This window comes from Agrococcus pavilionensis RW1, assembly GCF_000400485.1.
Taxonomy (GTDB): domain Bacteria; phylum Actinomycetota; class Actinomycetes; order Actinomycetales; family Microbacteriaceae; genus Agrococcus; species Agrococcus pavilionensis.
On sequence record NZ_ASHR01000028.1, the window covers coordinates 57,457 to 168,500 of the forward strand.

Here is a 111,044-nt window from a genome sequence, read left to right on the forward strand (position 1 = left end):
GGTCGTGAAGTTCGTGTCACCGGGGTTGTAGAGCTGGCTGCCGGTCACGGTACCGCCCGCGGCCTCGACCGCCTCGGTCGCGCTGCTCTCGAGCCCAGTGCCGTAAGGATCGTTGATCGTGATGAACCCTACGCTGGCCGCTCCGTCGCTCGTCATCAGGTTGCCCAGAACGCGACCCTGCATGACGTCGGACGGAGCCGTTCGCCAGTAGAAGCCGTCGTCGGGGTAGTCCGTGAACTGCGGTGATGTGTTGGCCGGGGAGATCTGCACGACGCCCGCATCGACCAGTCGGTCGATGAACGTCAGGGAGACGCCGGACGACGCGGCGCCGACGACGACATCGGCTCCCGCAGAGATGAGCTCGTTCGCCGACTGGGTCGCGATGTCGGTGGTCGTGTCACCGGAGTCGCGGTGTTGCACGTCGACCGTGAACTCGAAGCCAGCGGCCTCGAGGTCGGCCGCCGCGAGGTCGACGCCGGCGAACTCGGGCGGTCCGAGGAACGCGAGGTTGCCGGTCTGGGGCAGGATCGTGCCGACCACGAACTCCGTGTCGACCTCGCCGTTGCCCTCGGGTCCGGCCGAGCCGGATGGCGTGGCGGCGCCGCCGCCGCCGCCGGAACATGCGGCGAGCAGCAGCACGCCAGCGGTCGCGGCGCCGAGCGCCGCGAAGCGCCGGGGCTTCGGCCCCTTGGTGCGAAGGAAGGACTGCATTGTGCTCCTCAATTGCGTGGGACGCGCGCTGGCGCGCGCGTTTGACCCACAGTAAGCGAGCATCGCGACGATTTCGGCGCGATCGCGTTACGTCCTGGTAACGGTCTTGACGCACACAACCGCGCTTGCGCTCGGCCACGGCGATTCCTCGGCCGCCCCTGAGCGGCGATCCGGCCGCGGGCGGTAAGGGGCGTGGCTGCGGTTGTGCGCGTGCGCGCCGGTTCAACGCGGTCGCACGTTGCGGCGGCGGTAAGCCCGAGCGATCGTCGGCCCTCGGCCGAGCTTGGCGCCAACGATCACGCTAGAGGCTTCCTCGAAGCCGGCCGCCAGCTGTAGCTGCTCCGACTTCGGCCGGGGCGTCGCAATCAAGAACCCGCATAGGCTGTGACCTCATCCACGCGTTCAGCGAGGACCGTCCCTGGCTGCACCGCCGATGACCGCGCCGCCCACGCCAACGCATCGTGCAACGCCGACGCACATCGACTCCGCCGCCTACGACGCCAACACATCGAGCGGCGCATGACGACAACACGTACGCCTGCCGATGCGCCCTGCATCACGTCATCGTCGAGTGCGGTCCGGCAAGTCTCTACACGCTCTCACTACCTCCCGATTAGCGACGTGGAGCGTCTCAACAGCGCCCGAACTTGATGAGCGAGGGGGACTTCCACCCTTGAAACCATTGGTGCCGCTGCCCCTCTCTCTCGGAATCCGAGCTACCCCACGCAGTGTCGCATCACGCCGTCGCAGCTGCCCGTATCTCGCACTCTGCTCCAAGGACACGCCCGGATATCGCCGGACCGCACTCAACGCCTGATTAACGAGAGCAGCTATCGGTGCATGCTTGGTCAGCAAGGGGCACGGACCGTTCTCCGACCGTCTCATCTGGCAGACGGTCGGGACGCACGCGGTCGATGAATGGAAGCCTCGGCACGAGGCCAATCTCAAGTGGTGCGTTGATAGGTCACGGACAGAGGCGTGTCCTTGTTCACGCAACGCACTGCCGAGTAGATTGAGCCATCGCTTGAGGGCCCGCGCCAAGGACCGGTCGCCACGTACGTCCCATATGCATACCTGCAGGTCAGCGCCACCCGGTACGAGCCCGTTCCCGAACTGCAGTGCGCGCGTCCTTCGCCGGACACCATGTATGCGGAGCAATTCGACGGGTACGCTTCGGCGGGCTCCTCGCCTGCGGCAAAGAAGACGAGCGATGCACCACCCACAATGAGCATGTAGACGGAAATTCGGTGGAGAAGTCGATTCATGGCCCGAACATAGGCCGTCCCTAGTTCGCCGTCAAGGCCTGTTTCGGCCACCCGACCATCAAGACCATCGACGCGTCTCTGCGGACATTCACCGAGCGCGAATAGCGCGCGCCACTAGAAGGTCGATTGAGACCAGCACGAGCGAGAGCCAGACGAGCGCGAAACCGATCCAGCGCTCGAGCGGCATCGGCTCGTGCATGACGAAGGCGCCGAAGAGGAAGGAGATGATCGGCGCGAGGTACTGCGTGAAGGCGAGCGCGGAGAGCGAGATGCGGCGCGCGGCGGCGGAGAAGGCGAGCAGCGGCAGCGCCGTCACGAGCCCGAGGCCGACCGTGGCCCAGATGCCGGTCGTGCCCGCTGCGCCGACGGTGACGCCGTTGATGCTCACCGCGATGCCGAGCATGATGAGGGACGCCGGGATGACGGCCGTCGTCTCGATCGTGAGGCCGGAGAGCGCATCCACCGATCCCCCGACGCGCTTCTTGATGAGGCCGTAGACGCCGAAGGAGATCGCGACGGTGAGGCCGAACCACGGCACCTCGCCGTAGCCGATGATCATGACGAGCACGCCGACCGCGCCCAGACCGACGGCGACCCACTGGGCCGGGCGCAGCCGCTCGCCGAGGAAGAGCACCGCGAGCACGACCGAGACGAGCGGATTGAGGAAGTAGCCGAGGCTCGTCTCGAGCACCTTGTCGGCGAGGACCGCGACGATGAAGGCCGTCCAGTTGACGAGCACGACGTGGCCTGCGAGCACAAGCGTCCACGTGTCGCGCCGGTTGCGGAGGATCGCGCGCAACCGCACCCATCCGCGCGTCATCGCGACGAGGCCGAACGCGACGACGACCGACGCGAGCACCCGCCAGCCGATGAGCTCGAAGCCGTCGATGCCCTTGGTGAGCTGCAGGTAGACGGGGACGACGCCCCAGAAGGCGTAGGCGAAGACGGCGTACCAGACACCGGTCGTGCGCTGCTCGGGCATCGTCCCCTTCAATCGCGAAGGCGGCGCCCCCGAAGGGGCGCCGCCGCTCTCGTCAGTGCTGGTTCAGCGCTCGACGATCGCGAGCACGTCGCGAGCCGAGAGGACGAGGTACTCGTCGGTGCCGAACTTGACCTCGGTGCCGCCGTACTTCGAGTAGAGCACCTTGTCGCCGACGCTCACGTCGATCGGCACGCGGTTGCCGTTGTCGTCGATGCGGCCGGGGCCGACCGCCACGACCTCGCCCTCCTGGGGCTTCTCCTTGGCGGTGTCAGGGATGACGAGACCGCTTGCAGTGGTCGTCTCTGCCTCGACCTGCTTGATGACGATGCGGTCCTCGAGCGGCTTGATGGAAACCGACACGGTTGCCTCTTTCTTGTCAGACTCTGGGGCGCGCCCGGTCATGCCGGGCGCCGCTCCAAGACTAGGCGGAGAGTTGGCACTCGGTCAACATGAGTGCCAACCACCCGGGACCCGCGGGCGGTGCGTGGTGTTGGATGAGAGCGATGGACGCCGATGCGCTGCGACTCCTGCTGTCGAAGGAGGGCCTCGCGCTGCTCGACCGCGCGGAGGCCGGCCTGGGCGGCGCCGCCGACGTCGTTCGGGAGGTCGCGAGGCTGCGCGCCGAGGGGCACGACCCGCTGCTCGTCGCGACCGTGCTGAGCCAGGCGCGGCTGCGGCGCCGGGCGCGCGCGAAGTTCGGCGAGTTCGCGCAGGGCATGCTCTTCACCGAGGCCGGTCTCGAGCAGGCGACGCGGCTGCGCGTGGCCGCGCACCACGCGGGCCGGATGCGCTCGGCCGGCATCGTCTCGGTGGCCGACCTCGGGTGCGGGATCGGTGCCGACGCGCTCGCGTTCGCGACGCTCGGGCTCGAGGTGACCGCGGTCGAGCGCGACGAGGCGACGGCGGCGATCGCGGCCTTCAACCTCGCCCCGTGGCACGCGACCGTCGTGCACGGCGACGCCCTCGAGACGGCGACCGACGCCGAGGCGCTCTGGTTCGACCCCGCGCGGCGCGACGGCGCGAGCCGGCTGCGCGACCCCGCCGACTGGTCGCCCTCGCTCGACCGCGTCTTCGAGCGCGCCGCCGCGCAGCCCGCGGGCGTCAAGCTCGCGCCGGGCATCGATCGCGCCCTGCTGCCGCCGGACGCCGAGCACCAGTGGGTCACCGACGGCCTCGAGACCGTGGAGGCCGTCGTGTGGACGGGCGCCCTGGCCCGTCCCGCCGCGCCGCGCAGCGCCCTCGTGCTCGGCGACGGCGCAGCGGAGGAGCTCGTCGGTGCGCCGACGCATCCGGAGCCCGGGGAGCTCGGCGAGTGGCTCTTCGAGCCGGCGGGCTCGGTCATCCGCGCCGAGCTCATCGGCACGCTCGCCGAGCGGCTCGGCGCGCGGAGCGTGAGCGAGGGCATCGCCTACCTCACGGGCGACGCGCTCGTCGAGACGCCGCTCGCGCAGGCGTTCCGCGTGCGCGAGGTGCTGCCGCTCGACGAGCGGAGGATCGCGCAGCGGCTCCGGCAGCTCGGCATCGGCGAGCTCGAGATCAAGAAGCGCGGCGCCGATGTCGACCCCGCCGCGCTGCGGAAGCGGCTCAAGCTCAAGGGCGACGAGCGGGCGACGCTCGTCGCGACGCGCGTCGGCGGCCGGCATCGCGCGATCCTCGCCGACCGAGCGTGAGCTCAGCCCAGGAGCATCCCCGGCAGCACCGGCAGCCACTCGACCGCGGTCACGATCGCGAGGATGAGCGCGAGCATCGAGCCGACCGATCCCGCCGCGACCGCGACGTACGGCCACGGGCTGTCGTCGGGGCGCCGGCGGAGGGCGAAGAGCCCGCACACGGTGCCGGCGGCGGCGATCGGGAGCCCGGCCCCGCTCATGAACGCGAGAGCGAGGCCGAGTCCCGAGAGGATGAGCGCGACCCACGTGAGGTCGCTCAGCCGGCGCGCGCCGCGCGCCGACCGGGGCCGAGCCGGCTCGATCAACCGCCCATGATCGAGTAGTACTCGATCCACTGCGCGAGGCGGATGGCGTTCACGACGCCGACGATGATCGAGATCACGGCCGCGACGGCGCCGACGATGCCCGCGACGAGCGGCCACGGCTTGCCCTCGGGGTTCTTGCGGATCGCGACGAAGCCGAGGATCGCGCCCACGAGCGCGGGCAGGAAGCCGAGCCCGAAGACGAACGAGAGCAGCAGGCCGAGGCCCGAGAGCACGAGCGCCCAGACGGTGATGCCCTTGAGCTTCTTCTCGCCGGGCGTGGCGTAGGCGGCGGGCGCATACCCGCCGGCGGCCGCGTCGCCGTAGCCGGGCGCCTGGCCGTAGCCGGCCGAGTCGGCGCCGTACCCGGGCTGCTGACCGTACGACGGCTGCTGGCCGTAGGCGGGCTGCTGGCCGTACGCCGGCGCGCTGCCGTAGGGCTGCTGCTGGCCGTAGCCGGCCTGCTCGCCGTAGGCGGGCGCCTGCTCGCCGTAGGCGGGCGCGGGCTGCCCGTAGGCCGGCTGCGACTGCTGGCCGTAGCCGGGCTGCTCGCCGTAGGGCTGCTGCCCGTAGCCCGATGCCGGAGCCGACTGGCCGTACGCCGCGTCGCCCTGCGGGGCCTGCTGGTCGAAGGCCGGCTGCGAGAAGGGCTGCCCCTGGTCGCCGAACGGCTGCTGCTGCCCGTACGCGGGCGACTGGCCGAAGCCCGGCTCCTGCTGGCCGTACGCCGGGGCGTCGGGCTGCGGGTCGTAGGCCGGCTGCGCCGACTGCTGGCCGAAGTCCGCGGTGGGCTGCTCACCGGCCTGGGGCTCGGCGCCCTCCTGGTCGGGTCGACGGAATCGGTCGTCGGCCTGCGAGAACTGGTCGGTCACGGGGCTCCTCCTTGGCACGCGCGCGGATGCGCGTGATCAACGTATCGCCTAGAGGCCGGGCTGCACCTGCTCGGCGAGCTGCACGATCATCGCGATGCCGGTGATCGTCGCCGAGAGCATCGCGACGATCGTGATGGCGCCGAGGATGATCGCCCAGATCGCGAGCAGCCGGCCGTCCTCGCCGGTGCGCTTGATGCGGCCGAGCGCGATCGCGCCCATGACCATCGCCCCGATCGAGCCGATGATCGGCAGGATCGTCGCGCCGCACACGGCCGCGATGATCGCGAGCACCGCGAGCGTGCTCGTCGTCGGTCCCGGATGCGTCGGCGCGCTCCACGCCGTCGGCTGCGGTCCCGGAGCGGGCTGGCTCGGCGCCGGAGCGCCCCATCCCTGCTGCTGCCACACGGCCTGGCTCATGCTGCGCCTCCTCGGTCTCGGCTCCGATCCTGCCAGCCCCGGCTGTGCGGGCCGTCGGCGACCCGCACCGCGCTCGCACCTGCCCGGCGCACACCTGCCCGGCTCACACCTGCCCGGCTCACACCTGCACCGTGCTCGCGTCGAGCGTCGACTCGGCCGCGAAGCCCGGGTCGCTCGGGGCGTCGCCGCGGGCGACGAGCATCGCGCCGACCGCCGCGATCATCGCGCCGTTGTCGGTGCAGAGCTCGAGCGGCGGGATGCGCAGCTCGACTCCCTGCGCGGCCGCGCGCTCGGCGGCGACCTCGCGCAAGCGGCGGTTCGCGACGACGCCGCCGCCGAGCAGCAGCCGCGGGATGCCGAGCTCGGCGCACGCGTCGAGCGCCTTCGCGACGAGCACGTCGACGACCGCCTCGCGGAAGCTCGCCGCGACGTCGGCGATCGGCAGCTGCTCCCCCGCCGCCTCGGCGCGCTCGACGTGCCGGGCGACGGCGGTCTTGAGGCCCGAGAAGGAGAAGTCGAAGCGGTGCCGCTGCCGGTCCTTCGGCGCCGTGAGGCCGCGCGGGAAGCGGATCGCGTCGGGGTCGCCGCCGACGGCCGCGGCGTCGATCGAGGGCCCGCCGGGATAACCGAGCCCGAGCAGGCGCGCGGTCTTGTCGAACGCCTCGCCCGCGGCGTCGTCGATCGTCTCGCCGAGCAGCTCGACGTCTCCGGCGAGGTCGCGCACGAGCAGCAGCGACGTGTGGCCGCCCGAGACGAGCAGCGCGACGGTCGGCAGCTCGAGCGGCTCGCCCGAGAGCACGTCGGCGGCGACATGGCCGACGAGGTGGTTGACGCCGTAGAGCGGCAGCTCCCGCGCGGTCGCGAGGCCCTTCGCGGCGCCGATGCCGACCATGAGGGCGCCCGCGAGTCCCGGACCGGCGGTGACGGCGATCGCGTCGAGGTCGTCGAGGGTCATGGATGCGTCGTCGAGCGCCGCGAGGATCGTCGGCTGCATCTGCTCGAGGTGCGCGCGCGCCGCGATCTCGGGCACGACGCCGCCGAAGCGCGCGTGCAGCTCCATCGACGACGCGATGCGGTTCGCGAGCAGCTCGGTGCCGCGCACGATGCCGACGCCGGTCTCGTCGCAGCTCGACTCGATCCCGAGCACGACCGGTGCGCGCTCGCTCATCGCGCCTCCCGCTTCATCACCACGGCATCCACGTCCTCCGGCTGGTAGTAGCGCGGCCGCACCCCGATCTCGCGGAAGCCGACCGACTCGTAGAGGCCGCGCGCGACGGGGTTGTCGGCGCGCACCTCGAGGAAGAGCTCCTGCACGCCGCGGCGCTCGGCCTCGGCGAGCAGCTCGGCGAGCAGCGCCCGCCCGATGCCTCGACCGCGGGCGTCGGCCGCGACCGCGATCGTCTGCACGTCGCCCTCGACGCCCACGGCGCGGAGCCCCGCGTAGCCGACGAGCCGCCCCTCGGCGTCGACCGCGGCGAGGTAGCGCCCCCACTCGCTCGCGATCTCGGCCCGCATCGTCTCGGCCTCCCACGCGCTCGGGCCGAAGGATGCGCGCTCGAGCGCCATGATCGCGTCGAGGTCGGCGGCGCCGGCGGTGCGGACGCGCACGCCCGCCTCGGGGAGGTCGGCGCTCACTGCGACACCCGCTTCGGGCCCGCTGACGGCACCGCGTCAGCCTCGCGCAGGTAGAGCGGCTCGGTCACCTCGGCGGCGCCGCGCGCGGCGGCGCGAGCGAGCAGTCCCGCGTCGATCGCCTCGGCGTCGACGCGCGGCAGCCCCGCGTGCTCGCCGGCGGGCTCGGGCACCGCGTCGGCGGGCGCGAGGTGCGGCCCCTCGACGACGGCACCGCCCGCGACGACGCTCCACGCGCGCTCGCGCCGGCGGACGTCGGTCGTGACCTGCGCATCGCCAGTCGCCCCGCCGAGGTGGCTCGCGACGCCGAGGCAGCGCACGCCGAGCCCCATCGCCGTCGCGCGCGCGGCGGCGATGCCGACGCGCAGCCCGGTGAACGCGCCGGGCCCCATGCCCGCGACGACGAGCTCGATCCGGCTCCTGCGCCCCTCGAGCGCGCGCTCGAGCATCGGCCCGAGCCGCTCGGCGTGCCCGCGCCGGTCGTCGGAGCGCTCCTCGAAGACGAGCTCATCGCCGTCGAGCACCGCGACCGCGGTGCCGAGCGAGGTGTCGATCGCGAGGATCATCGCGCCGCCCCCTCGAGCGCGAGCCCGCGCAGCCGCGCCGCGTCCCACCCCGGGCCGTGACCGCTCAGCCGCACGTGCCGCGGCGCATCCGCCTCGTCATCCATGTCGTCCTCTCCCGCGGTCGCCGGCCGCTCGATCTCGACCCGCAGCCACGAGTCGAGCGCGTGCTCGAGCGGCGCGCCCCACTCGGCGACCGTGATGGCGCCGTCGAGGTCGAGGTCGAGGTCGTCGAGCTGCGCCTCGCTGCCCTCGTCGCCGCCGAGCCGGTAGGCGTCGACGTGCTGGAGATCGGGGCCGGCCTCGGTGCGGTGCGTGCGGGCGATCACGAAGGTCGGGCTCTGCACCGTGCCGCGGGCGCCGAGCGCCCTGCCGATGCCGCGCGTGAGGGTCGTCTTGCCGGCGCCGAGCGGCCCGATGAGCAGCACTGCGTCGCCCGCGACGAGGCGGCGCCCGATGCGCTCGCCGAGCAGCTCCATCGCGTCGGCATCGGGCACGGTCCCGGCGACCTCGACCGCGACGCGCGGGCCGACCATGCCGGTGAGCTCGGGGGCGGATGCGTGCTCGATCGCGACGGGGTCGCCGACGGCCGCGAGGCGGTCGCCGATGTCGAGCACGACCTGGTCCATCGCGACGCGCCCGCGGATGGGCTCGACTCCGCCGCGGAGCATGACCGGCCGGCCGCTCGCCGCGCGCGTGACGCCGTCGGCGTAGCCGAGGCCGACGAGCGCGAGCGTCGTCGGCCGCGCCGTCACGTGCTCGCCGCCGTAGGAGACGCCGAGCCCCGCCTCGACGCGCTTGATGCCGACGAGCTCGCCGAGCAGCCGCCGCGGCGCGCCGTCGAGCCCGAGCTCGAGCGCGCGCCGCGGGGCGAGCGCGGGATCGGGGGCCGTGCCGTGCGCGCCGAGCGCGAGCGAGCCCATCCGCGTCACGACCTCGTACGTGATCGTGCCGGCCGCGAGCGCCCACGCGTCGGCGCTCGGCGCGCCCGTCGCGGGGTCGCCGAAGAGCACGCCCTCGCCCGTGAGCGGCGGCTCGATGCGGAGCGCGCCCGCGGCGACCGCCGCGACGCGCGCGAGCTCGTCGCGCACGCGCACCGGGGCGCCGATCGCGGGCAGCAGGCCCGCGTCGAGGCCGCCTTCCGCGAGGCCGTCGCGGAAGGCTGCGGTGACGCGCATCGCAGGCAGGAGCCCGAGCGCGGCCGCGCTCGCGCCGTCGCCGGCGCCCGGCCCGGCGGGGTCGACGCCGTAGGCGGCCATGCCGAGCCGCACGAGGTCGAAGCGCGACTCGGGCAGCGCGAGCGCGGCGGCGGAGGCCGCGAGGTGGCGCACCTCGAGCGCGAGCGGCTCGGCGGCGGCGGCCGCCGCCGCGAAGTCGGCGACCTGCGCGAGGTCGGCCTCGCGGCTCGAGCCGGCGAGGTGCGACATGAGGCCGCGCACGCGCGCGCCGCCGCGCACGAGCTCGACCGCGCGAGCGAGGGCCGCGGCGCGGTCGCCGCGCGCGACGCCGTTGCGGCCAAGCCCCGTGTCGACCTTGAGGTGGATCGTCGCGCCGGCGTCGGCGGCCGCCTCGAGCTGCGCGATCGACGAGACCGCGACCTCGACGCCGCGCCGGGCGGCGATGCGGAAGTCGGTGCGGGGGCCGTGCAGCCAGGCGAGCAGCGGCGCATCGAGCCCTGCGTCGCGCAGCGCGACGGCCTCGGCGAGGTCGACGACCCCGAGCATCACGGCGCCGCCATCGAGCATCGCGCGCGCCGACGCGAGCGCGCCGTGGCCGTAGCCCTCGGCCTTCACGACGCCGAGCACCGGCACGCCGACGCGCGCCCGGAGCGCGCGCACGTTCGCCGCGATCGCCGCGGCGTCGACCTCGACGCGCATCAGTCCTCCGCGATGACGGTCGCGGTCGCGACGCCGCCGTCGTGGCTCATCGAGAGGTGCACCCGCCGGGCGCCTATCGCCACGGCCCGCGTCGCAGCGGTGCCGCGCAGCTCGAGCTCCGGGTCCCCCTCGGGCGAGGGCACGACCACGAGGTCGACCCACCGCATCCCGGCGTGCGCGCCGAGCGCCTTGATCGCTGCCTCCTTCGCGGCGAAGCGGGCCGCGAGCGAGTGGAGGCCGCGCGCCTGCCCGTCGCTGCGCACGAGCTCCTCCGGCGCGAACAGCCGCGGCTTGAGCGCGGGCGTGCGCGTGACGGCGCGCTCGAAGCGGGCGACGTCGACGACGTCGACGCCGAGCCCCACGATCACGAGCCGACCCCGCTCATCCGCGCCCGTTCAGGTCCCGAGCGTCACTCGACCGTGACGGACTTCGCGAGGTTCCGCGGCTGGTCGACGTCGAGGCCCTTCGCGGTCGCGAGCTCGAGCGCGAAGATGTGCAGCGGCACGACCTGCAGCACGGGCTCGAGCATCGGCAGGGTGAGCGGCACGCGCAGCACGACGTCGGCGTACGGCAGCACCGCGGCGTCGCCGGCCTCGGCGACCACGATGACGCGAGCGCCGCGCGCCCGGATCTCCTGGATGTTCGAGACGATCTTCGAGTGCAGCAGCGGCTCGTTGCGCGGGCTCGGCACCACGACGAAGACGACCTGGCCCGGCTCGATGAGCGCGATCGGGCCGTGCTTGAGCTCGCCGCCCGCGAAGCCCTCCGCGTGGATGTAGCTGATCTCCTTGAGCTTGAGCGCGCCCTCGAGCGCGACGGGGTAGCCCACGTGGCGGCCGAGGAAGAGCACCGAGCGGCTGTCGGCCATCCAGTGCGCGAGCTCGTGCACGGCCTCCTGCTCGGCGAGCACCTGCCGCAGCTCGGCGGGCAGCTCGCGCATCTCGGCGACGACCTCGGCGATCGCCTCGTCGGCCATCGTGCCGCGCACGCGCGCGAGGTGCAGGCCGAACAGCAGCTGGCCGATCACCTGCGCGAGGAAGGCCTTCGTCGACGCGACCGCGACCTCGGGGCCGGCGTGCGTGTAGAGCACGGCCTCCGACTCGCGCGGGATCGTCGCGCCCTGCGTGTTGCAGATCGACAGCGTGCGCGCGCCCTGCGCCTTGGCGTGCTGCACGGCCATCTTCGTGTCCATCGTCTCGCCGGACTGCGAGATCGAGATGACGAGCGTGCGCTCGTCGAGCACCGGGTCGCGGTAGCGGAACTCGTGCGCGAGGTCGACCTCGACGGGCACGCGCGCCCAGGTCTCGATCGCGTACTTGCCGACGAGGCCCGAGTAGTTCGCGGTGCCGCACGCGACGATCACGATGCGGTCGATCGAGCGCAGCGCCTCGTCGTCGAGCGCGCCGAGGTCGAGCTCGACGTGCGAGTCGGCGAGGCGGCCGCGCATCGTGTTCTCGACGGCCTCGGGGCCCTCCGAGATCTCCTTCGCCATGAAGGAGTTCCAGCCGCCCTTCTCGGCGGCCGACGCATCCCAGCTCACCTCGAAGCGCTTCGGCTCGACGGCGTTGCCGTCGAAGTCGGTGACGGATGCGCTGTCGCGCGTGATCGTGACGATCTGGTCGTTGTCGAGGGCGGCGGCGTTCGGCGTGAACTTCACGAACGCGCTCACGTCGCTGCCGAGGAAGTGCTCCCCCTCGCCGTAGCCGACGAGCAGCGGCGAGTTGTGGGAGGCGCCGACGACGACGCCCGGCTGCTCGGCGTGCATCGCGAGCAGCGTGAACTGGCCGTGCAGCCGCCCCACGACCTGCCGCATCGCCGCGGTCAGGTCGCCGGTCTCGCGGTAGGCCCGGCCGAGCAGCTTCGCGGCGGCCTCGGTGTCGGTCTCGCTCGCGAAGGCCTCGCCGGCCGCCTCGAGCTCGGCGCGGAGCTCGGCGAAGTTCTCGATGATGCCGTTGTGGATGAGCGAGAGCCGGCCGTCGTCGCCGACGTGCGGGTGCGCGTTCTCGTCGGTCGGGCCGCCGTGCGTCGCCCAGCGCGTGTGGCCGATGCCGGTCGCCGAGGCGGGCAGCGGCGCGTCCTCGAGGCTCGCGCGCAGCACGGCGAGCTTGCCGCCCTTCTTGCGCAGCGCGATGTGGTCGCCGTCGATGACGGACACCCCGGCGCTGTCGTAGCCGCGGTACTCGAGCCGCGACAGCCCTTCGAGCAGCACGTCGACCGTGCCGCGCTCACCCGTGTATCCGACGATTCCACACATGGGGTCGATCCTACCGGCGGTAGAGTCGCGCTCGATGTCGCACCCGATCAGCTCGCCGTTCGTCGAGATCGACCGCGCCGATTGGGCGAGGCTCGCGCCCCACGTGCCCGACCCGCTCACCGAGGCCGAGGTGCGGCGCATCCGCGGCACGGGCGACCGGCTCGAGCTGCGCGAGGTGGCGGAGGTCTACCTGCCGCTGTCGAAGCTCATCAGCCTCTACCGCGACTCGGCCGCCCGCCTGCATCGCGAGACGACCGAGTTCCTGGGCGCCCCGACGCATCCGACCCCCTTCGTGCTCGGCGTCGCCGGCTCCGTCGCGGTCGGCAAGTCGACGACCGCACGCCTGCTCAAGGAGCTCCTCGGCCGGTGGCAGGGCGAGCTGCGCGTCGACCTCGTGACGACCGACGGCTTCCTGCACCCGAACCGCGTGCTCGAGCAGCGCGGCATCATGGGCCGCAAGGGCTTCCCCGAGTCGTACGACCGGCGCGCGCTGCTGCAGTTCGTGACGCGCGTGAAGTCGGGCGAGGCCGAGGTGCGGGCCCCGGTCTACTCGCACCTCTCGTACGACATCGTGCCGGGCGAGGAGATCGTGGTGCGGCGCCCCGACCTCCTCATCGTCGAGGGGCTCAACGTGCTGCAGCCGCCGCCGACGGGCTCGCACCTCGCGGTCTCCGACCTCTTCGACTTCTCGGTCTACGTGGATGCGCGCACGCGCGCGATCCGGGAGTGGTACATCGAGCGCTTCTTCACTCTCAAGGCGACCGCGTTCCAAGACCCGCAGTCGTACTTCCACCGCTTCGCGGACATGACGGATGCGCAGGCGCGCGCGTACTCGTCGGACATCTGGGACTCGATCAACGGCCCGAACCTCGTCGAGCACATCCTGCCGACCCGCTCGCGCGCCGACCTCGTGCTGCGGAAGGACGACGACCACACGATCCGGAGCGTTCTGCTCCGCAAGGTGTAGCCCTGCCCCCGCTGGTCGAGTAGCCGCCGAAGGCGGCGCATCGAGACCCGGCTCCGCCGAGCTGACCGCTCACGCGCCGGCTGACCGCTCACCCGCGGCAGTGACCCGCGCAAGTGACCACTCACCCGCGCAAGTGACCACTCACACGCGGGAGGCGCCACTCACACGCGGAAGGCGCCGCTCACACGCGGGAGGCGCCGCTCAAGTGCGGGAGGCGCCACTCAGATGCGGGCTACGGGGCCGGGACGCCCTCGACGACGTTCGGCGATCGCGCGGCGCGCGTGCGCGGGCTCTGCCCGAGCCGCACGAGCACGACGCCCGCGATGATCGCGGCGGCGCCGAGCAGCTGCGGCGGGGTCGGCAGGATCCACAGCAGCAGCGCGGTCCAGGCGATCGCGAACATCGTCTCGGAGTAGCCGACGAAGCTCGCGAGCGTCGCGCCGAGCCGGCGGCCGCCGAGGATGCCGAGCACGTAGGCGGCGGCGGTCGAGACGAGCACCACGAGCGCGACCGCGACCCACATCGGCACGGTCGAGCCGGCGAGCACGACCGGCTCAGCGGTCGCCTCGAACGGCAGCAGCCCCGAGAGCGACGCGGCGCCGAGCACGACCGCGCCGACGACCATGCCGAGGCCCGCGAGCGCGATGGGGTGCAGCTCGGAGTCGGGCTTCGACGCGACGACCCAGTAGGCGGCGTTGCCGATCGCCGAGCCGAGCGCGAGGAGCACCCCGATCGGGTGCAGCGCGTCGCCGCCGACCCCCGAGATGAGGGCGAGACCGACGAGCGCGACGCCCGCGCCCGCGAGCGTGAGCCACGCCGGCGCGCGGCGCGTGACGGCCCACGTGGCGAAGACGAGGAGCACGGGTCCGAGGAACTCGATGAGCAGCGCGAGCGAGGGCTGGATGTAGGCGACGGCGCTGAAGAACGCGAGCTGGCACAGCGCGATCGCGAGCACGCCGAGCACGAGCACCTCCTTCCACGACCGGGCCACCGCATCCCACCGACCGCGCAGCAGCCACAGCGTCGGGCCGAGCAGCACGAGCGCGCCGCCGCTGATGCGCACGGTCGTGACCGCCCCGGAGGACCATCCCGCGTCGAGGAGCGAGGAGGCGAGGATGCCGGAGATGCCGAACGACGCGGCGCTCGCGAGCGCGAAGGCGAGGCCGATCGATCGACGAGCGTGCATCGGCGGGGCCCCTGTCTCGATAGCATCGTGCTCACGACGGCACGGTGTCACGACCGTCGGGCCTGACAGTCGCGATCCTAACCGAGGTCAACCAGTGTCGCTGCCGTATCCGAAGGAGCTCGTGCAAGTGCTCGAGTTCGCCGCCGACCTGTGCAATCGGCGACGCGATGCAGAGCTCCAGACGGCCGTGAGCCTGCGGCAGACGTGCGCCTCGTGGGGCTTCCCCGGCGCGAGCGGCGCGACGCGCGCCGACCTCGAGGCGACGTGGGGCCGGATCGAGGCGATCGAGCGCATGTGGGACGCGGACCGCGACACCGTCGCGTCGATGGTGAACCGCATCTTCGAGGAGACCGGAGCGAGCCCGCGGCTCGTGCGGCACGACGCCTTCGACTGGCACCTGCACGGGCTGCCGCACGGCGCATCGCTCGCCGACACGATCGCGGTCGACGCCGCGATGGCGCTCGGCGACCTCGTGCGCCTCGACGACCTCGAGCGCTGCCGGCGCTGCGCCGACGTGCGCTGCGAGCGGATGTTCCTCGACCTCTCGCGCAACCGATCGCGCCGGTTCTGCTCGACGCGATGCCAGTCCCGCACGAACGTCGCCGCCTTCCGCGCACGCGCGCTCGAGGGGTAGCCGTCGGACGACCTCCCAGGTTGCCGGGAGGATGCTGTCGCGCATGGCAACGACCACGACCGCGGAGCCTGCGGGTCACTCGACGAAGCTGAAGCGCGGCATCACGACGCTGCTGCTGTTCTTCTTCTTCATCGTCGGCGACACGCTCGGCGCAGGCATCTACACGCTCGTCGGCACGATGGCGGCCGACGTCGGCGGCGTGCTGTGGGTGCCGCTCGTCCTCGCGCTCGTGCTCGCACTGCTGACGGCCGGCACGTACGCCGAGCTCATCACGAAGTACCCGCACGCGGGCGGCGCCGCCCGCTACGCGGAGCGCGCCTTCGACAAGCCGTACGTGACGTTCCTCATCGGCTTCCTCATGCTCGCGGCGGGCATCACGACCGCCGCGGCGCTCGCCAACGCGTTCGCGGGCGACTACCTGCAGGCGCTCGTGCCCGACATCCCGACGATCCCGGTCGCGATCGGCTTCATCGCGCTGCTCGTGCTCGTCAACCTGCGGGGCGTGCGGGAGTCGCTCATCGCGAACGTGGGTGCGACCGTCGTCGAGATGACGGGGCTCATCATCATCGTCGTCGTCGCGGCGATCGTCTTCGGCTCCGGCGGCGGCGAGCCCGCGCGCCTCACGAGCTTCGCCGAGGGCGTGCCGCCGCTCTCCGGCGCCTTCGCGGCTCTGTGCTCGCGCTCAGCGCGTCCGTCGCCCTGCTGACGCAGCAGAGCCTGCAGACGTGGCTCATCGCGGGAGGCTACGTCGTGGTCGGCACGATCCTGTTCCTCGTCGCCCGCGCCGCCCGCCGGCGCGAGCACCGGCAGGGCACGGCGGAGCCGACGCGCGAGCTGCGGCTCGAGCGGCCGATCGTGCGCGACGACGACTGACGCGAAGCGGGCGGAGCCCGCGACCGGCGCTAGGCGCTGACCGCGAGCTCCGCGCGCACGAGCTCCGCGAGCTCGTCGGCGATCGACTGGGCGACGTGGTGCTCCTGCGCCTCGACCATGACGCGCACCATCTTCTCGGTGCCCGAGGGGCGCAGCAGCACGCGGCCGTTCGAGCCGAGCTCCGCCTCGGCGCGCGCGACGGCGTCGGCGATCGGCTGGTTGCCGCGCAGGCCGAGCCGGTCGACGCCCGAGACGTTGACGAGCACTTGCGGGTAGACCTCCATGACCGCGGCGAGCTCGCTGAGCGGCTTGCCGGTGCGCGCCATCTCGGCGGCGATCTGCAGGCCCGTGAGGATGCCGTCGCCGGTCGTGGCGTAGCGGGAGAAGATGATGTGCCCCGACTGCTCGCCGCCGAGCGCGAGCCCGTACTCCCGCAGCGCCTCGAGCACGTAGCGGTCGCCGACGGCGGTCTGCACGAGCTCGATGCCGTGCCGCTCCATCGCCACCCGCAGGCCGAGGTTCGACATGACGGTCGCGACGAGGGTGTCGTCGGTGAGGCGGCCGCGGCGCTTGCCGGAGAGCGCGAGGATCGCCATGATCTGGTCGCCGTCGACGACCTTCCCGTCGGCGTCGATCGCGAGGCAGCGATCGGCGTCGCCGTCGTGGGCGATGCCGAGGTCGGCGCCCGACGAGACGACGAGCTCGCGCAGCTGCTCGAGGTGGGTCGAGCCGACCTCGCGGTTGATGTTGAGCCCGTCGGGGTCGTTGCCCATCACGGTCACGCGCGCGCCCGCATCCGCGAAGGCGCGCGGGCTCACGCCCGCGGCGGCGCCGTGCGCGCAGTCGAGCGCGACGTGCAGCCCCTCGAGGCTCACGTCGAGCGTGCCGAGCAGGTGCACGAGGTAGCGGTCCTCGGCGTCCGAGAAGCGGCGGATCGTGCCGACCTCGGCCCCGATCGGGCGCAGCGGCGCCCCGGCGAGCGCGAGCTCGATCTCGTCCTCGACCGCGTCGGGCAGCTTGCGGCCGCCGCGGGCGAAGAACTTGATGCCGTTGTCGGGCGCCGGGTTGTGCGACGCCGAGACCATGACGCCGAAGTCGGCGTCGATGTCCTGCACGAGGTAGGCCGCGGCGGGGGTCGTGATCACGCCGGCGTCGAGCACGTCGACGCCGCTCGAGGCGAGGCCCGCCGAGACGGCCGCGGCGATGAACTCACCCGAGACGCGCGGATCCCGCGCGACGACGGCGACAGGGCGCCGCGACTCCTGCCGGGCGGTTCGCCCGAGCACGAGTGCGGCGCCCTGTGCCAGCGCCAGCGCCGATTCTGCCGTGATGTCGAGGCCTGCGAGGCCTCGGACGCCATCCGTGCCGAAGAGGCGCGACATCGATCAGCGCTTCGAGTACTGCGGTGCCTTGCGGGCCTTCTTGAGGCCGGCCTTCTTGCGCTCGATGACGCGCGCGTCGCGCGAGAGGAAGCCGGCCTTCTTGAGCTCCGGGCGGTTGTTCTCGACGTCGATCTCGTTGAGCGCGCGGGCGATGCCGAGGCGCAGCGCGCCGGCCTGGCCCGAGGGGCCGCCGCCCGAGATGCGGGCGATCACGTCGTACGAGCCCTGCAGCTCGAGGAGCGTGAACGGGTCGTTGATGAGCTGCTGGTGCAGCTTGTTCGGGAAGTAGTCCTCGAGCGTGCGGCCGTTCACGGTGAACGAGCCGGAGCCGGGGACGAGCCGCACGCGGGCGATGGCCTGCTTGCGACGGCCGACGGCCTGGCCGCCGATGTTGACGACGCGGGGCGCGCGGGGAGCCTCAGCCGCCGGCGTCTCGGTCGAGAAGCTCTCGGGAGCCTCGATGGAGTCTGCGATCTTCGCCATGTCTGGTGTCTCCTCGCGCCCTACTGGGCGACCTGGTCGAACGTGTAGGGGGTCGGCTGCTGCGCCGCGTGCGGGTGCTCGGGGCCGGCGTAGACCTTGAGCTTCTTGATCTGGGCGCGGCCGAGCGAGTTCTTCGGCAGCATGCCGCGGATCGCCTTCTCGACGGTGCGGACGGGGTAGCGCTCGAGCATCTCCTCGTAGCCGACCGCCTTGAGGCCGCCGGGCTGGCCCGAGTGGCGGTAGGCGATCTTCTTCTGGAGCTTCTGGCCCGTGAGGGCCACCTTCTCGGCGTTGACGACGATGACGAAGTCGCCCATGTCCATGTGGGGGGCGAAGGTCGGCTTGTGCTTGCCGCGGAGCACCGCGGCAGCGTGGCTGGCCAGGCGGCCGAGCACCACGTCGGTGGCGTCGATGACGATCCAGTCGTGCTGGACCTCCGCCGCCTTGGGCGAGTACGTGCGAGTCATTGGTTGCCTCACTGATCGAATGGATGGTCGTGAATCCCGCTCCGAGGTGTTGTCGCGGCGATGCCGGGCAACCATCCGGTGGAGGGCTCATTCGGGTGGGCACGGGCGTGCGCACCAAGGATCGAGCATAGCCGCTCGCTCCCGGGCAGGTCAACCGGCGGTCACCGGTCGATCGAGGGGTCGTACTCCTCCTCGTCCTCGTGCCACACGACCTCGACGACCTCCTCGCGCGTCGCGGGCTCCTCGATCGCCTCCGCCTCGATCGGCGAGCCGAGCGCGAGCTCCTCGAGCGGGTCGACGACGGGGGCGGATGCGGTGAAGGCGTCGGGCACGACGGCCCGGTCCTCGGCCGCGACCGTCGGCACCGCCGAGCCGGACGCATCCGCCGTCGAGCCCGACGCATCCGCGGCCCCCGGCGCCTCGGCGCCCGCGCTGCTCCACGTGCGCGGGTCGGCGGCGTCGGCGACGTGCATGAGCGACTGCACCTCGGCCATGAAGCCCGTGAGCTGCGTCTGCTGGTAGCGGAGGCCGCGAGCGCGGTCCTCCGCGTCGCGCAGCACGTCCTTCGTGTGCTTCGTGACGGTGTCGACGATCGCCTGCGAGCGCTGCCGGGCCTCGTCGAGCATCGCGGAGGCGCGCGCCTTCGCGCTCGCCTCGATCTGCGCGGCCTGCGCCTTCGAGAGCTGCTCGTACGCCTCCGACTGCTCGGCGACGTGCTTCGCGTGCGCGAGCGCCGAGGCGACCTTCTCGTTCGCGTCGGCGGTGATGCGCTCGGCGTGCGCGACGGCCTGGTTGTGCAGGCGCAGGAACTCCTGCTGCGCGTCGTCCTGCCGGCGGGTGAGCGCCGCGTCGAGCTCGACCCGGCGCGCCTTGGCCTCGCGGACGATGCGGTCGGCGTCGAGCTTGAGGTCGTCGGTCTCGCGCGTCACCTGCGCGCGCAGCGCGGCGGCGGCGCGCTCGGCCTCGCCGAGCAGGACCTGCGCCTCGCGGTCGGCCTGCGCGACCTTCTCGCCGATCGAGCCGAGCTCGGTCTCGATGCGCGCGCGGTGGGCCGTCTGCTCCGTCTCGCTGCGGCGGCGCACGAGCTCGGCCTCGTGCTGCGCCTCCTGCAGCACGCGCGCGGCCTCCTCCTGCGCGTCGCGGCGGATGCGGTCGCGCTCGGCGTTCGCCTCGTCGAGGATCCGCTGCGCGGCGCTCGAGGCGTTCTCGACGAGCGACGACGCCTGGTCCTCGGCGACGCGCAGGATCTCGGCGAAGCGCACGCGCGTCTGGCGACCCTCCTTCGAGTCGTCCTCGTCGGTCTCCTCGGCGTCGTCGAGCGTCTGCACCTGCTGCGCGAGCCGCAGCATGCGCGCCTCGGCCTGGTCGGCGCGCGCGACGGCCGCGTCGAGGTCCTCGCTCAAGTGCTGCGCGCGCGCCTCGGCCTCGAGGCTGCGCGCCTCGGCCGTGCGCCGCACCTCGTCGAGCTCGGCGCGCAGCGCCGCGAGGGCGCCGTCCACCTGCTCGCGGTCGTACCCGCGGAAGACCTGATCGAACGACGACTGCTCCGTCATCACCACTCCTCGACTGACCGGTGCTGGGGCCCGGCCGCCTCGATCCTACGCCGCGCGCGAACCCGCCTGGCCCGCTCGAGCGCCGCTCTGGGAGCATGGGAGGACATGGCACCCCACGGCATCATCTTCGACCTCGACGGCACGCTCACCGACTCCAAGCCCGGCCTCTTCGCGAGCCTGCGGCACATGCACGCCGCGCTCGACTGGGAGCAGCCCAGCGACGAGGCCCTCCAGGCGTGGCTCGGCCCGCCGGTCGGCCAGAGCCTCAAGGAGGCCGGGCACGACGAGGCGACCGTCGAGCGCGCGCTCGCGGCCTTCCGCGAGCGGCTCGAGACGGGCCTCTTCGAGAGCGAGGTCTACCCGGGCATCGACGCGCTGCTCGCCGACCTCGACGGCGAGGGCACGCCGCTCGCCGTCGCGACGTTCAAGGTGCAGCCCGACGCGGAGCGCGTCATCGACCACTACGGGCTGCGCCACCGCTTCCGCGGCGTGCACGGCCGCAGCCCCGAGCTGCTCGGCCACTCGAAGGCGACCGTGATCGAGCGCGCCGTCGCCTCGATCGGCCGCGACGCGACCGACGTCGTCATGGTCGGCGACCGCGAGCACGACATCGCCTCGGCCGCCGAGCTCGGCATCCGCGCCATCGGCGTCGCCTACGGCTACGGCTCGCGCGCGGGGCTCGAGGCCGCGGGCGCCTGGCGGGTCGTCGACTCCGTCGACGAGCTGGGCGCCGCGCTGCGCTGACCCGGCCGGCCCGGCCTCACTCCTCGAGATCGGATGCGCTCCGTCGCGCCCGGGCGCGCTCGGCCTGCTGCGCGAGCCCTTCGTCGGGCGGGTAGCCGACCCCCACGAGCGTGAGGCCGTGCGCGGGCATGAGCCCCGTGAGAGGCGAGCGGCGACGCTCGTCGAGGAGCGCCACGGCCTGCGCGAGCCCGAGCCGCCCCTCCCCCACCCGCACGCACGCCGCCACGAGCGCCCGCACCATCGAGTGGCAGAACGCATCGGCGGTGAGCGACGCCGTCAGGAGCTGTCCGTGCTGCGCCCACGAGAACTCGCGCAGCTCGCGGATCGTCGTCGCCCCCTCGCGCGGCCGGCAGAACGCGGCGAAGTCGCGCAGCCCCACGAGCGCCGCCGCGGCGCGGCGCATCGCCTCGACGTCGAGCCCGTGCGGCACGTGCGCGGCGGTGCGGCGCTCGAGCGGGTCGGCGGGACCCGTCACGATGCGGTAGCGGTACGAGCGCGAGGTCGCCGAGAACCGCGCGTCGAAGCCCGGCGGTGCGATCGACACCCCGCGCACGACGAGGTCGCCCTCGGGCGCGGCGAGCCGCGAGAGCCGATGCGCGAGACGCTCCGGGCGCCGGCCGGCATCGGCCGCGAGCGCGTCGGGCACGTCGGCGTGCGCGACCTGCCCGCTCGCGTGCACGCCCGCATCCGTGCGACCCGCGACCGTCACCCTGATCGCCTCGCGCGCGACCGTCGAGAGCGCGCGCTCGAGCTCGCCCTGGCACGTGCGCAGCCCCGGCTGCGCGGCCCAGCCGGCGAAGCCGCCGCCGTCGTACGCGAGGTCGAGGCGGAGGCGCGGCATGCGCCCAGCCTATGCAGGCGGGCGGGGGCGGCCGCGCCCACGGGCCGCGGAGGTCACCTCGGTAGCCTCTCGCCATGCGAGTCCAGGAGCCCTTGCCCATCGAGCACTACGCCATGATCGGCGACCGCTCGACCGCCGCGCTCGTCGGGCGCGACGGCTCGATCGACTGGCTGTGCCTGCCGCACTTCGACTCGCACGCGTGCTTCGCCGCGCTGCTCGGCGACCGGCGGAACGGGCACTGGCGCATCGGCCCCGCGGGTCCCGCGACGACGACGCGCCGCTACCTGCCGGGCAGCCTCGTGCTCGAGACGACCCACGAGACCGCGAGCGGCACCGTGCGGGTGACGGATGCGATGCCCACCGGCGACGACCGCGCCGACGTCGTGCGCATCGTCGAGGGCGTCGCGGGCGAGGTCGAGATGGAGCAGGAGCTCGTCGTGCGCTTCGGCTACGGCTCGGTGCCGCCGTGGGTGCGCCGCGTGCGCGATCGCGGCGAGGAGGTGCTCGTGGCGATCGCCGGCCCCGACCGGCTCGTGCTGCGCGGCGCCCCGCTGCCCCGCAGCGCGCAGCACGCGCACCGCGGGACGTTCGCGGTGCGCGCGGGCGAGCGGTTCGTGCTCGACCTCTGCTGGCAGCACTCGTGGCTCCCGATCGCCGAGCCCGTCGGCGAGCCCGAGGTGGTCGCGACGACGGTCGCGGAGTCGGCCGAGTGGCTCGCCGAGCTCGACTACGACGGCCCGTACCTCGAGGCAGTGCAGTCGAGCGTGCTCGTGCTGCGCGCGCTCACCGACGAGGCGACCGGCGGCATCCTCGCCGCACCCACGACGTCGCTGCCCGAGGAACCGGGCGGCGTGCGCAACTGGGACTACCGCTTCACGTGGCTGCGCGACGCATCCCTCACCGTCGACGCGATGCTCGCCGTGCGGCTCGTCGAGCGCGTGGGCCTGTGGCGCGACTGGCTCCTGCGCGCGATCGCCGGCGACCCGCAGGACATGCGCATCATGTACCGCCGCGACGGCGGCCGCGACCTGCTCGAGCGGGAGCTGCCGCACCTGCCGGGCTACGGCGGCGCGCGGCCCGTGCGGATCGGCAACGGCGCCGCCGACCAGCGGCAGCACGACGTGCTCGGGCAGGTCATGCTCACGCTGCAGCGGCTCCGCGAGCTCGGCATCGCCGACAGCCACGACTCCTGGCACATGCAGCGCGCGCTGCTCGACGAGCTCGCGACCCACTGGCGCGAGCCCGATCACGGGCTGTGGGAGATGCGCGGCGAGCCGCAGCTCTTCACGCACTCGCGCGCGATGATGTGGGCGGCGTTCGACTGCGGCGTGCGGGCGGTCGAGGGCGGCTGCGACGGCGATGCGAGCCGCTGGGCGGAGCTGCGGGATGCGCTCCGCGAGGAGGTGCTCACGCGCGGCTTCGACGAGTCCACGGGCTCCTTCCGTCAGCACTACGGCACGAGCGACGTCGACGCCTCGCTCCTCCAGCTGCCGACGATCGGGATCGTCGAGCCGACCGACCCGCGCTTCCTCGGCACGATCGCGCGCATCGAGCAGGAGCTGCTCGTCGACGGCCTGCCGCTGCGCTACCGCACGACCGGGCTCGACGGGCTGCCGGGCGACGAGCACCCCTTCGTGCTGTGCGGCTTCTGGCTGGTGAGCGCCTACGCCCAGGCGGGCCGGATCGACGACGCGACCGCGCTCATGGACCGGCTCGTCGCGCTCCGCAACGACGTGGGGCTGCTGGCCGAGGAGATCGACCCGACGACCGGTCGCCACTGGGGCAACTTCCCGCAGGCCTTCTCGCACCTCGGCCTCGTGCTCGCCGCGACCGACCTCGAGCGGGCGCGGTCGTCGGCCGACGGCGCGTGAGACGACGAAGGGCCCCGCTCGCGCGGGGCCCTTCGATCGTGGAGCGGTGCTACTTGTTCTCGCGCGCCTGCGCCTCGGCCTGCGTCGCGGCGTCCTGCGTCGCGTCCGCGGCGTCCGCAGCAGCGGCGTCGGCGGCCTCGGCGGCGACCTGCTCGCCCTCGACCGTCGACTCCTGCGTCTCCGCGGCGTCGGCCTCGGCGACCTCGGTCTCGGCGTCGGTCGACTCGACCTCGGCCTCGTCCTCGGCTGCCTCGGCGGACTTCGCCTCCGCGGCCTCCTGGTCGGCGGCCGCGGTCGACGCCGCGGCGGCGGCCTTCGACTTCGACGGCTTCTTCGCGACCGGCTCGAGGACGAGCTCGATCTGCGCCATCGGGGCGTTGTCGCCCTTGCGGTAGCCGAGCTTCGTGATGCGGGTGTAGCCGCCCTCGCGCTCGGCGACGAGCGGCGCGATCTCGGTGAAGAGCTCGTGCACGACGCCCTTGTCGCCGATCACGGCGAGCACGCGACGACGCGCGTGCAGGTCGCCGCGCTTGGCGAACGTGATGAGGCGCTCGGCGATCGGGCGGAGGCGCTTGGCCTTCGTCTCGGTCGTCTTGATCGACTTGTGCGTGAACAGCGCGGCCGCGAGGTTCGCGAGCAGCAGGCGCTCGTGCGCCGGACCGCCTCCGAGGCGGGGACCCTTGGTGGGCTTGGGCATGGTTCCTTTATCCCTTGATCGTCAATCGGCCCGCGTCAGCGAGCGTCCTCGTCGTAACCGCTGTAGAAGTGCGCGCCGTCGAAGCCGGGCACCGCATCCTTGAGCGAGAGGCCGAGCTCGGTGAGCTTGTCGCGCACCTCGTCGACCGACTTCTGGCCGAAGTTGCGGATGTTCATGAGCTGCGTCTCGCTGAGCGCGACGAGCTCCGACACCGTGTTGATGCCCTCGCGCTTGAGGCAGTTGTAGGAGCGCACCGACAGGTCGAGCTCCTCGATCGGCGTGGCGAGCTCGCCCGAACCGATGGCCTCGGCGGGCGCCTGGCCGATCTCGATGCCCTCGGCCTCGGCGTTCAGGTCGCGCGTGAGGCCGAACAGCTCGACGAGCGTGCGACCGGCCGACGCGATGGCGTCGCGCGGCGAGATGGCCGGCTTCGTCTCGACGTCGACGACGAGCGAGTCGAAGTCGGTGCGCTCACCGGCACGCGTCGCCTCGACGCGGTAGGTGACCTTGAGCACGGGCGAGTAGATCGAGTCGACCGGGATGACGCCGGCCTCGGCGAACTCGTCGCGGTTCTGCGCTGCCGAGACGTAGCCGCGGCCGCGCTCGACGGTCAGCTCGAGCTGGAGCTTGGCCGAGTCGTTGAGCGTCGCGAGCACGAGCTCGGGGTTGTGGATCTCGACGCCGGCGGGCGTCGTGATGTCGCCGGCCGTCACCGTGCCCGCGCCCTGGCGCGAGAGGTAGGCGACGACGGGCTCGTCGTGCTCCGACGAGACGACGAGCTGCTTGATGTTCAGGATGATCTCGGTGACGTCCTCCTTGACACCGGCGATCGTCGAGAACTCGTGCAGCACGCCGTCGAGGCGGATGCTCGTGACGGCCGCGCCGGGGATCGACGACAGGAGGGTGCGGCGGAGCGAGTTGCCGAGGGTGTAGCCGAAGCCCGGCTCGAGCGGCTCGATCGTGAACCGCGAGCGGTGCTCGGCGATGGACTCCTCGGAGACAGTGGGGCGCTGGGCGATCAGCACGTGTCGGTTCCTTTCGGTCGCGAGTCCGCTATATGACTCGCGTGTTCAGTGACGGCGGAATGCCGGGCAGGCGAGGATCGCCTGCCCGGCAGGAGCGACTAGTTGCGGCGCGGCTTCGGCGGGCGAACGCCGTTGTGCGCCTGCGGCGTCACGTCGTGGATCGCGCCGATCTCGAGGCCGGCGGCCTGGAGCGAGCGGATCGCCGTCTCACGGCCCGAACCGGCGCCCTTGACGAAGACGTCGACCTTCTTCATGCCGTGGTCCTGCGCCTGGCGCGCAGCCGACTCGGCGGCGAGCTGGGCGGCGTAGGGCGTCGACTTGCGCGAGCCCTTCATGCCGACCGCGCCGCCCGAGGCCTGCGTGATGACGGCGCCGGTGGTGTCGGTGATCGAGACGATCGTGTTGTTGAACGTCGACTTGATGTGGGCCTGGCCCACGGCGACGTTCTTCTTGTCCTTCTTGCGCGGCTTGCGGACCGCGGACTTGGGAGCTGCCATGTTTCTCTACCTCCACGCGGCCTAGCGGCCGGCCTTCTTCTTGCCGGCGACCGTCTGCTTCTTGCCCTTGCGGGTGCGCGCGTTCGTCTTGGTGCGCTGACCGCGCACGGGGAGGCCGCGGCGGTGGCGGATGCCCTCGTACGAGCCGATCTCGACCTTGCGGCGGATGTCGGCGGCCACCTCGCGGCGCAGGTCGCCCTCCACCTTGAATGTGCCCTCGATGTGGTCGCGGAGCGCGACGAGCTGGTCGTCGGTCAGGTCCTTGACGCGGGTGTTGCGGTCGATGCCCGTGGCCTCGAGCGTCGCGACCGACCGGGTGCGGCCGACGCCGTAGATGTACGTCAGTGCGATCTCCACGCGCTTCTCGCGCGGGATGTCGACACCTGCGATGCGTGCCATCGTGTGTCTCCTCAGGAGTATGAGAGGTGTGGAGCAGCGGAGGTGCCTGGGCCTCTCCCCAAGGTGTCGCCCCTCGTGGAGCTCTTACCGCTGCTGGGATGTGCACCGCAGCCCCGCTGGTCGAGCAGCCGGCGAAGCCGGCGCCCTCCCGCTGGTCGAGTAGCCGGCGAAGCCGGCGCCCTCCCGCTGGTCGAGTAGCCGGCGAAGCCGGCACCCTCCCGCTGGTCGAGTAGCCGGCGAAGCCGGCACCCTCCCGCTGGTCGAGTAGCCGGCGAAGCCGGCGTATCGAGACCTGGACTCGGTGCTGTTCAGTTGTGGGGTCTTGCTGTGGTGTGGATCTCGATACGCGTGCGCCTGCGGCGCGCGCTACTCGATCCTGATGCCTCCGCGCTCAGATCGGCCCTGCCGATCTGAGCGCTGCGGCATCAGCCCTGCCGCTGCTTGTGGCGGGGGTCCTGGCAGATGACCATCACGCGACCGTGGCGGCGGATGACCTTGCACTTGCCGCAGATGCGCTTGACGCTGGGGTTGACCTTCATGATTGCTTCCTCGCTGGCCTCGTGCTCGCGCGGTCGCGCGAGCCGTTCCTTATCCAGCGACCAGGGGCTACTTGTAGCGGTAGACGATGCGACCACGGGTGAGGTCGTAGGGGCTGAGCTCCACGATCACCCGGTCGCCCTGCAGGATGCGGATGTAGTTCTGCCGCATCTTGCCGGAGATGTGTGCGAGCACGATGTGCCCGTTCGAGAGCTCCACGCGGAACATCGCGTTGGGGAGCGCCTCGCTCACCGAGCCTTCGATCTCGATGACGCCGTCTTTCTTGGCCATATCCTCTTCTACAAGTCCTGGTCGCCAGTCATGCGAGTGACGCGCGCAGAGGGCGCACGACACCAACGATCAAGCCTACGCGCGGCGCAGCGGTTTGTGCAAGCCGGGCGTGTCGCCTCGACGCTACGGCGCTGCGCGTTGCACGACGATCGACCCCCACAGCATCGCGCGGTCGCGACGCGCGCGCTTCGCCGCGTCGTCGTCCATCGTCGTCGCGAACGACCGGGCGATGAGCGGGCCGCCGGGCACGAGCGCGCGCACCGCGGCCTTCCGCACGTCGCGCACCCAGCGCTCGTCGGCACCGTCGACGACGTTCGAGATCGTGATCGCGTCGTAGGCGCCGGGCTCCGCGCGCTCGAGGTGGTCGAGCAGCGGCTCATCGACCCACTCGATCGCATCGGCGCCGACGCGCGGGAGCGCGTGGCCGGGCAGCTCCTCCCCCAGCAGCAGCCGCCACGCGAAGGGGTTGCCGCTCGGCGCGTGCTTGCGCAGCGCGCGGCCGATGCGCCCGCGGATCGCCTCGTCGAAGTGGGGTGGGAGCGGCGTCGAGAAGTCGCGCAGGACGAGGGCCGACAGGCTCCCGGCCGGCCCGAGCATCGTCTTGAGGATCGAGGCGAGCGTGCGGTTGTCGAGCCGCGAGCGCCAGTGCTCGGCCGCGCGGAGCGCATCCTGCTCCTGCAGGAACTGCCGCACGCGGCGACGGCTCCACGCGGGGCTCGCCGCTCGCACCATGCCGCGGCCGATGTCGAACAGGCGCTCCGCGGCGCCCGGCTCGAAGTCGCCGCCCGCGACGCGCCGGCGGGCGTAGTCGAGCTGCGTGCGGTTCGAGGTGATCGCCGAGACCCGGTGCCCGGCGGCGGCGAGCTGCGCGACGACCTCGCCCGCGCCCGCGGAGGCGAGCACGCGGCTGCCGGGGCGCAGCTCGTCGAGCTCGATCCGGGCGTCCGCCCAGTCCCAGCCGTGCAGCAGCCGCTGCCGCGGGTTCGCGCTCGAGCGTCCTCGTCGCCTCGAGGTGCTGGTCACCACCGCCGCCTCCGCTCGATCTCCACCGCCCCATTCTCCCCGACGGCGGCGAGGCCGCGGCTCAGCGGGCCCGAGCCTCCCGCACGACCTCGACGAGCCGCGCGGTGAGCGGGTGCTCCGCCTCGAGCCCCGTGACCCGCGCGACGAACGCCGCCGGATCGAGCGAGCGGAGCAGCTCCTGGAGCTCGAGCGCCTGCTCGTCGCCCGGGGCGTCGAAGCGCAGCGCGGTGCCGAACGCCGCGACGAGCGCGTCGGCGGACTCGCCGCGGTCGACGAGCTGCGCGGCCGGCTCGACGAAGCGCTCGTGGCGCGACAGCTTGCGCAGCGGCTGCCGGCCGATGCGCTCGCACGTGTCGGGCAGCGCCGGGTTCTCGAACCGCGCGATCGCCCGGGCGACGTAGGCGGCGTGCTCGGCCTCGTCGAAGCCGTGCTTCGCCACGAGCAGCCTCGAGGTGTCGGTGAGCGCCGCCTCGACGGCCGCGCGGATCTCGGGCAGCTCGAGCGCGGCCGCGATCGTGCCGGCGCCGGCGACCCAGCCCGCGTAGGCGGTCGTCGCGTGGCCGGTGTTGACCGTGAAGAGCTTGCGCTCGATGTAGGGCCCGAGATCGTCGACGAAGTGCGCGTCGCCGATCTCGGGGGCCGCGATCCCGCCGCGCTCGAAGGCCGCGCGATCGATCGACCACTCGAAGAAGTCCTCCACGACGACGTCGAGGCCGTGCGGGTCCTGCGGCGGGATGATCCGGTCGACGGCCGTGTTCGCGAAGACCGCCCGGTCGGCGAGCTCCGGCGCGCCGTCGAGCACGTGCTCGCGGAGCGTGTCGGAGGCGCCGATGGCGTTCTCGCACGCCATCACCACGACCGGCGCGCCCTCGCGCTGCTCGAGCCCGGCGCGGATCGCGGGCGCGATGAAGCGCATGGCGCTCGGCCCGACGGCGCACGTGACGACGTCCGCCTCCGCGACCGCGCGCGCCGCCGCTTCCGGGTCGGCGCTCGAGTCGATGCCGGAGAAGCCCGTGACCGTGTGGATCCGGGCCTCGGGCCCGACCTCCCGCACCCGGTACGCATCCGCCGACTGCAGCATCCCGATGAGCTCGGCGTTCACGTCGACGAACGTGACCTCGAAGCCCGCGCGATGCAGGATGAGTCCGACGAAGCCGCGGCCGATGTTGCCCGCGCCGAAGTGGACGGCGCGCATCACTCGTTGACGTCGCCGAGCAGTTCGAGGATCGCCGCCGCGTCGGGCGCCGCCTCGAGCTTCGCGACGTCGTCCTCCTCCGAGAAGACGATCGCGATCTTCGAGAGGATCTCGAGGTGGCCGCCGTCCTTGCCGGCGATGCCGATGACGAACTTCACCGGGTTGCCGTCCCAGTCGAGCGGCGTCTCGTAGCGCGCGACCGAGAGCGCCGAGGCGAGGATCGAGTCCTTCGACTCGTTCGTGCCGTGCGGGATCGCCAGCAGGTTGCCCATGTAGGTCGACACGCTCGCCTCGCGAGCGCGCATCGCGTCGGCGTAGTCGGGCGTGACGGCGCCGGCGGCGACGAGCATGTCCGCCGCCTCCTGGATCGCCTCGTCCTTCGTGGTCGCTCGCGGGCTCGTGGTGATCTGCTCGAGGGTCAGGACGGGCATGGGTCTCCTCACGCGGTCGTGTCGCTGCCGTCGCGATTGGCGCGCTGCACCATCTCGACGACCTCGTCGTACTTGGGGCTGTTCATGAAGTTGTCGACCGACACGTGCGTCGCGCCGGGCGTGCGCTGGCGGGCGCGCTCGGTGAGCTCCTGCTGCGTGATGACGAGGTCGACGTCGGTCCCGAGCGCCGCGATCGCGACGTTCTTGACGTCGACGCCCTCGATGCCCGCCTTCTTGATCTTGTTGCGCAGCACGCTCGCGCCCATCGCGCTCGAGCCCATCCCCGCGTCGCACGCGAAGACGATCGAGCGGATCGGCTCGGCCGAGACCGCGGCCCGGCCGTCGGTCGCGCTCGGGGCAGCGGCGGCCGAGCCGGACGCGGCGCCCGCGGCGGCGAGCCCGGCGAGGGCCTCGGAGGACTTGCCCTTGTTGGCCTGCGTCTGCGCCACGGCGGCGCCGAGCGCGTCGTCGCCGGCCGCCTCGCGCTCGAGGTCGCGCTTGCGGCTCAGCCGCAGGATGAGCGCGCCGACCGCGAAGGACACCGCCGCCGAGAGCACGACCGAGAGCACGACGCCGAGGTAGCTGTCGGTCGCCGTCTGCGCGACGATCGCGAAGATCGAGCCCGGCGACGCGGGCGCCCGCAGGCCGGTCGCGAAGAGCGCGTTGGTCGCCACGCCCGTCATGCCGCCGGCGATCACCGCGAGCAGCAGCGCCGGCTTCATGAGCACGTAGGGGAAGTAGACCTCGTGGATGCCGCCGAGGAACTGGATGACGGCGGCGCCCGGCGCGGTCGCGCGCGCGGCGCCGACGCCGAAGAACGTGAAGGCGAGCAGCACGCCGAGGCCCGGGCCCGGGTTCGCCTCGAGCAGGAACAGGATCGACTTGCCCTGCTCCGCCGCCTCGGAGATGCCGAGCGGGGTGAGCACGCCGTGGTTGATGGCGTTGTTGAGGAAGAAGACCTTCGCGGGCTCGATGAGGATCGAGGCGAGCGGCAGCAGGCCGGTCGAGACGAGCCAGCCGACGGCACCGCCGATGACGTCCATGATCCAGTTGACGACCGGTGCGAGCAGGTAGAAGCCGGCGATGCCGAGGATGAACGCGACGATGCCCGCCGAGAACATGTTGACGAGCATCTCGAAGCCCGCCTTGACCTTGCCCTCCCAGAGCGCGTCGAGCTTCTTCATCACCCACGCGGCGAGCGGGCCCATGATCATCGCGCCGATGAACATGTGCACCTGGCCGAGCTCCCCCTGCCCCTCGGCGGGCGGGTTGGCGGCGTTGAACTGCGCGATGAGCCAGTCGGAGCCGGCGATCACGCCGAGCGTCGCGAAGGCGCCGACCACGGCACCGCGCGCCTCGTAGACCATCCGACCGCCGGTCGCGGCGATGAGGATGGGGAGGAGGTAGTGGATCGTCGGCCCCACGATCGACGCGAGCCCCTCGTTGGGGAACGGGCCGTCGGCGATGAAGAGGGCCGTGACGATGCCCCAAGCGATGAGCGCGGGGATGTTGGGCATGATCATGCCCGAGAGGAACGTGCCGAACCGCTGGACGCGGACGCGGGCGCCGCTGCCGGACGCCGTGGCTGCTGTGGTGGTGGTCATCTCGGCTCCTGTGCTCGCTGGCGGATCAGGGCTCGCGGCGCCTACACGTCGTGGTCGGTCGAGAGCAGCTGCTCGAGCTCGTCGAGCGCCGCCTCGTCGTCGGAGGCGATCGTCACGGTGTCGCCCTTGTTCACGCCGAGCGAGATCACCGACAGGATGCTCGCCGCGTTCACCTGCTTGTCGCCGACGGCGACGGTGACGGGGGCGGATGCCTTGGCGGCGGCCTGGGCGAACAGGGAGGCGGGCCGCGCGTGGAGGCCGTGCGACGATTCGACGGTGACGGTGCGCTCGGCCATGCTGCTCCTCTGACTCGGTCCGGCGGGACGCCGGGTGGCGCTCACGGTACCACCGGTTCCCCGACCGTCGGCAGGATCCCGCGGCGTCAGCGGGGGCGGCCGCCGCGCAGCCGCGCCCAGGCCGCGAGCACCGCGACGGCGCTCCAGCCGACGAGCGCCGCGGCGGCCAGTCGCAGCTCGGCGGCACCGATCGGGGCGAGCACGGTGCCGCCCGCGACGATGCCCTCGGAGACCGCGCGGAGCGCCTGGCCGGGCAGCAGCCAGCGGACGCCGTCGAGGCCCGCGAGGGCGAGCGCGCCGGCGATGCCCGGCTCGACGAGCAGCGGCAGCGCGAGACCGACCGCGAGCACGAGCAGCGGCGAGCGGGAGGCGTGCGCGAGCGCGGCCATCCACACGGCCCACGCGGCCGCGGTGCCGAGGTGGATGCTCACGACGACGAGCGCCGCATCGAGGCTCGGGCGCACGAGCGCCGCCGCGCCCGCGAGCGCCGCCGCGCTCGAGAGCGCCGCGAGGAGGAGCGCCGGCACGAGCGTCGACCCGATCGACAGCGCGAGCCGGTGCGCCGGTCTCGGGTGGGCGAGCGCGGCATGCATCCAGCTGCCGTCGCGGTAGGGCGCGGCGACGCCCAGGCTCGCGAGCACGGCGATCGCGGGCTGCGCGGCTGAGCCGCGCGCGATGACGACGGTCGCGGCCTCGAGGTCGGTCGAGGCCGCGGCGTGCGCGAGGAGCGCGCCGGTCGCGAGCCCGCCGAGGCCGGATCCGACGAGCGCGAGCGTCAGGGGGATCCACGGTCGCCGGCCCAGCAGCATCGTCGCGAGCTCGGCCCTCGCTTCGCGCAGCACGGCGCTCACGGGCCGCCCTCGATCGCCGCGGCGAACGCGGCGCTCAGCGAGAGGCGCCGAGGGGAGAGCTCCGTCACGAGCAGTCCCTCCCGTGCCGCGATGCGCGCGATGCGCTCAGGGTCGAGCCCCCGCACCGCGAGCGCGCCCGACGCGCGGCCGTGCACGACGGCGCTCGCCGCGCGCAGCGCTCCCGCGAAGCGGTCGCCCTCCGTCGACCGCACGATGACCACGGGCGCGGCGTGCGCGCGCAGGAACGCATCCACGTCGCCCTCGAACCTCGTGCGTCCGCCGTGGAGGCACACGAGCCGGTCGAGGAGCGGCTCGATCTCGTCGAGCGCGTGCGCCGAGAGCAGCACGGCCCCGCCGCTGTCGGCGTGCGCGCGCAGGAGTGCCGAGAGCCACCGCCGGCCGGCCGGGTCGAGGCCGTCGAAGGGCTCGTCGAGCACGAGGATGCGCGGTGAGGGCAGCAGCGCTCCCGCGATCGCGAGGCGGCGGCGCATGCCGAGCGAGAACGAGCGCACCGGGCCGCGCGCCTCCGCGAGTCCCACCGCCTGCAGCGTGCGGTCGATCGCGTCGCGCGCGACGCCCGCGCGCAGGGCGAGCGGTACGAGGTGCGACCGAGCGCTCGCACCGGGCGCGGCTCCCAGCGCATCGGCGCAGAAGCCGACCGAGCGCAAGGGCGTGCCGAGCGACCGGTAGCGGGCGCCCGCGACGCGAGCGATGCCCTCGTGACGCTCGAGGCCGAGGAGGCAGCGGAGGGTCGTCGTCTTGCCGGCGCCGTTGACGCCGACGAAGCCCGTCACGCTGCCCCACGGCACGAGGAAGGAGACGCCGTCGAGCACGGTGCGACCGCCGTAGCCGCGGCGCAGCGCCGCGACCTCGATCGCCGGCCTCATGCGGGCTCCATGCGCACGACACCGGTGTCGGCGGCGAGTGCGCGCTCGCCGTGGTCGACGAGCACGACGAGCCGCGTCGACGCCCAGCGCTCGACGCTCCCCGCGAGCCGCGCGGCGGCCTCGTCGTCGAGGCCGAGGAACGGCTCGTCGAGGAGCATGACGCCGGCCTCGCGAAGGGTCGTGAGCACGACCCACGCACTGCGCCGCTGGCCGGTGGAGAGGGCGTCGGCGCGCATCGCGAGGCAGCCCTCGAGCCCGGCGGCTGCGAGCGCCGCGATCGCGCGATCGGCGCCGACGCCCGCCGCGCGACCGAACAGGCGCGCGTGCCGCTCGAGGCTCACGGCCGGCAGCAGCGCGGGCTCGCTGCGCGTCACGGTGCGTCCAGCGCGCGCGAGCGGGTCGCTCGCGAGCCTGCCCGCCACGAGCACGCGGCCGCGCGGCGGCCGCGCGGCGCCCGCGAGCAGCTCGACGACCGTGCTCTTCCCGATCCCGTTGCGACCGACGAGGCGCAGCAGTCGCGGCGCGCGCCCCTCGAGGTCGGGGACGCGGACGCGCGAGCGGCCGACCGGCACGATGCCGACGCCCTCCATGAGCACGCTCGTCACCGCCGCCTGCCGAGCGTCGCCGCGACGGCGACCGCGACGAGCGCGGTGCCCGGTAGGAGCAGCCACGCCGCGGCGAGGCCGCCGGTCGCGACGAGGCACGGCGCGGCGAGGAGCATGGCGAAGGCCAGCGCGCGCACCGCGAGGCGCTCGGTGCCGGGCTCGAGCAGCACGACGGTCGACGCCGCCACCGCGACGTACCAGCCGATCGCCGCGGCCTCCCACGACCGCTCGGCGCCGCTCCCCGCGAGCGCCGCGAGCGCACTCGAGAGCGGCGCCGCCGCGAAGCCCACCGCGAGCACGGCTATCGCGAGGGTCGCCGTGACCGCCGCCCTCGGCGCGCCGCACGACACGAGCTCGCGCGCGAGCCGCTCGAGCGGCCGCGCATCCTGCGCCAGGAGCTGCGTGGCGATCCAGAGCGCGGGGGCCGTCGCGATCGCGAGCACGAGCGGCTGCGACGCGGCGATCGCAGCCCAGGCCGCCGCGAGCTCCGCGCTCGGCGCCGCGCGCTCGAGCGAGCCGGCCGCGATCGCGGCCCAGGCCGCGACGCCGGCCGCGAGCACAGCGCCGAGCCGCGCCCCCGCGCCGCGGATTAGCGGCCGTCCCCCGCCGATGGCAGCGACCGCCATCGCCCCGGCGATCCCCGCCGCTGCCGCCGCGAGCACCGCGACCGCGCGGCCGTCGCCCGCGGTCGACAGCGAGACCGCCGCAGCGCCCGCCACGACGCTCGAGCTCAGCAGCAGCGGAGCGACGGCCGCGAGCGCTCCCCACCCTCGCGCGCCGCCGAGGTCGAGGGTGCGCAGCAGTCCGGCGACGGCGTCGAGCGACACGACGAGCGGCGGCGTCGCGCCGACCGCGAGGCGCGAGGCGGGCCCGAGCGCGAGCGCCGCGAGCAGCACCGGCACCGCGACCTCGGGCGACAGGCGCACGGCGAGGTGCACGGCGGCGGCGGCGACCGCCACGACGCCGAGGAGCGCGCTGAGCGACGCCACGAGCAGCGGCAGCCGCAGCGGGCTCGAGAGCGCGGCGAGCATCCATCCCGGCAGCACGTGGTGCGCGACGACCCAGCCGACCTCGGCGGCAGCCGCCGTCGCCCGCCGAGCCCTCGCGCGCCCGTCGCTCATGGCTCGCGCGAGCGACCCGCGGCTCGATGCCCGGAGCCGACGAGGTGGTAGGCGACGGCGAGCATCGAGACGGCGAGCAGCGGCCACCCGAACAGGTGCGCGGGCCAGGTGCGCACGAGCCCGACGAGGGTCATCGCGACGAGCGCCGTCACGGCCGATCCCGCGCCGGCGAGCGCGAAGCGGAAGCGCCCGTCGACCAGCGCGGGCACGCTCGTCGCGAGCGCGCAGGCGGAGGCCGCGAGCGTCAGCCACGTGCTCGCCACCCGGAGCTCCGGCGCGACGTCGGTCGCCGCCGCCGCGCTCAGCACGCCCGTGACGAGCAGCAGCTGCGCGAGCGCGATCCCGCGGACCCCGGTGCGCGAGAGCGGCAGCGCGATGCCGAGCTCGGGGATGCGGAAGGTCGCGCGCGTCACCCGAGGCACAGCAGCACCCCCGTCGCCACTGCCGCCGCGAGCGAGCGCGCGTAGTCCCGCGCCGAGCGGCGTGCCGCGGGGAAGGCGAGCGGCGCGACCGCGGCGACCGCGATCGCCGCGACCCACAGCTGCCAGCCGCGCGGCACGGCGGCGACGCCCATCGCGAGCGCGGCGACCTGCTGGCCGAGCACGAGCACCGCGAGCACGAGGCCCGCGACGCCGAGCCGCACCCTGCCCGCGCCGCGCGCGGGTCGCAGCGCGACCGGCCCGAGCCAGCGCTCGAGCAGCGTCGCGATCACGGCCGCGACGATGAGGACGAGCAGGTGCAGCGCGATGGCGCTCACCGCTCCGACCGTCGTCGCGGCAGCCGCGAGCGCCGCATCGCCGAGCGCGTCCGCAGCCTCCTGCCCTGCAGCCGCGGCGACGTCGACGAACATCGGCAGGCGCACGAGCAGCAGCGCGCTCACGAGCGCGATCACGACGCACCAGACCACCGCCGAGGTCGTCGACCGCTCGAGCGCGGGGCGAGCGACCCCCGCCCGGATGGGCGCATCCATGGCTTCCTCCCTTCACGTGCCGCGAGCGACGCAGAGCGATTCCGTGACGGCCGCGAGCACGACGAGCAGCGCGGCGACGGCCGTGAGGCGCAGACCGTAGCCGAGCCCGATCGCGTACGCAGCGGTCGGGCGTCGACCTGTGCACAGCCATGCCGACGCGACGTGCGCGACGGGCAGCAGGCCCGCTGTCGCCGCGAGCAGCACCGCGGCGACCTCGAAGACGATGTACGGAGCGATGCGCGCGAGCGTCTCCACCGCTCCGAGGGCCGCGACGACCGAAGCGGCCGAGACGCCGATGCCGATCCCGATGAGCGAAATGCCCACGAGGGTGAGCGACCCGAGCACCGGCGCGCCCGACGCGAGCAGCGCGATGGCTGCGAGGTTGCTCGCGGCGATGCCGAGCGCGCTGCCGTCGGCGGCGAGCACGGCCGAGTCGATCGATCCGCCGGCGACGGCCGCCGCGTTGGCGGCAGCGATGTCACCGGAAGCCGCAGCGGTGGCCGCCGAGGCCGCGCCCAGCAGACCGGCAGCGAGCACGGCCGACGACGCGAGCGCGAGCCGGAGCGCGCCCCGCTCGCTCGCGGCGCCGACCGTGCTCCGGCTCATCGGATGGCCAGCGTGCGGAGCTTCCGCTTCAAGTACCACGTGACCGTGGAGATGACGGCCCCGAGGAGGCCGCCCGAGAAGAGCGCGGCGACGACGGCGAGGGCCGCACCGCCGATCTCGATGGCCGCGACGACCTGCGCGGCCGCGATGCCGGACAGCCCGAAGCTGGCCATGAGCCACGACAGCGACACGCCTGCCGCCGCCAGGCCGACGACCGTCACGGCCGCCGATGCCGTCCACACGGCCGCACGGCCGCGCTTCGATTCGATCTGCATGAGTTGACTCCTTCCTCCCACCCGTTCGCCGGGTGCTCGTGCCGCGCGGCACGAGACCGTGGGCGTCGCCCGCGACGCCATCACTCGCCCTCCTCCCGCAGCCGCGCCGCGATGGCCGCCGCCAAGCGCGCCACGAGCGACGCGGGCGGCTCGATCGAGCCGTCCTCCACGCCGACGACCGTCGCGACCGGCGTGCCGGCGCGATCGGCGAGCGCGCGCTGCGTCATGCCGGCGTGCGAGCGCAGGGATGCGAGTGAGGTCCCGATGCGCGATTCGACCGCCATGTCGGAAAGCATGCCAGGTTTTCAACGGTCGCGCAACCACTTCTCGACAACGGGTAGCCGATCTTGCCGCTGCATGTCGAACAACCATCGAATACCGTGATCGGTGTTCGGCACTCGTGCGGATAATGGGGTGACGCAGGAAGCGGGGTCGAGCGATGTCCATCCACCTTCGCGGCGCGAGCGCGAGCGAGCGCGCGCGCTACGCCGAGCTCGTGCGACCCGCCCGCGTGCGCCGCGGCCTCAGCCAGAAGGCGCTCGCGACGCTCGCGGAGGTCGACCGCACGACCGTGAGCAACATCGAGCGCGGTGCCGGCGCTCCGCAGGAGGACGTCCTCCGACGGCTGTTCGCAGCGCTGGGCCTCGCCACCGATGCGCAGCCGCGCGACCCCGAGGTCGAGCTCTGGGTCGCCGTGATGTCCGAGCTGCTCTCGAGCGTGCCCGCCGATCGCAGGCACCTCGCCGCCGACGCCGCGATCGCGACGCTCGCCGCGCACGTGCGGGCGGGCGAGGTGTCAGCGGTCGGCCCTACCCTCACCGCCATCCACGACGAGGGCGGACTCGAGGAGCGCGACATCCATGGACTTGCGGCGCGGCGCGGCATCGCTCGAAGGGACGAGCCCCACGCTGAGTGAGCTCGTCCGGCTGTGCGCGCAAGCGGGGCTCGAGGTGCACGTCGCAGCGCTCCCGGCCGGCTGCCTCGGCGCCTACGAGCACGAGCGCGAGCGCATCCTGCTCGCCCGCGGCCTCACGCCCGTCGAGCAGCGCTGCGTGCTGGCCCACGAGCTCGGGCACGCGCTGCTCTCGCACGTCGGCTCGTCGGCAGCCGACGAGCGCGCCGCGGAGCGGTTCGCCGCGCGCCTGCTCATCGATCCGCGGGCGCTCGCCGAGGCGTGCAGGTGGGCGCGCGACGACGCCGAGCTCGCGGACGAGCTGGGCGTCACGATCGACATCGTGCGGGACTACCGGGAGCATCGCGGCGTGCGCCGCGCCGCGTGAGCCGCCGCGTCAGCGATCCGGGATCGGCACCGGCTCGACGCCGAGCGGCGCGAGCCGGGAGGCGCCGCCGTCGAGCGCGGTCAGCACCCAGATGCCGCCGGAGTGGACCGCGACGGAGTGCTCCCACTGGCATGCGTCGGAGCCGTCGGCGCTGCGCACCGTCCAGCCGTCGGCGTCGACGGTCGTCGCGGTGCCCTTCGCGTGGATGATCGGCTCGATCGCGACGCACAGCCCCGGCTTGACCGCCGGCCCCTTGACGCGCGTGCTGTAGTTGAAGACCGGCGGCTCCTCGTGCATCGCGCGGCCGATGCCGTGGCCGATGTAGTCCTCGCTGATGCCGTAGTCGCTGTGCGCCTCGATGTGCTCCTCGATCGCCGCGCCGACCTCGCCGAGCTGCTTCGCGCCGGCGAGCGCGGCGATCCCGGCCCACAGCGCGTCGTGCGTGACGTCGCTCAGCCGCTGCCGCGCATCCGTCAGCGCGGGGTCGCCGCCCGGCACGACGACCGAGATCGCGGCGTCGCCGTGGAAGCCGCCGATCGTCGCACCGCAGTCGACGGTGACGATGTCGCCCGGCTGCAGCGGCGTGCCGTTCGGGATGCCGTGCACGACCACGTCGTTCACGTTGGTGCACAGCGTGTGCTCGTAGCCGGGCTCGAGCTGGAAGTTCGGCACGGCGCCGTGCTCGCGGATGACGCGCTCGGCGATCGCGTCGAGCTCGAGCGTCGTGACCCCCGGCGCGATGGCGCGCTCGACCGCCTCGAGCGCGAGGGCGGTGATGCGACCGGGCTCCCGCATGCCGGCGAGCTCGCGGCGCGACTTGTAGGGGCCGCGGCCGCGCATCAGGCCTCGATGCCGCGAGCCGCGAGGCCCGCGAGGATGCGCTCGGTCACCTCGTCGACCGCGCCGATGCCGTCGACCTCGACGACGAGGCCGCGCTCCTCGAAGATCGCGATGAGCGGCGCGGTCTCGCGCTCGTAGACGTCGAGGCGGTGGCGGATGACCTCTTCGGTGTCGTCGCTGCGGCCCTGCTCGAGCGCGCGGGCCGAGAGTCGGCGGACGACCTCGTCGGTGTCGGCGATGAGCCGCACGACCGCGTCGAGCTGCTCGCCGCGGCGCAGGTTCACGCCGTCGAGGTACTCGACCTGGCCCGCGGTGCGCGGGTAGCCGTCGAGGAGGTAGCCGCGCTCGGCGTCGGGCTGCGCGAGCCGGTCGTCGACGAGCTCGTTCGTGAGCTCGTCGGGCACGTACTCCCCCGCGTCGAGGATGGCCGTGACCCGCTTGCCGAGCTCGGTCTGCTCCTTGATGTTCTGGCGGAAGATGTCCCCGGTCGAGACCGCTGGCACGCGCAGTGCCGCGGCCAGCCGAGCTGCCTGGGTACCCTTGCCCGCTCCGGGCGGGCCGACGATGAGGAGGTTCGCCATTTAGCGGATGAGCCCTTCGTAGTGGCGCTGCTGCAGCTGCGCGTCGATCTGGCGGACCGTCTCGAGGCCGACGCCGACGATGATGAGGATCGAAGCCCCGCCGAACGGGAAGTTCTGGTTCGCGCCGACCGTGGCGAGCGCGATGAGCGGGATGAGGGCGATGAGCCCCAGGTAGAGCGATCCCGGGAACGTGATGCGCGTGAGCACGTAGTCGAGGTACTCGGCCGTCGGGCGGCCCGCGCGGATGCCGGGGATGAAGCCGCCGTACTTCTTCATGTTGTCGGCGACGTCCTCGGGGTTGAAGGTGATCGCCACGTAGAAGTACGTGAAGCCGACGATGAGCAGGAAGAACACCAGCATGTAGAGCGGGTGGTCGCCCGTCGTGAAGTTCGCCTGCACCCACAGCACCCAGTCAGCGGGGGCGGTGCCGTCCACCGGCATGTTGAACTGCGCGACGAGCGCCGGCAGGTAGAGCAGCGACGAGGCGAAGATGACGGGCACGACGCCGGCCATGTTGACCTTGATGGGGATGTACGTCGACTGCCCGCCGTACATGCGCCGGCCGACCATGCGCTTGGCGTACTGCACGGGGATGCGTCGCTGCGACTGCTCGACGAAGACGACGAGGCCCATGATGAGCACGCCGACGAGCAGCACCATGATGAAGGTGTTGACGCCCTGCGTCTCGAAGATGATGCCGAGGGCGCCGGGGAAGGTCGCCGCGATCGACGTGAAGATGAGCAGCGACATGCCGTTGCCGATGCCGCGCTCGGTGATGAGCTCGCCGAGCCACATGATGAGGCCCGTGCCCGCGGTCATGGTGATGATCATGAGCGCGATCGACCACCACGAGTCGTTCGTCAGCAGGTTCTGGCACTGCGGGAGCGAGGGGCCGCCGGTCGCCGAGAAGAGGGCGCCGGAGCGCGCGACGGTGATGAGCGTCGTCGACTGCAGCACGCCGAGCGCGATCGTGAGGTAGCGCGTGTACTGCGTGAGCTTCGCCTGGCCCTGCTGGCCCTCCTTGTAGAGGGTCTCGAAGTGCGGGATCACCACGCGCAGCAGCTGCACGATGATCGCGGCGGTGATGTAGGGCATGATGCCGAGCGCGAAGATGCTCAGCTGGAGCAGCGCGCCACCCGAGAACAGGTTGACGAGCTGGTAGAGCCCGGTGGCCTGGGAGTTGGCCGCGATGCACTGCTGCACGTTGCTGTAGTCGACGAACGGCGCGGGGATGAACGACCCGAGCCGGAAGATCGCGACGATCGCGAGCGTGAAGAGGATCTTCCGACGCAGGTCGCGCGTCTTGAAGATGCGTGCGATGGCACTGAACACGTGCAGCCTTCCGGGAATGGCAATCGGGGCGGCCCGCGAACGGACCGCCCCTCAGCCTACTTACTTGACGGAGCCGCCTGCGGCCACGATCTTCTGCTCGGCCGCCGACGACACCTTGTCGACGTCGATCGTGAGCGCGACCGTGAGCTCGCCGCCGGCGAGCACCTTCACGAGCTCGTTCTTGCGGACCGCGCCCTTGGCCACCAGGTCGGCGACCGTGACGTCGCCGCCGTTCGGGTAGAGCGACTGCAGCTGCCCGACGTTGACGACCTGGTACTCGGTGCGGAACGGGTTCTTGAACCCGCGCAGCTTCGGGGCGCGCATGACGCTGTTGAGCTGGCCGCCCTCGAAGCCGGCGCGCACGGAGTTGCGGGCCTTCGTGCCCTTGGTGCCGCGACCGGCCGTCTTGCCCTTCGACGCCTCACCGCGGCCGACGCGCGTGCGGGCGGTCTTCGCGCCCGGCGCGGGCCGGAGGTGGTGCACCTTGAGCGACGGCAGCTCGGTCGACTCGTTCTTGTCAGTCATTCTGGATCTCCTCGACCTTGACGAGGTGCCGAACCGTGTTGACGTAACCGCGGTTCTGCTCGTTGTCCTCGCGCTCGACCGACTGGCCGATGCGCTTGAGGCCCAGCGAGCGGAGCGTCTCGCGCTGGTACTGCTTCTCGCTGATCACGGACTTGATCTGCGTGATCTTCAGCTTGCTCACTTCGATGCCGCCTTCGCGATCTCGGCCTCGTGCTTCGTGAACTCGGCCTGGATGCGCGCGAGCTGCTTGGGCAGCACGCGGTCGAGGTCGAGGCCACGGCGAGCGGCGACGGCGCGGGGCTCCTCGAGCATCCGCAGCGCCGCCACGGTGGCGTGCACGATGTTGATGGAGTTCGACGAGCCGAGCGACTTGCTCAGCACGTCGTGGATGCCGGCGCACTCGAGCACGGCGCGCACGGGGCCACCGGCGATGACACCGGTACCGGCGGCTGCGGGGCGCAGCAGCACGACGCCGGCAGCGGCCTCGCCCTGCACGGGGTGCGGGATCGAGCGGCCGATGCGCGGGACGCGGAAGAAGTTCTTCTTCGCCTCCTCGACGCCCTTCGAGATCGCCGTCGGGACCTCGCGGGCCTTGCCGTAGCCGACGCCCACGAGGCCGTCGCCGTCGCCCACGACGACGAGCGCCGTGAAGCTGAAGCGGCGGCCGCCCTTGACGACCTTCGAGACGCGGTTGATCGTGACGACGCGCTCGAGGAACTGGTTCTCCGTGCGGTCGTCGCGGCGGCCGCGCTCGTTGCGGGTGCCGCGGTCGCGGCTCCCCCGGCGCTGCTCGCGCGGCTCGTCGCGGTGGTCGGCCGTCGTCGCGGCCTCAGCAGCAGGCTGCTGCGTGGTGTCCGTCACCTGCGTGTCCTTGTTCTCTTCGCTCACAGTCCCAGCCCTGCCTCTCGTGCGCCGTCGGCGATCGCCGCGACCCGGCCGGCGTAGCGGTTGCCGCCGCGGTCGAAGACGACCGACTCGATGCCGGCAGCCTTGGCGCGCTCGGCGACGAGCTCGCCCACGCGCTTGGCCTTCGCGGTCTTGTCGCCGTCGAAGGCGCGGAGGTCGGCCTCCATCGTCGACGCGGATGCGACCGTGACGCCCTGCGAGTCGTCGACGACCTGCACGAACACGTGGCGTGCCGAGCGGGTGACGACCAGGCGCGGCACCAGCGGGGTGCCGACGATCTTCTTGCGGAGGCGTGCGTGACGACGACCGCGGGCAGCCGACTTGCTCTTGCCTCGGGTACCGATGCCCATCACTTACCAGCCTTTCCAGCCTTGCGGCGGATCTGCTCGCCCGCGTACCGCACGCCCTTGCCCTTGTAGGGCTCCGGCTTGCGCAGCTTGCGGAGGTTCGCAGCCACCTCGCCGACGGCCTGCTTCGAGATGCCGCTGACGGTGACCTTGTTGTTGCCCTCGACCGTGAGCGTGATGCCGGCGGGCGGCTCGACGCTGATCGGGTGCGAGTAGCCGAGCGCGAACTCGACCCCGGTGCCCTTGGCCTGCACGCGGTAGCCCGTGCCGACGACCTCGAGAGCCTTCGAGTAGCCCTCGGTGACGCCGACGATGTCGTTCGCGATGAGGGTGCGGGTGAGGCCGTGCAGCGAGCGCGACTCGCGCTCGTCGTCGGGGCGGGTGACCTGCACCTGGCCGTCGACGACCTCGACCTCGATGGGCTGCGCGACCTGCAGCTGCAGCTCGCCCTTCGGGCCCTTGACGGTGACGACGCCGTCGTTCACCGTGACCTCGACACCCGCGGGGATGTCGATGGGGAGACGTCCGATTCGTGACATGTCAGCTCACCACACGTAGGCGAGGACTTCCCCGCCGACGCCCTTCTGCTCGGCCTCACGGTCCGTGAGGAGGCCCGAGCTCGTGGACAGGATGGCGACGCCGAGGCCGCCGTGCACCTGGGGGATCTCCGTCGAGCGCGCGTAGACGCGCAGGCCCGGCTTCGAGACCCGCTTGATGCCCGAGATCGCGCGCTCGCGGTTGGGGCCGTACTTCAGGCCGAGCGTGAGGGTCTTGCCGACGCGCGCGTCCTCGACCTTCCAGCTCGTGATGTAGCCCTCGCGCTCGAGGATCTCGGCGATGTTCGCCTTGAGGGTCGACGACGGCAGCGTGACCTCGTCGTGCATCGCCGTATTGGCGTTGCGCAGACGCGTCAGCATGTCGGCGACCGGATCGGTCATCGTCATGGGTGTTCTCCGTTCTGGTTTCGCTGCCCGTTCCGCGGACAGCGACCTTGAATCTGCTCGGCGCCGGCGGCGCCGATGGGGTCAGGACTGGAAGGGGAAGCCGAGCGCCTTGAGCAGCGCGCGACCCTCGTCGTCGTTCTTCGCCGTCGTGACGACGGTGATGTCGAAGCCGCGGACGCGGTCGATCTTGTCCTGGTCGATCTCGTGGAACACCGACTGCTCCTGGAGGCCGAACGTGTAGTTGCCGTTGCCGTCGAACTGCTTCGGGCTCAGGCCGCGGAAGTCGCGGATGCGCGGGAGGGCGAGCGTCAGCAGGCGGTCGAGGAACTCCCACATGCGGTCGCCGCGCAGCGTGACGTGCGCGCCGATCGGCATGCCCTCACGCAGCTTGAACTGCGCGATCGACTTGCGGGCGCTCGTGACCATCGGCTTCTGGCCGGTGATCTGCGTGAGGTCGCGGATCGCGCCCTCGATCACCTTCGAGTCGCGCGCGGCCTCGCCGACGCCGGTGTTCACGACGATCTTCGTGAGGCCCGGCACCTGCATGACGTTGGCGTACCCGAACTCCTCGCGGAGCGACGGGATGATCGTCTCGCGGTACTGCTGCTTGAGCCGCGGGAGGCGCACAGCGGTGTCAGTCATTGCTCTTGATCTCCTTGCCCGACTTCGTCGCGACGCGGACCTTCGTCGTGGTCGTGACGCCGTTCTTCTCGACGCTCTTGACCTCGCGGCGCACGCGGGTGGGCTTCTTGGTCTCGGGGTCGACGAGCGCGACGTTCGACACGTGGATCGGGGCCTCGTGGGTCTCGATGCCGCCCGTGCGGGTGCCGCGGTTGGTCTGCCCGACCTTGATGTGCTTGGTGACGAGGTTGACGCCCTCGACGATCACGCGGTTCTGCTCGGGCAGGACCTCGATCACGCGACCGGTCTTCCCCCGGTCGCCGCCGCGCGACTCGCGCGCGCCGGCGATGACGACGACGAGGTCGCCCTTCTTGATGCTGGCCATGGGTCAGATCACCTCCGGTGCGAGCGACACGATCTTCATGAAGCGCTTGTCGCGGAGCTCGCGACCGACGGGTCCGAAGATGCGGGTGCCGCGGGGGTCGCCGTCGTTCTTGAGGATGACCGCTGCGTTCTCGTCGAACTTGATGTACGAGCCGTCGGCGCGGCGCGTCGACTTCACGGTGCGGACGACGACGGCCTTGACCACGTCGCCCTTCTTGACGTTGCCGCCGGGGATGGCGTCCTTGACCGTGGCCACGATGGTGTCACCGAGGCCGGCGTAGCGACGGCCGGAGCCGCCGAGCACGCGGATGGTCAGGAGCTCCTTGGCGCCGGTGTTGTCGGCGACCTTGATGCGGGATTCCTGCTGGATCATTCTGGATCTCCTTCGAGGCCGAGGCCTACTTGGCCTTCTCGAGGATCTCGACGATGCGCCACCGCTTGGTCGCGCTCATCGGGCGGGTCTCTGCGATCAGGACGCGGTCGCCGATGCCGGCTGCGTTCTGCTCGTCGTGCGCCTTGACCTTGGACGACTTGCGGATGACCTTGCCGTACAGCGGGTGCTTCACGCGGTCCTCGACCTCGACGACGACCGTCTTCTCCATCTTGTCGGAGACGACGTAGCCGATGCGCGACTTGCGGTAACCGCGCTGGACGGTCTCGTCCTTCTGCTCGGTGCTAGCCATCAGTTGTCCTCAGCCTTCTCGTCCTTCTCAGAAGCCGGGGCCGCGTCGGCCTTCTTCGACTTCTTCTTGTCCGCCGGCTTCTCGACGGGCGCCGGAGAGGCGCTGATGCCGAGCTCGCGCTCGCGGATCACGGTGTAGAGCCGCGCGATGTCGCGCTTGACGGCGCGCAGGCGGCCGTGCGAGTCCAGCTGGCCGGTGGCCGACTGGAAGCGCAGGTTGAACAGCTCCTCCTTGGCCCGCTTCAGCTCGACGACGAGTCGCTCGTCGTCCATGGTGGCGAGCTCGGCGGGCATGAGCTCCTTGGAACCGATCGCCATTATGCGTCAGCCTCCTCGCGCTTGATGATGCGTGCCTTGAGCGGCAGCTTGTGGATGGCTCGCGTCAGCGCTTCGCGCGCGAGCTGCTCGTCGACACCGGCGACCTCGAAGAGGACGCGGCCCGGCTTGACGTTGGCGACCCACCACTCGGGCGAGCCCTTGCCGGAGCCCATGCGGGTCTCGGCGGGCTTCTTCGTGAGGGGACGGTCGGGGTAGATGTTGATCCACACCTTGCCGCCACGCTTGATGTGGCGGGTCATGGCGATTCGCGCGGACTCGATCTGCCGGTTCGTGACGTACGCAGGCGTGAGCGCCTGGATGCCGAACTCGCCGAAGCTGACCTTCGTGCCACCGGTCGCCTGACCCGAGCGCTTCGGGTGGTGCTGCTTGCGGTGCTTGACTCGACGGGGGATGAGCATGATTACGCCTCGACTCCTGCTGCGGCCGGCGCGTCGCGACGGGGACCCCGACGCTCTCGCTGCGGCTTCTGGTTCGCCTGCTCGCGAGCGAGCTCGCGGTTGGTGAGCTCACCGTTGTAGATCCAGACCTTCACGCCGATGCGGCCGAAGGTCGTGCGGGCCTCGTAGAAGCCGTAGTCGATGTTCGACCGGAGGGTGTGCAGGGGCACGCGGCCCTCGCGGTACGACTCGCTGCGGCTCATCTCGGCGCCGCCGAGGCGGCCCGAGACCTTGATCTTCACGCCCTTGGCGCCGGCGCGCTGCGCCGACTGGAGGCCCTTGCGCATCGCGCGGCGGAACGCCACGCGAGCGCTGAGCTGCTCCGCGATGCCCTGCGCGACGAGCTGCGCCGAGGCCTCGGGGTTCTTGACCTCGAGGATGTTCAGCTGGATCTGCTTGCCGGTGAGCTTCTCGAGGTCGGCGCGGATGCGCTCGGCCTCGGCGCCGCGGCGGCCGATCACGATGCCCGGGCGGGCGGTGTGGATGTCGACGCGGACCCGGTCGCGGGTGCGCTCGATCTCGATGCGGGCGACGCCGGCGCGGTCGAGGCTCGTCTTCAGCATCTTGCGGATGCGGACGTCCTCGGCGACGTAGTCGGCGTAGCGCTGCCCCGGCTTCGTCGACTCGGCGAACCAGCGCGACACGTGGTCGGTGGTGATGCCGAGGCGGAAGCCGTACGGGTTGACCTTCTGTCCCATTACTTCTCGTCCTCCGTGGTCGGCGTCGCGAGCACGACGGTGATGTGGCTCGTCCGCTTGTTGATGCGGAACGCGCGACCCTGTGCACGCGGCTGGAACCGCTTGAGCGTGGTGCCCTCGTCGACGAACGCGCGGGCCACGTAGAGGTCCTGCTCGTCGAGGTACTCGTTCGCCTGGTCCGCCTTGACCCGGGCGTTCGCCATCGCCGAGGCGACGAGCTTGAACACCGGCTCCGAGGCGCCCTGGGGGGCGAACTTCAGGATCGCGAGGGCCTCTTCGGCCTGCTTGCCGCGGATCATGTCGACGACGCGGCGGGCCTTCTGAGGGGTCACGCGGATGTGACGAACGCGAGCGATCGACTCAACCATTGCCTTCTCCTTCTCCGTCGCCGCGTCAGCGGCGACGGCCCTTCTTGTCGTCCTTCACGTGACCGCGGAAGGTGCGGGTGGGCGCGAACTCGCCCAGCTTGTGGCCGACCATCGTCTCGGTGACGAAGACCGGGATGTGCTTGCGACCGTCGTGCACGGCGATCGTGTGGCCGAGCATGGCCGGCACGATCATCGAGCGGCGCGACCACGTCTTGATGACGTTCTTGCTGCCGGCCTCGTTCTGCCGAACCACCTTGGTGAGGAGGTGGTCGTCGACGAACGGACCCTTCTTGAGGCTGCGGGGCATCGGACTCTCCTACTAGCGCTTCTTCTTGCCGGTGGGGCGGCGACGGACGATGAGCTGGTCGCTCGGCTTGTTCGGGCGGCGCGTGCGGCCCTCGGCCTGGCCCCAGGGGCTGACGGGGTGGCGGCCACCGCTCGTCTTGCCCTCGCCACCGCCGTGCGGGTGGTCGACCGGGTTCATCGCGACACCGCGGACCGTCGGGCGGATGCCCTTCCAGCGGTTGCGGCCGGCCTTGCCCCAGTTGATGTTCGACTGCTCGGCGTTGCCGACCTCGCCGATCGTGGCGCGGCAGCGCGCGTCGACGTTGCGGATCTCGCCCGACGGCAGGCGGAGCTGCGCGTAGGGGCCGTCCTTGGCGACGAGGCGCACCGAGGCGCCGGCCGAGCGCGCGAGCTTCGCGCCGCCACCGGGGCGGAGCTCGATCGCGTGCACGACGGTGCCCGTGGGGATGTTGCGCAGCGGCAGGTTGTTGCCCGGCTTGATGTCGGCGCCGGCGCCCGACTCCACGACGTCGCCCTGCGAGAGCTTGTTCGGAGCCAGGATGTAGCGCTTCGTGCCGTCCTCGAAGTGCAGCAGCGCGATGCGCGCCGTGCGGTTGGGGTCGTACTCGATGTGCGCGACGCGGGCGTTCACGCCGTCCTTGTCGTTGCGACGGAAGTCGATGACGCGGTACTGGCGCTTGTGGCCGCCACCGATGTGGCGGGTCGTGATGCGACCGGTGTTGTTGCGGCCGCCGGTCTTGGGCAGCGGGCGCAGCAGCGACTTCTCGGGCGTCGACCGGGTGATCTCAGCGAAGTCGGCGACGGAGGAGCCACGACGACCGGGGGTCGTCGGCTTGTACTTGCGGATTGCCATGCTCTTGTTCCTTCCGTCCTCAGCCGACAGCCGTGAAGATGTCGATCGAGCCGGACTTCAGCTTGACGATGGCGCGCTTGGTGTCCTTGCGCTTGCCGATGCCGAAGCGGGTGCGGCGCGCCTTGCCGACGCGGTTGAGGGTGTTCACGCGGGCGACCTTGACGCCGAAGATCTTCTCGATCGCCAGCTTGATCTCGGTCTTGGACGCGCGGGGGTCGACCTCGAAGGTGTAGCTGCCCATGTCGATGAGCGCGTAGCTCTTCTCGGACACGACGGGTCGGATGATGATGTCGCGAGGGTCCTTGTTGCCGCTCATCGGTTCTCGTCCTTGTCTGCCTCGGCGGCCGCGGCGGCGGGCGCCTCGCCCTTGGTCTTCGCCGCGACGAACGCGTCGAAGGCGGTCTTGGAGAAGACGATGTCGTCGCTCACGAGCACGTCGTACGCGTTGAGCTGGTCCCACGCGAGCACGTGCACCTCGGCGAGGTTGCGCACCGACAGGAACGCGTTCTCCTCCGAGCGGTCGAGCACGACCAGCACGTTCTTCGCGACGCCGAGCGCCTTGAGCGTCTCGACGGCGACGCGCGTCTTCGGGGCCTCGGCGGCGCCGAAGGCCTCGACGATGTGCAGGCGGCCGCCGCGAGCGCGGTCGGAGAGCGCGCCGAGCAGGGCTGCGGCGATCATCTTCTTGGGGGTGCGCTGCGCGTAGTCGCGCGGCACGGGGCCGTGGACGATGCCGCCGCCGCGGTGCTGCGGCATGCGGATCGAGCCCTGGCGGGCGCGGCCGGTGCCCTTCTGCTTGAAGGGCTTCGTGCCGGAGCCGGAGACCTCGCCGCGGCCCTTGGCCGAGTGCGTGCCCTGGCGCGCGGCGGCGAGCTGCGCGACGACGACCTGGTGGATCAGCGGAACGTTCGTCTGGACGTCGAAGATGCTCGCGGGCAGCTCGACGGAGCCGGCCTGCTGGCCCTCGGCGTTGACGATGGCGACCTGTGCGGTCATGCTCAGGCTCCCTTCACAGCGTTGCGGACGAACACGAGTCGGCCGCGAGCGCCGGGGACGGCGCCCTTGACGAGCATGAGGCCCTGCTCGACGTCGATCGAGTGGACCGTGAGGTTCAGCACCGACACGCGGGCGCCGCCCATGCGGCCGGCCATGCGCGTGCCGCGGAAGACGCGGCTCGGCGTGGCCGAGGCGCCGATGGAGCCCGGCTTGCGGTGGTTGCGGTGCGCACCGTGCGATGCGGAGACGCCGGCGAAGTTGTGGCGCTTCATCACACCGGCGAAGCCCTTGCCCTTGGAGGTGCCGACGACGTCGATCTTCTGCCCGGGGGCGAAGAGGTCGACGCTCAGCTCCTGGCCGAGCTCGTACTCGCCGGCGTTGTCCGTGCGGACCTCGGCGAGGTGGCGGCGCGGCGTGACGCCGGCAGCGGTGAAGTGACCGGCCGACGGCTGGTTGACCTTGCGCGGGTCGATCTGGCCCGCGGCGATCTGGATCGCGGCGTAGCCGTCCTTCTCGGGCGTGCGGATCTGCGTGACCACGTTCGGCGTGATCTCGAGCACCGTGACGGGGACGAGCTTGTTCTGCTCATCCCACACCTGGGTCATCCCGAGCTTCGTGCCGAGCAGGCCCCGCGTCGTCATGATCTTCGACATGGCGTTCCTTAGAGCTTGATCTCGATGTTGACGTCAGCAGGCAGGTCGAGGCGCATGAGCGAGTCGACGGCCTTCGGCGTCGGGTCGATGATGTCGATGAGACGCTTGTGCGTGCGCTTCTCGAAGTGCTCGCGGCTGTCCTTGTACTTGTGCGGCGAACGGATCACGACGACCACGTTCTTCTCGGTCGGCAGCGGCACGGGGCCCACCACCGTCGCGCCCGCACGGGTCACGGTGTCGACGATCTTCCGCGCCGACGAGTCGATGACCTCGTGGTCGTACGACTTCAGTCGGATGCGGATCTTCTGTCCCGCCATGGCTGACTCTCTTCCTGTCGACGCAGCGTTCTACGGCTGCTCGCAACGCACCTGTCAGTGCACCGCTGTTCTTCTGTCAATGCCCCTCGCGGAGCGCGCACCGCCGCGGAGCATGGACGAGCCCTGCTCTGCATCGGCGAAGTTCTTGTTGGCTGCCCGCGGCCCAGGATCGTGATCGTCCAGTGCACTGCAGGGCAGTGAGCGGCGGAGAGCGCCGCGTTTGCAACCTGACGATTCTCGCACGGATGCGAATGTCCGTGCAACCCGGGCGTGTCGCGGCTTGGACCGCGGAACGACGCGGGGATCCGGGGCATGACGACGGGGGCGGGCCGCAGCCCGCCCCCGTCGCGCAGCGACTACTGCTGCTGTTCCTGCCGCGCCTGCTGGTCGCCCTGGCCGACGGCGCCGTCGACGTGCTCCTGCACGCGATCCGTGTGCTCGGCGAAGCGGCCGCCCGACATCGAGTCGAACGCGTCGCCCGCGCCCGCGATGCCCTTGTCGCTCGCCTGCTCGCCGTGCTCGCTGTTCATGGCGGCCTTGCCCTTGTCCACGAGGTCGTCGAGACCCATGCGCACCTCCTGTCCACTCCGCGCGCCGCCGGCGGCGGCGCTGCCCGACCACAGAAGCACGATCCGCGGCCGCGCGGCTGGGAGTGCGGTGCGACTTGCTAGCGTCGCGGGCATGCCCCCGCCGTCGACGCTCCCCCACGACCCGAGCTGGCCCCGCGCGGGGGGCTGGCCCGCGCTCGATGCGGTCGACGGCCCGCTCGACGCTGCCCTCGTCGGCATCGGCACGCACGCGACCTCGATCAGCCCGACCGCGGCGCACGGCACTCCGGGCGCCGTGCGCTCGGCGCTCCGCCGCAGCTCGCCGCACGCCGAGGGCGCAGACGTCGCGGCGCTGCGCATCGCCGACGCGGGTGACGCCCCGGATCCCGACGGCGACGAGCCGGCAGCGGCGCGCCTCGTCGCGCGTGCCGCGGCGCGCGCTCGGCTCGTGCTCGCGCTCGGCGGCGACAACGCCGCGACCGTGCCGGCGGCGCTCGGCGCGTGGGGCGAGCGCATCGGCACCGCGGGCCTCATCACGATCGATGCCCACCACGACCTGCGCGACGGCCGCAGCAACGGCTCGCCGGTGCGGCGGCTGCTCGAGGCGGGCCTCGACGGCCGGCGCGTCGTGCAGATCGGCATCCAGGACTTCGCGAACTCGGATGCGTACGCGCGCCGGGCGGCGGAGGCCGGCATCTCGGTCATCGGGCGGGACGCGTGCGAGGAGGCGCCGATGCGCGAGATCGCCGCTCGGGCGCTCGCGATCGCGGGCGCGGCCGGCGGCCCGGTGCACGTCGACGTCGACGTCGACGCGTGCGACCGGGCGGTCGCGCCCGGCTGCCCGGCCTCCCTGCCCGGGGGCCTCTCCGCGTGGCAGCTGCGGCAGCTCGTGCGGGCGCTCGCGTCGTCGCCCGCGGTGACGTCGATCGACTTCACCGAGGTCGACGCATCCGCCGACGCCCCCGACGGCCGCACGGTGCGGCTCGTCGCCGTGTGCGTGCTCGAGGCGCTCGCGGGCCTCGCCTCGCGGCCCCCGGCGAGCGCGGCCTAGAGCCCGCGCATCGTGAACGCGGCGGCGAGCGCGCCGCGGGCGGGCGGGAGCCCGAGCGCTCGCGCGAGCGCGAGGCGCGCGGCGCGACCCGCGGGCTGCACGGGCGCGCCCATGCCCATGTTCCACGCCGCGCGCCGCATGGCACGCAGGGCGGCGCGCCGCCGCGCCGCCGCGTAGGCGGCGAAGGGATCGGGGCCGGCCGCGGCCGCGATCGCACGATCGAGCTCGAGCGCGTCGAGCCAGCCGAGGCTCATGCCCTGCCCGCCGATCGGGCTCACCTCGTGGGCCGCGTCGCCGATGAGTGCGATCGGGCCGCGCGCGAACGTCGTCGCGAGCCGCTGCCGCGCGACGAACGCGCTCGCGGGGGCATCGGACGGCAGTCGGGGCGGCTCGGCGAGCCGCGCGGCGAGGATGGCCTGCAGTCGCTCGGCGGTCATGGCCGGCTCGGGCTCGCGCAGCCGCGCGACCCACCGGCGGGCGCCGCCGGGGAGCGGGAACGACTCGACGATGCCGTCGCGCTCGAGGTGGAGCAGGGCGATGCCGCGCGCGCCCGTGCCGTCGGGGCCGTCCGCCATCGCGTAGGGGCCCGTGCCGCGGTGCGCGCGGACGCCGATGCCGGCGAGCTCGCGCACGGTGCTGCGGACGCCGTCGGCGCCGACGACCCAGCGGGCGTCGACGCGGCCCTCCGCCGTCTCGAGCGCGACGCCGTCGGCCGCGGCGCGGACCCCGGTGGCCTCCGTGCCCTGCCGCAGCGCCCCGGGGGCGAGCGCCGCGAGCCGCTCGCGCAGCAGCGCCTCGGTGCGGTGCTGCGGCAGCGTGTGGATGAGGTCGTCGAAGCGCAGCCGCGCGAGCTGCCGGCCGCCGGCCAGCGCGATCCCGCCCCGCACCCGGTGCCCCTCGGCTCGCACGGCGGCGCCGACGCCCGCGGCGTCGAGGGCGCGGAGGCCGGGCGGGTGGATGCCGATCGCGCGCGAGCTGCGCGACGGCGACGCCCGGCGCTCGAGCACGACGACGTCGATGCCCCGCTGCGCGAGCAGGCAGCCGAGCAGCAGGCCGGCGGCGCCGCCGCCGACGATCGCGACGTCGCGGCGCTCGGTCACGGCACTCGCCGGACGAGCTCGAGCCGGTACGGGATGCCGCGGCGCACGCACCAGCCGGGCGGCGCGGCGGCGGCGAGCTCGCGCGCCGTGTGGCTGCGGCGGATGGAGGCGAGCCCGTCGGCGCGGATGAAGGTGCCGCGCAGGAGCGTCGGCTGGAACGGCGCGGTGCCCGCGGCGAACGCGGCGTAGGCGAGCGCCGAGCGCGCGATGTCGCCGTGCACCGCGACGCCGCCGGGCCGCAGGAGTGCCTCGGAGTCGGCGAGGATCGCGCCGAGCTCGGCGCCCGAGAGGTGGTGGAGCACGTGGTTCGAGAGCACGACGTCGAAGCGCTCGCCCGCGCGCGCGAGGTCGAGCGTCGTCGCTTGCCGCAGCTCGAGTCCCGGCACCGGCGGGAGCGAGCGCGCGTACGCGATCGAGCGCGCGTCGGGGTCGATCGCGACGACCCGGAGGTCGCCGTCGGCGGCGGCCCAGCGCAGCAGCCGGCGCGGGAGGTCGGCGCCGCCCGTGCCGATGTCGAGCAGCCGCACCGTCCCGCCTGCGCGGAGCCGCGGCCGCACCCACTCGCGGTAGACGGCGCGGGGCGCCGAGACGACGGCGTTGACGATGCCGAAGCGCGCGTAGGTGCGCTCGAGCGCCCGCGGGTCGCACGCGGGGTCGTCCATCTCCTCCCGCACGTCGGGGTCGCGCGAGCGCAGCTGCGGCAGCACGCCTCAGCCCTCGACGGTCAGGAGCGCCGACTCGACGGTGAGGCCCGGCCCGAAGGCCATCGCCGCGACCCGGTCGCCGTCTTGCGCGGCGCCGCCCTCGAGGATGCGCTGCAGCACGAACAGCACGGTCGCGCTCGACATGTTGCCGAAGTCGCGGAGCGTGTCGCGCGCGGGCTCGAGCTGCGCCTCGGAGAGCGAGAGCGTCGACTCGACGTGGTCGAGGATGCTGCGGCCGCCGGGGTGGATCGCCCAGTGCTCGATCGGGCTGCCGACGGCGCCGCCGCGGAGCGCCTCGACGAGCGACGGCTCGGGCTCGAGCAGCGGCTCGATCGCGCCGGTCACGTGCTCGCCGATGAGCGAGGGCACCGCGTTCGAGAGCACCATCTCGAAGCCGTGGTCGCCGATGCGCCACGCCATGTCGCCTTCGCCCTCGGGCGTCGTGCGGGTCGCGAAGCGGTCGAGGCGCAGCGCGCGCTCCCCCGGCTCGAGCGGCCTCGCCGTGACGATGCCGGCGCCGGCGCCGTCGCCGAAGAGGGAGGTCGCGACGATCGTGTCGGGGTCGTTGGAGGTGCGCAGGTGCAGGGTGCACAGCTCGACGCTCACGACGAGCACGACCGCCGACGCATCCGCCTCGCACAGCTGCGCCGCGAGCCGCAGCGCGGGCATCGACGCGTAGCAGCCCATGAAGCCGAGGTGGTAGCGCTGGACGCCGGCGGGCAGGCCGAGGTCGCGCGCGAGGACGAAGTCGGGCCCGGGCGCGTAGAAGCCCGTGCACGAGACGGTGATGACGTGCGTGACGTCGCCCGCCTCGATGCCGGGCGTCGCCGCGAGCGCCGCCCGGCCGGCCTCGACGTAGAGGCGCGTCGCGTGCTCGGCGTAGCGGTCGTTGCGCAGCCGCGTGCCGGGGTCGAGGATGAGCCCGCTCGAGCGGTCGTAGAACTCGGGCTGCGCGACCTCGGGGCCGCTCGTCGAGAGCTCCTCGAGCACGGTGTAGCGGCGCCCGATGCCCGAGAGGCCGAAGGAGGTCGAGACGATGCGCTGGGCGAGGCGGCTCAGCCCCGGCTGGCCGCCGAAGACCTCCGCGACCTCGGTCTGCTGGAGCTGCGTCGGCGGCACTGCCGTCGACAGGCCGCGAAGTCGCACCGTCATAGCGCGAGACTACGGCGCGCGTCCCTGAGGAACCTAGGAGCGCGGGCGGAGGACCGCTTCGCCGCGGCGCCACACCGCGTGCACGAGGGGCACGCCCGGTCGGTAGGCGAGGTGCGTCGCCGAGGGGGCGTCGAGCACCTGCAGGTCGGCGCGCGCGCCGGGGCGGAGGCGGCCGAGCGGCGGGAGCGGCTGCCCGTGCCGGTCGAAGCGCGGCGCGTCGCGATCGAGCGCGACGGCGCCGCCGAGGGTCGCGGCGCGCACGGCCTCCTCGACCGAGAGCCCCATCTGCAGCACGGCGGTCGCGACGCAGTACGCCATCGAGGTCGTGTAGCTCGAGCCGGGGTTGCAGTTGCTCGCGATCGCGACGACGGCGCCGGCGTCGAGGAGCCGCCGCGCGGGCGCGAGCGGCATGCGCGTCGAGAGGTCGCACGCGGGCAGCACCGTCGCGACCGTGCCGCGGCCGCCGTGCCACGAGTCGGCGAGCAGCGCGACCTCGTCGTCGTCGAGGAACGCGACGTGGTCGACGCTCAGCGCGCCGAGCTCGACCGCGAGCCGCACGCCCGGGCCCGGGCCCAGCTGGTTGCCGTGCACGCGCATCGCGAGGCCGCGCTCCTTCGCCGCCTCGAGCACGCGGCGCGATTGCGCCTCGTCGAACGCGCCGCGCTCGCAGAACACGTCGACGGCGTCGACGAGCGGCGCGACGGCCTCGAGCATCTCGCCCGCGACGAGGTCGACGTAGCCGTCCGCATCCGCCCCCTCGGGCACGAGGTGCGCGCCGAGGAACGTGACCGCGTCGGCGCGGCCGCGGGCGATGCGCGCCGAGCGGGCCTCGTCGGCGATCGTGAGGCCGTAGCCGGTCTTGACCTCGATCGCGGTCGTGCCGCCGCGCAGCGCCTCGTCGGCGAGCCGGTCGAGGGTCGCCGCGAGCTCGGGGTCGCTCGCCTCGCGCGTCGCGGCGACCGTCGCTGCGATGCCACCGGCGGCGTAGGGCTCGCCGGCCATCCGCGCCTCGAACTCCGCGGTGCGGTCGCCCGCGAAGACGAGGTGCGTGTGGCTGTCGACCCAGCCGGGCAGCACCGCGCGGCCGCCGACGTCGACGGCGTCGTCGGCCGCGGGCGCCTCGGCGGCCGGGCCGACCCACGCCACGAGCTCGCCCTCGAGCACGAGCGCCGCGTCGCGCATCCGGCCCAGCTCGTCGTCGTTCGTCGTGAGCTCGCCGATGCCGGTCACGAGGGTCGCCATCGTCACGCCCCTCGCCGCATGGGGATCGGGATGCCCTGCAGCTGCGCGAAGCGCTCGGCCTCGTCGTAGCCCGCGTCGACGTGGCGGATGACGCCCATCGCCGGGTCGTTCGAGAGCACGCGCTCGAGCTTCTCTGCTGCGAGCGGCGAGCCGTCGGCGACCGTCACCTGCCCCGCGTGGATCGAGCGGCCGATGCCGACGCCGCCGCCGTGGTGGATCGAGACCCAGCTCGCGCCCGAGGCGGTGTTGACGAGCGCGTTGAGCAGCGGCCAGTCGGCGATCGCGTCGGAGCCGTCGCGCATCGCCTCGGTCTCGCGGTAGGGGCTCGCGACCGAGCCGGAGTCGAGGTGGTCGCGGCCGATGACGATCGGCGCCGAGAGCGTGCCGTCGGCGACCATCTCGTTGAAGCGCAGCCCCGCGCGGTGGCGCTCGCCGGCGCCGAGCCAGCAGATGCGCGCGGGGAGCCCCTGGAAGTGCACCCGCTCCTGCGCCATGCGGATCCAGCGGTGCAGGTGCGCGTCGTCGGGGAAGAGCTCGAGGATCGCCTCGTCGGTGCGGCGGATGTCCTCGGGGTCGCCCGAGAGCGCCGCCCAGCGGAAGGGGCCCTTGCCCTCGCAGAAGAGCGGCCGGATGTAGGCGGGCACGAAGCCGGGGAACGCGAACGCGTCGGCGAAGCCGCCGAGCTGCGCCTCGGCGCGGATCGAGTTGCCGTAGTCGAAGACCTCCGCGCCCGCGCGCTGGAAGCCGACCATCGCCTCGACGTGGCGCGCCATCGAGGCGCGGGCGCGCTCGGTGAAGGCCGCGGGGTCGCGCTCGCGCTCGGCCGCCCAGTCGTCGAACGCGACGCCGCTCGGGAGGTACGCGAGCGGGTCGTGCGCGCTCGTCTGATCGGTGACGACGTCGATCGGCGCGCCCATCGCGAGCAGCGCCGGCACGACGTCGGCGGCGTTCGCGTGGAGGCCGATCGAGAGCGCCCGCCCGGCGTCCCTCGCCTCGATCGCGCGAGCGAGCGCATCCGCCACGTCCTCCGCCTCGACGTCGAGGTAGCGGTGCTCGATGCGGCGCGCGATGCGCGAGCGATCCACCTCGACGCAGATCGCGACGCCGTCGTTCATCGTCACCGCGAGCGGCTGGGCGCCGCCCATGCCGCCGAGCCCCGCGGTGAGCGTGATGGTGCCCGCGAGCGACTCGCGCCCGAGCTTCTGCGCGACGGCCGCGAAGGTCTCGAACGTGCCCTGCAGGATGCCCTGGGTGCCGATGTAGATCCAGCTGCCGGCCGTCATCTGGCCGTACATCGTGAGCCCCTCGGCCTCGAGCCGGCGGAACTCGGGCCACGTCGCCCAGTCGCCGACGAGGTTGGAGTTGGCGATGAGCACGCGCGGCGCCCACTCGTGGGTGCGCATGACGCCCACGGGGCGCCCCGACTGCACGAGCAGCGTCTCGTCGGCCTCGAGCGACTCGAGCTCGCGCACGATCGCGTCGAACGAGCGCCAGTCGCGCGCCGCGCGCCCCGTGCCGCCGTAGACGACGAGCTCGTCGGGGTGCTCGGCGACCTCGGGGTCGAGGTTGTTCTGCAGCATCCGCAGCGCCGCCTCCTGCGGCCAGCCCTTCGCGTGCAGCTCGCTGCCGCGGTGCGCCCTCACCTCGCGTGCGCCCTCCATGGCGTCCTCCTGTCCCTGTCGATCGTTCCGTCTCCGTCGTGCAAGCGCGTCATCGCGCGGCGGCGGCAGCGGGCGCCCAGGCGTCGGCCGAGCCGAGCAGGTCCGCCGCCACGAGCGCCCTGCCGCCGACGACGAAGGCGACAGATGCCTCGATGTCGCGGGCGAGGAAGCGGTCGGGCCCGATGCCCGGCACGCTCCTGCGCAGGTGCTCGACGACGCGGCCGGTCCGGGGCCCGGGCGCGTCGTCGCGCAGCTCGATGCCGCGCGCCGCCGTCATGATCTCGATCGCGAGCACGCGCCCGAGCCCGTCGATCGCGCGGCGCAGCTTGCGCGCGGCGCCCCAGCCCATCGAGACGTGGTCCTCCTGCATCGCGCTCGAGGGGATCGAGTCGACCGAGGCGGGCGCCGCGAGCCGTTTGAGCTCGGAGACGATGCCGGCCTGCGTGTACTGCGCGATCATGAGGCCCGAGTCGACGCCCGGGTCGTCGGCGAGGAACGGCGGCAGGCCGAAGGAGCGCGCGGGATCGAGGAAGCGGTCGGAGCGGCGCTCGCTCATCGAGGCGACGTCGGCGATCGCGATCGCGAGGAAGTCGAGCACCGCCGCGATCGGCGCGCCGTGGAAGTTGCCGTTCGAGACGACCCGGCCGTCGGGCAGCACGACCGGGTTGTCGATCGCGCTCGCGAGCTCGATCTCGGCGACGCGCGCGGCATGGGCGGCGGTGTCGCGCGCGGTGCCGTGCACCTGGGGCGCGCAGCGCAGCGAGTAGGCGTCCTGCACGCGCGTGTCCTCGGGGCCCTTGTGGCTCGCGACGATCGGGCTGCCCTCGAGCAGCGCCGCGATGTTCGCCGCGCTCGCCGCCTGCCCGGGGTGCGGGCGCAGCGCCATGAGCTCGGGCGCGAACGGCGCGTCGGTGCCGAGCAGCCCCTCGACGCTCATCGCCGCGGCGAGGTCGGCCGCGTCGAGCAGCTTGTCGAGGTCGGCGAGCGCGAGGCACAGCATCGCGAGCATGCCGTCGGTGCCGTTGACGAGCGCGAGCCCCTCCTTCTCGGCGAGCACGACGGGAGCGAGCCCGGCGCGCTCGAGCGCGGTCGACGCATCCATCACCTCGCCGCCCAGCTCCACGACCCCCTCCCCCATCGCCGCGAGCGCGACGTGCGAGAGCGGCGCGAGGTCGCCCGAGCAGCCGAGCGAGCCGTACTCGCCGACGACCGGCGTGATGCCGGCGTTGAGCATGCCGGCGTAGCGCTCGGCGGTCGCTCGGCGGACGCCCGTGCGGCCCGTCGCGAGCGTCTGGAGCCGCAGGAGCATGAGGCCGCGCACGACCTCGCGCTCGACCGCCTCGCCGCTCGAGGCGGCGTGCGAGCGGATGAGCGACTGCTGCAAGCGCGTGCGGTCGCCGGGCGCGATCGCCGTGTTCGCGAGCGCCCCGAAGCCGGTCGAGATGCCGTAGTGGGGCCGCTCGTCGGCCGCGAGCGCGTCGATCACGTCGCGCGCCGCGTCGATGCGCGCGAGCGCCGCGTCGCTGAGCGCCACGGGGGCGTCGAAGCGCGCGACCTGCACGACCTCGCGTCGGGTGAGGGGGTTGTCGCCGATGACCACTGCCACGACCCCATCCCAGCGCGCTCGACCGCTCGGCGCACCCGCTCGCCGCATACTGGTGTCTGAGATCTCAGACTCTGTTGCGGGAGGCGGCACGGTGGGAGCCCCGAGGATGCCGGCGGCGCGCAGCGCGCTGCGCGTGCTCGCGCTGCTCGCCGAGCAGCCCGGCCCCGTGCGCGCGGCGACGATCGCGCGCGAGCTCGGACTGCCGCGCTCGAGCGCCTACCAGCTGCTGCAGGTCATGCGCGACGAGGGCTTCCTCGTGCACTACCCCGAGCTCGGCGCGTGGGGAGCGAGCGCCCGCGTGCAGCAGCTCGGCTCGCGCGTCGCGGCTGCGACGCGGCTCGAGCGGCTCGCGCAGCCCATCCTCGACCGGCTCGTCGCCGCCGCGGGCCTCCCGGCGACGAGCCACCTCGCCGTGCTCGCGGGCCGCGACGTCGCTTACGCGGGCCGCGGCGAGGGCCGGCGCTCGCCCGCGACGGTCTCGCGCGTGGGCGTGCGGCTGCCTGCGGTGCGCACCGCGACGGGACGCGCGATGCTCGCGGCGCTCGGTCCCGACCAGGTGCGGGCGCTGCTGCCGCACGACCGCGACCTCGAGGGCGAGCGACCGGCGACGCGCGCGGCGCTCACGGCGATGCTCGCGGCCGTGCGTCGGCGGGGCTTCGCGATCGAGGAGGGCGAGGTGGATGCGTCCTACGGCTCGGTCGCGGCCGCCGCGCGCGATGCCGCGGGGCACCCCGCGGCCGCGGTGGGGCTGACGTTCCGGCTCGCCGACGCGCACGCCGCCGACTGGGCCGCGCTCGGCGCGCGCTGCGCCGACGCCGCCGCCGAGCTCACGCGGAGGCTCGGCGGCGGCTGAGCCGGCGGCCCAGGCTCACGCGAGGCGCGTCTCGATCGGCGTCGGGTTCGAGAACAGGTCGTGCACGGGGCAGTGGGCGTCGACGACGCGCCGCAGCTCCTCGAAGCGCTCGCGCTCGTGCGGTCCGTCGATGTCGACGACGACGCGCACGCCCGCGAACCCGGGCCGCACGTCGTCGGCGCCGAAGAGCCCGCGCACGTCGAGCTCGCCCTCGGCGCGCAGCTCGAGCCGGTCGATCGTCACCCCGAGCCGCTGCGCGTAGAGGCGATAGACGACCGTCTGGCACGCGAGCAGGGCACCGAGCGCCGCCTCGACGGGGCTCGCGCCGGCGTCGTCGCCCGCGAGCCCGGCGGGCTCGTCGATGAGCCACGAGTGGCGGCCCGCGGTGATGCGGGTCGCGACGGACCCCTCGGCGTCACCCGCGACGGCGACCGCGAGGCGCGCGCTCCCGGGGTCGGCGGCGAGCCGGTCGCCCCACGCGCGCTCGGCGCGCTCGAGGCGGCCCGCGCGATCGGCGGCGGTGACGGTGACGGCGGATGCGGTGGTGACGGGCATGCGGTGCTCCTTCGGTTCGGGATCCACACGCTCGCACGCGCGCGGCGGGCCGTGCAGCCCGCCGCGTCACGCGCCGTCATGCCGGGTCACGCGACGTCACGCGGCGCCGCTCGAGGCCGAGCGTCAGACCGGCCGCTCGTCCGCATCGGGCCCCGGGGGCTCGGAGCCCTCCACGACCGCCGCGGCCGCGTCGTCGGGCTCGAGCTCGGCGTTGGCCGTCGCATCGTCGCGCTCGATCGCCGCTCGGGCGAGGTCCGAGAGCTCGTCGTACGAGCGGCCCGAGAGGTCGCCCGAGATGCCGTCCGGGACGTCGGCGTCGAGCGCGAGCTCCGGCGCCTCGTCGTCGTCGCGGGAGCGCTCGGGCTCCTCGATGTCCTCGATGCCGTCGATGGGCTCGATGTCGTCGTGCTGCACGTCTCCCCCTCTCAGGACTGCGCCCTGTCGATGTCGTCGAGCGCGCTCGCGTCGCCCGCCGGGTCGCCGACCGGCGCGGCGGGGTCGAGCGTGCCCGGGCCCCGCGGCGCCGTGGGCGCCGTGGGCGCGCCGGGCGCGGTCGGGTCGGGAGCGGCCGGGTCGGGCTCGGCGACGCCGGCGTCGCCGGAGCCGACGGGGCCGCCCGGCACGTCGGGCGCGCCCGGGCCGGCCGGCAGCGACGAGCCGGAGGAGCCGACGGCCGCACCCGGCTGCTCGGCCTCGAGCTCCTCGATGCGCGCGCGGTGCTCGTCGATGCGCTCGAGCCCCTCGTCGACGGTGCGCTCGTAGCGCTCGCCGGTCGCGTCGGCGACGAAGTCCGACTGCCCGTCGCGATCCGCGTTCGGGTACGGCAGACCAGGCTCGCCGCCCGCGGGCAGCTGCCGGTCGTCCTCCGGCGGGTGGTCGCCGGCTCGGCGCACGGGCACCGTGTCGAGCGGGTCGGTGCCGTCGGGGCGCTTCGGCTCGTCGTCGAGGGGCTGGTCGCCGCCGTCGCGGATGGGGCTGTCTGCCATGCTCGCACCTCCAGGTCAGGGCCGGCACCGGTGCGCCGGCTCCGCTCCCAGCCAAGCACCGCCGGCTGGGAGCGGCATCAGTCAGTCGCCGCGCACGTCGACGGCGCCGCCGTCGAAGGGGTCGCCGAAGCCGCTCGCGTCGATGTCGGCGTCGCCGGGCTCGCCCGTGCCCATCGCGTCGGGCTCGGTCGCGGGCGAGCGGGTGCCCTCGGGCCCGAAGCCGTCGCCGCCCTCCTCCGAGCCGGTGTGGTCTGCCGCGGCCCAGGCGCCGCTCGTCGCCTCGGTGTCGGCGCTCGGCACGTTCGGGTCGGTGCTCGACTCGTCCGATCCGGCGCCGTCGGCGCCGATGAGCTCGTTCGCGGGCGATCGCGTGCCGGGCATCTCGTCGTCGCGCGGCTCGCGCGCCTCGTCGGCGAGGTCCTCGAATCCAGCCATGCTGCAGCTCTCCTCTCGCGCGGCCGCGGTCGCGACCGCTGCGACCAGCCAAGCGGATGCGGCTGGGAGCGCGCTCCCCGGGCTCGGGACGCCGGCCGTGCTCAGGAGACGGCGAGCCACCAGATGCCGGCGACGGCCTGCGCGATCGCGATGACGATCGCGATCGCGACGAGGGTCACGTGCACGGTGAGGAACCTCGTCGGCCGCCCCGCCGAGTCGCGGGCGCGCTCATCGCGCGCGACGCGCCGGAGGAAGGCGGGCCAGACGATGACGCTGAACGCGGCGCCGACGAGCAGCAGCATCGCGCCGAGCGTGCCGACCGCCTCAGGCATCGCGCGTCCCGTCGTCCTCGCGCTGCCACGCGATGCGCACGAGCCTGCGCAGCACGTCCTCGTCGATCGCCTCGAGCCGCTTGACGTAGACGCACCCCGCGCCCTCGGTGTACTCGCCGAGCTCGGGGAGCAGCGCCGCGCCCTCGGGGAGGTCCTTGAGCCCGTAGAGCGTGAGCGCAGCCCTCCGCGGCGACAGCGCGACCTTGGGCCAGTCGCCGGTCGAGGAGCCGGAGGGGGAGACGTAGCGGAACGAGCCGAAGCCGACCATCGACGGCCCCCACATGACGGGCTCGGCGCCCGTCTCCTCGCGGATGAGCGCCACGAGCCGCTTCGCGTCCTCCGCGCGCCGCGCGGGCTGCGCGGCGTCCAGGAAGTCGGCGACGCTCGCGTCGGTCGGCTTCGTCTTCGCCTCTGCCATGCCGACAGGCTAGTCGCCCCACGCGCGGGCGCGCGCTCCTCACAGCCCGGCAGCGAGCCGATCGCGCACGGCGGTCGCGAGCGACGCGGGCCACCAGGGCGCAGACCCGGCGACGCGCGCGGCGAGGTCGGCGATCGCCACCGCGGCGCCGAGGTCGGACCTGGCGAGGGCCGCCTCGAGCTCGGCGGCGATCGCCGGTTGCGCTGCCTCGGCGCGCCGCCACGGATCGTGCGGATCGCGAGGGCCGAGCGCGTCGGCGTCCGTGCCGCTCGCGGGCAGCGCTCCCGCGAGCTCGAGGAGCGCGCCGGCGGCGTCGAGCAGGTGCCTGCGCGCCGCGAGCCGCTCGCCGCGCGCGCCACGGCCGCCGCCGACGAGGAGCGCGCGGTGCAGCCGGGTCGCGGCGGTACGCGCGTCTCGGCGCGGCGGCTCGAGCGAGTGGCGCAGCCGCGACTCGAGGCCGCCGATGCGGTCGACGGCGATCCGGTACGCGTCAGCGCGGGCGAGGGCGAGCTCCTCGGGCGTGAAGACGGCGTACTCGAGCAGGTGCCCGTCATCGAAGACGACCCACGCGCCGTGCTCGGTGTCGCGCTCGTGCAGCACGATCCGGGTGCCGCGCGGCGGCAACCACGCGCTGCTCGCCCGGAGCTGCTCGGCCGCCCCCGGTGCGGCGACGACGAAGAAGTCGTGGTCGCTCCAGGCGTCGGGTGAGCGGGCGCCGTCGGCGGTGCTGCCGACGAGCACGAGGCCCAGCACGCCGTCCGCCTGAGCGGCCCACCCGGTCAGCGCCTCCGAGAGCGCGGCGTAGTCGTTCGGCTGCATCCGTGCACGATATCGATGCGCGGTGGTCTCCGCCGCAGACCCGGAGCAGCACGCTGCACGACGAGAACGGGGGCCCCTGCGAATGCAGGAGCCCCCGTTGGGCAGTCCGAAGACTACTTGATGATCTTCGTCACCGTGCCGGCGCCGACCGTGCGGCCGCCCTCGCGGATCGCGAAGCCGAGGCCCTCCTCCATGGCGATCGGCTGGATGAGCTCGACCGTCATGTCGGTGGTGTCACCGGGCATGACCATCTCGGTGCCCTCGGGCAGCGAGATGACGCCCGTGACGTCGGTGGTGCGGAAGTAGAACTGCGGGCGGTAGTTCGTGAAGAACGGGTTGTGGCGGCCGCCCTCGTCCTTGGCGAGGATGTACGCCGTGCCCTCGAAGTTCGTGTGCGGCGTGACCGAGCCCGGCTTCACGACGACCTGGCCGCGCTCGACGTCCTCGCGCTTGGTGCCGCGGAGCAGGAGACCGCAGTTCTCGCCGGCCCATGCCTCGTCGAGCTGCTTGTGGAACATCTCGATGCCCGTGACCGTGGTCTTCTGCGTCGGGCGGATGCCGACGATCTCGACCTCGGAGTTGATCGCGAGCGTGCCGCGCTCGGCGCGACCCGTCACGACCGTGCCACGGCCGGTGATGGTGAAGACGTCCTCGATCGGCATGAGGAACGGCTTGTCGCGGTCACGCACCGGGTCGGGGATGTTGTCGTCCGCGGCCTGCATGAGGTCGAGGATCGCCTGCGTCCACTTCTCCTCGCCCTCGAGCGCCTTGAGCGCCGAGACGCGGATGACGGGCGCGTTGTCGCCGTCGAAGTCCTGGCTCGAGAGCAGCTCGCGGACCTCGAGCTCGACGAGCTCGAGGATCTCCTCGTCGTCGACCATGTCCGACTTGTTGAGCGCGACCATCAGGTACGGCACGCCGACCTGCTTCGCGAGCAGCACGTGCTCGCGGGTCTGCGCCATCGGGCCGTCGGTGGCGGCGACCACGAGGATCGCGCCGTCCATCTGCGCCGCACCCGTGATCATGTTCTTGATGTAGTCGGCGTGACCCGGCGCGTCGACGTGCGCGTAGTGGCGCTTCGGCGTCTCGTACTCGATGTGCGAGATGTTGATCGTGATGCCGCGCTGGCGCTCCTCGGGAGCCGAGTCGATCGAGGCGAAGTCGCGCTGCACGTTGGTCGCCGACGGGTACTTGTCCGCCAGGACCTTGGAGATCGCAGCCGACAGCGTCGTCTTGCCGTGGTCGACGTGACCGATCGTTCCGATGTTGACGTGCGGCTTGGTCCGCTCGAACTTGGCCTTAGCCACTATGTCCTCCTAGGACTGTTCTCATGAGTGCACCGCCGCTTCGCGGCAGAGCGTTCGGTGGTGTTGAACTATGGTACTTGCGCCGCGGGCTCAGAGAAACCGCGGCAGGTCGGTGGGGCCGGGGCGGCGCTCGCCGCCCCGGGCACTCACTCTCCCTTGCTCTTCTGGACGATCTCGTCCGAGACGGCCTTCGGCACCTCGGCGTAGGTCGAGAACTCCATCGAGTAGACGGCACGGCCGGACGTCTTCGACCGCAGGTCGCCGACGTAGCCGAACATCTCCGACAGCGGCACGAGGGCCTTGACGACCTTCACGCCCTGGGCGTCCTCCATCGACTGGATCTGCCCGCGACGCGAGTTCAGATCGCCGATGACGTCGCCCATGTACTCCTCGGGCGTGCGCACCTCGACCGCCATGAGCGGCTCGAGGAGCACCGGCTGCGCCTTGCGCGCGGCCTCCTTGTACGCCATCGAGCCGGCGATCTTGAACGCCATCTCCGACGAGTCGACGTCGTGCGCGGCGCCGTCGAGCAGCGTCGCCTTCACGCCGACCGTCGGGAAGCCGGCGAGCACGCCGACCTGCATCGCGTCCTGCATGCCCGCGTCGACCGAGGGGATGTACTCGCGGGGCACGCGACCGCCGGTGACGGCGTTCACGAACTCGTACGTCTGCTCCGCGGTGATCTCGAGCGGCTCGAGCTTGATCTGCACCTTGGCGAACTGGCCGGAGCCACCCGTCTGCTTCTTGTGGGTGTAGTCGTACTTGTCGACCGTGCCCTTGATCGTCTCGCGGTAGGCCACCTGGGGCTTGCCCACGTTGGCCTCGACCTTGAACTCGCGCTTCATGCGGTCGACGAGGATGTCGAGGTGCAGCTCGCCCATGCCCTTGATGACGGTCTGGCCCGTCTCGGGGTTGTTCTCGGTGCGGAAGGTCGGGTCCTCCTCGGCGAGCTTCTGGATGGCCGTGGAGAGCTTCTCCTGGTCGGCCTTCGTCTTCGGCTCGATCGCGACCTCGATCACGGGCGCGGGGAACGTCATCGACTCGAGCACGACCTGGTTCGACGGGTCGCTCAGCGTGTCGCCGGTCGTCGTGTCCTTGAGGCCGATCACCGCGTAGATGTGGCCCGCGGTCATCGAGTCGACCGGGTTCTCCTTGTTGGCGTGCATCTGGAAGATCTTCCCGATGCGCTCCTTCTTGCCCTTCGTGGAGTTCGCGACTGCGGCGCCCGACTCCACGTGGCCCGAGTAGACGCGCACGTAGGTGAGGCGGCCGAAGAACGGGTGCACGGCGACCTTGAACGCGAGCGCGGCGAACGGCTCGTCGCGGTCGGCGTGGCGCTCGATGACGACCTCCTCGTCGCGCACGTCGCGGCCGGGGATGGCCGGCACGTCGACGGGCGAGGGGAGGTAGTCGACGACCGCGTCGAGCATCGGCTGCACGCCGCGGTTCTTGAACGCCGAGCCGCACAGCACGGGGTAGAGCTCGGAGTTGATCGTCATCTTGCGGATGGCGGCCTTGATCTCGGCGACCGAGATCTCCTCGCCCTCGAAGAACTTCTCCATGAGCGCGTCGTCGCTCTCGGCGATCGTCTCGATGAGGGCTGCGCGGTACTCCTCGGCCTTCTCCTTGAGGTCGGCCGGGATCTCCTCGACGGCGTACTCGGCGCCCATCTTCACGTCACCCTTGGCGTCGCCGCGCCAGGTCTTCGCGTTCATCTCGACCAGGTCGACGATGCCCTCGAAGCTGCTCTCCGCGCCGATCGGCAGCTGGATGACGAGCGGGCGCGCGCCGAGGCGGTTCACGATCGTGTCGACCGTGAAGTAGAAGTCGGCACCGAGCTTGTCCATCTTGTTGACGAAGCAGATGCGCGGCACGTCGTACTTGTCGGCCTGGCGCCACACCGTCTCGGACTGGGGCTCGACGCCCTCCTTGCCGTCGAAGACGGCGACCGCGCCGTCGAGCACGCGGAGCGAGCGCTCGACCTCGACCGTGAAGTCGACGTGACCGGGGGTGTCGATGATGTTGATCTGGTTCTTGTCCCAGAAGCAGGTCACGGCGGCCGACGTGATCGTGATGCCGCGCTCCTGCTCCTGCTCCATCCAGTCGGTGGTCGCTCCGCCGTCGTGCGTCTCGCCCATCTTGTGGTTGACGCCCGTGTAGAACAGGATGCGCTCGGTCGTGGTGGTCTTGCCGGCATCGATGTGGGCCATGATGCCGATGTTGCGGACCTTGTTCAGGTCGGTGAGCACGTCCTGTGCCACAGGGTTCCTCCGATGGTGGATGGAGCGGGTGAGTTGGTGAGGTGAGGGCGGCGCCGGTGGGCTCCGCCCTCACCAGTGCTGGATTACCAGCGGTAGTGCGCGAAGGCCTTGTTCGACTCGGCCATCTTGTGCGTGTCCTCGCGACGCTTCACGGCGGCGCCGAGGCCGTTCGAGGCGTCGAGGATCTCGTTCATGAGGCGCTCGGTCATCGTCTTCTCGCGACGCGCCTTGGCGTACGAGACGAGCCAGCGCAGCGCGAGCGTGTTCGCGCGGTGCGGCTTGACCTCGACGGGCACCTGGTAGGTCGAGCCGCCGACGCGGCGCGACTTCACCTCGAGGGTGGGGCGGATGTTGTCGAGCGCCTTCTTGAGCACGGTCACGGCGTCCTGGCCCGACTTGGTGCCGACGCCGGCGAGCGCGCCGTAGACGATGCGCTCGGCGAGGCCCTTCTTGCCGTCGAGGAGGATCTTGTTGACGAGCTGCGAGACGATCGGTGCGCCGTAGACGGGGTCAGCAACGACCGGGCGCTTGGGAGCGGGACCCTTGCGAGGCATTACTTCTTCTCCATCTTCGCGCCGTAGCGGCTGCGAGCCTGCTTGCGGTTCTTCACGGCCTGGGTGTCGAGCGCGCCGCGCACGATCTTGTAGCGCACGCCGGGGAGGTCCTTCACTCGACCGCCGCGCACGAGCACCATCGAGTGCTCCTGGAGGTTGTGGCCCTCACCGGGGATGTAGGCGGTGACCTCGGTGCCGTTCGAGAGCTTCACGCGCGCGACCTTGCGGAGCGCCGAGTTCGGCTTCTTGGGAGTGGTGGTGTAGACGCGGGTGCAGACGCCGCGCTGCTGGGGGTTCGCCTTGAGCGCCGGCGCCTTGGTCTTCGAGACCTTCGGCGACCGGCCCTTGCGGACCAGCTGCTGGATGGTGGGCACGTTGCTTCTTCCTGCTGCACGGTGACAGCGATTTCGATGTGGTTCGCCGGCTCGGCCGGCTCCATCGGTGATCCACCGCACGCGCTCTCGCGCGCTCTTCTCAGGTGGTGGATATGCCGTGGGGGCTCGCGGACCGGTGTCCGCTGCCCGAGTGCTGCCCGCCCGCTCCCCGCGCATGACGCAGGGCGCGCGTGTGCGCACACCCGGTCAATGGTAGGGCCACCGCCCATGCACGGTCAAGCGTCGGCCGCGACTCGATCCGGAGCCTCGAATCGGGCGGCGGTCGCGATCGCGTCGCACAGCGCGAGCAGCAGCGCGGCGGGCGCGATGAGCGGCACGTCGACGTGCAGGAGCGCGGCGCGCCGCTCGCCGGGCACCGTCACCCAGTAGTCGACCGCGAGCGCGGGGGTGGCGCCCTCCCCGAGCGGCACGTCGCGCACGCCCGGTCGGCGCAGGATGCGCGAGCGACCCGCGTCGAGCACCCGGTCGTCGGGGCCGGGCGCCGCGGTGCCGCCCGCGCCCTCGTGCGCGGCGCGCAGCACGAGCGGCACGAGCGCCGCCATCACCGCGTCGGGCTCGGTGGAGGCGGCGGTCGGCACCGGCACCCCGCGGTAGACGGATGCGACGGCGGGCAGGGGCACGTCGGCCTCGAGGGCGATCCCCACGTGCACCTCCGCCGCGCCCGCCGCCTCGGAGCGCTCGAGCGCCGCCTCGAGCCGCTGCCGCAGGGCGATGCGGAGCGGCGCCCGCTCGTCGCCGGCCCCGAGCAGTCGGGCCGCGAGCTCGCGGATGCGCTCGCGCGCGCCCGCCTCGCCGACCGGCAGCCGCACCCACTCCCCCGGCAGCCGCAGCGCGAGCCTCACGAGCCGCTCCCCGCGAGCAGCAGGATCTCGCCGCCCGCGGCGACCGCTCCCTCGACCGAGGCCGCGCCGAGCGCGGCGCGCGCGTCGAGCGGATGCCGGACGCCGCCGTCGAGCCGCTCGAGCGCGAGGCTCGCGGGCACGCCCGGCATCGTCGCGCGCAGCGCGTCGACCGCCGCGCGCACGACGCGGCCCGCCGCATCCGCCCCCTCGTCGTCGACGAGCAGCGAGACCCGCACCGACCGGCTGCCGGGCAGCCCGTCGACCGCGACCGCGGCGCGCGCCGCGGCGACGCCCTCGATCGACTCGAGCAGCCGCTCGAGCTCGGGCTCCCTCCCCGTCGCGCCCACGTCACCGGCCCCGCTCGAAGATCGACGCGTGGGCCCGCTCGACGCCGACGAAGAAGCGGTCGAGGTCGTGGAGCGCCATCCAGGTGGCGGCCGGCCCGGGCGCATCGCCCTGTCGCTGCATCGTCACCTGGTAGGCGAGGCCCTCGTGGGGCACGAGCCCGGCGCCGGGCGGTGGCGGCACGCGCACGCTCAGCCGGTTCGGGTCGCCGCTCAGGTCGAGCTTGCCGGGCGCCTCGGCGAGCGGCACGGGGTCGGGCAGTCCGCCGCCCGCGTGCTCGATCGAGAGCACCGGGATGTGCGTCGGGATGGGCGCGTCGTCGATCGGGGCGCCGGCCACGATGACGGCGTCGACGTCGTACACGGCGGTGAAGGCGGGGTCGGCGGCGAGGTTCGCGGCGGTGATGCCGCCGAGGCTCCATCCCGAGAGCAGCACGCTCGAGCCGGGTGGCACGCCCGCTTCGGCCATCGCGAGCGCGACGGCCTGCTCGAGCTGCGTGGGCGCGGTGCCGAGCTTCGCGGCGACGTCGGAGTGCACGTCGTCGATCGACGACGAGCCGGGCCGCCACACCTGCGTGCTCGGGATGCTCACGCGGTAGGCCGTCGAGCCGTCGGCGCCCGTCACCGCCGTCACGGTCACCATCGTGGATGCATCGGGGTCGGGCAGGGCCGCGTCGTCCGGCGCGCCCGCGTGCGCGTCGACCGCGCGGTTGTCGGCCTGCAGCCGCGCGAGCAGGTCGCCGGCGCTGCCCGCGATCCCGGTGCGCGGCTCGAGCGGGCCGCTCCACAGCAGCACGGGAGCGCCCGCGTCGCCGGCGATGAGCCAGTCGACGACGCCGGGCAGCGTGCCGTGGAGCCACGCGATCGTGCCGCTCACGAGCGCCGCATCGATCGAGCCGGTGCGCGCGAGCGTGCCGACGAAGGCGGCGGCGCCGCCGTTCGCGACCCACGTCGCGACGAGCGCGAGCGCGACGCCGGCGAGCAGCGCGCCGACGAGGCCCGTCGCCGCGAGCGCGATCGCGAGCGCCGCGGCGACGAGCGCCCCGATCGCCGCGAGCACCGCCGCGCCGAGCCACGCGAGGGCGTCGACGACCGCGTCGCGGATCGCGTCGAGGAGGCCGGAGACGGCGCCGCGCACGTCGTCCCACCACGAGTCGCCGATCGCCGAGCGCTCGATCTCTGCGCGGATGCGCGCCGATGCCTCCTCGGCCGCCCGCCGCTTGCGCTCGGCCGCGGCGCGCCAGTCGGCCTCCGCCTCGGCGCGGCGGCGATCGTGCAGCTCGGCGAGCGACTGCTGCTCGGCCGCGGCGCGCTCGAGCGCGGCCGCCGCATCGGCACCGCTCGCGAGCGCCGCGAGCCGGTCGCGCTCCGCGAGCGCCTCCGCCCTCGCCGCTTCGGCGATCCGCCACTCGTCGATCGCCGCGTCGGCGCTCTGCTGCGCCGCGCGCAGCTCCTCGGCGTAGTCGACGAGCGCCTGCCCCGTGACGCGATAGCGGGAGGTCGCCGAGCCGAGCTGGCCCGACACCTCCGCCGCGTCCTCGCGCACGCGGTCGAACGCCCGGGCGACGGTCGCGTCCTCGTCGCGGATGGCGAGCAGGTGCTCGATCGCCTGCTCGATCGCCGCGGCGGTGCGGAGGTAGGCGTCGCCGTGCCCCTCGACCGCTTGCCACTCCCCGCTGAGCTGCTCGAGGGTCATCCCGCCGCCAGCTGCCGGTCGGTCTCGCGGAAGCCGGTCGCGATGCCCGCGATGCGCTCGGCGAGCGCGTGGGCCGCCTCGCGGTACCGCTCGCGGTTGTCGTCCCACGTGTCGGCGAACGCGAGCACGCTCGAGGCGAGCCCGTCGTGCCCGACGGCGTCCGCGGCCGCGGCGCTCGAGCGGTCGGAGCCCCCGAGCTGGCGCGCGACGAAGCCGAGCTCGGCGACCGCGGCGTCCAGGTCGCCGTAGGTGATGCGGATGTCGGCCACTGCGCCTCCTCGTGGAGCCGACGCTACGCATCCCCCGCCGCGGCAGTGAATGGGCAGGAGTGCCCATGGACAGCGGTCGCGGCGCGGGCCACGGAGGTCAGGCTCGCGGACGCCGCCAGCGCAGCGTCGAGACGCACGCGTCGAGCAGGAGTCGCTGGCCGTCGACGAGCGGATCCTCGACATCCATGTCGACCGGCCGGTTGATGGTCGCGGTCAGCTGCAGCGCCCGGCGGCGCTGCGTGCCGGGCACGGGCGTGAGGTAGACGACCGTGAGCACCCGCAGCGACTCGCCCTGCACGGTCTCGAGCCGGTCGCGCTCGAAGCGCACGATGCGCTTCGACTCGTCGAGCGGCGCCGCGTCGTACTCGAGGATCGCGTGGCGCACGACCTCGTCGAGCGTCACGTCCGGTTGGGCGCGGCGGATGGAGGCGAGGATCGACGACGAGAGCCACAGCGTGTCGTCGCCCTCCTCGGTCGGCGTGAAGAACGCGACGACGTCGCCGCGCTGCATCGCCTCGAACGAGTCCTGCAGCATGCGCTGCGCCTGGGCGTAGAGGTCGGGCCGGTGGGCGCGCAGCATGCGCTCCCGGATGCCCGCCGCCATCGCGTCCTGCGTGGCGCGGTCGGGCGCGTGCCTCGCCCAGCCGGGCGGCAGCTCGAGCTCGAACTCGGGGTCGGGCGCGGCTCCGAGCTCCGCGCGCAGGTCGGGCTGCTCGCTCATGCGTCCTCCTCGATCGTGGATGCGTCGTGCCGGCCCGCGCCCGGAGCCCCTGACCGCGCGGTCACTGCGCGCGCAGCTCGGCGTCGATGCGGTGCAGCGTCCCGAGCTCTGCCCGCCGGGCGCGGTCGGCGATCTCGGGCGCGAGCCGGCCGCGCTCGGCGAGCAGCGCGATCGCGGCGTCGCGATCGTCGCGGATGCGCCGCAGCTCGTCGTCGGGCACGGCCGCGAGCGCAGCCGCGAGCGCGTCGCGGTCGGCGGGAGCGCCGTGCGGAGCAGCGGCGGTCGCGTCGCCGCGACCGAGCGCGAGCACGAGCGCGGCGAGCACGAGGCCGAGCGCGCCGGCGACGAGCACGGCGGCGCGCCAGCCGCCGGCGCCGGCGACGGACGCGAGCGAGGCGGCCGAGCCCATGACCCACCAGCTGAGCGCGGCGAAGACCGCGGTGCCGAGGCCGAGCAGCAGCAGCTGCCGATCGCGCGGGCGCGGCCCGCGCAGCCACCGCATGGCGGCGACGACCTGCACGATCGCGGCGACGGCGAAGCACAAGCCCGCGATCGGCACCGAGGCGTCGCCGTCGAGGCGGTGGTAGCCGAGCGGGTCGCCGAGCAGCGCCGCGAAGCCGATGACGGGCGCGACGACCGCGAGCAGGAGCGGCAGCAGCAGCCACAGGCCCGCCATGCCGCCGCCCTTCGCGCCCGCGACGCGCGCGAGCCCGGCACCGTCGTCGCCCATGTGCTCGAGCGCGGCCGGGTGCCGCTGCAGCGCGTAGGCCTCGAGGATGCCGAGCCGCGGCTCGGCCGCGGCCGAGAGGTCGTCGGCCCACGCGAGGGCGCTGTCGTGGCGGAGGCTCACGCGGCGCCCCCCAGGCTCCAGCCGGGCTCGTCGACGACGAGGCCCGCGGGCGGCGCGGCGCGGAACGCCGAGCCGTCGGGGCGCTCGAGGTCGATGCGGCCGGCGAGGTCGAGCAGCGCGGGCGCCGAGAGGTCGACGACCTCGGCGACCGTCGGGTCGATCGAGAGCGCGAGGGCGTGCTCGCCGTCGTCGAAGGCGAGCACGGCGAGCGCCGCGGAGGCGTCGGCCTCCTCGAGCCGCACGCGCGCGGTCACCTGCACGCCGGGCCCGAGGCTCGCGCTCTCGATGGGCTGCACGGCGGCCCCGGCGGCATGGAAGTCGGGCAGTGCCGCGCTGCCGACGACGCGCGCCCGGACGATCGAGAAGAGCGGCAGCGCGACGGGCCACAGCTGCCACGAGAGCAGGTCGTCGGCCTCGCGCCGGTCGAGCCCCGCCCGCAGCAGCGCGGGCACGGCGCGGTCGAGCTCGTCGTTCCAGCGCTCGCCGAACGCGGCGCGGAGGGCGGTCGTGCTCTCGGCGACCCACGCCGCGTCATCGCCGCCGAGCGGCGGCATGCCGAGCCAGCCGGGGGCGGCCGAGCTCGCGGAGATCCGCCACGTGGCCGTCACCGATCACACCCCTCGTCGCCCGAGCGCGGCCCGCTCACCAGACGACGTCCAGCACGGGCACCTTCTTCTTGATCGTCTCATGCCCCGTGAACATCGAGATCCAGCCGTCGTACTTGAGCGGCACGGCGAAGAGGCCGTGCAGGAGGTCGGATGCGGTGGCGAGCGCGGGCAGCACCCCGGTCGTCACGTCGCCGAGCTTCTCGTAGGCCGCGACGTCCTTGCCGGTCAGCAAGCGCAGGAACACGTCGCCGAAGCCGTTGGGGTTGTTGCCGGTCGCGAGCTGGCGCAGGCTCCCGAGCGCGCCGGTCGCGCCGCGGCCGTGGAAGAGGTAGGCGAAGCCGAGCTCCCTCGCCTGCGAGCCGGCGTTGCGCCAGGCGGTCGCGCCGAGCACGCCGCCGAACATGTCGTCGGCGAAGCTGAACTTGCCTCCCGCGATCTTGCCGAGCTTCCCCCACGGCAGCACGCCGGCGATCGCGAGTCCGAGCTGCAGCCACCCGGCGTCCCCGCGGATCTTCTGGTAGATCGTCAGCCCGAGGGCGACGAGTCCGATGATCCCGCCGATGAGCGCGAGGATCGGGCCGCCGAAGATGATCGCGAGGATGCCGACGGCGAGGCCCGCCCAGCTGAGGGCCTTCTGCAGTCCCGCGACGAAGCCGTCGACGTTGTCCCAGAAGCCGTCCTTGACCTTGCCCTCGAGCACGTCGCCGATGTCGGTCGCGGCCGTCTCGAAGGCCTCCTCCCACGTGTCGTAGTCGGCGTCCCAGTAGCCGGCCTCGTCCTCCCACGCGCGGTAGGCGGCGAGCTTCGCGGCATCCTCCTCCGCCTGCTGCTCGGCCTCGGGGCTGTCGGGCTCGGGCTGGAGCCAGCCGCCCGTGCCGCGCGGCTCGACCGAGCCGGGGAGCGCGGCGAACGTCGCCCACAGCTCGGCGCACCTGTCGGCGTGCGCCTTAATCTTCGGCTGCACGCCGGCGAGCGCCTCGCCGTAGGCGACGAGCACCGGGCCGGTCGGCTCGTAGAGCTCTCCCGCTTGCCGCAGCAGCCCGTGCGAGTCGCCGACGACCTCGCGCAGCTTCTCGACCGCGAGGCCCTTCTGCCCGTCGGCGCCGTCCTTGACCTGCTCGAGCGTCGTCGCGCTCGCCTGCATGACCCGCCCGAGCGATTCGATCGACCGACCGCGCGCGACGATCCCCTCGGGGTCGCCCTCCACGTACTCGATCCAGCGGCCCTTCGGCGACTGCGCTCCCGTGTGCATCGTCGTCTCCTCGTCGTCCTGGGTCAGCCCTCGGCGGAGGCGGCCTCGAGCTTGAGGGAGGCCTCCTCGTCGAACTCCGCGAAGCCCTCGAGCACGCCCTGCACGTGGTCGCGCACCTTCGTCATGTCGCGCGCGAGGTCGACGCGCTTGTCGTTCCAGCGGCGCTCGAAGTCGCCCGCGCCCGAGCGCAGCTCCCAGCGTCCGTAGGGCGTGCCGATGGCCGCCTCGAGCTCGTTCGACCGGTCGCCCGCGCTCTCGAGCTCGACGATGATCCCGTCGAGCTGCTGCCGCAGCGCGAGCAGCTCGTCGAACGTGATGAGCACGTCGTCCATGTCTCTCCCCGGTTCCCTCGGCGGCGGCGCCGCTCCTGCTCCTCAACGTAGGCGGCGGATGCGTCGGGGACGATGGGGAGGACTCCCCACCGCCCGCTCGGCTCGCGTCCGCGGACGCCGAGAGGGGCCGGCCTCGCGGCCGGCCCCTCTCGATCGGTGGTTCAGCTGCCGGCGAGCTGCTCGTCGAGCGACTGGATCGCCTGCATCATGCCCCGCAGCGCCTCGCCCATCTCGGAGATGCCCTCGATCGCCTTCTCGAGACCCGACGTGAGCTCCTCGTAGCCCTCGCCGAACTTGCCCGACGCGTGCTGCGTCTTGAAGTCCTCACCCAGCAGGGTGTCGACCTGGCTCTTCAGGTCCTTCAGGACACCCGAGATGTCCTCCTTGCCCGTGTCGAGCTTGCCCGCCACGGACTCCATCTCTGCATACGATGCGCCGAAATCGCTCATGGATCTGATCCTCTCGAGGTCTGGTTCGCGGGCCCGCTGCGGGCCGCCCTGGAGCCAAGGTACGAAAGCGAGCCTGGGGACTCAATGGGGAGGAGTCCCCATGGCCTCAGCCCTCCGCGCCCACCGACGCGGCCTCGGGCTCCGCGGCCGGCGCCGACGACGCATCCGCCCCGACGGGCGCCGGGGGCCGGGCCGCGTCGTCGGGCACGAGCGGCAGCTGCACCGTGACCGCGCGCCCCTGCTGCACGAAGATGCCGCGCCCCTCGGGGAAGTCGGCGCGCTTGACCTTCGGGAACGGCACCTTGAAGACCGCGTCGCCGTCGTACGCATCCGGCTTGAGGACGATGCCCTTGCGACCCGCCTTGAAGTCGCCGATGAAGCCGAAGCCGCCGGTGACCTGCGTGACGTCGGCGTCGCCGATGAGCAGGTGGTCGCTGCGGTTGATCGCCTGGAAGAGGCCCTTGAGCGCGCGCTCCGCGTCGGAGTCGGCGAACTGCGGCACGTTCTCCATCACGATCATGATGCGGCCGGGGATCGACTCGTCGGCGACGATCTCGGCGAGCTCGGTCGCGAGCGCCTTCGCGTCGTCGGGTCGCGTCGCGCTGCGCACCCACGGGCGGAAGCCCGCGAGCACCGAGCGGCGGCCCGCGAAGTGGAAGAGCTTGACCTCGGGGTCGAACCGCTCCATCGCGATGACGAGCGCCTTCATCGCGTTGGTCTTGCCCGAGCCCGGCGGGCCCGCGACGACGAAGGTGCCGATGGGGTCGAAGTCGCGCGCGGCGAGCGTGTCCTCGGCGACGCCGAGCACCGGGAAGTCGTCGACCCGCGCGGGGAGCTGCCCGAGCTCGAGCCGCGTCGGCAGCGCGCCGATCTCCTCGACGTCGCGCACGCCCTGCGCGCGCAGCGCGTCGGCGAGCTGGCCCATGAGCTTCGTCTGCTCGGCGACGTTCGGCGTGCCGCCGAGGGTCGCGACCTGCATCTCGAGGCCGTCGATGATCGCGCGGCCGGGCGCCGACTGGTCGTCGAGCACGTCCTTCGGCGCGCCGACGAGCGTGTAGCCCGACTCGTCCGAGAGCCGCAGCACGACGCGGCGCGAGATGTTCGAGCTCACCGCGGTCGGCACGGCGCCCGAGCGGTCGGCGGTCGCGATCGCGTGGATGCCGAGCGGCCGCCCCTCGCCGAGGATGCGCATGAAGACCTGGTAGAACGGCGAGCGCGCGCTCGTCACCTCCCAATCGGCCTTGAACTGCGGGTAGTTGTCGAGCAGCAGGAAGATGCGGGTCGCCTTCGGGTCGACGAGGTCGCGGTACTCGGTGAGGCTCGCGGCGCTCGCCTCGGCGAAGGCCTTGCCGCGCCGGTCGAGCTCGCGGCCGAGCGAGCGCAGCAGCCGCTGCACGCGCTCGGCGTCGTCGCCGGCGATGATCGAGCCCACGTGCGGGAGCTGCTCCATCGACTTGAGCGCCCCGGAGGCGAAGTCGAGCCCGTAGACCTCGGCGCCGCCGAGCTCGGGCCGCATGCCCGCCGCGATGCCGATCGTCTTGAGCAGCGTCGACTTGCCCGAGCCGGAGGTGCCGTAGACGAGCAGCGAGCCATCGCGGTCGGGGTGGAAGTAGACGGGGTCCTGCCGCTGCCGCTCGGGGATGTCGGCCTTGCCGAGCACGATGCGGCTGTCGCCCTCGATCGCGAGGTCGCGCAGGTCGACCGTCGTCTCGAGGTCGTCGAGCCACGGCCGCCGCGGGGCGGGGATGCCGGCGCGCTCGGTCGCCCGGATGAGCGTCGCGACGATGCGCTTCTGGTCGTTGGGGCCGAGGTCCTCGTCGTGCGAGTCCGACTCGGGCGCCGCCTCGGGCTCCCAGCGCTGCACGGAGCCGAAGCGGAGCTCGGCGACCTTGACGTCGGCGACCTTGACCTCGTCGCGGCGGGTCCAGCCGCCCGCGTACGCCGACTGGAACGGCACGAGGCGGCCGGGGCCCGTCTTCGCGATGCCTCGGCCGGGGATCGAGGGCGGGAACGACGCCGCGATGGGATCGTCGACGACGTCCTTCGAGTCGGATTCGTCGGCCATCCGGAGCGCGACGCGCAGGTTGGTGTTGGCGCGCAGGTTGTCCTTGATGACGCCGGCGGGGCGCTGCGTCGCCATGATGAGGTGGATGCCGAGCGAGCGGCCGCGCTGCGCGATGTCGACGACGCCGTCGACGAACTCGGGCACCTCGCCCGCGAGCGCCGCGAACTCGTCGATCACGAGCACGAGCGCGGGCGGCGTCTCGGGGTCCTGGCGCTTCTCGAGCTCGAGCAGGTCCTTCGCCTTCTTGCGGTTGAAGAGGTGCTCGCGGTGGTGGAGCTCGGCGCGCAGGCTCGTGAGCGCGCGGCGCACGAGGTGGGGACTGAGGTCGGTGACGAGGCCGACGCAGTGCGGCAGCTCGACGCAGTCGGCGAAGGCGGAGCCGCCCTTGTAGTCGACGAAGAGGAACGTGACGCGGTCGGGGCTGTGCGCGCTCGCCATCCCGAGCACCCACGCCTGCAGGAACTCCGACTTGCCGGCGCCGGTCGTGCCGCCGACGAGCGCGTGCGGGCCCTGCGTGCGCAGGTCGAGCGTCATCGCGTCGCTCGCGCCCTGGCCCATGATCGCGCGGAGGTTCCCGGCCTTCTTGAGCCTCGGCTTCGGCTCGCCGGAGCGGTCGAGGATCGTGTTGTTCTGCCGCCAGCGGTCGATGACCGCGTTCGGGTCCTCCGCGAGCTCCGGGCCGACGAGCGAGAGGAACATGACGCTGTCGGGGATGTCGGAGGAGTCGTTGATGACGATGCTCGCGTCGACGACGGGCGCGAGGCGCTTCGCGAGCATGTCCATGTACTCGCTCGAGACGCCCTCGACCTTGACGCCCTCGTACTCGACGCCCGAGCGCACGGTGCCGACCCGAGCATCCTCGAGCCCGCCCGAGACGTCGATGTAGCTGCGGCACACCGCGGGCAGCGACTCGACCGTGGGCGCGACGAAGACGCCGTAGACGCCGACCGCGGCGCCGCGCTCGAGGATCTGCGTGAGCCGCGGCCGGTCGACGGGCGCGTCGTTCGTGACGACGAGCACGACCGAGGTCTGCACGCTCGTGACGGTGTCCTTCGCGGCGCGCTCGACGTCGGAGCCGTAGCGCATGGGGTGCCAGTCCTCGTCGAACGGCGTCTTGCGGTCGGCCGCGGCCTGCTTCGAGCGGCCGAGCACGAGCTCCTCGAGCGCGCTCAGGAGCGCGGCGCCCGCGGTCGCCGAGTCGGCGAGCGGCATCTCCTTGAACGGGCTCGTCTCGCTCGTCGTGTGGGGCAGCCACTTCATCCACTCGAGCTCGCCCGTCCACTCCGCGTCGCAGATCGCGACCGTGACGACCTCGTTGGGCGCGTGCAGGCCGTAGAGCTGCACGGCCATGCCGCGCAGCGCGTCCGACGCGAGCGACTTCGGGCCCGCGATGCCGATCGAGCCGACGGTCGCGAACGACTCGACGATCGGCACGTCGTCGACGTAGCGGTAGCGCTCGCGCAGCCGCTCGACGCGCTCGATGTACTCCGGCAGCCCGTCCTGCGACTCCTCGTCCTTGATGGAGTTCCGCGACTCGGCGCGGCACGTGCCGAGCCGCACCGAGAGGAAGTTCCAGTGCTCGGGCCTGCGGGTCCAGAGCATGGGGCCGAGCCGCATCGCGTGCTCGAAGACCTCCGCGACGGGCGGCACCTCGAGGCCGCGGATCCGCTCCTCGATCGGCTTCTCGCGGTAGAGCGTCTCCTCGAGCTCCTCGTAGCGCGTCTCGAACAGCTGCGTCTCGAGCTTGCGCTTCTGCCCGTTCTGGGTGCGCATGTTGATGAAGTTGCCGAGCAGCATGAGCGGCGTCATGAGCGCGATGAGGATCGAGCGCGGGTTGTTCGTCATCGCGAACATCGCGCCCGCGAGCAGGATCGGCGTGACGAGCATCGGCCACGGGAAGATGCGCTCGACCATCTCCTTCGGCAGCCGCGGGCCCTTGTAGGCGGTGCCGGGGTAGCGCGCCTCGACGCGCGGCGAGCGGTTGAACATGAGCGCGCCCCCGCGCTCGAGCACGGGGTCGGGCCCGGAGGCGTCGAAGGCGCCCACGAGCCAGACGGCGAGCGTCGAGTCGCCGAGCGTGAACGGCGCGCCCGGCACCACGCGCAGCCGCGAGACAGGAGAGCCGTCGACGACGACGCCGTTCGCCGAGCCCCGGTCGACGACCTCGATGTGGGTGCCGACCTCGATGCGGGCGTGCCGCTTCGAGACGAGCGGGTCGGCGAGCACGATGTCGTTCGCCGCGTCGCGCCCGATCGAGGCATGGCCGCGGCCGAGCTGGAACTCCTGGCCCGCGAGCGGGCCGCCGATGACCCGCAGCACCGCGATCGCCTCGAGCGCGCTCCCGGCGGGCCCGCCGCGGCGCCGGGCGTCGGCGCCGAGGTTGACGACCTGGGTGTGGAAGCCGCTGCCGATCGGCGCCTCGGCGATGAGCGCGTCGGGTTGCAGCTGCACGAGCTGCTGCTCGGTCGGCGGGGCGACCGCGAGCGAGAGGGTGTCGCCGTCGGCGAAGGGGATCGAGCGCGCGGGGTCGGCGAGCGCGATCTGCCGCGCGACGTCCTCGACGGTCGCGGTCGAGTCGGCCGTGATGACGACGTCGGTCGCCTCGGTCGTCGGGCGGTGCAGGGTGAGCTTGACCTTCATGCGTCGTCCTCAGTCCTCGTCGGTCTCGCGCAGCGCCGCGTCGTCGAGCAGGGCGAGGTCGGCCCGGGTGACGAGCTGCGACGAGACGGCGTACTCGACGAGCCGAGCTCGGCGGTTGCTCGCGAGCTTCCCGACGCCGCCCCGCAGGCCCTGCACGCCCATCCGGTCGAGCTTGTCGCACACGTTGTCGAGCTTGCGGTTGAAGCGGCTCATCGTCCAGCCGAGCCGGTCGGCGGCCGCGGCGCTCGAGGGCAGCTCGCTCACGCCCACGCCGTCGCGGCGCAGCATCGGCTCGGCGAGCGCGACGATGAGCAGCTTCTGCAGCTCGGTGAGGCCGACGGGCATGACGGTCGTCTCGCCCGACGAGCGGCGCCGGTGCTCGGTCGAGAGCGAGAACGACGCGTCGTCGATGTGCGCGCCGATCTCGTAGGTCGTGGGGCCCGCGGTGAAGACGATGGATGCGTCGGAGAAGACGATCGGCAGGCGCGCGCCGGGCGAGAGCCACGACTGCACCGCCCCGCCGGCGCTCGAGACGGTCGCCGAGAGCCGCGAGCCGACGTTCGCGAGCCACCACAGGCCGTCGCGGTGGTGCACCTCGAGGAACGCGCGGTGCAGGTACTGGTTGTCGTCGACCGTGAGATCGCCCTCGCGGCCGATGACGAACGGCCGCGAGGGGTCGAGCGTGAACCACTCCCCCGCGAACTCGAGCTGCAGCCTGGGCGCCTGGCCGGCCCGTGCCTGCTCAACCATCGACACATCCCTTCGCATCGTTCGACTGCCGACCGTCCGAGCGCACGAGCGTGACGAGGATGCACGACTCGCCGTCGCTGTCGCGCTGCACGGTGACCGTCTCGCCCGCGGCGGTCGCGATCGTCGGGTCGGCGTCGCTCGGCTCGTAGCGGTAGCGGAAGCTGTCGCCCGCTTGCGGCTGCGCGTTGACCCACGTGAACGTGACGGAGTCGCCCTCGACGGTGCCCGTGACGTTGATGGGCGCCGGCGGCCGCTGCGGGGCGGCGGGCGCCGCGATCGTCTGGCTCGGGTTCGCGGGCGGCTGGCTCGGCGCGCTGCCGGCGACCGCCAACCACACGATGCCCCCGCCGACGAGCACGACGAGGCCGGCGCCGACGGCCGACGCGATCGTGCGGCGACGGCGATCGGGCGCGGGGGCCTCCGGCTCCGGGACGGCCGCCGGGGCCGGCGCGCCCGCGGCCTGGCCGGGCCTCGGCCGCCGGATCGTCGCGTCGGGCGCCACGGCGCCCGCGGGCATCGCGGGAGCCGGCTCGCCCGCGTGCGGGTCGATCGAGACGACGCCCCGGATGCGGGTCGCGCCGCCGTCCTCCTCGTCGACGGCGCCGGCGTCGAGGGAGTCGTCGAGCACGTCGAGCGGCGTGACGGGCAGCGCCATCTCGGCCTCGACCTGCTGCAGCGCGCGGCCGAACGCCATCGCTGTCGCGTAGCGGCGCGAGGGGTCGGGGTCCATCGCCGAGGCGAGCACGGCCTCGAGCCGCGGCGGCACGTCGTGGCGCGCGAGCGGCGAGATCTCGCCGCGCTGGATCCGGTCGATGAGGTCGACGCTCGTGTTGCTGCCGCCGGGCAGCTCGAAGGGCGTCCTGCCCGCGAGGAGCGTCGAGAGCGTCGCGGCGAGCGAGAAGACGTCGGATGCGGGGGTCGACCTCGGCGGGTCCTGGAACGCCTCGGGCGGCGACCACGGGATCGACATGCCGCTCGCGTCGTCGGCGCCGCCCGAGCTCGTCGCGATGCCGAAGTCGGTGAGCGCCGGCCGGTTGTAGGCGGTGACGAGGATGTTCGCGGGCTTGATGTCGCGGTGCAGGATCCCGGCGCGGTGGGCGGTCTCGACCGCGCCTGCGATCTGCACGCCGAGCGAGAGCACCTCGGGCACCGCGAAGCGGTCGCGGCGGTAGCGCACGCCGAGGTTGGGCTTCGAGCAGTACTCCATCGCGAGGTACGGGCGCCCGTCGGGAGCGACGGCCGCGCCGTAGATCGTCACGATCGAGGGATGCGTCGAGAGCTGCGCCATGACGTTCGCCTCGTGGCGGAAGTTCTCGATGAGCTCTCGGTTGACCGCGTCGGGCAGCAGCACCTTGATCGCCACCTGCCGCGACGGCAGCAGCTGCTGGTAGAGGAACACGTCCGCGAAGCCGCCGGAGCCGAGCAGCGAGACGTACTCGTAGCCGGGCAGCTCGGGCGGGGCGGAGGGGGCGCGCTTCGGGCTCACTGCGCGTCCTCCGCGCGAGCGGGCTCGATCGCCACGACGACGCTGTCGCCGAGGTCGAGCCGGTCGCCGAGCTGCAGGATCGTCGCCGCCTCGGGCCGCAGCCGCTGGGGCGCCGAGCCCTCGCGCAGCAGGAGCGTGCCGTTCGTCGACGAGAGGTCGACGGCCACGAGGTTCCAGTCGTCGACGCGCAGCTCGAGGTGGCTGCGCGAGATGTCCTCGCTCGGGCTCTCGACCGTCACGAGCCGCGGCACGCGGCCGTCCTCGACGCGGCGCGATCGCGGCCTGCGGCCGAGCACGACGCCGCGGCCGAGCGGCACGCGCTCGCCCGAGGGCAGCACGACGACGGCGACCTCGGGTCGGCGGCGCTGGGCGGCGCTGCGGTCGTCGACCGGCGCGCCGCACGTCGTGCACGCCGTCGTGCCCGGCGCGTTGACGTGGCCCGAGGCGCACAGCGTCGAGAGCACGAGCGGACCCGTCGCGGGCGGCCCGGCGTGCTGCGCCGGGGCTGCCGGCGGCTGCGCGGCCGCCGCGCGCTCGGCCTGCAGCCGGCGCGCCTGCTCGGCGGTGATCGTCATGCCGTCGTGGTCGCCCATGTCGAGGGCACCGGGGGCGGATGCGGCGGGCTCGGCGACCGGGACGGGCCGCGTCGCGCCGGCGTCCGGTCGCTGCGACGCCTCGGCCGCCTCGCGCGAGGGGGCGGCGGCGCGCGGCGCCGGCGCGATCTCGCTCACGTCGATCGCGGGCTTGATGAACCCCGGCACCGAGTCGATGAGCCCGCCGATCGGGCCGTCCGGCTCCGGCTCCCGAGCGGGAGGGCTCGCGGGCTCCGGAGCGCTCGGCGCGACCTGCTCGGCAGGCGCGCTCGGCGCGGCGGGCGCTTCGGCGGGCGCCCCGCCGGCCTCCGCCTCGGCGCGCTCGGCGGCGACCGCGCGGGGCGGCAGGGTCTGGCCGAAGGCGCCGAAGCGCGCCTCGTCGTCGGGAGCCTCGGCGACCGGCGCGGGCGGAGCCGGCTCGCTCGCCGCATCCGCGCTCCCGGGCGCGATGCGCACGGCGGCGACGCGCGCGACGCCGCCCTCGAGCGGCAGGGTCTGACCCGCGAGCGCGGCGAGCCCGCCGGCGTCGACGACCGCGTCGGGCGCGGTCTCGTCGAGTGCCCACTCCTCGCCGAAGCGATCGGGCAGCGTCGCGTCGTCGGCCGTCGCGGGCACGCCGTGGCGGCGCAGCAGCACGCGCGCGCCCGGGGTGTCGACGAGCCCGATGAGCGCCGTCGGCTCGAGCCCGAGGATCGTCCGCAGCCCCTCGGCGTCGCGCACGGTCGCGGCGGCGTCGTAGAGCGCTCGTGCCCGCACGGGCGGCAAGTCGCGCTCGCACACGACGACCGCGGCGCCCGCCGCGACGCACCAGGCCTCGCCGGGCGCGTACTCCAGGCGTGCGCTCATCGCAGGGCCTCCCTCGGGATGGTGTCGTCGATCGTGTGCGCGTGCGTGTCGTGCAGCTCCTCGTCGGCGAGCGCCACGGCGTCCACGTCGACGACGACGACCGTGACGTTGTCGGGCGCGCCCGCGTCGAGCGCGCGGCGGAGCAGGAGCGCCGCGACGGCCGCGGGCGACGAGACGTCGCCGAGCAGCTCGGCGATCTCGTGGTCGTCGACCTCGCCCGTGAGGCCGTCGGAGCAGACGACGAGCCGCTGGCCCCGCTCGGCCGGGCGCAGCCACACGTCGGCGGGCTGGCGCTCGCCGGCGCCGAGCGCGCGCGTGATGACGTTGCGGTTCGGGTGCCGGCGCGCGTCGGCGCGGCGCAGGGCACCGGTCTCGACCAGCTCCTGCACCATCGAGTGGTCGACGGTCACCTGCTCGAGCCGGCCCTGCTCGTACAGGTAGGTGCGGGAGTCGCCGACGTTGAGGATGAGCCAGTGCGCGACGCCGTCGACGTCGACGAGCACGGTGCCCGAGAGGGTCGAGCCGCCCGCCGGCTCGCCGACCGCGTTCGCGTGCACGCTCTCGAAGGCGTGCTCCACGGCCGTCTCGACGCACGCGACGTCGGCGAGCGTGCGTCCCTTCAAGCCGCGGAACGCCTCGATCGCGAGCGCGCTTGCGACGTCGCCCGAGGCGTGGCCGCCCATCCCGTCGGCGACGACGAAGACGGGGAAGGATGCGAAGACCGAGTCCTCGTTGACGCTCCGGCGCATCCCGGGGTGCGTCGTCGCCGCCCAGCGCAGCGCGATCGACGGGTGGCTGTAGCGGAACTCGCCGATCGCGCTCACGACGCGGCCTCGACCGTGAGCGAGCGGTCGCCGAAGCGCACGACGTCGCCCGGCTGCAGCGGGAACGCGCGGCCCGGCTCGAGCGGCGTCTCGGCGCCCGCGCGCACGACGCTCGAGCCGTTCGTCGAGGCGCGGTCGACCGCGGCGAGCGGCGAGGCGGTCAGGAGCAGGTGCGTCTTCGAGATGGAGCGGGTGTCGTCGGCGATCGGCAGCAGGTGGTCGACGACCTCCCCGGCGCTCGGAGCCGGGTTGCGGCCGATGAGCGCCGCGCCGGTGATCGCGAAGCGGTCGCCGGTGTCGAACGCGAGCGTCGCGACCGGGGCGCGCGACGACGGGCGCGCGCGGGTCGCCTCGAGGTCCTCCTCCGGCTCGGCGACCTCGATGCGGCGCACGGTGCGATCGTCGATCTCGCCCGCGTCGTCGAGGCCCGCGTCCGGGCCGTGCTCGAGATCGGGCTCGATGATCGTCTGCTCGTCGATCGGCGCGACGTGCGCGACCGGTTGCGCGGGCGTCCGACCGGGCACGCTGTCGACGATGCCGCCGGTGATCGGCGGGGCGTAGCGCGGCGCCGCGGGCTGCTGCGGCTCGGGGGCTTCGGGCGCGCTCGGTCGCGGCGCCGACCGCGCGGGGGCGGAGCCGCTCAGCTCGCCCGGGCGGTAGCCGCCGAGGCGCGCGCCGCCCGCGGGCATGCCGGGGACGGTGTGGGTCGGCGTCGGCTCCGACGCCGAGGAGGCGAGGCCGATCTGCGGCGCTCCCGGCGCTTGCGGCCTCGCCGCACCGACGACGCCGGAGCTCGTGCGAGCGCCGGGGCGGTACGCGGCGGCCGCGGCCTCGGCGGGCGTCGCGAGCGAGGGCAGCGGCGCCTTCGCGGCCTCCGGCTCGGCCTGCACCGTCTTGCGCGCGATGCGCATCTTCTTCTCGTGGTACGGGTCGAGGCCGTCGCGAACGTCGACGAACCAGGTGCGAGCGGCCTTGTCGAGCCAGCTGCGGCCGCGCTTCTCGCTGTCGAACCAGACCGAGCAGAACACGAGCGCGGGCCCGACGATCGGCACGAGGAAGAACGCGTAGAGCAGCAGCGCACGACCGAGCGAGCGCTTGATCCCCGGTCGCTCGAGCGTCGCGACGTGGATCGACCGGATGCCCGTGAAGGCCTTGCCGAGCGTGACGCCCCGGCGGCCGTGCAGCACGATCTGCACGATCACGAACGCGGTCGAGAGCACGAACGAGACCGCGGTCGCGACGATCATCCAGACGAGGTCCGGATGCGTCGCGAGGCCGTAGGGCTGCAGCGCGCCGGTCGCGAGCCGCACGAGCGAGGGCAGGGCGACGAGCCAGTACGGCAGCTGCAGCAGCGCGTAGAGCGAGAGCTCGATGATCGACGCGAGCGCGCGACGGCCGAGCGGCGCGGGGCGGAGCCCGAGCGCGGCCGCGTAGGCGGGGTCGGGGCGACCGGCCTCGTCGAGGCCCTCGATGCGCTTCTGCCCCTCGTCGATCTCCCAGATCACCGTCGTCTCCGCTCTCGCCTCCGCCGGGCGAACGACCGCATCGAGAGCCTGCCGAGCAGGCGCTCCCGCGTCGTGGCCTCGGCGCGCATGCCCTGCACGCTCCGCTCGACGTCGAGCCAGAAGGCATCGACGTCCGCCGGATCCGGCTCGCCGGGCCCGAACACGCCCTCGTCGACGAAGTCGCCGATGTCGGTCGCTCTCGATCGAGGGTAGCGATCCGCCACCGCGCGGGCGACCTCGCGCCGCGTCACGCCCGCGGGCACCGGCAGCCCGAGGTCGACGGCCTCGTCGACGACCTCGTGCCAGCCGCCCGAGAGCCGGTCGCTCTCGCGCTCCGCCCTGCGGCGCCGCTTCCGCCGCGCGGCCTTGAGCGCACCGACGACGATGAACGGGAGCAGCAGCAGGAGCAGCAGGAGCAGCACGCCGCCCGCGACCCACAGCCAGACGACCCACGAGCGGTCCTCGGGCTCCTCGTCGTCCTCCTCCTGACCCTCGTCGGCGACGGTGTCGGGCGACATCTCGGCCGGCTCCTCCGGCGGCTGCGGCGGCTGCAGCACCTGCGGCTTCGGCTCGGGCTGCGGCTCCGGCTCGGGCTGGATCTCGTCGTTGTCCTCGGGCGGCGTCGGATCGAACCGCACCCATCCGTAGCCCTCGAACGGCACCTCGACCCACGCGTGCACGTCGCTGCCCGTCAGCTCGACGGGCTCCGAGCCGCCGCTGAAGCCGTCGTCGGGATAGAGGCCCATCACGACCCGCGAGGGCACGTTGATGCGCGAGAGCGCGAGCGCGAACGCGGTCGCGTACTGCTCGTCGTCGCCGAGCAGCACCTCCTGGTCGAACATGTCCTGGATGCGCGCGGCCCCGTGCCCCGCGAGTGAGGGGATGTCCCCCTCGAGCCCGTGGCTGAAGCTGCCGTTGTTCATGAGGCGCAGCATCGTCTCGAGGTTCTCGAACGCGCTCTGCCCGCCCGCGCCGTGCTCCGAGACCCACGCCTGCAGCAGGTCGGGCACCACCGCGGGCTCCGGCACCTGCACGCGAGTGATCGGCACGCCCTCGAGCTCCTCGTGCGAGGGCTGCCGCGGCACGATCGCCTGCAGCTCGTAGGCGTCGCCCGCGCCGAGCCCGTCGAGCGCGATCGCGGTGCCGGTCTGGCCGTTGTAGTGCAGGGATCCCTGCAGGCCCGCGGCGCGCTCCCCCTCGAAGGCGAGCGACTGCAGGTAGCCGACGTCGGGCACCCAGATGCCGGAGTAGTCCTGCACCTCGACGCGCACGGTCGCGGGCTCGCCCGACTGCGCGACGAGCACCTCGTCACCGATGCGCGCGAACGAGCCCGAGCCGCTCGACTGCTGGGAGCCGGCGACCGCGAAGACGGTGCCGTCGTAGTGGTCGAAGGTCGCGAGCCGCAGCCGCGACCCCTCCGGCATGCCGCTCACCGTGAGGAGCGTGTCGTCCTCGAAGCTCTTGTGCCAGCTGCGGAAGCCCGCGAGGGGGCTCGGGTACTCGGCGAGCTCGATCGGCGGTTCCACCGCATCGCGGAGCACGGCGCGGCTCGCCGGCTGCACCGGGATGCTCACGAGCCCGGCGACGAGCATGGCGCCCGCGATCATCGCGATCGCTCCGCGGGCGCGCTGCTTGCGCGCCTTGACGCGGAAGCGGCTGTCGTTCGTGACCTCGACCTCTTCGTTGAGCCCCGTGCGCCACGTCGCCCGCCGCCACGCGCACCACGCGAGGATGACGCCCGCGACGAGCGCGCCGAGCAGGGCCGGCCAGAAGGCGATCTTCGTGCCGAAGGCGATGCCGACGAGCAGGGCGACGACGCCGGGCACCATCGCGAATGGGGCGCCGCGGTCGAGGCGCAGCGCGAGCACCGTGGCGATCGTCGCGCAGAGCAGCGTCGTGAGGAAGGGCACGACGAGCAGGCTCGGGAAGCCCTCGGCGGGCGGCTCGGCGGTCAGCAGGCCCTTCCACGAGAAGACGACGCCGAGCAGCAGCTCGCGCCATCCCTCGAGCGTCGGGAGGACGCCGGCGATCGTCCGCCGCGGCACCGCGAGCGCCGGGCCGAAGACGACGAGCGCGAGCACGAATCCCGCTGCCGTCATGAGCCAGCCGCGCAGCGGGCGCAGCGAGGTCACGACGCCGACCGCGATCCCGAGGATCGCGCCGCCGAGGCCCGCGACGAGGTAGGCGGTGCCGCCGAAGACGGGCCCGAACGAGAGGGTCGCCGCGAGCATGACGGCGAAGACGGCCGCGCAGTCGATCGCGGCCTGCCGCGGGGTGCGCGGCAGCATGCGCTCGTCGCTCATTGCAGCGCCACCCCTCGCATGACGCGCGGGAGGTCGCTCACCGAGCCGATCGTCGCGAGCGCGACGTCGCCGATCGGCTGCAGCCTCGGGCTCGCGCCCTGCACGACCGAGAAGACGATGACGCGCGCTTGCGGCGGCAGCAGGGTGCGCGCGCGGCGCACGAGCGCGGCGTCGATCGGGGCACCCGCGTGGAGCATGATGACGGATGCGCCGGCGTGGTCGCGCGCGATCGTCGCGGCGAGGTCGAGGAAGCGGTCGTCGCGCGGCGACCACTCGACGCCCGAGAGCGCGTCGAGCAGCCGCTTGCCCGTGCTCGCGGGCACGGTCCTGCGCGAGGTCTGCACCGCGACGTCCATCTCGTCGCGGATCGCCTGCAGGCCGAGCGAGCCGAGGATCGAGATGGCCGTCTCGAACTCCGCTGGGTCGGCGTAGTCGTCGGGCGAGGTCGACAGGCCGAGCGCGAGCACGCTGCGCCGGGTCTGCTCGAACTGCCGCACCATGAGCTGGCCGGTGCGCGCCGACGACTTCCAGTGGATGTAGCGCCGGTCGTCGCCCGCGACGTAGTCGCGCAGCGCGTGGAAGGCGATGTCGCTGTTCGTGAGGTCACGGGTCGTGATGCCCTCGAGGTCGCGGATGAGGCCCGGCGCCGTCTCGTCGAGCTGCACCGTCTTGGGGTGCACGTAGAGCTCGACGGGATCCGTCCACCGCACCTGGCGGCGCAGGAGTCCCACGGGGTCGCCCCGCACCGAGCGCACGGGCCCGACCTGCAGGATCGTGCGGCGGCTCGTGGGGATCGCGAAGACGTCCTCGTGGACGTCGCCCGGCTGCATGCGCGGCAGGTGGAACGACGCGAGCGCCTTGCCGACGGGCACCTCGATCGTCGCGGGCAGCAGCGGCTTCGTCGAGGCGGCGTGGATCTCGATCCGGCCGAGCGCGCGCTCCCCCGCCACGACGCGCGTGTAGGCGAGGTCGAGCTCGATCCGGTAGCGGTTGCGCCCGACGATGAAGGCGATCGCGGCGCCGAGCAGGAGCGCGCCGGCGATGCCCATGACGATGAGCTCCTTCCAGCCGAGCGCGATCCCGGTCGCGAGCGCGAACGCGGTCCCGACGAGCACGGCCCAGCCGAAGCCCGTGATGGGCTCGATCGCCGGCCACACCCGCTCGCGCGCGATGCGCCCCGCTCGGCGCAGCCCCTCGGCCGTCGCCGACTCGTCGCCGACGACGCGCGCGACGAGGCGCTGCCACGGCGTGCGCTCGCGCTCGACGGCACGGCGCAGCCGCGTCGTCTCCGACGCGGCGCCGGTCGTCGAACCGGTGTCTGGGTCAGGTGCGGGGGTCGACGTCGCCCGCTCGGGCGCCGTGGTCACGCAGCGTGCTGCCGGTCCTGCGGAGCCGCGATGTCGGCGATGGCGCGGTCGATGATGCGGTCGCCCGTGACGCCCGAGAACTCCGCCTCGGGGTCGATCACGACGCGGTGCGCCCACACCGGCTGCGCGAGCTCCTTGACGTCGTCGGGCAGCACGAACGCGCGGCCCTTCGACGCCGCCCACACCTTCACAGCGCGCATGAGCGCCATCGCGCCGCGCACCGAGACGCCCAGGCGCGTGTCCTTCGAGTCGCGCGTGTGCTCCGAGAGCTGCGCGACGTAGTCGAGCACCGCGTCGTCGACGTGCACGGTCGCCGCGAGGTCGATCATCTCGGCGATCGCGCTCGTCGTGATGACGGGCTGCACGGTCGAGGAGGCGTTGCGGTTCGACGCGCCCGCGAGGATCCGCACCGTCTGCTCGCGGCCGGGGTAGCCGATCGACGTCTTCATGAGGAAGCGGTCGAGCTGCGCCTCGGGCAGCCGGTAGGTGCCCGCCTGCTCGATCGGGTTCTGCGTCGCGATGACCATGAACGGCCGGCCGACCGAGTAGGGCGAGCCGTCGACCGTCACGCGGCCCTCCTCCATGACCTCGAGCAGCGCCGACTGCGTCTTCGGGCTCGCGCGGTTGATCTCGTCGGCGAGCACGATCGAGGCGAAGATCGGTCCCTTGTGGAACTCGAACTCGCCCGTCTTCTGGTCGTAGACCGTGACGCCGGTGACGTCGGAGGGCAGCAGGTCGGGCGTGAACTGGATGCGGTGGTTCGTGCCCTGCACCGTCGCACCCATCGACTTCGCGAGCTGCGTCTTGCCGGTGCCGGGCGCGTCCTCGAGCAGCAGGTGGCCCTCCGAGAGCATCGCGGTGAAGGCGAGCCGGATGACGTCCGCCTTGCCGAGGACGACGCTGCCGACGTTGTCGACGAGGCGCGTGAACGTCTCGGCGAACCAGGCGGCCTGCTCGCGGGTCATGGTGCTGCTCATGCTTCTGCTCCTGTCATCACGGCCATCCGACGCGTGGGGTGCTGAGGTTGACGTTGTCCGGCCCGCCGGAGATCTGCATCCATGCCTGCCCGGCGAAGCCGGAGTAGCACATCTTGTCGCCGTTCGGCCGGTTCTGGGTCGCGCCGCTGGCGCTGCCGATCCGCACCTGGCCCGACTGGAAGGACGCGCCGCCGTTCGAGGCGGTGTTGTGGCACGAGAAGCTGTAGGTGCCGGGCGTCATCTCGCTCCAGTTGAGCTGGAAGTAGCGGCACTGCTCGCCGTTCGCGCCCTGGCAGCGGTTCGCGCCCGAGGGGTACGCCACATCGCCCTTGCTCAGCGTGATCGAGGGGTTCGGCCGACGCTCAGCCGTCGCGCTCGCGGTCGCGGTCGTGGTCTGGCGGCCGTGCCCCGCCTCCGCGGCGCCCGTCGACGACTCGACCGTGATCGTGACCGTCTGCCCGCCGTTGGCGGCCTGCGTCACCGCGCCGCCCGACCACGTCACCCAGCCGCCGTTGCCGATCCGGTAGCGCGTCGTGATGTCGCGGCCGTTGCGGCCGGGCGCGCTGATCGTGAAGCGCACCTGCTCGACCTGGCCCGTGCCGCTCACCTGCGGCGCGCCGATCGGCCCGTAGGGCGCGGCGCGGTTGCTCGACGTCGTCCAGCCGCTCGCGTAGGTCGTGCCGTCGATCACGGCGACGGCGCGCACCTGGAACGTGTAGGGCCCGCCGTTGTTGTTGAGGCCCGTGTACGTGCCGCCCGGACCGAACGACTGCACGCTGCCGCCGCCCTGCACCTCGAAGCGCACCTCGTTCGCGCGGAGGCCGTTGGGGTCGCCCGGGGTCCAGTTCACGACCGCGTTCGTGTCGCCCTCGACGGTGCTCACCGCGCTCGGCGCGTCGGGAGCCGTGAAGGTGCGCACAGCCGTCGACGCAGCGGAGGGCTGGCTCGTGCCGGCGCGGTTCGTCGCGGTGACGGTGAAGCTGACGTTCTCGCCGGCCGCGTCGAAGCGGAAGCTCGCGGTCGTGCCGGTCGCCGGCACCGCCGCGGCGCCGTTGGACGGCGTCACGGTGTAGCCGGTGATCGGCGCGCCGTTCTCGTTCGGGGCATCCCACGTCACGCGCACCTGCACCTCGCCCGGGATCGAGCGGTCGGGCGTCGCCTGCACGTTCGTGACCTGCATCGGCGGGCCGGCGGGCGTCACGGCGCGCGAGTAGGCGGAGAAGTCGCTCGGCTCGTCGGCCAAGTTCACCGCCTGGATGCGGAAGGTGTACGACGTGCCGTTGACGAGGCCCGTCCACGTGTAGCTCGAGGCGCCGCCGCTCACGGTCTGCTGCACGACACCGCCCGGCGCCGGCGGCGAGATCTCGATCCGGTACTCCTGGATGGGCGAGCCTCGGTTCACCGGCGGCTCCCACGTGAGCGCGACCTGCGTGTCGCCGTCGACGGCTGAGGGCGGCGCCGGCTGCTCGGGGCGCACGTCGGGGCGCGCTTCGTTCGACGCCGCCGAGGGGTCGGAGTCGCCCACCTCGTTCTGCGCGACGACCTGGAAGCGGTAGGTGACGTTGTTCGTGAGGCCCGTGACCGTGCACGTCGTGGCCGGGCACGGGAAGCTGATGGCGCCGTCGGTCGACTGCACGACGTAGCCGGTGATGGGCGCGCCGTTCGACGGCGGCGCGCCCCACGTGAGGGTGACCTCGGAGTCGCCCGTCGCATCGACGTTCGGTCGGGGCGGCGCGTCGGGACGGCCCTTGACGTTGAGCGTGAGGGTGCCCGTGACCTGGCGCGCGGTCAGCTCCGTCGCATCCTCGACCGTGTAGCGCACCGTGAGCACGCCGTTGAAGTCGGCGCCCGGGGTGACGGTCACCTCGCGGTCGTTGTGCGAGACGTCGCCCTGCCCCGCGACCGTCTCGGCGGAGATCACGCGCAGCGGCTCGCCGCGGTCGGCGAAGGGGTTGAAGTCGTTCGCGATGACATCGGTCGTGAGCGCGATGCCCTGCGTCGCCTCGCCGCTGTCGGGGCGCGCCTCTGCGAGCGGCCTCGTCGTCGCGACGACCTCGACGACGACCGTGCCCGGCGCCTCGTTGCCGTGCGGGTCGATCGCGACGATCTGGAACGAGCCGCTCGAGCCGGGCGGCGTCGTGAGGTCGGCCGTCGCGCTGAACACGCCGTCCCGCAGCGACACCGAGACGCCGGCCATCGAGCCACCGCGCTGCTCGAAGACCATCGCCTCGAGGTCGCCGGGGTCGGGGTCGCGCGTCGCGTCGCGGAGGTCGAAGGTCGCGGCCTGCTCTCCCGCCTCGGGGCGCAGGATCGCGCCCGCGAAGGTCGGCGCGACGACGCTCGAGGGCGTCACCTCGATCGCGATCGTGAGCACGGCGGTGTTGCCGTCGGGGTCGTCGGGGCCTGTGCCGTCGGTGACCTCGAACGTGATGGATGCGGGACCGACGTAGCCCTGCGGGGATCGGAAGAGCAGCGTGCCCTCGTCCTTGATCGTCTCGGAGCCGTCGTGGTTGACGGCCGAGACGCTGTCGCCGGTCGTGATGCGCGGCGCCGCGCCGTTCGAGGTCGTGACGTAGTCGCGCAGGGGCAGCTCGAGCGGGAGCCCCGAGCCGATCTGCGCCGGCTCGGTCTTCGAGAGGAAGGGCGCGCGGTCGCGCACCGGCGGCACCGCGACGAACGCCTCGGCGGTGAGCCCGTCGATGTCGGTCACGCGGTACGTGATGACCTGGAACGACTCGGTCGGGATCACCTGCACGGCGCCCCGCACGACATCCGCCTCTCCCGTCACGATCGAGAGCTCGAGCTCGCTCGGGTCGCCGTCGAGGTCGAGGTCGTTGTCGAGCACCGGCACGTCGAACGCCTGGCCGAGCTCCACCTGGTCGCGCGGCAGCGGGTCGTCCCGCGCGATCGGCGCCAGCAGCTCCGCGTCCTCGGTGACCGCCAGCATGACCGAGCCCGTCGCGCGCGCGCCGCGCGCATCCATGACCGAGTAGGTGAACTGGTAGGTGCCCGGCTCGGACGGCGAGCGCAGGTCGACGGTGTCGCGCTCGGTGTTGACCTCGGCGTCGGGAAGCTGTTCGATGCCCTCGAGGCCGTCGGCGACGAGCGTCAGCGCATCCTGATCCGGATCGGAGTCGTTCTCGAGCACCGGGATCGCGATCTGCCGGTCGGGGCGCACGTCGACGTAGTCGGGCTGGGCGAAGGGCGTCTGGTTGATGTCGGCGGCCTGGGCGATGCCGATGATCGCGGTCGCCGTGCCCTCGGCGCCCCAGCGGTCGCGCACGCGGTAGGTGAACTCGACGGTGCCGGCGCTGTCGGGGAACGCCTCGAAGTCGAAGTAGTCGGGGCCGACGGTCGGCAGGATGCGGCCGCCCTCGGGAGCCGTGTCGTAGCCGACGAGCTCGACGCCGTCGCCGTCGGGATCGATGCCGTCGAGCGGGATCGGGATGCGCACGGTCGAGCCCGCCAGCACGCGGGACGTGACGGTCTGCGGCGCGGGCGAGGAGTTCGACTCCGCGTCGCGCGGCACGATCGTCACGGCGACCGTCGCGGAGTCGCGGTTCCCGAGGTCGTCCTCGACCTCGTAGACCACCGTCGCGCGCGTCGGTCCGCCCTCGAGCGCGTGCACGCGCAGCCGGCCCTCGGAGATGAAGGCGACACCCTCCGCCTCAGAGGCGAAGCTCGTCGACACGACGCGCTCGGCGACCCGGAACGGCGTGCCGTCGGGCGAGAAGTCGTTGTCGATGACGTCGAGGGTGCCGTAGTCGCCCGCGCGCACGGTCATCGCGTCGTCGACCGCCTTCGGTGCGCGCGGCTGCGCGGGCGGCACGACGGGGATGACCTCGACGGTGCCGGTCTCGGAGAAGCGCCCGTTCGAGACGGTGTACGTGAACTGGAAGGGCGACTCGAGCCCGCGGTTGTCGGTGATGCTGACGATCCGACGGTCGCGCAGCTCGACGCTGATCGGCGCGCCGTTCTCGATCTCGAACTGCTGCACGACGAGCACGCCGCCCGCCGGATCGACGTCGTTCGCGAGCAGGTCGACGAGCGCCGTGCCCTGCTGCGGCACGAGCGCGATGTCGCGCACCGCGACAGGCCGCGACTCCTCATCGGGGGTGCGGATGTCGACGCGCACCCGGCCTTGGCTCGAGAGCGCGCCGTCGGCGACGAGGTAGGTGAAGTAGTGCGTGCCGACCGGCCCGCCCTGCACCTTGACCGTGCCGGTGGTCGCGTCCCACGTCATGTCGAGGCTCGCGGCGGGCTCGACCGACGCGAGGCGCAGCGGCCGCCCCGACGGCGAGAAGTCGTTGAGCATCGGTCGGATCGTCGCCTCGCGGCCCTCGATCGTCGTGACGAAGTCGGCGTTCGCGAGCGGGTTCGCCGTGCCGCGCTCCCGCACGTCGACCGTGATCTCGCCCGTCGTCTCCGCGCGACCGTCGGAGACGGTGATCGAGACGCTCTGGAGGCCGACCTCACCCGTGGCCGTGTAGACGAGGCGGCCGGACGGGTCGGTCTGGATGGTGTCGCCCGAGTCGGTCGTGGCGCTCACGAGGTACATGTCGTCGCCGTCGGGGTCGACCCAGTCGGCGAGCACCTGGTACTCGTACTCCCCGCCCTGCTCGACGGCGAATGCCTGGGCCCGGAGCGGCTCCGGCACCGCGTTCTCGCCCTCGCCGCGCACGGTGAGCGTGACCGTCGCCTGGTCGCGGCCCTCGCGGCCGTCGTGGATCTCGTAGCCGAACGTGAACGTGCCGGCCGCCTGGTCCGGGGGCAGCTCGACCTGCAGCTGCGAGTCGTTCGCGACCGGCGCGACCGAGACGCCCGTCGGCAGGTCGCCCACGACGCGCGCGGTGAGCACGTCGCCGTCGGCGTCGACGTCGTTCCAGAGCACCGGCAGGAGCGTCGAGGTGCCGGGGCGCGCGCCGAAGCGGTCGTCCTCGGCGCTCGGCTCGGTGTTCTCCTCGTTGATGGGCGGCGGCTGGTTCGTCAGCAGGTCGTCGGTCGACTCCGAGTCCTCCTCGTCGGAGCGGCTCTCGTCCTGCGGCGGCACGAGGTCCTCCCAGTTGTCGACGAGGATGAGCGTGTCCGAGAGCAGCCACGACGCGCCCTCGACGAACTGGTTGAGCACGACCGCATCGCGGTTGACGCGGAACGTCGCGGGCGAGCCGTCCATCTCGGGCACCTGCGCGCGGAGGTCGCGCGCGTCGTCGTCGCAATCGCGCACGAACTGGGCGCTCCCCGGCCACACGCCGTAGACGCATCCGCCGAGCTGCACGGGGCGCACCGCCTCGCCGCCGCCCGCGATCTCCTCGACCTCGGCGTCGCCGCCGCCGAGCGGCTGGCGGATGAGGCTGTCGGGAGTCGCGAGGATGACGCGGTCGGAGCGATCGCCGTCGAGCTGCACCGCGGCCCCCTCGGGGGTCGGCACCGCGCCGCCCGGGAGCAGCAGCGTCGAGGTGGCCTCGTCGTGCACGACCGCGCGGTCGCCCACGGTCGTGACGATCGGCTCCTCCATCGCGCCGAGCTCCTCGCGCCCGCGCAGCTCGGGCTCGCCGAGCGCGCCGTCGACGAGCGGCAGCGTGAGCTCCTGCGCATCGGCGATCGAGACCGCGTGCACCGTGCCGTCGCGCCCGACCGTGACGGCCGCACCGGCGCCGAGCTCCGCGACCGGGTCGGTGTGCTCGGGCGAGAAGCCGCCGATGTCGGCGAACCGCATCGCCCACAGCGCCCCGTCGGCGGGGTCGACGATCGCGACGATGCCGCCGCCGAGGGCGATGCCGGCTTGCGGCGGCAGCTGCACGGCGGTGCCGGTGACGACCTGCGTCGGGTCGACGAGCAGGGCGACGGATGCCTCCTGGTTGTGGAGGATGACGTCGTCGCCGTCCTGCAGCACGTCGAAGGTCGCGGTGGGCGAGATCAGGCCGGCGTCGAGCTCCTCGGCCTGGACGTTGATGCGGCCGAGCTGCTGGGACGACTGCTTCGTGACCCAGACGCCGCCGTCGTTGAGGTCGACGTCGGTCGTCGTGAATCCCTCGTGCGTGAACGCGACGATGCCCAGTGCGACGGAGACGGCGGTGATGAGGGCTCCGGCGGCCGTCGACTTGCGATGGCGCGAGAGAGACCTGAGCACAGGACTGCCCCTTCCGACGGCACGGGTAGCCGCACCCGGCTGGGGAACGGCGGCCCCATTGTGTCAGACCTGAGCAAACGCCAATCGCCTGATGAGGGTCGCGACGGTGTCGACTTGCTGGGAATCCGCTGGAGATCGACGCGGGAGACGAGCGAGGGGCGACCGATCGGGCCGCCCCTCAGCGCCGCACGACTCAGCCGCGTGCGCGCTCGTACGCGGCGAGCTGCTCGGCGTGCTCGCTGTTGAAATCGTCCATCGCCTGGCGGTTCCGCTCCCGCGCCCGTCGGCCGCGGCGCGACTGGATGCCGCCGACCCAGATGGGCACCTCGCGCGCGAGGACGAACGCGAGCACCGAGAGCGGCGCGAGCAGCAGCTGCCCGAGCGACGCGGCATCGATGCCAGGGACGGCGGCGAAGCTGCCCCAGCCGCCCTCGGCCTCCATGTAGGCGCCGGCGATGTGCGCGGCGTACGCGAGCAGCGCGACGACGAACCCGCCGAGCACGTGGGCCCACCAGCCGGCGCGGTTGGCGATGAGGCTCAGCAGCAGGTAGCCGACGAAGAAGACGACGACGGGGAGCAGGTACGAGGGGCGCAGCCACAGCGACTGCAGCGTCTCGGCGGCGTCGAACTGCCGGTCGAAGAGGTAGCCGACGGCGAAGAAGGCCGCGGCGTGCAGGAGGGCGAAGACGAGCGTCGCGAGGAGCACGACGGCGACGCCGACCCCGCGCGCACCCTTGCGGCGCGGAGGCACCGGCTCCTCGACGAGCACGATCGGCGCACCGGCGCCGGTCGTCGTGGCATCCCCGCCGATCGCGGAGTCCGGCACCTCGTCGCGGACGTCGTCGCGCACGATGCCGAAGCGATTGGAGCGGTCGCGCAGCGGCTGCTGGAGCGACTGCGTCGGCTCGTCGGCCTGCGCGTCCATCGCGCGCGTCGGCGCGTCATCGGTCGCGTCGGCGTCGCGGTCGTCGCCGACGGTGTCCATGGCGCGCGTCGCGTCGTCGTCGTCCCGGCGCTGGGCGTCGATCGCCTGGGTCGGCTCGGGCTCGACGAACTCCCGGTCGCGGTCGCCGCTCGCGGCGCCGGGGGCGTCGGCGTCGCCGTGGCGACGCAGGCCGAAGGAGGGGCGGCGGGGCTCGACGAGCGCCGGGGGCTCGGTCAACTCGGCCACCGGCTCGCTCTCGAGCGAGCTGGATGCGGCCTCGCCGTGCACCTGCTCGGCGGAGGGGCGAGCGGCGTCGTCAGGGTGCGCCGCGGAGTGCGAGGGGCCGCGCAGCGACGAGGGCGCGATGACCGTCGGCTCGATCGGGCTGTCGCTCGCGGCCGGTCGCTCGAGCACCGCGGTGTCCGCCTCGGGCTCGTGCTCGACGAGCGGCTGGTGCTCGTCGTGCTCGTCGACCGTCGTCGTCGCGGCCTCCGTCGAGTCGGGCGCGCGCTCCGCGGAGTGCGCCGCCGAGACCTCGGACGCATCGACGTCGGCATCCGCGGGCGCTCCGCCGCGCTCGTCGGGCGTCGCCTCGGCGAGCGGCGCGGTGCCGAAGAAGCGGTCGCGCCACGACGTGGACTGCTGGTCGCTCATGGGTGGAACCTCCTGCGCCGGCACGGTGCCGGGTCGGGGCGATCCTAGGGGCGAGGCGGGGCAGGGATCGGGCGGCGCACCGCGAGCGGGCGAATCGCGCCGGGACGCGACGGAGGGCCGCTCCCTCTCGGGAACGGCCCTCCTCGTGTGGATCTCGGTACGCGTGCGGCTTCGCCGCGCGCTACTCGATCCTGAGTGCTGCGCGCTCAACGCGACTGCGTCGCATTGAGCGCTTCGCACTCAGACGTACCGCCCAGGCTCCTCGCCGAGCTCGCCGCCCGTGAAGGCGTCGAAGTCGAGGTACGACAGGTCGGACTCGTCGACGCCGCCGGCGTCGGCGAACAGGCGGTTCGGGTAGCGCTCCGCCTTCGCCTCCTCGGTGGCCTCGACCGTGACGTCGCGGTAGCGCGCCAGGCCGGTGCCGGCCGGGATGAGCTTTCCGATGATGACGTTCTCCTTGAGGCCGAGCAGCGGGTCGCGCTTGCCGGCGAGGGCCGCCTCGGTGAGCACCTTCGTCGTCTCCTGGAAGGATGCGGCCGAGAGCCACGACTCCGTCGCGAGCGACGCCTTCGTGATGCCCATGACCTCCTGGCGGGCCGAAGCGGTCTTCTTGCCCTCGGTCAGCGCGGCGCGGTTGAGCTCGTTGTACCGCGAGCGGTCGACGAGCTCACCCGGCAGCAGGTCGGTCTCGCCGTGGTCGACGACGGTGACCTTGCGCAGCATCTGCCGCACGATGACCTCGATGTGCTTGTCGTGGATCGGCACACCCTGCGAGCGGTACACGTCCTGGACGCCCGAGACCAGGTGCTTCTGCACCTCGCGGACGCCGCGCACGCGCAGCACCTCCTTGGGGTCGATCGAGCCGACCTGCAGCTGCTGGCCCTGCTCGACGTGGTCGCCGTCGCCGACCTCGAGCGTCGCCCGGCGCAGCACCTGGTAGGTGAGCTCCTCGTCGCCGTTGTCGGGCGTGATGACGACGCGCTTCGACTTCTCGTCCTCCTCGATGCGCACCCGGCCGGCCACCTCTGCGATGGGCGAGGCGTTCTTGGGGGTGCGGGCCTCGAAGAGCTCCGTCACGCGGGGCAGACCCTGCGTGATGTCGCTCGCGCCGACCGAGCCGCCGGTGTGGAACGTGCGCATCGTGAGCTGCGTGCCGGGCTCGCCGATCGACTGGGCGGCGATGATGCCGACCGCCTCGCCGATGTCGACGAGCTTGCCGGTCGCGAGCGAGCGGCCGTAGCAGCGGGCGCAGACGCCCACCGACGACTCGCACGTGAGCACCGAGCGCACCTTGACCGTCTCGACACCGGCGCCGATGAAGGCGCGGATCTCGCGGTCGCCGATGTCGGAGCCGCCCGTGGCGAGCACCGTGCCGTCGGCAGCCACGACGTCGACCGCGAGGTTGCGGGCGAACGCCGCCGACTCGACGTTCTCGTGCAGCACGAGCTGCCCGTCGATCGTCTCGGCGATGGGCACGTCGAGGCCGCGCTCGGTGCCGCAGTCGTCCTCGCGGATGATGACGTCCTGCGACACGTCGACGAGTCGACGCGTGAGGTAGCCCGAGTCGGCGGTGCGGAGCGCGGTGTCGGCCGAGCCCTTGCGCGCGCCGTGCGTCGCGATGAAGTACTCGGCGACCGTCAGCCCCTCGCGGTACGAGGAGATGATCGGGCGCGGGATGACCTCGCCCTTCGGGTTCGTCACGAGACCGCGCATGCCGGTGATGTTGCGCACCTGGATCCAGTTGCCGTTCGCGCCGGCGGTCACCATCCGGTAGATGGAGTTGCCCTCGTCGAACGCCTCCTGGGTGGCCTTCTGCACGTCGTTCGTGGCCTTGGTCCAGAGCTCGGTGAGGTCGCTGCGGCGCTCGGCGTCGGTCAGCAGGCCCTTCTCGAACTTGTCCTGGATCTTCCGGGCCGCCTCCTCCGCGGCGCCGACGATCTCGTCCTTGCGCGCGGGGGTGATGACGTCGGAGAGCGCGACCGTGATGCCGGAGCGGGTCGCCCAGTGGAAGCCCGCGTCCTTGATCTTGTCGAGCGTCGCCGCCACCACGGTCTTCGGGTAGCGCTCGGCGAGCGCGTTCACGATGAGCGAGATGACCGGCTTGGCCGCGACCTCGGCGACGAACGGGAAGTCCTCCGGCAGCAGCTCGTTGAAGAGCGCGCGGCCGAGGGTCGTCTCGAGCAGGAACGGCTCACCGTCGACGAAGCCCTCCGGACGGTCCTGGTCCCGGAAGACGAGGCCCGTCAGGCGGATGCGCACGACGGCGTTGAGGTCGAGCGTGCCCTGGTCCATGGCCATGATGGCCTCGGCGACCGAGGAGAACGCGCGGCCCGTGCCCACCGCATCCGCCTTGACGGACGTGAGGTGGTGGAGGCCCGAGACGATCTCGTGGGTCGGGAGCGTCACCGGTCGGCCGTCGGACGGCTTCAGGATGTTGTTCGACGCGAGCATGAGCACGCGGGCCTCGGCCTGCGCCTCGACCGAGAGCGGCAGGTGCACGGCCATCTGGTCGCCGTCGAAGTCGGCGTTGAACGCCGAGCACACGAGCGGGTGCAGCTGGATGGCCTTGCCCTCGACGAGCAGCGGCTCGAAGGCCTGGATGCCGAGGCGGTGCAACGTGGGCGCGCGGTTCAGCAGCACGGGGCGCTCGCGGATGATCTCCTCGAGCACGTCCCACACCTGCGGCTTCGACCGCTCGACCATGCGCTTCGCGTGCTTGATGTTCTGCGAGTGGCCCAGGTCGATGAGGCGCTTGATGACGAACGGCTTGAACAGCTCGAGCGCCATCTGCTTCGGCAGGCCGCACTGGTGCAGCTGCAGCTGCGGGCCGACGACGATGACCGAGCGGCCCGAGTAGTCGACGCGCTTGCCGAGCAGGTTCTGGCGGAACCGGCCCTGCTTGCCCTTGAGCATGTCCGAGAGCGACTTGAGCGCGCGGTTGCCGGTGCCCGTGACGGGGCGGCCGCGGCGGCCGTTGTCGAACAGGGCGTCGACCGCCTCCTGCAGCATGCGCTTCTCGTTGTTCACGATGATCTCGGGAGCACCGAGGTCGAGCAGGCGGCGGAGTCGGTTGTTGCGGTTGATGACCCGGCGGTACAGGTCGTTCAGGTCGCTCGTCGCGAAGCGGCCACCGTCGAGCTGCACCATCGGGCGCAGCTCCGGCGGGATGACCGGGACGACGTCGAGCACCATCGCGGCCGGGCTGTTGCCCGTCTGCAGGAACGAGTTGACGACCTTCAGTCGCTTGATCGCGCGGATCTTGCGCTGACCCTTGCCCTCGGCGATCTGCTGGTGCAGGTCCTCGGACTCGGCCGCGAGGTCGAACGAGAGCAGGCGCAGCTTGATCGCCTCGGCGCCCATGTGGCCCTCGAAGAACTCGCCGTAGAGGTCGACGAGGTCGTGGTAGACCGCGTCCTCGGCCTTCAAGTCGCCGACCTTGAGCGAGCGGAAGTCGTCGAAGACCCGCTCCATGTGGGCGATCTGGTCGTCGGCGATCTTGCGCAGCTGCGCCATCTCGCGCTCGCCCGCGTCGCGGACCTTGCGCTTCTGGTCGGCCTTCGCGCCCTCCTGCTCGAGCTCGGCGACATCCGCCTCGAGCTGCGCGAGGCGCTCGGCGATGTCGGCGTCGCGACGCTTCTCGATCTCGCCGATCTTGAGGCGGAGCTCCTGCTCGAGCGCCGGCAGGCGCTCGTGGCGAGCCTCCTCGTCGACCCGGATGATCATGTACGCGGCGAAGTAGATGACCTTCTCGAGGTCCTTCGGCGCCATGTCGAGCAGGTAGCCGAGGCGGCTGGGCACGCCCTTGAAGTACCAGATGTGCGTCACCGGGGCGGCGAGCTCGATGTGGCCCATGCGCTCGCGGCGCACCGACGACTTCGTGACCTCGACACCGCAGCGCTCGCAGACGATGCCCTTGAAGCGCACGCGCTTGTACTTGCCGCACGCGCACTCCCAGTCGCGGCTGGGGCCGAAGATCTGCTCGCCGAACAGGCCGTCCTTCTCGGGCTTCAGCGTGCGGTAGTTGATGGTCTCCGGCTTCTTCACCTCGCCGTAGGACCATGCACGGATGTCGTCGGCCGTGGCGAGGCCGATCCGCAGCTCATCGAACGTGGTTGCGTCGATCAATGCTTTTCCTCTTGTCTTCGAGTTCTGTTCTGCGGCTGCCGGATCAGATGTCGTCGATCGACGACATCTCGGGGCGCGAGAGGTTGATGCCGAGCTCCTCGGCCGTGCGGAGCGCCTCGTCCTCGTCGTCGCGCAGGGTGACGACGTCACCCGCGGCGTTGAGCACCTCGACGTTCAGGCACAGCGACTGCATCTCCTTCATGAGCACCTTGAAGGACTCGGGGATGCCGGGCTCCTGGATGTTCTCGCCCTTGACGATCGCCTCGTACACCTTCACGCGGCCGACGATGTCGTCCGACTTGATGGTGAGCAGCTCCTGCAGGGTGTAGGCGGCGCCGTACGCCTCGAGCGCCCAGACCTCCATCTCGCCGAACCGCTGGCCGCCGAACTGGGCCTTCCCGCCCAGGGGCTGCTGCGTGATCATCGAGTAGGGGCCGGTCGAGCGCGCGTGGATCTTGTCGTCGACCAGGTGGTGGAGCTTGAGGATGTACATGTAGCCGACCGAGATCGGGTACGGGAAGGGCTCGCCCGAGCGGCCGTCGAACAGGTCGGCCTTGCCGGAGCCGTCGACGAGCCGCTGGCCGTCGCGCGTCGGGAGCGTCGCGTCGAGCAGGCCGATGATGGCCTCCTCGGTCGCGCCGTCGAACACCGGGGTCGCGACCTTCGTGTTCGCGGGCGCCTCGAGCGTGCGCGGGTCGAGGCCCTCGGCCCAGTCGGGGGTGCCCTCGACCTTCCAGCCCGTCTTCGCGATCCAGCCGAGGTGCGTCTCGAGCACCTGGCCGAAGTTCATGCGCTTCGGGATGCCGAGCGGGTTGAGCACGATGTCGACCGGCGTGCCGTCGGCGAGGAACGGCATGTCCTCCTCGGGCAGGATCTTGGCGATCACGCCCTTGTTGCCGTGGCGGCCGGCGAGCTTGTCGCCCTCGGTGATCTTGCGCTTCTGCGCGATGTAGACCACGACCTTCTCGTGCACGCCCGAGCCGAGCTCGTCGTCGCCGTCCTCAGCGCGGAACTGCTTGACCGCGATGACCGTGCCCTGCTCGCCGTGCGGCACCTTGAGGGACGTGTCGCGCACCTCGCGGCTCTTCTCGTTGAAGATCGCGCGCAGCAGGCGCTCCTCGGCGCTCAGCTCGGTCTCGCCCTTCGGCGTGACCTTGCCGACGAGGATGTCGCCCGGCACGACCTCGGCGCCGATGCGGATGATGCCGCGCTCGTCGAGGTCGGCGAGCAGGTCGGGACCGACGTTGGGGAGGTCACGGGTGATCTCCTCCTTGCCCAGCTTCGTGTCGCGGGCGTCGACCTCGTACTCCTCGATGTGGATCGACGAGAGCACGTCCTCCTTCACCAGGTTCTGGCTCAGGATGATGGCGTCCTCGTAGTTGTGGCCCTCCCACGGCATGAACGCCACGAGCAGGTTGCGGCCGAGGGCGAGCTCGCCCTGGTCGGTCGCGGGGCCGTCGGCGATGACCTCGCCGGCCTCGATGCGGTCGCCCGCCGAGACGATGACGCGGTGGTTGTACGACGTCCCCTGGTTCGAGCGGTCGAACTTGCGCAGGAAGTACTGCTGCGTGCCGCCCTCGTCGAGCTGCACCGTGACCAGGTCGGCCGAGACCTCGGCGACCACGCCCGACGCATCCGCCGTGATGACGTCGCCGGAGTCGATCGCGGCGAAGCCCTCCATGCCGGTGCCGACGAACGGCGACTCGGAGCGGACGAGCGGCACGGCCTGGCGCTGCATGTTCGCACCCATGAGGGCGCGGTTCGCGTCGTCGTGCTCGAGGAACGGGATGAGGCTCGTCGCGACCGACACCATCTGGCGCGGCGAGACGTCCATGTAGTCGACCTCGGTCGGCACGACGAGCTCGACCTCCTCGCCCTTGCGACGGGCGACGACGCGGTCCTCGACGAAGCGCTGGCTCGAGTCGAGTCGGTTGTTCGCGTGCGCGACGACGAACTCGTCCTCCTCGGAGGCGGTGAGGTAGTCGATCTTCTCGCTCACGACGCCGTTCTCGACCCGGCGGTACGGGGTCTCGATGAAGCCGAACGAGTTGATGCGCGCGAAGGTCGCGAGCGAGCCGATGAGGCCGATGTTCGGGCCCTCAGGGGTCTCGATCGGGCACATGCGGCCGTAGTGCGAGGGGTGCACGTCGCGCACCTCGACGCCCGCCCGCTCGCGCGAGAGGCCGCCGGGGCCGAGCGCCGAGAGGCGGCGCTTGTGGGTCAGGCCCGCGAGCGGGTTGTTCTGATCCATGAACTGCGACAGCTGCGAGGTGCCGAAGAACTCCTTGATCGCCGCCGAGACCGGACGCACGTTGATGAGCGTCTGGGGCGTGATCGCCTCGATGTCCTGCGTCGACATGCGCTCGCGCACGACGCGCTCCATGCGAGCCAGGCCCGTGCGGACCTGGTTCTGGATGAGCTCGCCGACCGCGCGGATGCGGCGGTTGCCGAAGTGGTCGATGTCGTCGACGTCGAGGCGGATCTCGACCGGCTCGCCCTTGCGGACGCCCGGGAGGGTCGAGTCGCCGTTGTGGAGCGCGACGAGGTACTTGATCGTCGCGACGATGTCCTCGACCGAGAGCACCGAGTCGCTCATGGGCACGTCGATGCCGAGCTTGCGGTTGATCTTGTAGCGGCCGACCTTCGCGAGGTCGTAGCGCTTCGGGTTGAAGTAGAAGTTGTCGAGCAGCGCGCGAGCGGCCTCGGCGGCCACCTGCTCGCCCGGACGCAGCTTGCGGTAGATGTCGCGGAGGGCGTCCTCCTTCGTCATCGGCGCGTCCTTCTCGAGCGTCGCGAGGATCGACTCGTAGCCGGCGAACTCGCGCGCGATGTCCTCGGCGGTGAGGCCGAGCGCCTTGAGGAAGACGGTGACCGACTGCTTGCGCTTGCGGTCGATGCGCACGCCGACGGCGTCGCGCTTGTCGACCTCGAACTCGAGCCACGCGCCGCGGCTCGGAATGACGCGCGCCGAGTAGACGTCCTTGTCGGAGTTCTTCTCGGGGGTGCGCTCGAAGTAGACGCCGGGGCTGCGCACGAGCTGCGACACGACGACGCGCTCGGTGCCGTTCACGATGAACGTGCCCTTCTCGGTCATGAGCGGGAAGTCGCCCATGAAGACGGTCTGCGACTTGATCTCGCCCGTCTCGTGGTTCATGAACTCGGCCGAGACGTAGAGGGGGGCGGCGTAGGTCTTGCCGCGCTCCTTGCACTCGTCGATCGTGTACTTCGGCACGTCGAGCACGGGCTCCGAGAACGAGAGCTGCATCTTCTCGCTCAGGTCCTCGATCGGGGAGATCTCCTCGAAGATCTCCTCGAGCCCCGACTGGGCGGGGATGTCGTCGCGGCCGGCGGCCGTCGCCTCGTCGAGGCGGGCCTTCCATGCGTCGTCGCCGATGAGCCATTCGAAGCTCTCGGTCTGCAGCGCCAGCAGGTCGGGGACGGTGAGCGTCTCCGGGATTCGGGAGAAGCTCAGTCGGCTTGCGTTCCGACCGGTCTTGGGGCTCAGTTCAGCCAAGGCAGATACCTCCGGGCCGGGAAGGGTTGCGGGTCTTCCCGGGATCGTGTCGTCGGTGAGAGACTCGTCAACACCCTTGAAGCGCCCGGTCTCCGGGCGCGCGCCGACCGCAATATGAAGGCAGAGGGGATGTCTGTGAGCGCAAAGAATCACTGTACGCCTCACGACCGCGCGTGTCCAGTCACCGCGGCGTGTCGGCTGGCGCTCCCTCGGGCGTCGATGCTAGCGCGGCGCGCGGGCGGCAGGCGGTAGCGGCAGGATGGCTGCGTGGAGACCCCGAGCCGCCGCCTCTCGAGCGGCATGCACGCCGAGATGCGCTACGCCTCCGCGGGCGGCTGGCAGCTCGTCGTCGACGGCACGCCGCAGTCGCACGTCGACCCCGAGCGGCCGCAGCTGCTCGTCTACGAGTACGTGCAGCAGATCGGCCACGTCATCGACGCGCTCGAGCCGGGACCCATCAGCGCGGTGCACCTCGGCGCCGGCGCGCTGACGCTCCCCCGCTACGTCGACGCGACCCGCCCGGGCTCGCGGCAGCAGGTCATCGAGCTCGAGCCTGCGCTCGTCGAGCTCGTGCGCGAGGTCGCGCCGCTCCCCCGCGGCGCGAGCGTGCGGCTGCGCTACGGCGATGCCCGCGAGCAGCTCGCCCGCTTGCCCAAGGGGCTCGTCGGCGCCGCCGACCTCGTGGTCGTGGATGTGTTCTCCGGCTCGCAGACGCCGGCGCACGTCACGACCGTGGAGTTCCACGCGCTCGTGCGCGAGCTGCTCGCCCCGACCGGGGTCGTCGCAGTGAACATCGCCGACGACCGGCAGCTCGCGTTCGCGAAGCGCCAGCTCGCGGCGCTGCTCGAGGTGCACGCCGAAGCGGCTGCCCTCGCCGATCCGGGCATGCTGAAGGGCCGCCGCTTCGGGAACGTCGTCGCGATCGCGGGCGCCGCGCTGCCCGACCTCGATGCGATCGGCCGGGCGCTGCGGCGCGATCCGCTGCCGGGGAAGGTCGTCGCCGGCGACGAGCTGCGCCGCTTCCTCGGCGGGGCGCTCCCCGCGCGCGACGCCGACGCGACGCCGAGCCCGGCGCCGAGCCGCGGCATCTTCGGCTGACCGCCCGCTCCGCTCGCCCCTCCGCCCGCCCCATCCACGCGCCGAGCGAGTCGGAGCGGCTCGCGGCGCGGCCTCCCTGCGGATCAGCGAACCTGCGGCACGATGTCGGGATGAGCGAGTCGATCGGCTACGACCAGACCGCGCTGCGCAACGCGGTCGACGTGGCGGCCGCCGCCCGCCGGCTGCGCGAGCTCGGGCGCGAGCGCTCGCTCGCCGCCGTCTCGGAGCGCGCGTGGCTGCTCGAGAGCATCGGCCGCCTCGACGAGGCGCTCGCCGCCGCGAGCGAGGCCGTGACGCTCGCTCGCGCCTCGGGCTCGCGCGACCGCGCCGCCGAGGCGCGGCTGCTGCGCGCCTCCGTCGTGCAGACGCGCGGCGACCTCTCGACCGCGCTCCGCGAGTGCACTGCGATCATCGCCGAGGCGCGCTCGAACGACTGGGTCGAGCTGTGGGCGCACGCGCTCCAGCAGCGGGGCACCGTGCACTTCGCGCTCGGCCGCTGGCAGGAGGCGTGCGTCGACTTCACCGTCGCCGTCGAGCTGTGCCGCGAGGCCGACCTGCCGCCAGAGCAGCTCGAGGCGGCCGAGATCGCGCTGCTCGTCGCGACCGACCGCGCGCAGACCGAGGCGATCCGCGCCGAGCAGGACGTGCCGCGCGCGAGCCACCCGATCTGGGGCGGGCGCTGACCCTCCACAGGCGCGCCTCGCCGGTTCGCGCCGCGCGGCCGGCTGCTGGCATGCTCGCTGCCGGCGGGAGGTGACGGATGGCGGAGCTCGATCGGGTGCGGGTGTGGGCGGAGGCCCTCATCCGGCTGCACCTCGACGCGTCGTGGAGCTTCGAGTTCGACCGCGCCGTCAAGCGCGCAGGGCTCACCGACTTCCGCGCCAAGCGCATCTCCGTCTCGAAGCACCTCGCCGCCCGTTGGGACGACGACGACGTGCACCAGACGCTGCTGCACGAGATCGCGCACGCGATGGTCGGCCCCGGCGCGGGCCACGGTCCCGAGTGGCGACGCGCGGCGCGCGAGCTCGGCTACATCGGCGGGCGCACCCATCAGGGCGAGATCGCCGCCGAGCGGGCGGGCTGGCTCGGCGAGTGCCCCGGCGGCCACGAGCACGTGCGCTTCCGCGCGCCGCGGGGGCGCTACGCGTGCAAGGCGTGCTCGCGCTCGGCACGTCGGGTCGTCGAGATCCGCTGGCGCCGCCGGCAGGCGGCGGCGTGACGACGGCGCGGCTCTCGAGCGGCCGCGAGGCCCGGCTCGAGCCCGCCGACGACGGCCTCGTGCTCGTGATCGACGGCATCGAGCAGTCGCACATCGGCGCGCCCGGCGCGGCCCCGCGGCACGCGTCGGCGCGCTGGATGCTCGCGGCGGCGCTCGAGTGCCTCGCGGGCGGCGGCCGGCGCGCGCTGCACCTCGGCGGCGGAGCGGCCACCCTGCCGCGACTCCTGCAGCACGCGCTCCCCCACCTCGACCAGCGGGTCGTCGAGCTCGAGCCGGCGCTCGCCGAGCTCGTCCTCGCCGAGGCGCCGCTGCCCCACGGCGTCGAGCTCGAGGTCGGCGACGGCCGCGCGGTGCTCGAGGCGCAGGCAGAGCCCGTCTCGATCGTGCTCTCGGATGTCTTCGGCGGCGGCAGCGTGCCGGCACCGTTCACGTCGATCGAGTTCTACGCCGCCGCGCGCGCGGCGCTCGAGCCGGGCGGCGCGCTGCTCGTCAACTCCGCCGACGGACCGCCGCTCGCGTTCGTTCGCGCGCAGCTCGCCACCGTGCGCGCCGTCTTCGCGCACGTCGCGCTCATCTCGACCGGCTCGACGCTCGCGGGTGCGCGCTTCGGCAACGTCGTGCTGCTCGCGAGCGACGCACCGCTGCCCCTCGAGGCGATTCGCGAGCGGCTCCGTGGCGAGGCGCCGCCCGCCGCCGTGCTGCCGTGGTCGCGGCTCGAGCGCTTCGTCGCCGACACCGCGCCCGAGCCGGTCACCGACGCGACGGCGATCGACTCCGCGCCGCCGACGCGCGCCGCCTACCTCGGCCCGGGAGCCCTGCCGCCGTCGCTGCTCGAGCGCGACGGCGACTGATCCCGCTCGGTGCGAGCCGACGCATCCGGGCCCACACCCTCGGCCGGCACCGCGCCGACCGCGCGCGGGTCGCCCGTCGGCACGGCCGCCGCTGACGCGTCGTCGAGCTGGGCGTCGTCGGGCGGCGCGGCCGCGTCGTAGGAGGCGCTGATCTGCCGGTACGACTTCGTGAGCATCGCGAGCGCCGCGGCGACGACCATCACGACGCCGCCGATGAGGAAGACGAGCGCGATGCCGCGCGCGACCCCGGTGCCGAGCAGCGGCTCGAGCGCCGCCGAGCCCTCGCTCGAGCGCGCCCACGGCAGGATCCAGAACTCGGCGAGCGGCGCGATGAGGAACGCGGTGACGGGCGCGGCGGCCGCCTCGAACGCCATCGCGAAGCCGAACACCCTGCCTTGCCGCGAGAGCGGCACGACGCGCTGGATGATCGTCTGCTCGGCGGCTTCCGCGGCCGGGATGAGGCACATGTAGAGCCAGATGCCGCCCGCGTAGAGCCACCACCACTCGCGGATCGTGAAGAGCGCGCCGAGCGCGCCCATCACCATCACGACGATGAGCAGCGTGCGGATCGGGCGCTTGCCGAGCCCGAAGCGCGCGATCGCGAGGCCGCCGACGATGAAGCCCGTCGAGGCGACCCCGAACACGACGCCCCACATCTCGACCGTGAAGAGCTCGAGCCCGTAGGGGTCCATGAGCGCCATGTAGAGGCCGCCGATGAGGTTGTTGAACGTCGAGAACAGGATGAGCGCGAAGAGCCCCCCGGTCGCGAGCACCGCGCGCAGCGAGCCGCGCAGGTCGACGCCGCGAGCGGTGTCGTCGGCGTCGAGCTCGACGACGTCCTGCGGGATGCGGAGCGTCAGCAGGTGCGCGAGGCTCACGGCGGTGAGGGCGATGGCGATCGCGATGGTCCAGCCCATGCCGAGCCGCCCGATCGCGAGGCCCGAGAGCACGCTCGTGACGATGAAGGCGAGGCCCTGCACGGTGCCGACGAGGCCGTTCGCGTTGGCGTGCCGCTCGTCGGGCACGAGCATCGTGACGGTCGTCGAGAGCGCGATGTTGCGCATCTGCTCGACGACCGCGCCGACGAGCACGATCGTGCCGAAGAGCCAGAACCAGGGCGCGCCGAGGTCGAGCAGCGTCCGCTCGGGCAGCAGCAGGTACATGACGCCCGCGGCCGAGAACGCGACGAGCGTGACAGTGCCCGAGAGCAGCATGACGCGCAGCTTGCGGTTGTGGTCGACGATCGTGCCGAAGAGCATGCTGCCGAACGCGACGAGCAGCATGTAGGCGCCGCCGATGATGCCGGTCGCGAGCACGGAGCGGGTCTCGAGGTAGACCCAGAACGTCAGCGCGAACCAGAGGAAGCTCGTGGTCAGGTTGGCGAGGGCGGTGTTGATCAGCACGTGGAGGAACGTGCGCTCGCCCTGCGTCCTCGTCATCGAGGTCATGCGGGCACGCTAGACCAGGCCACCCACATGCCGACACCCGCGAGTCGCGAGCGGCGTCACGCATCCGGATCCATGCTCTCGCGGCTCCCGGCGGCAGTGGGCCGCGAGAGCGTGCAC

General features: G+C 72.9%; 118 protein-coding genes (1 of these 118 running past the window's edge). 15 read left to right on the forward strand and 103 right to left on the reverse strand.

Annotation, left to right across the window (positions count from 1 at the left end):
- The 3 genes from L332_RS23920 to groES all read right to left on the reverse strand — a co-directional run.
- On the reverse strand, positions 1-711 hold the 5' portion of the coding sequence (locus tag L332_RS23920) for an ABC transporter substrate-binding protein (protein ID WP_021010835.1). The gene continues 567 nt to the left of window position 1, outside the view; 711 of the gene's 1,278 nt are visible here — the first part of the coding sequence; the start codon lies at positions 709-711; its stop codon lies beyond the left edge, outside the window.
- 1,353 nt (positions 712-2,064) lie between these two features.
- The gene (gene rarD, locus L332_RS23925) at positions 2,065-2,958 is read right to left on the reverse strand and encodes an EamA family transporter RarD (protein ID WP_021010836.1); all 894 of its coding nucleotides are present in this window, start codon (positions 2,956-2,958) and stop codon (positions 2,065-2,067) included.
- A gap of 63 nt (positions 2,959-3,021) precedes the next feature.
- Positions 3,022-3,318, reverse strand: coding sequence for a co-chaperone GroES (gene groES / locus L332_RS23930; protein WP_021010837.1), 297 nt, complete (start codon positions 3,316-3,318; stop codon positions 3,022-3,024).
- Between the two features lie 143 nt (positions 3,319-3,461).
- Here groES and L332_RS23935 point away from each other — a divergent pair, with 143 nt between their 5' ends.
- Positions 3,462-4,628, forward strand: coding sequence for a class I SAM-dependent methyltransferase (locus L332_RS23935; RefSeq protein ID WP_021010838.1), 1,167 nt, complete (start codon positions 3,462-3,464; stop codon positions 4,626-4,628).
- Between the two features lie 2 nt (positions 4,629-4,630).
- On the opposite strand, the gene L332_RS23940 is transcribed toward L332_RS23935, so the two are convergent.
- The 9 genes from L332_RS23940 to glmS all read right to left on the reverse strand — a co-directional run bounded on the left by L332_RS23940 (position 4,631) and on the right by glmS (position 12,545).
- A complete protein-coding gene (locus L332_RS23940) occupies positions 4,631-4,933 on the reverse strand; it encodes a hypothetical protein (RefSeq protein WP_021010839.1) in 303 nt (100 codons plus the stop codon).
- Positions 4,930-5,802, reverse strand: a complete 873-nt coding sequence (locus tag L332_RS29505; RefSeq protein WP_021010840.1) for a chromosomal replication initiator protein DnaA — start codon at positions 5,800-5,802, stop codon at positions 4,930-4,932. The genes L332_RS23940 and L332_RS29505 overlap by 4 nt, the downstream gene beginning before the upstream one ends.
- 48 nt (positions 5,803-5,850) lie before the next feature.
- Complete coding sequence (locus L332_RS0115405; RefSeq protein WP_021010841.1) at positions 5,851-6,219, reverse strand: DUF4190 domain-containing protein; 369 nt, start codon at positions 6,217-6,219, stop codon at positions 5,851-5,853.
- A 118-nt stretch (positions 6,220-6,337) separates the two neighbouring features.
- Positions 6,338-7,387: a tRNA (adenosine(37)-N6)-threonylcarbamoyltransferase complex transferase subunit TsaD gene (gene tsaD / locus L332_RS23950; protein ID WP_021065034.1), complete on the reverse strand. Its 1,050-nt coding sequence runs from the start codon at positions 7,385-7,387 to the stop codon at positions 6,338-6,340.
- Positions 7,384-7,854 (reverse strand): ribosomal protein S18-alanine N-acetyltransferase, encoded by a 471-nt coding sequence (gene rimI / locus L332_RS23955; RefSeq protein ID WP_021065035.1) that lies wholly within the window; start codon positions 7,852-7,854, stop codon positions 7,384-7,386. The genes tsaD and rimI overlap by 4 nt, the downstream gene beginning before the upstream one ends.
- Complete coding sequence (gene tsaB / locus L332_RS23960; RefSeq protein ID WP_021010842.1) at positions 7,851-8,417, reverse strand: tRNA (adenosine(37)-N6)-threonylcarbamoyltransferase complex dimerization subunit type 1 TsaB; 567 nt, start codon at positions 8,415-8,417, stop codon at positions 7,851-7,853. The genes rimI and tsaB overlap by 4 nt, the downstream gene beginning before the upstream one ends.
- Complete coding sequence (tsaE, locus tag L332_RS29510) at positions 8,414-10,291, reverse strand: tRNA (adenosine(37)-N6)-threonylcarbamoyltransferase complex ATPase subunit type 1 TsaE (protein WP_021010843.1); 1,878 nt, start codon at positions 10,289-10,291, stop codon at positions 8,414-8,416. The genes tsaB and tsaE overlap by 4 nt, the downstream gene beginning before the upstream one ends.
- Positions 10,291-10,659 (reverse strand): holo-ACP synthase, encoded by a 369-nt coding sequence (locus L332_RS23970; protein WP_021010844.1) that lies wholly within the window; start codon positions 10,657-10,659, stop codon positions 10,291-10,293. The genes tsaE and L332_RS23970 overlap by 1 nt, the downstream gene beginning before the upstream one ends.
- Before the next feature lie 41 nt (positions 10,660-10,700).
- Positions 10,701-12,545, reverse strand: a complete 1,845-nt coding sequence (glmS, locus tag L332_RS23975; RefSeq protein WP_021010845.1) for a glutamine--fructose-6-phosphate transaminase (isomerizing) — start codon at positions 12,543-12,545, stop codon at positions 10,701-10,703.
- Between the two features lie 34 nt (positions 12,546-12,579).
- Here glmS and coaA point away from each other — a divergent pair, with 34 nt between their 5' ends.
- Positions 12,580-13,512, forward strand: a complete 933-nt coding sequence (gene coaA, locus L332_RS23980; RefSeq protein ID WP_021010846.1) for a type I pantothenate kinase — start codon at positions 12,580-12,582, stop codon at positions 13,510-13,512.
- 232 nt (positions 13,513-13,744) lie between these two features.
- On the opposite strand, the gene L332_RS23985 is transcribed toward coaA, so the two are convergent.
- Positions 13,745-14,698, reverse strand: a complete 954-nt coding sequence (locus L332_RS23985; protein WP_021010847.1) for an EamA family transporter — start codon at positions 14,696-14,698, stop codon at positions 13,745-13,747.
- 94 nt (positions 14,699-14,792) lie between these two features.
- Here L332_RS23985 and L332_RS30770 point away from each other — a divergent pair, with 94 nt between their 5' ends.
- Genes L332_RS30770 through L332_RS24000 form a run of 3 tightly spaced genes read left to right on the forward strand, consistent with a single transcriptional unit; the run spans position 14,793 to position 16,205 of the window.
- Positions 14,793-15,332, forward strand: coding sequence for a CGNR zinc finger domain-containing protein (locus L332_RS30770; RefSeq protein ID WP_021010848.1), 540 nt, complete (start codon positions 14,793-14,795; stop codon positions 15,330-15,332).
- A gap of 43 nt (positions 15,333-15,375) precedes the next feature.
- The gene (locus tag L332_RS23995; protein ID WP_021065036.1) at positions 15,376-16,038 is read left to right on the forward strand and encodes an APC family permease; all 663 of its coding nucleotides are present in this window, start codon (positions 15,376-15,378) and stop codon (positions 16,036-16,038) included.
- Positions 16,005-16,205 (forward strand): hypothetical protein, encoded by a 201-nt coding sequence (locus L332_RS24000; RefSeq protein ID WP_021065037.1) that lies wholly within the window; start codon positions 16,005-16,007, stop codon positions 16,203-16,205. Before L332_RS23995 ends, L332_RS24000 begins: the two co-directional genes overlap by 34 nt.
- A 29-nt stretch (positions 16,206-16,234) precedes the next feature.
- On the opposite strand, the gene glmM is transcribed toward L332_RS24000, so the two are convergent.
- From glmM to L332_RS24020, 4 genes are all read right to left on the reverse strand, one after another.
- Positions 16,235-17,587: a phosphoglucosamine mutase gene (glmM, locus tag L332_RS24005; protein ID WP_021010849.1), complete on the reverse strand. Its 1,353-nt coding sequence runs from the start codon at positions 17,585-17,587 to the stop codon at positions 16,235-16,237.
- 3 nt (positions 17,588-17,590) lie between these two features.
- Positions 17,591-18,070, reverse strand: a complete 480-nt coding sequence (gene rpsI, locus L332_RS24010; RefSeq protein WP_021010850.1) for a 30S ribosomal protein S9 — start codon at positions 18,068-18,070, stop codon at positions 17,591-17,593.
- Between the two features lie 20 nt (positions 18,071-18,090).
- Complete coding sequence (gene rplM, locus L332_RS24015) at positions 18,091-18,537, reverse strand: 50S ribosomal protein L13 (protein WP_021010851.1); 447 nt, start codon at positions 18,535-18,537, stop codon at positions 18,091-18,093.
- A gap of 161 nt (positions 18,538-18,698) precedes the next feature.
- Complete coding sequence (locus L332_RS24020) at positions 18,699-20,090, reverse strand: coiled-coil domain-containing protein (protein ID WP_021065038.1); 1,392 nt, start codon at positions 20,088-20,090, stop codon at positions 18,699-18,701.
- A gap of 105 nt (positions 20,091-20,195) precedes the next feature.
- Here L332_RS24020 and L332_RS24025 point away from each other — a divergent pair, with 105 nt between their 5' ends.
- A complete protein-coding gene (locus L332_RS24025; protein WP_021065039.1) occupies positions 20,196-20,834 on the forward strand; it encodes an HAD hydrolase-like protein in 639 nt (212 codons plus the stop codon).
- A gap of 16 nt (positions 20,835-20,850) precedes the next feature.
- Here L332_RS24025 and truA read toward each other — a convergent pair whose 3' ends face one another.
- Positions 20,851-21,675 (reverse strand): tRNA pseudouridine(38-40) synthase TruA, encoded by an 825-nt coding sequence (truA, locus tag L332_RS24030; protein WP_021010854.1) that lies wholly within the window; start codon positions 21,673-21,675, stop codon positions 20,851-20,853.
- A gap of 74 nt (positions 21,676-21,749) precedes the next feature.
- Between truA and L332_RS24035 the strand changes: the two genes are divergently transcribed.
- On the forward strand, positions 21,750-23,546 hold the full coding sequence (locus L332_RS24035; protein ID WP_021065040.1) for a glycoside hydrolase family 15 protein: 1,797 nt from the start codon (positions 21,750-21,752) through the stop codon (positions 23,544-23,546).
- A gap of 49 nt (positions 23,547-23,595) precedes the next feature.
- On the opposite strand, the gene rplQ is transcribed toward L332_RS24035, so the two are convergent.
- The 20 genes from rplQ to L332_RS24130 all read right to left on the reverse strand — a co-directional run bounded on the left by rplQ (position 23,596) and on the right by L332_RS24130 (position 37,140).
- Complete coding sequence (gene rplQ / locus L332_RS24040; RefSeq protein WP_021010856.1) at positions 23,596-24,243, reverse strand: 50S ribosomal protein L17; 648 nt, start codon at positions 24,241-24,243, stop codon at positions 23,596-23,598.
- A 35-nt stretch (positions 24,244-24,278) separates the two neighbouring features.
- Positions 24,279-25,268, reverse strand: coding sequence for a DNA-directed RNA polymerase subunit alpha (locus L332_RS24045; RefSeq protein ID WP_021010857.1), 990 nt, complete (start codon positions 25,266-25,268; stop codon positions 24,279-24,281).
- A 98-nt stretch (positions 25,269-25,366) separates the two neighbouring features.
- Positions 25,367-25,765 (reverse strand): 30S ribosomal protein S11, encoded by a 399-nt coding sequence (rpsK, locus tag L332_RS24050; protein ID WP_021010858.1) that lies wholly within the window; start codon positions 25,763-25,765, stop codon positions 25,367-25,369.
- 21 nt (positions 25,766-25,786) lie between these two features.
- Entirely contained in the window at positions 25,787-26,164 is a 378-nt protein-coding gene (gene rpsM / locus L332_RS24055; RefSeq protein WP_021010859.1) for a 30S ribosomal protein S13, read from the reverse strand.
- Positions 26,165-26,589: 425 nt separating this feature from the next.
- Positions 26,590-26,703 carry a 50S ribosomal protein L36 gene (gene rpmJ / locus L332_RS24060; protein ID WP_021010860.1) on the reverse strand — a complete coding sequence of 38 codons (114 nt, stop codon included), beginning with the start codon at positions 26,701-26,703 and terminating at the stop codon, positions 26,590-26,592.
- 67 nt (positions 26,704-26,770) lie between these two features.
- The gene (gene infA / locus L332_RS24065; protein WP_021010861.1) at positions 26,771-26,992 is read right to left on the reverse strand and encodes a translation initiation factor IF-1; all 222 of its coding nucleotides are present in this window, start codon (positions 26,990-26,992) and stop codon (positions 26,771-26,773) included.
- Positions 26,993-27,115: 123 nt separating this feature from the next.
- Positions 27,116-28,015: a methyltransferase domain-containing protein gene (locus L332_RS24070; protein ID WP_144061065.1), complete on the reverse strand. Its 900-nt coding sequence runs from the start codon at positions 28,013-28,015 to the stop codon at positions 27,116-27,118.
- A 61-nt stretch (positions 28,016-28,076) separates the two neighbouring features.
- Positions 28,077-29,210 carry a mannitol-1-phosphate 5-dehydrogenase gene (locus L332_RS24075; RefSeq protein ID WP_021010863.1) on the reverse strand — a complete coding sequence of 378 codons (1,134 nt, stop codon included), beginning with the start codon at positions 29,208-29,210 and terminating at the stop codon, positions 28,077-28,079.
- Complete coding sequence (locus L332_RS24080; RefSeq protein WP_021065041.1) at positions 29,210-29,641, reverse strand: PTS sugar transporter subunit IIA; 432 nt, start codon at positions 29,639-29,641, stop codon at positions 29,210-29,212. Before L332_RS24080 ends, L332_RS24075 begins: the two co-directional genes overlap by 1 nt.
- An 8-nt stretch (positions 29,642-29,649) precedes the next feature.
- Positions 29,650-31,245, reverse strand: coding sequence for a PTS mannitol transporter subunit IICB (locus L332_RS24085; RefSeq protein ID WP_021065042.1), 1,596 nt, complete (start codon positions 31,243-31,245; stop codon positions 29,650-29,652).
- Positions 31,246-31,286: 41 nt separating this feature from the next.
- A complete protein-coding gene (locus L332_RS24090; RefSeq protein ID WP_021010864.1) occupies positions 31,287-31,541 on the reverse strand; it encodes an HPr family phosphocarrier protein in 255 nt (84 codons plus the stop codon).
- Between the two features lie 86 nt (positions 31,542-31,627).
- The gene (locus L332_RS24095) at positions 31,628-32,392 is read right to left on the reverse strand and encodes a hypothetical protein (RefSeq protein ID WP_021010865.1); all 765 of its coding nucleotides are present in this window, start codon (positions 32,390-32,392) and stop codon (positions 31,628-31,630) included.
- A complete protein-coding gene (locus tag L332_RS24100) occupies positions 32,389-33,279 on the reverse strand; it encodes an ABC transporter ATP-binding protein (RefSeq protein ID WP_021010866.1) in 891 nt (296 codons plus the stop codon). The genes L332_RS24095 and L332_RS24100 overlap by 4 nt, the downstream gene beginning before the upstream one ends.
- Entirely contained in the window at positions 33,276-33,884 is a 609-nt protein-coding gene (locus tag L332_RS0115415) for an ABC transporter ATP-binding protein (protein WP_021010867.1), read from the reverse strand. Before L332_RS0115415 ends, L332_RS24100 begins: the two co-directional genes overlap by 4 nt.
- Complete coding sequence (locus L332_RS24105) at positions 33,881-35,005, reverse strand: hypothetical protein (RefSeq protein WP_021010868.1); 1,125 nt, start codon at positions 35,003-35,005, stop codon at positions 33,881-33,883. The genes L332_RS0115415 and L332_RS24105 overlap by 4 nt, the downstream gene beginning before the upstream one ends.
- Entirely contained in the window at positions 35,002-35,418 is a 417-nt protein-coding gene (locus tag L332_RS24110) for a hypothetical protein (protein WP_021010869.1), read from the reverse strand. The genes L332_RS24105 and L332_RS24110 overlap by 4 nt, the downstream gene beginning before the upstream one ends.
- Positions 35,415-35,975: a hypothetical protein gene (locus L332_RS24115; protein ID WP_021010870.1), complete on the reverse strand. Its 561-nt coding sequence runs from the start codon at positions 35,973-35,975 to the stop codon at positions 35,415-35,417. Before L332_RS24115 ends, L332_RS24110 begins: the two co-directional genes overlap by 4 nt.
- A 12-nt stretch (positions 35,976-35,987) precedes the next feature.
- Entirely contained in the window at positions 35,988-36,581 is a 594-nt protein-coding gene (locus L332_RS24120) for a stage II sporulation protein M (RefSeq protein WP_021010871.1), read from the reverse strand.
- Positions 36,578-36,856, reverse strand: coding sequence for a hypothetical protein (locus L332_RS24125; RefSeq protein WP_021010872.1), 279 nt, complete (start codon positions 36,854-36,856; stop codon positions 36,578-36,580). Before L332_RS24125 ends, L332_RS24120 begins: the two co-directional genes overlap by 4 nt.
- Positions 36,857-36,936: 80 nt before the next feature.
- Positions 36,937-37,140 carry a helix-turn-helix domain-containing protein gene (locus L332_RS24130; protein ID WP_021010873.1) on the reverse strand — a complete coding sequence of 68 codons (204 nt, stop codon included), beginning with the start codon at positions 37,138-37,140 and terminating at the stop codon, positions 36,937-36,939.
- Positions 37,141-37,295: 155 nt separating this feature from the next.
- Here L332_RS24130 and L332_RS29885 point away from each other — a divergent pair, with 155 nt between their 5' ends.
- Both L332_RS29885 and L332_RS24135 read left to right on the forward strand, forming a co-directional pair.
- Complete coding sequence (locus tag L332_RS29885; RefSeq protein ID WP_021065043.1) at positions 37,296-37,772, forward strand: helix-turn-helix domain-containing protein; 477 nt, start codon at positions 37,296-37,298, stop codon at positions 37,770-37,772.
- Entirely contained in the window at positions 37,717-38,136 is a 420-nt protein-coding gene (locus tag L332_RS24135) for an ImmA/IrrE family metallo-endopeptidase (protein WP_021010874.1), read from the forward strand. Before L332_RS29885 ends, L332_RS24135 begins: the two co-directional genes overlap by 56 nt.
- 9 nt (positions 38,137-38,145) lie before the next feature.
- Here L332_RS24135 and map read toward each other — a convergent pair whose 3' ends face one another.
- The 24 genes from map to L332_RS24255 all read right to left on the reverse strand — a co-directional run bounded on the left by map (position 38,146) and on the right by L332_RS24255 (position 50,834).
- Positions 38,146-38,976, reverse strand: coding sequence for a type I methionyl aminopeptidase (gene map, locus L332_RS24140; protein WP_021010875.1), 831 nt, complete (start codon positions 38,974-38,976; stop codon positions 38,146-38,148).
- The gene (locus tag L332_RS24145; protein ID WP_021010876.1) at positions 38,976-39,557 is read right to left on the reverse strand and encodes an adenylate kinase; all 582 of its coding nucleotides are present in this window, start codon (positions 39,555-39,557) and stop codon (positions 38,976-38,978) included. Before L332_RS24145 ends, map begins: the two co-directional genes overlap by 1 nt.
- A complete protein-coding gene (gene secY, locus L332_RS24150) occupies positions 39,558-40,889 on the reverse strand; it encodes a preprotein translocase subunit SecY (protein WP_021010877.1) in 1,332 nt (443 codons plus the stop codon).
- A 60-nt stretch (positions 40,890-40,949) separates the two neighbouring features.
- On the reverse strand, positions 40,950-41,414 hold the full coding sequence (rplO, locus tag L332_RS24155) for a 50S ribosomal protein L15 (protein ID WP_021010878.1): 465 nt from the start codon (positions 41,412-41,414) through the stop codon (positions 40,950-40,952).
- Entirely contained in the window at positions 41,407-41,595 is a 189-nt protein-coding gene (rpmD, locus tag L332_RS24160; RefSeq protein WP_021010879.1) for a 50S ribosomal protein L30, read from the reverse strand. The genes rplO and rpmD overlap by 8 nt, the downstream gene beginning before the upstream one ends.
- Positions 41,592-42,302, reverse strand: a complete 711-nt coding sequence (gene rpsE / locus L332_RS24165) for a 30S ribosomal protein S5 (protein WP_021010880.1) — start codon at positions 42,300-42,302, stop codon at positions 41,592-41,594. Before rpsE ends, rpmD begins: the two co-directional genes overlap by 4 nt.
- Positions 42,299-42,670 (reverse strand): 50S ribosomal protein L18, encoded by a 372-nt coding sequence (gene rplR, locus L332_RS24170; RefSeq protein WP_021010881.1) that lies wholly within the window; start codon positions 42,668-42,670, stop codon positions 42,299-42,301. The genes rpsE and rplR overlap by 4 nt, the downstream gene beginning before the upstream one ends.
- On the reverse strand, positions 42,670-43,206 hold the full coding sequence (rplF, locus tag L332_RS24175) for a 50S ribosomal protein L6 (protein WP_021010882.1): 537 nt from the start codon (positions 43,204-43,206) through the stop codon (positions 42,670-42,672). Before rplF ends, rplR begins: the two co-directional genes overlap by 1 nt.
- Before the next feature lie 6 nt (positions 43,207-43,212).
- The gene (gene rpsH, locus L332_RS24180) at positions 43,213-43,611 is read right to left on the reverse strand and encodes a 30S ribosomal protein S8 (protein ID WP_021010883.1); all 399 of its coding nucleotides are present in this window, start codon (positions 43,609-43,611) and stop codon (positions 43,213-43,215) included.
- A gap of 81 nt (positions 43,612-43,692) precedes the next feature.
- A complete protein-coding gene (gene rplE, locus L332_RS24185) occupies positions 43,693-44,253 on the reverse strand; it encodes a 50S ribosomal protein L5 (RefSeq protein ID WP_031223885.1) in 561 nt (186 codons plus the stop codon).
- A complete protein-coding gene (gene rplX / locus L332_RS24190) occupies positions 44,246-44,617 on the reverse strand; it encodes a 50S ribosomal protein L24 (protein WP_021010885.1) in 372 nt (123 codons plus the stop codon). Before rplX ends, rplE begins: the two co-directional genes overlap by 8 nt.
- A 3-nt stretch (positions 44,618-44,620) precedes the next feature.
- Positions 44,621-44,989, reverse strand: a complete 369-nt coding sequence (gene rplN, locus L332_RS24195; protein ID WP_021010886.1) for a 50S ribosomal protein L14 — start codon at positions 44,987-44,989, stop codon at positions 44,621-44,623.
- Positions 44,990-45,014: 25 nt separating this feature from the next.
- Positions 45,015-45,299 (reverse strand): 30S ribosomal protein S17, encoded by a 285-nt coding sequence (gene rpsQ, locus L332_RS24200; RefSeq protein WP_021065046.1) that lies wholly within the window; start codon positions 45,297-45,299, stop codon positions 45,015-45,017.
- Positions 45,299-45,616 (reverse strand): 50S ribosomal protein L29, encoded by a 318-nt coding sequence (gene rpmC, locus L332_RS24205; protein WP_021065047.1) that lies wholly within the window; start codon positions 45,614-45,616, stop codon positions 45,299-45,301. Before rpmC ends, rpsQ begins: the two co-directional genes overlap by 1 nt.
- A complete protein-coding gene (gene rplP / locus L332_RS24210) occupies positions 45,616-46,035 on the reverse strand; it encodes a 50S ribosomal protein L16 (protein ID WP_021010888.1) in 420 nt (139 codons plus the stop codon). The genes rpmC and rplP overlap by 1 nt, the downstream gene beginning before the upstream one ends.
- Positions 46,036-46,037: 2 nt before the next feature.
- Entirely contained in the window at positions 46,038-46,772 is a 735-nt protein-coding gene (gene rpsC / locus L332_RS24215; RefSeq protein WP_021010889.1) for a 30S ribosomal protein S3, read from the reverse strand.
- Positions 46,772-47,140 (reverse strand): 50S ribosomal protein L22, encoded by a 369-nt coding sequence (rplV, locus tag L332_RS24220; RefSeq protein ID WP_021010890.1) that lies wholly within the window; start codon positions 47,138-47,140, stop codon positions 46,772-46,774. Before rplV ends, rpsC begins: the two co-directional genes overlap by 1 nt.
- 25 nt (positions 47,141-47,165) lie before the next feature.
- The gene (gene rpsS / locus L332_RS24225; protein WP_021010891.1) at positions 47,166-47,447 is read right to left on the reverse strand and encodes a 30S ribosomal protein S19; all 282 of its coding nucleotides are present in this window, start codon (positions 47,445-47,447) and stop codon (positions 47,166-47,168) included.
- 12 nt (positions 47,448-47,459) lie between these two features.
- Complete coding sequence (gene rplB, locus L332_RS24230; RefSeq protein ID WP_021010892.1) at positions 47,460-48,299, reverse strand: 50S ribosomal protein L2; 840 nt, start codon at positions 48,297-48,299, stop codon at positions 47,460-47,462.
- 19 nt (positions 48,300-48,318) lie between these two features.
- Positions 48,319-48,615: a 50S ribosomal protein L23 gene (gene rplW, locus L332_RS24235; RefSeq protein WP_021010893.1), complete on the reverse strand. Its 297-nt coding sequence runs from the start codon at positions 48,613-48,615 to the stop codon at positions 48,319-48,321.
- Positions 48,612-49,295, reverse strand: coding sequence for a 50S ribosomal protein L4 (rplD, locus tag L332_RS24240; protein WP_021010894.1), 684 nt, complete (start codon positions 49,293-49,295; stop codon positions 48,612-48,614). Before rplD ends, rplW begins: the two co-directional genes overlap by 4 nt.
- Before the next feature lie 2 nt (positions 49,296-49,297).
- Positions 49,298-49,948: a 50S ribosomal protein L3 gene (gene rplC, locus L332_RS24245; protein WP_021010895.1), complete on the reverse strand. Its 651-nt coding sequence runs from the start codon at positions 49,946-49,948 to the stop codon at positions 49,298-49,300.
- A gap of 8 nt (positions 49,949-49,956) precedes the next feature.
- Positions 49,957-50,265, reverse strand: a complete 309-nt coding sequence (gene rpsJ / locus L332_RS24250; RefSeq protein WP_021010896.1) for a 30S ribosomal protein S10 — start codon at positions 50,263-50,265, stop codon at positions 49,957-49,959.
- A gap of 356 nt (positions 50,266-50,621) precedes the next feature.
- Positions 50,622-50,834 carry an Rv0909 family putative TA system antitoxin gene (locus L332_RS24255; RefSeq protein WP_021010897.1) on the reverse strand — a complete coding sequence of 71 codons (213 nt, stop codon included), beginning with the start codon at positions 50,832-50,834 and terminating at the stop codon, positions 50,622-50,624.
- Between the two features lie 112 nt (positions 50,835-50,946).
- Between L332_RS24255 and L332_RS24260 the strand changes: the two genes are divergently transcribed.
- Entirely contained in the window at positions 50,947-51,864 is a 918-nt protein-coding gene (locus L332_RS24260) for an arginase family protein (RefSeq protein ID WP_021010898.1), read from the forward strand.
- Here the strand turns inward: L332_RS24260 and L332_RS24265 are convergent.
- The 6 genes from L332_RS24265 to hutH are packed head-to-tail and all read right to left on the reverse strand — an operon-like array spanning position 51,861 to position 59,377.
- On the reverse strand, positions 51,861-52,964 hold the full coding sequence (locus tag L332_RS24265) for an FAD-dependent oxidoreductase (protein WP_021010899.1): 1,104 nt from the start codon (positions 52,962-52,964) through the stop codon (positions 51,861-51,863). The genes L332_RS24260 and L332_RS24265 overlap by 4 nt on opposite strands.
- A complete protein-coding gene (locus L332_RS24270; protein ID WP_021010900.1) occupies positions 52,961-53,671 on the reverse strand; it encodes a methyltransferase domain-containing protein in 711 nt (236 codons plus the stop codon). Before L332_RS24270 ends, L332_RS24265 begins: the two co-directional genes overlap by 4 nt.
- Before the next feature lie 3 nt (positions 53,672-53,674).
- Positions 53,675-54,820 carry a type III polyketide synthase gene (locus L332_RS24275; protein ID WP_021010901.1) on the reverse strand — a complete coding sequence of 382 codons (1,146 nt, stop codon included), beginning with the start codon at positions 54,818-54,820 and terminating at the stop codon, positions 53,675-53,677.
- Between the two features lie 33 nt (positions 54,821-54,853).
- Positions 54,854-56,062 carry an imidazolonepropionase gene (hutI, locus tag L332_RS24280; protein ID WP_021065048.1) on the reverse strand — a complete coding sequence of 403 codons (1,209 nt, stop codon included), beginning with the start codon at positions 56,060-56,062 and terminating at the stop codon, positions 54,854-54,856.
- A 2-nt stretch (positions 56,063-56,064) separates the two neighbouring features.
- A complete protein-coding gene (gene hutU, locus L332_RS24285) occupies positions 56,065-57,723 on the reverse strand; it encodes a urocanate hydratase (RefSeq protein WP_021010903.1) in 1,659 nt (552 codons plus the stop codon).
- Between the two features lie 49 nt (positions 57,724-57,772).
- Positions 57,773-59,377 (reverse strand): histidine ammonia-lyase, encoded by a 1,605-nt coding sequence (hutH, locus tag L332_RS24290; RefSeq protein ID WP_052588696.1) that lies wholly within the window; start codon positions 59,375-59,377, stop codon positions 57,773-57,775.
- 43 nt (positions 59,378-59,420) lie between these two features.
- Between hutH and L332_RS24295 the strand changes: the two genes are divergently transcribed.
- Positions 59,421-60,182 (forward strand): IclR family transcriptional regulator, encoded by a 762-nt coding sequence (locus L332_RS24295; protein WP_021010905.1) that lies wholly within the window; start codon positions 59,421-59,423, stop codon positions 60,180-60,182.
- A gap of 15 nt (positions 60,183-60,197) precedes the next feature.
- On the opposite strand, the gene L332_RS24300 is transcribed toward L332_RS24295, so the two are convergent.
- The 34 genes from L332_RS24300 to rpoB form a co-directional block, all read right to left on the reverse strand.
- Entirely contained in the window at positions 60,198-60,737 is a 540-nt protein-coding gene (locus L332_RS24300) for an OsmC family protein (RefSeq protein WP_021010906.1), read from the reverse strand.
- Positions 60,738-60,860: 123 nt separating this feature from the next.
- Positions 60,861-61,151 carry a hypothetical protein gene (locus tag L332_RS29515; RefSeq protein WP_021010907.1) on the reverse strand — a complete coding sequence of 97 codons (291 nt, stop codon included), beginning with the start codon at positions 61,149-61,151 and terminating at the stop codon, positions 60,861-60,863.
- An 11-nt stretch (positions 61,152-61,162) separates the two neighbouring features.
- Positions 61,163-61,723, reverse strand: a complete 561-nt coding sequence (locus L332_RS24305; RefSeq protein WP_021010908.1) for a hypothetical protein — start codon at positions 61,721-61,723, stop codon at positions 61,163-61,165.
- 81 nt (positions 61,724-61,804) lie between these two features.
- Positions 61,805-62,158, reverse strand: coding sequence for a hypothetical protein (locus L332_RS24310; protein WP_021010909.1), 354 nt, complete (start codon positions 62,156-62,158; stop codon positions 61,805-61,807).
- Between the two features lie 101 nt (positions 62,159-62,259).
- Positions 62,260-62,490: an SCO4848 family membrane protein gene (locus L332_RS24315; RefSeq protein ID WP_021010910.1), complete on the reverse strand. Its 231-nt coding sequence runs from the start codon at positions 62,488-62,490 to the stop codon at positions 62,260-62,262.
- Positions 62,483-62,908, reverse strand: a complete 426-nt coding sequence (locus L332_RS24320) for a DUF1801 domain-containing protein (protein ID WP_021010911.1) — start codon at positions 62,906-62,908, stop codon at positions 62,483-62,485. The genes L332_RS24315 and L332_RS24320 overlap by 8 nt, the downstream gene beginning before the upstream one ends.
- Positions 62,909-62,947: 39 nt before the next feature.
- A complete protein-coding gene (locus tag L332_RS24325; RefSeq protein WP_021010912.1) occupies positions 62,948-63,727 on the reverse strand; it encodes a hypothetical protein in 780 nt (259 codons plus the stop codon).
- A 113-nt stretch (positions 63,728-63,840) separates the two neighbouring features.
- Positions 63,841-65,034, reverse strand: coding sequence for an elongation factor Tu (gene tuf, locus L332_RS24330; RefSeq protein ID WP_021010913.1), 1,194 nt, complete (start codon positions 65,032-65,034; stop codon positions 63,841-63,843).
- A 146-nt stretch (positions 65,035-65,180) separates the two neighbouring features.
- Positions 65,181-67,295: an elongation factor G gene (gene fusA, locus L332_RS24335; protein ID WP_021010914.1), complete on the reverse strand. Its 2,115-nt coding sequence runs from the start codon at positions 67,293-67,295 to the stop codon at positions 65,181-65,183.
- Between the two features lie 83 nt (positions 67,296-67,378).
- On the reverse strand, positions 67,379-67,849 hold the full coding sequence (gene rpsG / locus L332_RS24340) for a 30S ribosomal protein S7 (RefSeq protein ID WP_021010915.1): 471 nt from the start codon (positions 67,847-67,849) through the stop codon (positions 67,379-67,381).
- Positions 67,849-68,223 (reverse strand): 30S ribosomal protein S12, encoded by a 375-nt coding sequence (gene rpsL / locus L332_RS24345; protein WP_021010916.1) that lies wholly within the window; start codon positions 68,221-68,223, stop codon positions 67,849-67,851. Before rpsL ends, rpsG begins: the two co-directional genes overlap by 1 nt.
- Positions 68,224-68,459: 236 nt before the next feature.
- Entirely contained in the window at positions 68,460-69,086 is a 627-nt protein-coding gene (locus L332_RS24350) for a hypothetical protein (protein ID WP_021010917.1), read from the reverse strand.
- Complete coding sequence (locus L332_RS24355) at positions 69,083-69,433, reverse strand: hypothetical protein (RefSeq protein WP_021010918.1); 351 nt, start codon at positions 69,431-69,433, stop codon at positions 69,083-69,085. The genes L332_RS24350 and L332_RS24355 overlap by 4 nt, the downstream gene beginning before the upstream one ends.
- A gap of 1 nt (position 69,434) precedes the next feature.
- On the reverse strand, positions 69,435-71,126 hold the full coding sequence (locus L332_RS24360) for an alpha/beta hydrolase (protein WP_021010919.1): 1,692 nt from the start codon (positions 71,124-71,126) through the stop codon (positions 69,435-69,437).
- Positions 71,123-71,395, reverse strand: a complete 273-nt coding sequence (locus L332_RS24365; protein WP_021010920.1) for a hypothetical protein — start codon at positions 71,393-71,395, stop codon at positions 71,123-71,125. Before L332_RS24365 ends, L332_RS24360 begins: the two co-directional genes overlap by 4 nt.
- Positions 71,396-71,492: 97 nt before the next feature.
- The gene (locus tag L332_RS24370) at positions 71,493-72,116 is read right to left on the reverse strand and encodes a hypothetical protein (RefSeq protein ID WP_021010921.1); all 624 of its coding nucleotides are present in this window, start codon (positions 72,114-72,116) and stop codon (positions 71,493-71,495) included.
- A 61-nt stretch (positions 72,117-72,177) separates the two neighbouring features.
- The gene (locus L332_RS24375) at positions 72,178-72,966 is read right to left on the reverse strand and encodes a hypothetical protein (RefSeq protein ID WP_021010922.1); all 789 of its coding nucleotides are present in this window, start codon (positions 72,964-72,966) and stop codon (positions 72,178-72,180) included.
- Entirely contained in the window at positions 72,963-73,574 is a 612-nt protein-coding gene (locus L332_RS24380) for a hypothetical protein (protein ID WP_021010923.1), read from the reverse strand. Before L332_RS24380 ends, L332_RS24375 begins: the two co-directional genes overlap by 4 nt.
- A 34-nt stretch (positions 73,575-73,608) precedes the next feature.
- Positions 73,609-74,826, reverse strand: coding sequence for a hypothetical protein (locus L332_RS30365; protein ID WP_021010924.1), 1,218 nt, complete (start codon positions 74,824-74,826; stop codon positions 73,609-73,611).
- Positions 74,827-74,849: 23 nt separating this feature from the next.
- Positions 74,850-75,158, reverse strand: a complete 309-nt coding sequence (locus tag L332_RS24390; protein WP_021010925.1) for a hypothetical protein — start codon at positions 75,156-75,158, stop codon at positions 74,850-74,852.
- A gap of 161 nt (positions 75,159-75,319) precedes the next feature.
- Positions 75,320-75,607 (reverse strand): WXG100 family type VII secretion target, encoded by a 288-nt coding sequence (locus L332_RS24395; protein WP_021010926.1) that lies wholly within the window; start codon positions 75,605-75,607, stop codon positions 75,320-75,322.
- Between the two features lie 106 nt (positions 75,608-75,713).
- The gene (locus L332_RS24400; protein ID WP_021010927.1) at positions 75,714-80,312 is read right to left on the reverse strand and encodes an FtsK/SpoIIIE domain-containing protein; all 4,599 of its coding nucleotides are present in this window, start codon (positions 80,310-80,312) and stop codon (positions 75,714-75,716) included.
- A 9-nt stretch (positions 80,313-80,321) separates the two neighbouring features.
- The gene (locus L332_RS24405) at positions 80,322-81,062 is read right to left on the reverse strand and encodes an FHA domain-containing protein (RefSeq protein ID WP_021010928.1); all 741 of its coding nucleotides are present in this window, start codon (positions 81,060-81,062) and stop codon (positions 80,322-80,324) included.
- The gene (locus L332_RS24410) at positions 81,055-82,548 is read right to left on the reverse strand and encodes a serine/threonine-protein kinase (protein WP_021010929.1); all 1,494 of its coding nucleotides are present in this window, start codon (positions 82,546-82,548) and stop codon (positions 81,055-81,057) included. Before L332_RS24410 ends, L332_RS24405 begins: the two co-directional genes overlap by 8 nt.
- Entirely contained in the window at positions 82,545-83,987 is a 1,443-nt protein-coding gene (locus L332_RS24415; RefSeq protein WP_021010930.1) for an FHA domain-containing protein, read from the reverse strand. Before L332_RS24415 ends, L332_RS24410 begins: the two co-directional genes overlap by 4 nt.
- Positions 83,984-84,811 carry a PP2C family protein-serine/threonine phosphatase gene (locus tag L332_RS24420; protein WP_021010931.1) on the reverse strand — a complete coding sequence of 276 codons (828 nt, stop codon included), beginning with the start codon at positions 84,809-84,811 and terminating at the stop codon, positions 83,984-83,986. Before L332_RS24420 ends, L332_RS24415 begins: the two co-directional genes overlap by 4 nt.
- Positions 84,808-86,316: an RDD family protein gene (locus L332_RS24425; RefSeq protein WP_021010932.1), complete on the reverse strand. Its 1,509-nt coding sequence runs from the start codon at positions 86,314-86,316 to the stop codon at positions 84,808-84,810. Before L332_RS24425 ends, L332_RS24420 begins: the two co-directional genes overlap by 4 nt.
- Complete coding sequence (locus L332_RS24430; RefSeq protein ID WP_021010933.1) at positions 86,313-88,619, reverse strand: transglutaminase TgpA family protein; 2,307 nt, start codon at positions 88,617-88,619, stop codon at positions 86,313-86,315. Before L332_RS24430 ends, L332_RS24425 begins: the two co-directional genes overlap by 4 nt.
- The gene (locus tag L332_RS24435) at positions 88,616-89,986 is read right to left on the reverse strand and encodes a DUF58 domain-containing protein (RefSeq protein WP_021010934.1); all 1,371 of its coding nucleotides are present in this window, start codon (positions 89,984-89,986) and stop codon (positions 88,616-88,618) included. Before L332_RS24435 ends, L332_RS24430 begins: the two co-directional genes overlap by 4 nt.
- Positions 89,983-90,963, reverse strand: a complete 981-nt coding sequence (locus L332_RS24440) for an AAA family ATPase (RefSeq protein WP_021010935.1) — start codon at positions 90,961-90,963, stop codon at positions 89,983-89,985. The genes L332_RS24435 and L332_RS24440 overlap by 4 nt, the downstream gene beginning before the upstream one ends.
- 16 nt (positions 90,964-90,979) lie before the next feature.
- Complete coding sequence (locus L332_RS24445; RefSeq protein WP_021010936.1) at positions 90,980-97,093, reverse strand: Ig-like domain-containing protein; 6,114 nt, start codon at positions 97,091-97,093, stop codon at positions 90,980-90,982.
- Between the two features lie 193 nt (positions 97,094-97,286).
- Complete coding sequence (locus L332_RS24450) at positions 97,287-98,672, reverse strand: hypothetical protein (protein ID WP_021010937.1); 1,386 nt, start codon at positions 98,670-98,672, stop codon at positions 97,287-97,289.
- Positions 98,673-98,912: 240 nt separating this feature from the next.
- Positions 98,913-102,797, reverse strand: a complete 3,885-nt coding sequence (gene rpoC / locus L332_RS24455) for a DNA-directed RNA polymerase subunit beta' (RefSeq protein WP_021010938.1) — start codon at positions 102,795-102,797, stop codon at positions 98,913-98,915.
- A 43-nt stretch (positions 102,798-102,840) separates the two neighbouring features.
- Positions 102,841-106,311 carry a DNA-directed RNA polymerase subunit beta gene (rpoB, locus tag L332_RS24460; RefSeq protein ID WP_021010939.1) on the reverse strand — a complete coding sequence of 1,157 codons (3,471 nt, stop codon included), beginning with the start codon at positions 106,309-106,311 and terminating at the stop codon, positions 102,841-102,843.
- Positions 106,312-106,611: 300 nt separating this feature from the next.
- Here rpoB and L332_RS24465 point away from each other — a divergent pair, with 300 nt between their 5' ends.
- The 4 genes from L332_RS24465 to L332_RS24480 all read left to right on the forward strand — a co-directional run bounded on the left by L332_RS24465 (position 106,612) and on the right by L332_RS24480 (position 109,479).
- Complete coding sequence (locus tag L332_RS24465; protein WP_052588705.1) at positions 106,612-107,409, forward strand: spermidine synthase; 798 nt, start codon at positions 106,612-106,614, stop codon at positions 107,407-107,409.
- A 110-nt stretch (positions 107,410-107,519) separates the two neighbouring features.
- Positions 107,520-108,092, forward strand: coding sequence for a hypothetical protein (locus L332_RS24470; protein WP_021010941.1), 573 nt, complete (start codon positions 107,520-107,522; stop codon positions 108,090-108,092).
- 77 nt (positions 108,093-108,169) lie between these two features.
- Complete coding sequence (locus L332_RS24475) at positions 108,170-108,628, forward strand: SprT-like domain-containing protein (protein WP_021010942.1); 459 nt, start codon at positions 108,170-108,172, stop codon at positions 108,626-108,628.
- Positions 108,625-109,479 (forward strand): spermidine synthase, encoded by an 855-nt coding sequence (locus L332_RS24480; protein WP_144061067.1) that lies wholly within the window; start codon positions 108,625-108,627, stop codon positions 109,477-109,479. Before L332_RS24475 ends, L332_RS24480 begins: the two co-directional genes overlap by 4 nt.
- Here L332_RS24480 and L332_RS24485 read toward each other — a convergent pair.
- Positions 109,425-110,927, reverse strand: coding sequence for an MFS transporter (locus L332_RS24485; protein WP_021010944.1), 1,503 nt, complete (start codon positions 110,925-110,927; stop codon positions 109,425-109,427). The genes L332_RS24480 and L332_RS24485 overlap by 55 nt on opposite strands.
- Positions 110,928-111,044 lie beyond the last annotated feature (117 nt).

Bases quoted from the DNA above. Each gene is read 5' to 3' on its own strand.
- L332_RS24475 (WP_021010942.1), top strand. From the start codon at position 108,170: ATGGCGGAGCTCGATCGGGTGCGGGTGTGGGCGGAGGCCCTCATCCGG.
- L332_RS0115405 (WP_021010841.1), bottom strand. From the start codon at position 6,219: ATGAGCCAGGCCGTGTGGCAGCAGCAGGGATGGGGCGCTCCGGCGCCG.
- hutU (WP_021010903.1), bottom strand. From the start codon at position 57,723: ATGGAGGGCGCACGCGAGGTGAGGGCGCACCGCGGCAGCGAGCTGCAC.
- L332_RS24090 (WP_021010864.1), bottom strand. From the start codon at position 31,541: ATGGCCGAGCGCACCGTCACCGTCGAATCGTCGCACGGCCTCCACGCG.
- rpsH (WP_021010883.1), bottom strand. From the start codon at position 43,611: ATGACGATGACCGATCCGGTCGCCGACATGCTGACGCGTCTGCGCAAC.
- L332_RS23995 (WP_021065036.1), top strand. From the start codon at position 15,376: ATGGCAACGACCACGACCGCGGAGCCTGCGGGTCACTCGACGAAGCTG.
- hutI (WP_021065048.1), bottom strand. From the start codon at position 56,062: ATGGCGACCCTCGTGACCGGCATCGGCGAGCTCACGACGAACGACGAC.
- L332_RS24025 (WP_021065039.1), top strand. From the start codon at position 20,196: ATGGCACCCCACGGCATCATCTTCGACCTCGACGGCACGCTCACCGAC.
- L332_RS24300 (WP_021010906.1), bottom strand. From the start codon at position 60,737: ATGCCCGTCACCACCGCATCCGCCGTCACCGTCACCGCCGCCGATCGC.
- L332_RS24130 (WP_021010873.1), bottom strand. From the start codon at position 37,140: ATGGCGGTCGAATCGCGCATCGGGACCTCACTCGCATCCCTGCGCTCG.
- L332_RS24105 (WP_021010868.1), bottom strand. From the start codon at position 35,005: ATGAGCGACGGGCGCGCGAGGGCTCGGCGGGCGACGGCGGCTGCCGCC.
- rpsK (WP_021010858.1), bottom strand. From the start codon at position 25,765: ATGGCAGCTCCCAAGTCCGCGGTCCGCAAGCCGCGCAAGAAGGACAAG.
- L332_RS24320 (WP_021010911.1), bottom strand. From the start codon at position 62,908: ATGGCAGAGGCGAAGACGAAGCCGACCGACGCGAGCGTCGCCGACTTC.
- truA (WP_021010854.1), bottom strand. From the start codon at position 21,675: ATGCCGCGCCTCCGCCTCGACCTCGCGTACGACGGCGGCGGCTTCGCC.
- L332_RS30365 (WP_021010924.1), bottom strand. From the start codon at position 74,826: ATGCACACGGGAGCGCAGTCGCCGAAGGGCCGCTGGATCGAGTACGTG.
- rpsS (WP_021010891.1), bottom strand. From the start codon at position 47,447: ATGCCCCGCAGCCTCAAGAAGGGTCCGTTCGTCGACGACCACCTCCTC.
- glmM (WP_021010849.1), bottom strand. From the start codon at position 17,587: ATGTCGCGCCTCTTCGGCACGGATGGCGTCCGAGGCCTCGCAGGCCTC.
- tsaD (WP_021065034.1), bottom strand. From the start codon at position 7,387: ATGAGCGAGCGCGCACCGGTCGTGCTCGGGATCGAGTCGAGCTGCGAC.
- L332_RS24080 (WP_021065041.1), bottom strand. From the start codon at position 29,641: ATGCCCGTCCTGACCCTCGAGCAGATCACCACGAGCCCGCGAGCGACC.
- L332_RS24075 (WP_021010863.1), bottom strand. From the start codon at position 29,210: ATGCGCGCCGTCCACTTCGGCGCGGGCAACATCGGCCGCGGCTTCGTC.
- glmS (WP_021010845.1), bottom strand. From the start codon at position 12,545: ATGTGTGGAATCGTCGGATACACGGGTGAGCGCGGCACGGTCGACGTG.
- rplD (WP_021010894.1), bottom strand. From the start codon at position 49,295: ATGACCGCACAGGTCGCCATCGTCAACGCCGAGGGCCAGCAGGCCGGC.
- rplF (WP_021010882.1), bottom strand. From the start codon at position 43,206: ATGTCACGAATCGGACGTCTCCCCATCGACATCCCCGCGGGTGTCGAG.
- rplW (WP_021010893.1), bottom strand. From the start codon at position 48,615: ATGAGCGGCAACAAGGACCCTCGCGACATCATCATCCGACCCGTCGTG.
- L332_RS24395 (WP_021010926.1), bottom strand. From the start codon at position 75,607: ATGAGCGATTTCGGCGCATCGTATGCAGAGATGGAGTCCGTGGCGGGC.
- rpsJ (WP_021010896.1), bottom strand. From the start codon at position 50,265: ATGGCGGGACAGAAGATCCGCATCCGACTGAAGTCGTACGACCACGAG.
- rarD (WP_021010836.1), bottom strand. From the start codon at position 2,958: ATGCCCGAGCAGCGCACGACCGGTGTCTGGTACGCCGTCTTCGCCTAC.
- coaA (WP_021010846.1), top strand. From the start codon at position 12,580: ATGTCGCACCCGATCAGCTCGCCGTTCGTCGAGATCGACCGCGCCGAT.
- rplV (WP_021010890.1), bottom strand. From the start codon at position 47,140: ATGGTTGAGTCGATCGCTCGCGTTCGTCACATCCGCGTGACCCCTCAG.
- L332_RS24390 (WP_021010925.1), bottom strand. From the start codon at position 75,158: ATGGACGACGTGCTCATCACGTTCGACGAGCTGCTCGCGCTGCGGCAG.
- L332_RS24120 (WP_021010871.1), bottom strand. From the start codon at position 36,581: ATGAGCCGGAGCACGGTCGGCGCCGCGAGCGAGCGGGGCGCGCTCCGG.
- rplQ (WP_021010856.1), bottom strand. From the start codon at position 24,243: ATGCCCAAGCCCACCAAGGGTCCCCGCCTCGGAGGCGGTCCGGCGCAC.
- L332_RS29885 (WP_021065043.1), top strand. From the start codon at position 37,296: ATGTCCATCCACCTTCGCGGCGCGAGCGCGAGCGAGCGCGCGCGCTAC.
- L332_RS24035 (WP_021065040.1), top strand. From the start codon at position 21,750: ATGCGAGTCCAGGAGCCCTTGCCCATCGAGCACTACGCCATGATCGGC.
- rplE (WP_031223885.1), bottom strand. From the start codon at position 44,253: ATGACTGACACCGCTGTGCGCCTCCCGCGGCTCAAGCAGCAGTACCGC.
- L332_RS24370 (WP_021010921.1), bottom strand. From the start codon at position 72,116: ATGAGCGAGCAGCCCGACCTGCGCGCGGAGCTCGGAGCCGCGCCCGAC.
- rpsQ (WP_021065046.1), bottom strand. From the start codon at position 45,299: ATGGCTAGCACCGAGCAGAAGGACGAGACCGTCCAGCGCGGTTACCGC.
- L332_RS24315 (WP_021010910.1), bottom strand. From the start codon at position 62,490: ATGCCTGAGGCGGTCGGCACGCTCGGCGCGATGCTGCTGCTCGTCGGC.
- rplB (WP_021010892.1), bottom strand. From the start codon at position 48,299: ATGGCAATCCGCAAGTACAAGCCGACGACCCCCGGTCGTCGTGGCTCC.
- rpsG (WP_021010915.1), bottom strand. From the start codon at position 67,849: ATGCCTCGCAAGGGTCCCGCTCCCAAGCGCCCGGTCGTTGCTGACCCC.
- hutH (WP_052588696.1), bottom strand. From the start codon at position 59,377: ATGCGGCGAGCGGGTGCGCCGAGCGGTCGAGCGCGCTGGGATGGGGTC.
- rpsI (WP_021010850.1), bottom strand. From the start codon at position 18,070: ATGGCGAAGATCGCAGACTCCATCGAGGCTCCCGAGAGCTTCTCGACC.
- L332_RS24450 (WP_021010937.1), bottom strand. From the start codon at position 98,672: ATGAGCGACCAGCAGTCCACGTCGTGGCGCGACCGCTTCTTCGGCACC.
- L332_RS24020 (WP_021065038.1), bottom strand. From the start codon at position 20,090: ATGACGGAGCAGTCGTCGTTCGATCAGGTCTTCCGCGGGTACGACCGC.
- L332_RS24100 (WP_021010866.1), bottom strand. From the start codon at position 33,279: ATGAGGCCGGCGATCGAGGTCGCGGCGCTGCGCCGCGGCTACGGCGGT.
- L332_RS24305 (WP_021010908.1), bottom strand. From the start codon at position 61,723: ATGGCAGACAGCCCCATCCGCGACGGCGGCGACCAGCCCCTCGACGAC.
- L332_RS24115 (WP_021010870.1), bottom strand. From the start codon at position 35,975: ATGGATGCGCCCATCCGGGCGGGGGTCGCTCGCCCCGCGCTCGAGCGG.
- rplO (WP_021010878.1), bottom strand. From the start codon at position 41,414: ATGACTGACAAGAACGAGTCGACCGAGCTGCCGTCGCTCAAGGTGCAC.
- L332_RS24415 (WP_021010930.1), bottom strand. From the start codon at position 83,987: ATGAGCGCACGCCTGGAGTACGCGCCCGGCGAGGCCTGGTGCGTCGCG.
- rpsM (WP_021010859.1), bottom strand. From the start codon at position 26,164: ATGGCACGCATCGCAGGTGTCGACATCCCGCGCGAGAAGCGCGTGGAG.
- rplP (WP_021010888.1), bottom strand. From the start codon at position 46,035: ATGCTCATCCCCCGTCGAGTCAAGCACCGCAAGCAGCACCACCCGAAG.
- rplN (WP_021010886.1), bottom strand. From the start codon at position 44,989: ATGATCCAGCAGGAATCCCGCATCAAGGTCGCCGACAACACCGGCGCC.
- L332_RS23985 (WP_021010847.1), bottom strand. From the start codon at position 14,698: ATGCACGCTCGTCGATCGATCGGCCTCGCCTTCGCGCTCGCGAGCGCC.
- rpsC (WP_021010889.1), bottom strand. From the start codon at position 46,772: ATGGGACAGAAGGTCAACCCGTACGGCTTCCGCCTCGGCATCACCACC.
- L332_RS24360 (WP_021010919.1), bottom strand. From the start codon at position 71,126: ATGACCCTCGAGCAGCTCAGCGGGGAGTGGCAAGCGGTCGAGGGGCAC.
- tsaE (WP_021010843.1), bottom strand. From the start codon at position 10,291: ATGCGCGTCGAGGTCGACGCCGCGGCGATCGCGGCGAACGTGCGCGCG.
- tsaB (WP_021010842.1), bottom strand. From the start codon at position 8,417: ATGATCCTCGCGATCGACACCTCGCTCGGCACCGCGGTCGCGGTGCTC.
- rplX (WP_021010885.1), bottom strand. From the start codon at position 44,617: ATGGCCAGCATCAAGAAGGGCGACCTCGTCGTCGTCATCGCCGGCGCG.
- L332_RS24125 (WP_021010872.1), bottom strand. From the start codon at position 36,856: ATGCAGATCGAATCGAAGCGCGGCCGTGCGGCCGTGTGGACGGCATCG.
- L332_RS24470 (WP_021010941.1), top strand. From the start codon at position 107,520: ATGAGCGAGTCGATCGGCTACGACCAGACCGCGCTGCGCAACGCGGTC.
- L332_RS24275 (WP_021010901.1), bottom strand. From the start codon at position 54,820: ATGACGGTGCGACTTCGCGGCCTGTCGACGGCAGTGCCGCCGACGCAG.
- L332_RS23935 (WP_021010838.1), top strand. From the start codon at position 3,462: ATGGACGCCGATGCGCTGCGACTCCTGCTGTCGAAGGAGGGCCTCGCG.
- rplC (WP_021010895.1), bottom strand. From the start codon at position 49,948: ATGTCGAAGATCATGACGACGCGGGGCCTGCTCGGCACGAAGCTCGGG.
- L332_RS24400 (WP_021010927.1), bottom strand. From the start codon at position 80,312: ATGAAGGTCAAGCTCACCCTGCACCGCCCGACGACCGAGGCGACCGAC.
- L332_RS24440 (WP_021010935.1), bottom strand. From the start codon at position 90,963: ATGAGCAGCACCATGACCCGCGAGCAGGCCGCCTGGTTCGCCGAGACG.
- L332_RS24325 (WP_021010912.1), bottom strand. From the start codon at position 63,727: ATGCAGCCGAACGACTACGCCGCGCTCTCGGAGGCGCTGACCGGGTGG.
- L332_RS24465 (WP_052588705.1), top strand. From the start codon at position 106,612: ATGCACGCCGAGATGCGCTACGCCTCCGCGGGCGGCTGGCAGCTCGTC.
- L332_RS24430 (WP_021010933.1), bottom strand. From the start codon at position 88,619: ATGAGCGACGAGCGCATGCTGCCGCGCACCCCGCGGCAGGCCGCGATC.
- rplR (WP_021010881.1), bottom strand. From the start codon at position 42,670: ATGGGCATCGGTACCCGAGGCAAGAGCAAGTCGGCTGCCCGCGGTCGT.
- infA (WP_021010861.1), bottom strand. From the start codon at position 26,992: ATGGCCAAGAAAGACGGCGTCATCGAGATCGAAGGCTCGGTGAGCGAG.
- L332_RS24145 (WP_021010876.1), bottom strand. From the start codon at position 39,557: ATGGCGAACCTCCTCATCGTCGGCCCGCCCGGAGCGGGCAAGGGTACC.
- L332_RS24310 (WP_021010909.1), bottom strand. From the start codon at position 62,158: ATGGCTGGATTCGAGGACCTCGCCGACGAGGCGCGCGAGCCGCGCGAC.
- L332_RS24405 (WP_021010928.1), bottom strand. From the start codon at position 81,062: ATGGTTGAGCAGGCACGGGCCGGCCAGGCGCCCAGGCTGCAGCTCGAG.
- rpmJ (WP_021010860.1), bottom strand. From the start codon at position 26,703: ATGAAGGTCAACCCCAGCGTCAAGCGCATCTGCGGCAAGTGCAAGGTC.
- L332_RS24255 (WP_021010897.1), bottom strand. From the start codon at position 50,834: ATGGGTCTCGACGACCTCGTGGACAAGGGCAAGGCCGCCATGAACAGC.
- L332_RS24260 (WP_021010898.1), top strand. From the start codon at position 50,947: ATGCCCCCGCCGTCGACGCTCCCCCACGACCCGAGCTGGCCCCGCGCG.
- rpmC (WP_021065047.1), bottom strand. From the start codon at position 45,616: ATGGCGATCGGTTCCAAGGAGCTCATGCCCGCCGAGCTCGCCACCATG.
- rplM (WP_021010851.1), bottom strand. From the start codon at position 18,537: ATGACTCGCACGTACTCGCCCAAGGCGGCGGAGGTCCAGCACGACTGG.
- L332_RS24135 (WP_021010874.1), top strand. From the start codon at position 37,717: ATGGACTTGCGGCGCGGCGCGGCATCGCTCGAAGGGACGAGCCCCACG.
- L332_RS24085 (WP_021065042.1), bottom strand. From the start codon at position 31,245: ATGACCACCACCACAGCAGCCACGGCGTCCGGCAGCGGCGCCCGCGTC.
- map (WP_021010875.1), bottom strand. From the start codon at position 38,976: ATGCGCGGCCGCGGCCCCTACAAGTCGCGCCGCGAGCTCGCCGGCATG.
- L332_RS24485 (WP_021010944.1), bottom strand. From the start codon at position 110,927: ATGACCTCGATGACGAGGACGCAGGGCGAGCGCACGTTCCTCCACGTG.